Below are 115,343 nucleotides of genomic sequence, written 5' to 3' on the forward strand. Positions count from 1 at the left end.
AGCAGGCATACTCTTTAAAAGAATTATATTCGTCCTATATGCCTGTGTGATTATGGATACTATCGATGAATCAATCTTCCGCCTTACAACAAGCCGCTTCCTCCACCCCCACCAAAAAAGGCCGCTGCTCTATAGACAAAATCTATATTTGCAACGGCCCAACGGCGCTTGCCTGTTATTTCAGCCCTTCATGGCCCAAAAACCATGCTTCCGCAGTCTCCAAAAATCGTTCTAAACACTGATATTCCTCGTCATACGCCTCCGGTATCTCCTTCGCAATACTGCGCAAAGGCTCCGGGTCCTTGGTCTGCTCATATTTTATGGTCATATTCATCCATTTTTGTGTCCGCTCGCAACACGCTCTGTATTCATTCATAGACGGATACGCTTGATTCTGTAAATCGATATTCCATTTTTTGCAGATATATTGCATCGATTGATACAGCATACTTCTGTGTTCATAGATCGCGTGGGCATTATTGACTAAACCTCGGAACACGGAATGGAATTCGCCATGGTGTAGTTCCGTATTTAGCAGTTCCTCCAGGCCCCTGAGACACGCGATGCCGGTATAGAGGGTCTGAGACTCTGCCGCGCTGTCATTGTAACGGCTTACGGTCTGACTCTGTATGATCTTGCCGCAGACTTCATGACGGATCTTCTCATACGCGCCAAACACACATCCATCCGTCACATACTTAGGCTGGATAGAAAATGCCGTCACATAGAATTGAAACCGGCTCGATATATCGATACTTTCATACTCATAATAAAGATGCCTCTTGATATCTTCTATGGTTTCCTCCATATAAGTATACGGTATCTGAGCGGCGCCAAATCGGTATTGGGACAAGCCCACGGTCTCAAAGGCCTGCGCCTCATCGTTAAATCCATACAGTAGCACCTCATGGTAGCGCTTTTCATTCACTTTGATAAACATGACAATATAGCGAGTATTCCGAATATTGTCTCGCAGGGTATCCACTATATTTTCTTTTGAAAGGGTACACAGCCGTATCTGGTTCCTCTGCAGAATTTCATCGTGATAGGAGGGCAAATCAATCTCCATATCACCAAACATAAAGTTGCCTTCCGGAGACATGAATAAATTATAATGGGATGCAATCCAGTCCTCCGCGTATCTTGACGCTTGGATGACCGCCAACCGGTTAAATAGCCAACATTCTGTTACAACAGCGACTTTCTCAATCTCTAGAGGTAATTTGATTATCATTTGTACACTCCCCCGCATCCACCCCCTCCTGTCCACGGAATTCCTGCGAGAGGGGGAGGAATCTTTTTGCTAATCCAGCGAGTACGGACTCTCTGGCATAGGATCACGGTGCACCCAGCTTCCATTTGTAAAATCCGGTACCGATACCGGCATACTGCCCTTGGCAATGGATTCCTCTGACAGGCAGGTGATCGCCATCCAGGTAGCTGAATCATAGACATCGATGGGCAGGCCGATGCGGTGCTGAACGCTGTAGATAAACGCTCGAAGTACCAGATAATCCATGCCCCCGTGTCCACCGGTAACGCCGTCATTCAGAAATCTTTCCCAGATTGGATGCTGATATTTTTCAAGATACAGATCCACATCTTCCCACTTATGCTCAATAATAACCTCCAGTCCATCTTCCTCCGCGGGGTGTTCCGGCTCAAAATAGACTGAATGGTTCAGCTCCATCCAGATGCCCTTTGTGCCGTGTACAGCATTTCCGCGGCAGTATGGCCTTGGAAGAGAGGTATCGTGCATGATGGTGACGGTTTCACCGCCAGCGCATTTCAGAACAGTGGTAATGATATCGCCCAGGGCGTGACGGCGCCAGATTGGGTTCTGCTCCCCGTAAATCTCGGCAGCGCGGATATCCAGCCCACGGCTTTTGGACGCGGTTGAGGTCAGCGTCAAAAAACGGTTGCCGCGGTTAATATTCAAATATTTGGAAATCGGTCCGATCTCATGAGTGGGGTACAGATCCCCGTTGCGGTTCATGTGATGGTACGATCGCTGATACTGACGGCGCAGCTGATTGGCGATGCCCCGCAGGTCATGCTCGTAGCCGCCCTCGCAGTGGATGATTTCCCCAAAGAGCCCTTTGCGGATCATATTGAGAATCGCCAACTCATATTGACCGTAGCAGCAGTTTTCCATCATCATGCAAGGCGTGCCTGTCTCCTCATACGCTCTCACGAGATCCCAGCACTGCTCGATGGAGGATGCCCCTCCAACCTCAAATCCGGTATATTTTCCCGCTCTCATGGAAGCAATGGCAATCTTGATATGCTCATTCCACGAAGTGGCGATAATCACACCCTCAATATCATCGCGCTTCAAGAGCTCATGATAGTCGGTATAACGGCTCACAGGATATTCAGCATACTGTTGAATCGTCTTGACGCCCTCCTCCATCCGCTCTTCCACAATATCGCAGACAGCGGTAACCTCAACAAACTTCATTTGAGCCAGAGATTCCAACAATCCGATGGCTCGTCCGCCGACGCCGATCATGCCAATTTTGACAATGCGCTCTTCCTGGTTTTCTAGCATTTCAAAAACCTCCCAAAAAAATTATAACTGCCAATGGATGCACCATAGTAAATATGTAACATAAAAGGCGTTTCTCGTCAATAAACAATATTTTATTTTGACGAGAAATATTGTTTGTTGATTTTTTTGTAAAGGGATCGTATGATGGAATTACTTAAAAAGTTCGCATTCGCGGACCTTCCTATAGGATAAATACATCTCGGCCAGAGAAGGAAAGAGGGAAATCGGCTTATGGAATTCGGAAACAGAACGATAGCAGCCAGAAACGGTACAAAAACTGGCAGGCGCAGAAAACGAGGCGGCATCGGGGCAAAAGAACAACTCCAACTCATGTTGATCATGCTTCCACCCCTTATCCTGATCTTCATTTTTTCTTACATACCTCTCTATGGCGTCTTGATTGCATTTCAGGACTTTGTTCCCGGTAATCCGATCTTGTCCTTTGACGGTAGCACCCAATGGGTCGGCCTCAAACACTTTACCGACTTCATCACGTCTAGAACCTTTACAAGGCTATTTCGCAATACGCTGGTTCTCAGCGGATTAAACCTTGTATTCGGCTTTACCGCCCCCATCATTTTTTCGCTGATTCTAAATGAAGTCAAAATATCCTCCTATAAGAAGCTGGTCCAGACCGCAAGCTACCTGCCCTATTTTATCTCCACGGTTATCGCAGCTGGTATGGTGCTTTCCTTTATCGATACCAACGGTCTTATCAACCGGATACGCGAGATCTTCGGACTACCATCCAAGGCCTTCTCCATGGATCCCAACTGTTTTCCGGCCATCTATACCATCACAAATGTCTGGAAAACCTTCGGATGGGACAGTATTTTGTACATGTCCGCCATGTCCTCCATCGATATGAATCTGTATGAGGCGGCGAAATTGGATGGGGCCAACCGGGTGCAGCAGATGTGGAATATTACGCTCCCCTCTATCAAGCCAACCATTATGCTTCTACTCATTTTTGCCATTGGCAGCGTCCTAAGTACCAACACAGATTTGGTTCTGCTCCTGTACAATCCTGCGGTCTACGAGACGGCCGATGTCATGGCAACGTATGTTTACCGCGATAGTCTGTTGGGTGGCCGCTTTAGCTTCGGTACCGCAGTCGGGCTGTTCACCTCCGTGCTGAACTTTACCCTTGTCTTCATCGCCAATTTCATTTCTAGAAAAGTCGCTGATTATTCTTTATGGTAATCGTTAGGAGAGTTCAAAATGGCCAAAACAAAATCCAAAATCAAAGATGGTTCGCGCATTTTTGATGCATTCTGCATTTTCTTCTGCGCATTGATCTGCCTCGTCACACTGTATCCCATGTATTATGTCCTGATCATGTCGCTCAGCGAGCCTGCTGCCGTCAACTCCATGTCCGTTTTTCTGTACCCCAAAGGGTTTCAGTTGAAATCCTACACGCTGCTGTTTAAGGATTCCTCTATGTGGCGAGCCTATGGAAATACGATTATCTACGCGGCCTCCAGCACGCTGCTCACGCTGATTACGTCCGTGCTCGCCGCCTATCCCTTGACGGTGCATGGGCTCCATGCGCGCAGATTCTTTGTAACCTACCTGTTAATTCCAATGTACTTTTCAGGAGGATTGATTCCAAGCTTCCTGTTGATCAATAATCTAGGGCTTTACGGGACGCGCTGGGCTATTATTCTGCCAGCCTCCTACAGCATCTGGAACATCATGTTGGTGCGCACCTTTTTTTCCAATCTACCGGAAGATCTGCGGGAATCTGCCAAGATGGACGGCGCCGCCCATATACGCATCTTGTTTCAAATCTATCTTCCCCTCGCCAAATCGATTCTGGCCGTTGTGGCCATCTATAGCATTGTCGGGATGTGGAACAGCTGGTTCAACGCTCAGGTGTATTTGCCCACAACAGAGCTTCAACCGCTGCAAATGTACTTAAAGCGTGTCCTCGTTCAGATGTCGGTGGACTTGACTAAGCTCAATTCCACTGAGATTGAGGATGCCATGGAACAAATGTTTTCCGCCACACAGTTGAAGTATTCCATGATCATTTTTACAACCCTTCCCATCATCTTCACCTATCCGTTTTTCCAGAAATACTTTATCAAAGGCGTAATGGTTGGCTCCCTCAAGGGCTGATCTTAAATAGCGCAAAAAAAGAAAAAAAGGAGGATATAGTTATGAAAAAGTTTGTGAAAACGGTAGCCATCGTCCTGTCGTTGACTATGACGCTGACGGCTCTTGCCGCTTGCAGCAACAGCAAGGAGAATGACAGTAGCAGCTCCAGCAGCGCAAACAACAGTTCAACGGTATCATCGAATTCCACTGTGGAGGAAGACAAGGTTCATACCCTAAAAATCCTTGGACCCGATCCCGGAAACCAGTACATCAAATTCTCTGAGAGAGAAGAATACAAAGTTTGGGGATTGCTGCAGGACATGCTCAAAGAAAATAATTTGGAACTTGAGCTTGAGGCCGTGCCCAACGATCAATATGAGGTGGTCATACAGACCCGTATGGCATCCACAAGTCTTCCTGACATTGCAAACCTTACGCCTATCGACGACGCGTCCATCCTAACTCTCGGCAAAAACGGTACAATACAGGAGCTGAGCGAACTGATTCAGAAATACAGCAACGGCAATATTGATCGCATGTTCGGCGAAGTGTACGACACCGCGTACCCTTTGATCACAACGGCGGAGGGAAAGATCTACTGGCTGACAGACCTTCATAAAGGAAGCACCTATGGGGGCAAAGAGATCCCCGTGGGGCTTGGGATGCAGATCCGCCAGGATTGGCTGGATAAAGTGAACGCCAAAATGCCCACGACCCTTGCGGAGTTCACCGACGTCCTTCGCACCTTCCGCGAACAGGATGTAAACGGAAACGGCAAACAGGATGAAATCATTTTGGTTGACGCGCAATACTTCAACAATGGCTTAGCGCAGATCTTTGGCCTGGGCAACGGGTATGTGGCCCTGGATGTGATAAACGGCAAAATCGTGTCCCCCTGGTATCAGGATAACATTAAGGAGTACTTCACGTATCTCAACGGTCTTGTAAATGAAGGGTTAATCGATTCTGCTACTCTCGGATCCTGGGATATCCAGAATCAGCGTCTTGCAGATAACTTAGTTGCCAGCTGGAATGCCTATGACTCCGCAACCTATCTCAATGGATATGTTACCAGCGACAGTTCCGCCAATTATGTGCCCGTTTTCACTCTGACAGACGCCGTGGAAGGCTCTGAGCCGTGGAAAGAAGTCGAGACCTCACAGCTCGTCTGGCAGCGCTACTGCATCACGAAGGCCTGCACCGATGTGGAGGGCGCCATCAAGTTCTTCGACATGATCTATTCCGATGAATATATGACGATTCTTCACTGGGGCGTCGAGGGCGAAACCTATGAGGTCCGCGACGGCGTCAACTACTCCATCAACATTGGCACCAATGAAGATAAAGCAAATGCCAGAAAAACAAATGGCTCTCCCCTTTGGGGCGACCTGCTCCCCCGCGTACAGCTCGGCAGCGCCTATAAGACATACGATGAATGGGAAGAGGTTTTGAAGGGGGAAAATCGTTCCGATGTGCAGATTCAAGCCATGGCAAAGGCAGTAGACTATGAATACTGGTATCCGTTAATGCTGGATAACTTCCTTGCTATGCCCACCGACGAGGAGACAGAATCCCTCAACAAAATTCTGACGGGAATCCAAACCTATTCCGACGAGATGTGTATGAAGATTACCTTGGGCACTGCATCCTTGGATGATTTTGACACATACCTCGGAGAGTTGAAGGAGCTGGGCTTGGATGAACTGATTGCCATTCAGCAGGCGCGCTATGATCGCTTTGTCGCGGCAAGTAAGTAATCATGATAATTTAAGAATTTCCACATTGTAAACGCCATAGGCCGGGTATACTGATAAAATATGAATCCATATACTCGGCCTATTCTTGTAACATGGGAGCTTAAATCTGTCGACGGGTGGTGAGAGATGTGAAGCTGAAAAATTATGGGAAGTATTTTCAGCACAACATGCGGTTGTTCACTACAATTTTTATTTTAATTTGTGTGGCCGTAACCAGTTTCTATCTGTACAATTCGATCCATTATCAGCTTGATATGATCAAAAAAGATTATGGAAATGACGCAGAGCGCATTTCCCTTGAATTGGATAATAAACTGACGCGGATCAGCAATGTCATGAACGATATTTCGAACCTCACATGGGTTAAAAAGCTGACCACCTCGTCCGATGTGTTTTTACAAGAATTTACAGCCTTGAAGCGGCTTGAATGCCAGGAGGCCTTATCGCAGTATCTCAGCATCGACAGTTCTGTGATGGATATCGCAATCTACATTAAAGATCGGGAACTCGTCGTATCCCAAAAGGGATGGTTCTCAAAACCGGAGTACCGCTCCTATCTGATGACGGGCCGGTGTGATATTGAACCAGACCGTATTTATGAAACCGCAGAGCACAGGAACACCATCGAGTCCTTCGTCACTATGGACTATAATATTAACAGCAAGAAAAATATTGTGATGATCAAAAACCTGGTAGAAGTGTCCTCACCTACAGCCAGCTTGATTATCATTTTAAATAAAGAGCTCTTTAACCAGAGCATCTCGAAACTCGGCAGCGAAAACATTGGCCTTGAGGTGCTGAATCTTTCCGAAGAACCCTTATTCTATACGTCACAGGATATCCCACAGGAATATGAAATCCGGCTGGCTTCAAAAGTGCTTCCGGCATATTATCGGATTACGTATCCAGATCCTTCTTCGCGTTTTAATCAATACGGCTTCCTCAATTTTACCTTTCTTGCCATCCTCTTTTCCATGCTTCTTCTGGCAGTTTTAGTTTCCTTTTTGCTGTCGCTGTACAATATTCGCCCCTTACAACAATTGATGACAAAAATCAATGGATTTGTGGGGGACACACCGTATCCCCCTTCCAAAAAAACGGAATTTGAACTCATTGAAGATTCCTTTGCGTCGCTCTACGCGCAAAAACAAGACTTACAGGATCGCATCGCTGAAAACTATAACCTCACCCGAAAATACGCTCTCATGCTCATTCTTTTCGGGGATACGAATTTTGCGGAGTGGGTACAGCACTTTGATATGCTCGACATTTTGTTTACGGAGGATCAAAAATATTCTGTATGGATCCTATCCCAAAAGCAGGAAGCACCGGTGGAAATCAATTTCTCAGCGATGCTGTCGGAACTACATCCGCAGCTGGTCTGTACCGAAGAGATCGAGATCAGCTCATCACAAACCATATTGATTATTGGCCAGGATGCGTCTAACCCCCTTCAAGATTACGACCAGACGGCAGAGTGGATAAAATCCCTAGCGCTCCAGCGGTATAACGCCCTGCTTGAAATTCAGATTGGAAATACATGTGGCCCCGGCATAATGGGCATCTCACAGTCGTATCATAGTCTGGCGAAAGGAACGGAGCAGACAGAGACTGAACCGCCCTACAGAGAGGTGGGCAATGAAATCGTGCAGTATATCAACGAGCATTATTGCGATCCCGATATGTCGCTTAAAGATCTAAGCGCTCGATGGAATCTTTCAGTGCCCACGATTTCCCGGCTGTGCAAGGAAACCATTGGCGTAAACTTTTTAGATTATTTGACTACCCTGAGGCTGGAGAGAGCAAAAAAACTGCTCCAGGAGACCAGCTATTCGATAGCGGAAATTGCGCAAATGGTGGGCTATGCCAGCGAATACTCTTTCCGGCGAGCATTTCAGAGAAATGAGAACTGTCGGGTGCAGAACTGGCATAGGGGGAACCACCATGAATAAAGACGTGACCCCTCGCGGTTACATTGTTATGAGGAGGATATACCGATGATCTTAACGATTCAAAATGAGAAGCCAGCTATTGTCCAGGAGGATGGGAGCACCGTCTTCCACTCCCTATACACTGGCACCCGATATTGGGGCGACATGTACAATGTATTAAAGGATTATCCCAGCCAGAGCTGGACTGTGCAGGAGTGTCCGCCGTTCACAGATATCAAAGATTTTTCTGTTCTGGGCAGGGAGGTTCGCTATTTTATCGCAGAATGTGAAAACAGCCGCCTGTACGCTGCATTGAGCGGGACAAATGCACTGCTCCGCACCGAAACGCGAAATACTGGCGATGACAAGGACCCGGAAACTGTGATTGCGCTGGGCGGAATGTATGCCGACCGCCTGGACCGCGCCATGCGCAACGGATATACGTCCTACAACGGCGTTCTCCTCTTTGACATGAATTCGCGCACGGCGGTTCAGCGCTTTACAGAAAATGATTTCTGCGAGAGCGCGGTCCATATGCCCATCCTCGATTGCGCCGGCAGGGCGCTGAATTTCGGATTTGTCTCCTTTGAGCGATACTTTTCCAGTGTGTTTGCCTGCGAAAATGGAATAATCGAGCTGCGCCACCTCCTCGAAGGGAGAAAACTCAAGGCCGGTCAGATGCTCCGCTCCGACTGGATGCTGCTCTCCCTTTACGGCGACATGACAGCAGAATTGCCGTCCTATACCCGATTCATCCACGATTTTAATCGGTTTGTTGACCGCCACGCCGGCGTGCCCTCAGGCTACAGTTCGTGGTATTACTATATGGACAATATCAATGAGCGCATGGTATATGAGAACTTGACGAAAATTGATGAGATTCGGGACCGTGTGCCCCTACAGGTTTTCCAGATCGATGCCGGATGGGCGGAAGGCAATCACAATGGGCAGACGAATGTACAGCGTTTCCCACAGGGGATGAAATTCTATGCTGACCAGATCCGCTCCCACGGATTAATCCCAGGGATCTGGCTGTCGCCCTTCAATTTTGAGCGGAACGGAGAAATCGCCAAGACCCATCCCCATTGGTTTGTCAAGAATGCCGACGGCGAACTCGCTGTTCGTGGCGATTACGTCATGTTGGATGTGACCCACCCGGAGGCGAAGGAATATGTGCGCCAGCTATATCACAAGATAACCTACGATTGGGGATACCGGTATCTGAAGATTGACATCGTGAGCGATTATATGACTGCCGGCGTGTATCACGATCCGGACGCCGGCGCTCTCCAAAATGTGCGGGAGTATTTCCGCCTGGCGCGGGAAGCGAGTCACCCTGACACCTATATACTCGCCTGCACAAGCCCCCTATTTGAGATCGCAGAATTTGTGGACGGGATGCGGATCTCAGTGGATATCTTTGAGCGCTGGGAGTCCCTCATTAAAGAGTTTAACCTGACGCTGAAGCGCTATTATATGAACGGAAATCTGTTTATAAGCGATCCCGATTGTCTGATGATCCGCAAAAAGGAAAATGAGGATGGGGATTGCCGTCGCTATTGCTCTCGCACCGATGAGGAAATACGCACCTTCCTGACCGCAATGTATGCTGCGGGCGGGGCGCTCTTTCTCTCCGACAAGCTGCCCCTCATGGAGGAGGCGCAGATCGATCAATACGCGCGCCTCTTCCCGGTAGGAGACCGCACGGGGCGTCCCCTTGACCTGATGGACTCCTTTATCCCTGGTGTCCTCGACCTTGGCTATGAAGGTGATGTGCGCACTGTTGCGTTTATCAATTGGGGGGAGCGCGAACGCACCTTCCACATTGATCTGAATGGCCTCCACAGCGCGGTGGAGCACTGGACCGATGAGCAACTGGGGAGCTTCGAGGGGGCCTACCAGGTCACCCTTCCGCCCCACGGCTCCACTCTTGTCCATTTTCAGCAGATGTAACCGGCAAGATCCTTTTTTGGACGGCCGCATTGTACAGCTATGAGCGCGGCATCACCCTGTCTGTCCGCACCGCAGCGCCACATAGCTTTTAATGACTTTGATACAGTTATCCTTGCCCACTTTTTCAGCGTTGAGCGTCAAATCATAGTTGACCGGATTGGTCCAATAATTGCCCCCCGTGTAGTGCTTATAGTAATCCGCACGGTATTTATCCGTCTTCGAGATAAGCTTATCCGCCTCCCGCCCTGAGACCCCCATCCTGCGGACTACATTGTCGCGACAGTAGGGCCTGGGCGCCTCAATGTAAAAGCTAAACACATTTTCATGGTCCCGGAGCACGAAATCGGCGCACTTTCCCACGATAACGCAGGACTCTGTATCAGCCAGCTGCCGGATAATCTTGGCCTGGTATTCAAACAGCGTGCGATCCGACATAAAATTTTTCGTAACCGGATTGGCATTTAAGGCTCTTGGCAGCTCCTGCAATGTGCCTAGCAAAGCTTTCGGCCGCAGCCTCTCATCGATCTCCTGAAAATGTGCCTCGTCCAGTCCGGCAAGCTGCGAGGCGAGAGACAAAATCCGGTTCTCATAGCAATGAATTCCTAAATCCTTTGCCACCGCAGACGCAATCTCCTTGCCCCCGCTGCCAAACCCTCTTGCTATGGTGATAACAAAATTTCCCATTCCGTGTGCTCTCCTTTCCCTTATATTTGCCCGGCCTTTGCGCAGGCGACTTTATGGCCCTGTGCGACCTCCCGAAAAGCCGGCACTACATAAGTACATTCCTCGGTTGCATAGGGACAACGGTTGTGGAATACACAGCCTGACGGAGAGTTGATGGGGGACGGAATGTCGCCTGGCAATACGATCCTCTCTTTTTTCACCTCCGGGTTTACCTCCGGAACCGCCGACAACAGAGCGCGGGTATAAGGATGAAGCGGATTCGCAAACATCTCTTCGCTGGGCGCCTGCTCCACCATATGGCCGAGGTACATGACGCCAATGTGGTCGGAGACATATTTGACGACGCTCATGTTATGGGAGATAAAAATGTACGTGATCCCCATCTTTTCTTTAATCTCCGCCAAAAGGTTTAGAACTTGGGACTGGGTGGATACATCCAGCGCCGACACCGGCTCATCGCAGATAATCATCTTGGGGTTCAGGACGAGCGTTCTGGCCAGGCCGATCCGCTGCCGCTGACCTCCAGAAAATTCATGGGGATATCGCGTGTATTGATCTGGCCGGATTCCCACCTTGGAAAGCATCTCCATGGCGCGATCCCGGTACTCTTTATTGCTGTCATACATCTTGAAGATGCGCATGGGCTCTTCTACGATCTTACCGATCTGGATCCGCGGATTCAGCGACGTGTACGGATCCTGAAAGATCATCTGCAGTTCCCGCCGTAGCATACGCATTTCTCCGGAGGGCAAGTTTGTTATATCCCGCCCCTTATATTCGATGGTCCCCGATGTGGGCTCAATGAGGCGCAGCACGGAGCGGCCCGCTGTACTTTTTCCACATCCAGACTCTCCCACGAGTCCCATAGTCTCACCCTCCCGTACCTCGAAGGAAACGTCGGTCACAGCATGGACGGCGACTTTGGACTTTTTAAACACCCCTTGGTTGATGGGAAATTCTTTTGTCAGATTTGTGACCCGCAGCATGGCACGGTTCTCTCCCCCCATCATAACGCCCTCCTCTCCCTCAAGGAGGTTGCCCCCTCAAGATTTGGATTCCAGCAATAGGCGCAGTGCCCGTTCTCTGATTCCACCAAAGGCGGGGGACACTCCTGACACCGATCCATCGCCCGCTCACACCGGTCATAAAATCGGCAGCCCTTCGCCGCCTTATCCATTGCCGGAACGGAACCTTTTATCATGTATAATTTTTTCCGCTTTTCCGTCTCCAGCGTTGGGATGGAGGCGATTAAGCCGGCAGTGTACGGGTGAAGCGGCCTCTGAAAAATGTCTTGGACTGGTCCGTTCTCAATAATCTGTCCCAGATACATGACAACGACACGGGTGCACACCTGCGATACGACGCCCAGATCATGGGTGATGAGAATGACACCCATGCCCAGCCTGTCATGAAGTTCACAGATGAGTTCCATAATCTGCGCCTGAATGGTGACGTCCAGGGCAGTGGTCGGCTCGTCCGCAATTAACAATTTGGGCTCGCACGCCAGTGCCATGGCGATCATGGCCCTCTGTCGCATACCGCCGGACATCTCGTGGGGATAGGCGTGAACCCGCTCTTCCGGAGCGGGAATCCCCGTCAGCTCCAGGAGCTGGACTGCCCTCTCCATCGCTTGTTTTTTCTTGATCCCCTTATTGTGAACGCGGATGGCCTCCGCAATCTGCTCCCCTATGGTAAAGACCGGGTTCAGCGAGCTCAGCGCATCCTGAAAGATCATCGCAATCTCATTGCCCCGTATGCTTTGCATGTCACGCTCTGAAAGCTCCAACAGATTCGTATTTTTAAAATTGATCTGTCCTGTATAGGTAACCTGCTTCTTCTCATCATATAGGCGCAGGATGGATTGGGATGTTACGCTTTTTCCACATCCGGATTCTCCCACGATTCCAAGAATCTCCCCGCCGCCGACTTCGAAGGAAACGCCGTCGACAGCGGTAATCCTGCCGCGAATCGTGTGGAATACCGTCTTCAGATCCTTTACCTCCAGCAGCTTTTCTTTCTGCGTCATGGAAATCCCCTCCAAATGTTTAATGGGACGATGAATCCAGCATATCGCGAAGTCCATCGCCCAACAGGTTGATACCGAGAACGAGTAACACCATAATGGCTCCGGGAATGAAGGTAAGATATGGAGCCGTTGTGATAATGGACACACTCTTTGCCTCATAGATGAGCCTTCCGAGGCTTGGCATATCGCTCGGAATCCCAACGCCCAAAAAGCTCAGCGAAGCCTCCACGATGATGGAGGATGCGAAGATAAATGTCATCTGCACAATGATGGGTGACATGATATTGGGCAGGATATGCCGGAACAGAATTCTAGGCCATCTGGCCCCGACGGACCCACAAGCCTCGATATACGTCATCTCCCGGACCGATAGGGTTGACGCCCGGGCAACGCGGGCGATGGCCGGCGTATAGATAACGGTGAGCGCAATGATAATGTTGGATATCCCTGGCCCGAAGATGGCGACAAAGATTAGCGCCAGCAGAATCGCCGGAATGGACGTCAGGGCGTCGCATATCCGCATTAGAATGTTATCCAAAAATTTAAAGTAACCGGCCAGCAATCCCAATATCACGCCAAATACGGTGGCACAGATGGACACGAAAAATCCCACCATGAGAGATATCCGCACGCCAAACACACAGCAGGAATACAGGTCACGGCTCTGATCGTCCACTCCAAACCAGTTCTGAGCCGTTGGCGCAGACCGCCTGAGGGTTGAGAGCTCCGGGTTGAAGGTATAGTTATAGTTGGGCGAGATGGACGCCCCGAAAACGGCAAACAGAATGAGCAGCAGGGTTAGGATGGCGCCGGCCACTGCAAACTTATTCTTGAAGAATACTGTCAGCCGCAGCTTGGCTGTCTCGCTGAGATGCACTCCTTTTCGATTTCCCTTTGTCACCATGACCGCCTCTTGTTTCATAGGGATTCCTCCTTTAGTTTACAGCCTTGCCCGCTACGCGCACCCGCGGGTCAAACACCCCATAGAGCAGATCCACCACCAGGTTGATGACGATAAAGATGAGGCAGATCGTCATGACGAACCCCAATATCATGTTATAGTCGCTCTTGTTGATATACTTAATCAAGAGCACGCCCATTCCCGGAATATTGAAGAACGTCTCCACGACAGCGGCACCGGCAAGCATGGAGGCAAAGGTCTGTCCGATCACTGTGAGGATGACGTTAAAGGCGTTTTTCAGCGCATGCTTATAGAAAACCTTGCTCTGCCGTAAGCCCTTCGCCTTGGCTGATTTTATATAGTCGGTTCCCAGGACGTCCAGCATTGCCGATCTCGTCATCCTGGTCACGTACGCAATATTCAGAACCGACAGGGAGGCCACCGGCAAGATCATATAGCGGATAAACTCCCCCGCTCCCCCCTCCAATGGCGACCGGTAACCGGCCACCGGCAACACCTTCCACTTTGCTGCAAAAATAAACATGAGGACAGCGCACAGGACAAAAACCGGAACCGAGATGCCAAGCAGCGATGCTGACACCACCGCGCCATCCCCGACACCGTTTTTATGTTTTGCCGCAAAGATTCCCAGCGGAATCGCAATCACCAGAACCACCACCATGGAGATGGAGGCCAGGGCGAAGGTGGGGCCAAGGCCGGATATGACCTGTTTGGCCACCACCCCCGTCTCCCCCTTGTCGATAAATGACTGTCCCATATCCCCCATGACAAAATGAATGAGCCACGTCCCATATCGCGCCAGAAATGGGGCGTCTAGTCCATATTCCTCCAGCTTCGCTTGATACTGCTCCTCTGTATAGTCCGTGCCGAGAGCCTGACGCGCCGGATCTCCCGTGGCATCGATAAGAAAATACACAACGAACGACACAAGCACAAAGGTGATGATGCTAGTGCCAAGCCTCTTCAACAAATATTTCGCCATAGCAGATTACAGCCTCCTTCTCGCCCGGCAACCGTTGCGCCTATTTGGCAACCTTTACGCCCCAAAGGACAACACCCATAAACGCATTAAAGTTTTCTACCTTTTCGCTGGCGATATCGCAGTAGTAATAGTCGCCGTATTTGATGATAATGTGCTTCTCAGCACAGAACGCCTGCAACTCTTCCCATGCCGCGTACGCTTCATCAAAACTTGTGGCCGTGTCATAGGCGGCGAAACGCTGGCTGAAACCGTCCACATTTGTAGCGCCGCTGAGAGGCGAGTACAGATAGGAGCAGATCGTGGGGTTGTACATTACGGCGTAGCTCATGACAAACATATCGTAGCCTTCGAAGGTCAGAACCTTGTTAAGCCAACCACTCCAGTCGTAGGTCTCTAATTTTACATTGAAGCCCACGGCCTCCAGCTGCTGCTGGAGAATCTTGGACGCCCGGTCCAATTCCGGATACGCGCTGGTGTTTAAGATGACGATTTCTTCCCCATTATAGGAGCTTTCTGCAAGCAATGATTTCGCTTTCTCCTGATCCTGGCCATACTCGCTGTCGGCCACATCCGTATGCCATTTCGATTCTGGCGCAAGGTAACAAGCGTCAGTATAATAATACTCACTGTCAAAAATTGAGGCGGATGAGACAAGTTCCGGGTCCACAGCGTAATACGCCGCCGCGCGGATGGTATCATCAGCAAAGAGGCTGCTATATAGGTTAAAACTAATGCCGCCGTTGCAGCCCATATCGGTTATTAGCTGGAGCCCATAGCTCTGGGCGTCCCCTTTGGCCGATTCAATATCGCCGTAGTCCAGATTTGTCAACATATCATATTCCCCTGTCTCCACGCCCACAAGCCGAACCGAGGATTCCGGCACAAAGTAGAAGGTACATGTATTGAAATACACGGTTCGATCTCCCCACTGTCCATCAAGGGGATACGCGGTCCCGGATTCGTCCACCGGCGGTTGATAGTCCTCAAACTTTGTCAGGGTGATGGATTCTCCCGGTGTATAGGACTCATACTTAAGCGAACCGGTGCCGATGTATTCGCTGACATTTCCCGCGCCTGCCGCTTCCACCACCTCGGCCGGCATAATGACCGCCGACTGGGCTGGATTGGCGAGAAGCTCGGTCAGCGTAACGCAGGGCTGACTGAGCTTGATTCCCACCTGATAGTCGTCAATCCTATAGAATTCTGAATCGATGACACGGTTCGCATACGCTGTGTACCCAAGCCAACGGTTCAGCGAGGCAACCACATCATCCGCCTTCATCTCCTTCCCATTGTGAAAGGTAACGCCCTGGCGAAGGACAAAGGTAAAGTCCGTATAGTCGTCGTTCACCGTGTAGGATTGGCAGAGCTGCGGCTTTGCCTCATAGTTTTGGTCCAACTCAAAAAGCATTTCATAGATATAGCGGGTCACATCACGGCAGGCGGTCGTTCCCGTGGTGTGCGGGTCCAGCGCCGGCGGTTCAACTGGGATGGCAACTTTGATCTCGTCTTTATATTCGATTTCACCGTTGGCCGCAGGGGTTGTGGAATCGGAGGACGCCCCTCCGCCCTTGCACGCTGCCAGTATGCAAGCCATTAAGGCCGCCACAAGAAATAAGGCGGCACTCATTTTCAGTCGTTTCATATGGATCCTTCCTCTCTCTTCAATGTCATTTACAATCTAAGGAAAAAGGGGCTGAGCAAGAAGCATTCGCTTCGAGACTCAAACCCCATTGTTCGATCATCGCATATTCGTTTATAGTTTAGTAACCGAGTTTCTCTTTTAGCTCCGCCGCGCTTGCGGAAAGATAGGCCTGCCTCAGCTGCGTGTAATTTTCAATTTCATTGGGCCCCAGCTTCGCAAGAATTTCCTGTAACGGCGTACACTGGTCAAAATCTGTTTTGACACAGATCCCATCTGCTTTTTTCACGGCGGCTTCCCGTGAGATCGGGAAAGAGATTGCCGCCTTTTCAACGGCTTTCAAAAAGAAATGTTCCTCTTGAATAAATTGCTTTTCCATGGAAGGCACCCCCTAGTTTTCTTCTCCGCTGTGCGCACTGTAAAAGGTATAATCGCTCAAGTCCAGCCCAACGCCCTTTTGATCCGCAGAACAAGCGCCGCGATGGTATGCTGTCCAGAGTAAATTGGAACCGCTGATGCGGGCGGCATCCACTGCCATAGGCGAGATTGCGCCTGTGAACACACAGGGCATTCCCCTCGGCGCTTCGTAGGTAATCATTCCCATGGGATCAACTGCCATGGAACCTCCAAAAAAGGAGTATCCCTCATCGGTACAGACGGAGTTTACGCCGATCACATAGTAACTATTAAAAATCGCGCCGGCCTGGTTGGTAATCTTCCACATTCTTTCGCCTGGAATCGGCCAGTGGGAAATATGAAATACCACATTGGCGCCCTTGAACGCCGCTTCCCGCCAACATTCCGGGTACAGCGCGTCGGCGCAGATCAGGATTGCGATTTTAGACCCTTTGGGTCCATTGCAGACCACCATATCCCGTCCGGGCTTTGTCGGTTCCATGGAAAGGGCCGGATTCATTTTGATGTATTGAGCCGCGATTTCGCCCTGGTCATTGACGACGATGGCTGTGTTTTCAATGTCGGAGCCATCCTCTGGCTTGATCCATGGATTGAAGATTCCCCACACCGAAAGTTCTTTGCATTTGGCGCAAACTTTTTGGATCGGAACGGAATTGATGGCAATTCCAACTTGCAGCCAGTTGACCGGCGCCATCCCCTGAAAGCAACATTCTGGAAATACGATGATATCGCATCCAGGGTTCCCCACAACCGCTCGATCCATCCACTGAAGAATGCGGTCTGCGTTTTGATCCACCTCTTCAAGAGTATTGGCGCTGATGGGATCAAACTGAACCGCCGAATAGGAGAGGATGCCATTTCCTATATCCGGTATCGCCGCGCTGTTTCCACCGTGATTGCTCATTTTAATTCCTCCATTCCGTATTGATTCCCTGAAAAACGAAAGGAGCTTTCCTCAAGAGCATGGCTCCCGGGAAAACTCCTTTGTTTGCTTTTAGTATACTGCATTATGCCCAAAAATGCAATTAGATTTTTGGACATAAAATCATATCAACCTTTGTTCAAGGTTATAAGCATTCAAATTATATCCAATTTTTTCTTTTATTTTTTGTATAGTATTTTATTTTGCCGGCGGCAAATATCTTGTAATATAACTGGTGTTTTCCTGTAAACATTAATCCCCCAAGGATATGTATCTTTTTCATAATGAAAAATCACGGTCTCCTTGTTCTGAGTTTTCAATGTCGTTCTGCAATATTTCACGCTTTTCTCTTAAATCCTCAACCTCCTCATCAATCTTAATTTCTTTATAAAAGTCAGAAAATTGTTTCTTTAATTTCATAAATTATATCCTCCTCGCTAGCAATTACATATTTTTTTACATATTTCTTCCACCAACCGCTGCACCATACAAGCCGGGCACATCTCCGATGGCTTATTTTTCCCATCATCCAAGCACTTCTTATAGCACCGTTCCGCTATCTGAATTGCCTTCTCCTCATTCCCATACTGCACCAGCTTGCGGTAAATATTCTTATCCTTCTTAATATATTTCTGCCCCGTAACCTTCTCAAATTTATCCGCAAACCGGTCACAGCATGTATATGATTCCCATATTGCCGGCATCTCGCCAAAATAGGCATACATCCAAATCTCAAAGCAGGGATTGGACCAGCCTGCACCGATACCGCTTTTCTCTGCCGCCTGAATAATATCATCAAAATCCTTTACTTGGTCCCGGTCAAAGACAATCCATGGAATACGGTACTGCGGCTCCATATTTGCAAGCTCTAGCGCCCGTTCCACCAGTTCTACCGTCTTGGTCTTTTCCACTTTTATCACCAGGCGATCTTTCAGTTCTGCCGGAATACTGTCCCGCAGGCCCTCAAAATAATTCTTCTCCGTCTCCTCTGTATCTGTCACAATCAGGTAATATCCCAACTCTGGTACTCTTGTTCCCACACGCTGGTTCCGGTCTTTTCTTTTCCCGGATCTGCGATCACTGAGCTTTCCTCCACTTTTATTCGCCATCCGCAGTTCTCCCTGTAAGCATCTTCATCGGTTTCAATGCCGGAATAGCGCCATAGTTTCCTGTCAGGTAGTTCTTTGCCAAAGCCTCGTCTCTGCGCACTTTATTACCGTCCTCGTCTTTAAACTCAGCCAGCGAATACAGTTCAGATACTCCATCCCCGTTTTTATTGACCATCCAGATTTCATCCCTACGCAGCAGTTCATTAGAAAACTGCCAAATATCATGGGTAGTAAAAATAAGCTGAGCATTCTGCGTATTAATTTCTGGCGATAAAAAGGTCAGTATAATATTCCTGACCAGCAATGGATGCAGCCTAGCATTCAGTTCGTCTATAAATAATGTTCCCCCATTATCCAGCACGTCTTTCAACGATGGATAAAGCGCAAACATTTTCAGTGTACCGCTGGATTCCTGCTTTAACGGAATGGAGGCCAGCTCCTGACTTCCCACTTTTTTATGGAGGGCATCAATTACAAAACTTTTGCTTGTATCCTTCTCGTCTTCCGGCGGCAGCTCCTCCACTTCAAAATCCTGTATTGACTCATCAAAGGAACCAAAATATTTTACCACATTCTCCTGCACTTCTTTCCTATCTACAAACCCGTCCGGAAGGACTCTAGAGCGAAAGAAGTTCTCTGCCGGATCACCAAAATCGATGGTATCGTTGTTTAGGAACCAATCCCTTACCTTCTTAAGTTTGGCAACCCGCAGCTTTGCTCCCAGGGAAACGATAAGCGATTCTTTATTCAGTGACACCTTAATATTCTCCACATGGTTCTTGGAAAACCCGTTCATTTCCAGCTCTTCGCCTTTTTTTCGGTAAAAGACAGTTCTGTAATTGTTTCTTGCAGTCTTGGCTTTGGAATACAGCCATTCTTCCACTACCTCATCCTCTTTTAAGGAAAAACCGTATTGGTATACCTTTCCAGTATTTTCAGAATTGTCTACATAAAAGACCTCAAACGTGGTCTCTTCATTGCGGCTATTATCATCAAACAGAAACGGAGTAACTTTCATATAGTCCGCCCTCTTTTTCCGGCGGCCTTCTTCCTCATCTCCAAATTTAAAAGACTCCGCCACATAATAGCTCATGTAGTCAAAGGCATCGTACACATTTGACTTACCGCTTGCGTTAGCGCCGTAAATAGCAGCTACTTTCAGCAGTTTATCATTTGCAATATCAACAACGTGATCCTCGTGTTCTGTTATTTTAGTTGCTGACAAGTCCAGCGACACCTCATCACGAAATGATTTGAAGTTCTTAAAGTTAAATTGTATCAGCATAATAATCTCCTCATTCTGATCATATAAGATCTTTATATTATAGTATATACCATTTTAATAAAAAATCAACATCTAATTTCAGAAAAACTTCAAATTGTACGTTGATTTTCTAAGATTTCTTCATTGATCATTTTACTGTAGCCGCCGAACGCGAGGTTGCAGGAATCCGCAATTTCCTTCATATCCGCCTTGCTTTCCCGTGCCAGCCTTCTCAAATCTTTCGCTTTTCCGCCGTTCTTGGTATCATCCATGAACGCACAAAACGCGGCTTGCCATTCCCTCGACAGACACCTCTTCAAAGAATGTGCAGAATCTTTTCAATTTCAATGCAGGTTATAATATTGGCGATCTGGGCCATGGACGAAAAGCTGATTCCCAATATCTCCTCTATGCGATGAATGCGGTATCGCAGGGTGTTTTTGTGGATGTACAGCAGTTCCGCCGTTTTGTCAACGGTGAAGTTGCAGGCGCAAAAGCAGCGCAAAGTGTCCAGCAGAATCCCTCCGTTGGCCTCGTCGTGATCCCGCAGCCGTCCCAGATGGTGATCATAAAACCGGCGCAGACACTCTGGATCGGGCATCTCCAGAAGGATCTGGGCAATCCCGATATTGTCAAACAGCATGACTGGATCCTGATTCCACCTGATGTTCTCCACTTGGATCGCCCGGATTGCCTGGAGATATGCCTCCCGATATTCCGTCAGACTGGCAAAAACGGAACTGATCCCCAAATGAAACCGCACGCCCTCCGTCTCGAAGGTTGTGATGGAATTCAATATCTGGCGGGCAAAGGTTTCCGTCTCGATGAATTCATGATCGGAATCCAGGGAAAGGGTCAGAACGATCTGCTCATCGTACACGGCCAGCATCCTGGAGGCGAAGTGGCGCTCATAGAGAACCCTGATTTTTTCACTGATACTGTCGAGCAATCCTCTGGAGATCGGGGCGGTGGCATCCGGTTTCCCGCCATCCGATGTGGCGCGAATCACTGCCACCTGGAAATTGCCATTGACATTGACGCCCAGGTTCTGCATCCGATAAATTCCGGCCGCGATATCGCTGGAGTGATCGCTTACGAGAAGGCGCACCACCTCCCCTGCATCCCCTTCCTGCCTATTACTCTTCATGCAATACCCTAGCACATCCTTGTACATTTGCGCATATTTCTTCTCGAAGGGAACCTCTAGAACTGGGATTCTATACTGATCGGCGAGATCTTTTGCCTTCCTTGGCAGATATGGGATGTACCCGGCGCTGAAGGAGATCATCACAGCCGCCACATTTTTCTTTTTGGCAGTCTTGAAGAACACGGTGAAATCGTCCACAAGATTTTTAGGAGCTGGGTGGTATTTTGCTAGCACACACAGATCCCCGTTGGACAATACCTGCGACGCCGTGTGAAGCATGGAAAAGCTAGCCCACGAGAGTTCATTTGTTACCCCCGCCTCGCCTGCGATCACGGTTACGCCCTGAAAGCTATCGAATTTTAAAATATCGGCCACTGTGACCATCCCTATGTTCCTCCCCTCTGCCGCTCATTTTTTCTATTGTACCACGGTCCATGCCATCTTGCAATACAATACAAAAGAACGGCTATAGCACAAGGCTATAGCCGCTGGCCTTTTGCTTGAGCATGGCCCGAATCATGTCGGCAATGGCAGCCGCCGCTTCAACAGGCGGGATTCCCACCGCGCTAATATTGGACACCACGTTGAAATCCGATTCTCTCATATGATAGCCCGCATTATATGCCATGTAGGCCGACATGCTCTTGGCCGTGAGAAGTCCCGGCCGCTCTCCCAACAAAATGCACGTGACCTTGGGATGCAATAGCTCCGCCACGGTTTTTGCAGTGTTCATCCGGCAATACCGGACGAAGAAGGGTGTGCCAACGGAGATGCCATCATACTCGAGAGAGGCGCGGATGGCAAAATATAAGTCCGGTACGTTGGCCTCAACCGCCGGTGAACAGAGGCCATCCCCTACATAAATCTCTACATCGGGATTGTGGAGGCAGCGCTCCGCGATGGTCCGCTTCGCCTCCTCATCAAAACTTCTTCCCAGATCGGGGCGCGTCAGCATATCATATTTATCTTTGCACTTCGTTCTCACTTCAAAGAATCCCAGCTTTTGGATAACCTCCTCCGGCACTTCCGCCATCACCGCGTCAGCCGCCGCGTATTGATCCGCCTGAAACCGCAGCGCCGCCGCTGTATGATAGCGCGGTCCCACATGACCGATTCCGATCCTGGCCGGCGTCGCCTTTTTCAGCTGGTCCAGTACCGCTGCACTTTCCGGCTCCGGCAGTTCGGAAAACTCCTGCATCGGAACCGCCGTCAGGTCAAGGTCGAGAATATCCTTCTGATTTCCTTTTGTCATGTTTTTATCCATACTGCATCGCACCCCCTGTCATTGAAATATGGTCGGGTCTCCCGCCCTTGCCGTCAATCTGCCGTTTTCCAGGATCCCCATGGTTTCAGCCCAGCGCTCAAATTCTCTGATCGGGTGCAGTCCAAATAGCTCCCGTATCGTTTGTATATCGTGAAAACCTGTGGTCTGATACATCAGCATCACATCGTCCCCCTCGGGAATTCCCATGACATAGGTACACCCTGCCGCCGCCATGATGGCAATCAGATTGTCCATATCATTCTGTTCCGCCTGCATATGGTTCGTATAGCAGCAGTCACAGCCCATGGGCAGGCCGTGCATTTTTCCACAAAATACGTCCTCAAGGGCGGCTCGGATAACCTGCTTGCCATCGTACAGATATTCTGGGCCCATAAAGCCCACCACTGTGTTGACCAGAAAGGGATGGTAATGGCGCGCAAGGCCGTAACAGCGGGATTCCATTGTCTGCTGATCTGTATCGTGATGGGAGGCGGAGGAGAGTTCCGATGCCTGTCCAGTCTCGAAATACATATAGTCGGGTCCCTGGGAGCTTGCACGCTCCTCCATAAGCGCCAGGGCTTCGCCAAGCATAGCGGCGCTCACGCCAAAAGATTCCAGCGCCTTCTGTGACCCGGCGATGGACTGGAAGCATAGATCGATGGGAGTCCCAGCCTCAGCGGCCTTCATCTGGGTTGACACGTGAGACAGCACACAGCTCTGGGTTGGTATGCCATACCGTTCCTGGACATCGTGCAGGACATTCAGCACCGCCGTCGTACTGTCAACCGTATCAACCGCAGGATTGACGCCTAGCACCGCGTCGCCACAGGCGTAGCTCAGTCCTTCCAGCAGGGATGCGGTAACCCCCAGCACGTTATCTGTGGGATGATTGGGCTGAAGGCGTGACGCAAATATGTGGCGTCCTCCGATGGTCGTATTGCAATGGGCGAACACCTCGATTTTTTTGGCGCCGTACATCAGATCCAGATTGCTCATCAATTTGGCCACACCGGCGATGACCTCGCTTGTCAGCCCTTTTGACCCTTGCAGAATCATCTGGGAGGTGGTATCGTAGGCTAAAATCCATTCCCGCAATTCCCCTATGGACATGGATTTGAATTTTTCATATTCCGTCAGATCAAGATCATCCTGAATGATTCTCGTCACCTCATCCTCTTCATAGGGAACGGACGGGTTTTCCCGGAGATCCTGTACCGTAAGCTCCGATAGGACAAGCTTTGCCGCCATTCTTTCCTTCGGGGAGGTGGCAGCGACGCCGGCAAGAACGTCCCCTGACTTCGGTTCGTTGGCCTTGCTCAGCACCTCTTTGACCGATGAAAAGTGAAATGTCTCTCCATACAGCGTACACCCTAGCTTCATTGTACCCCACACCTTTCGATTTATTGGAAGACCAAGGTCTTGACAACCACCGGCACCGCCTTGCCGTTGGCCACCGGCGGTCCGATATCAATAAAATCACCGTCATAACAGGCAACCCCGTCGACGCAGATAAAGGCCCGTCCTTTTTTCAGTCTCCGCTTTAATGCCTGACCCAGCGCTTTTCCCATATCCTCTTCCATCACGATTATAATGGGACCGTCATAGGCAAGCGCTGACTCAGCCTTCACAATCTCCTCCGCCAGTCTCTCAATTTCCCCAAAAGACGGGGTCTTAAGGCCATGAAAGGATACGGCACAGATCGGGCTATTGCCCAGAAGATCCGCCGCCTGAATGCTGCGCTGCATTTGCTGTGCAAAGTCCTCGATCTCTGTCTTTTCCGCTAGGGATAGACGGCGCACCGGAATGTTCTTTCGCGGAAATCCCCCATTTTGGTATTCAATGGTGCTGCCCGATAGCAGCATGGAGCAAGCGCCAGCGCCAATGACTGTCGCCCTCAAGGTTTGTGCGGCGGCAACCGTGCGCCCGTCTTTGAAAAATTCAGACCGGCGCAGGACCCTGCCCAGGATAACGCCTATGTCCCCAAAAGCAAAATCATCCCACGGTTGCCCTATACAGTCCGCCACGCCTCCGGAAAAGGTAAAGAGCTCCGGCTGGACGTGGATTCCGTGATTGGTCGCCATGTCAACCATGTATTTTGTTTTAGGCCCTAGCCCCACAGCGGACAACAGGATTTGACACAGGAGTTCACAGATCCGTTCCGCCATGGCTGCGCTTAGATGATCTCCAGCTTTAATGAAAATCCCTTCTTGTTCCAACAGTCCCTTCAGCTTATCCGCAATGTATGTGATCCGATTCTGCTGATCAAGGCGAATCAAACGCCCTCCAATATCAAAACAGCCGGTGGAGACCACCGTCCCACCGGAAAAGCAGGCTAGGTTGGTGGTTCCACCGCCGATGTCAAGATTGCAGCAGATTTTACCCAGGTTTTCAGGCATCTGCGAGATCTCCTGACATCCCGCTCCCTTCCCCGCGAGGATTGCCTCCAGATCAGGGCCCGCCGCCGCCACGACAAAATCCCCGGCAATCTCCGAGATCTCACGGCATACTGACCGCGCGTTTTGTTTGCGGGACGTTTCTCCCGTAATGATGACGGCGCCTGTATGAATCATGGCAGGGGTGAGACCCGCTCTTTCATATTCACGCTTGATGATTCTGCCCACAGCCGGCCCATCGATCTCGTCTTGACTCTTCAGAGGCGTAAAATACACTCTGCTTTGATACAGAAGTTCCTTTTGGACAATCTCGATTTTCGGCGTCACGCCATAGCCCCTAGTATTGTTTAAAGTCAGGCGGGAAAAGACAAGCTGCGTGGTCGTTGTCCCGATATCGATGCCCGCGCTTATGATCGTCTCCAAATCTGCCATGTCTCACACCCCTTCCCGTCAACTATAAAAAAATTATAGTACGGTCATTTTGAAAAGTCAAACACCTACGCCCATCTCGCCCTCCTCCCACCGCAGATTTGTTTCGAAATACAATCCGGTGTGGGATCCCTTCGTTTCGGTATACAAAATTTTCAGCTTCCTTTCCCATACTATGGGAAAGCCCCCTGGTCTCCCAGAGGGCTTTCCTTCTATCCCCGTCCACACAGGGGGCTTACGCCAAATTCACTTTCTGCGTGTGATCCGCCACATGGATGGTAATCTTATTCGCGCCGTTAAATTGATTGTTGACTTCCAAGGCATAGTCGATGCAAATCTGGAGCCTATGTTCATCCCGCTGGATCTTCACTCTCCGGGTGGTGATTCCCATCTCCATCATCCCAAAGGGCGTATTGTAATACACGCGACTCTTCTGTCCCTGAATAAACGTCATCTGGGTCCCTATGCTTCCCATGCGCGACAACGTCACTTTGCCGTCCTCCAGTTTAACCGTGGCGCGGGTCTCCAATGCCGGATCATTGGGGTCCAGGAACTCCGAATAGGTGAGGTAAGTCTTACCCCCCTTTTCATAATACTGTCCAGGGGAGACAACCTCGATTTCCTGTGGCTGCCCCTCCTCATCTCCAACTCGGTGCATTCCCACTATGGATACGACCACATTTTTCTCCATGCTGTTCCTCTTTCTTAATAGTTCTCAATGGCAATTCGCTTAACCGGCATCATCGGCGAGTCTAAAATGACTTCCGCCAGACGCTGGAACTTTTCTGTGCTGTCACTGGCGTAGAAGCGTACGCTCCCTTCCGCGTTCTCCGCCAGCCGTTGGTGGCTGATCAAAAAGGATTTCATTAACAGGGCCGCCTCCTGGGAGGGATCAACCAACGTCACCTGCTCGCCCATTTCCTCTTGAATCAGACCCCGCAGGAGGGGATAGTGGGTGCAGCCCAGGATCAAGGTGTCCACGCCCTCCTCCTTCAGAGGGATCAGATATCGATGGATCACTTCCCTCGTAACCCCATCGTCAAACCAGCCCTCTTCCACAAGGGGAACAAAAAGCGGACACGCTTTACTGAATACCTGAATCTCCGGGTCCAGCCCTGCTAACAGCTGTCCGTACGCGCCCGATGATACCGTCGCCTCTGTCCCGATCACACCGATCCGCTTATTTCTCGTCTTGTTGGCCGCCGCATGGGCCCCAGGTTCCACCACGCCCATGATGGGAATGGAGTAGCTGGCCCGCATCTCCTCCAGGCTGTTGGAACTTGCCGTCCCGCAGGCAATGATCACGGCTTTTACATCCTGCCCCAGCAAGAAACGCATAATCTGGTGGGAGAACTGAATAATGCTCTGCTTCGATTTACTGCCATAGGGGAGTCTTGCCAGGTCCCCAAAATACACGATGCTCTCCCCCGGCAGCATTCGCCGCATCTGGCTCACCACTGTGAGCCCGCCGACCCCGGAGTCAAATACGCCGATTGGTCTTGCATCCACTCTACCTTCCTCCTCACCGCGATAGACTTAGACGGATCAATTCATCCACCAGCTCTGAAATGGGCATTCCCTCCGCCTGCCACAGCATGGGATACATGCTGATTGACGTAAATCCAGGAAAGGTGTTGATCTCATTGAAGACAACCTCGTTTGTCCCATCCTCCACAAAGAAATCAACTCTGGCCAAACCTGCGCCGTCGATGGCGCGGAAAATCCGGACAGCGCAGTCCTGTATCCGCGCCACCGTCTCCTCCGGGAAATCCGGGTGGAGCACCGTCTTGGAATCCGCATTGTGATATTTCGCATTGTAATCATAAAAGTCTGCCGCCGGCAAAATTTCTCCGATGCCGGAGGCCTTGGGGTTCTCATTTCCCAGCACAGCGCATTCCACCTCGCGGCCAACGATGGCTTCCTCCACCATGACCTTGCGGTCATGCTGCGCAGCTTCCATGAGGCCTCTCGACAGTTCTATAGAATCTCCCGCTTTGCTGACGCCCACGGAGGAACCCGCCCTGGAGGGCTTGATGAAGACAGGGTAGGAGAAGGTCTTTTCCACCTGCTCAACCGCTCCGCCTGTGCCGGCCAGCAGTTGGGAAGCCGTAAACTCCAGCCAGCGAGCCTGCCGGATGCCCAGGGGCTCCACCAGGCGCTTAGCCGTCAGCTTATCCATGGCGACCGCAGACGCCAATACGCCACAGCCCACGTACGGGATCCCGGCGATCTCCAGGAGGCCCTGAATCGTCCCATCCTCTCCCATCAAGCCGTGGAAGACAGGGATGACCACGTCAACATTCAACCGGATTACTTCCTGCTCTCGAAAGATGATCAGCTTCCCGTCGGCAGCGCCTGGCAATAGAGCGGCCGCCGGCATGGTCCGGTTTGGAATCCGATCCATATCCAACTTTGACACATCCCCATTGTATAGGCTCCACTGCCCATCCTTCGCCACATAGACCGGGTATAGATTGTACTTTTTCGAATCCATGGCCTCCATGATCGTCTTAGCCGACAAACAGGAGATCTCATGCTCTGAAGATTGCCCCCCAAATAACACAACAACATTTAATTTCATATTTTACCTCCAAAATCTGACTGCCATAAGGCAGTCTCCCCCCCAGGGAAAATTCACTTACCACCATCCTATGCGGCTCGCGCTTTTCCTAAGACAATATCATATCGTAATTGCTCACAAAAATCAACCTTTTTTCTCAGGAACAGCCATGCGCTATTCCAGCACGCTCCTGGACAATATTTCCTCATCGCACTTCTGTGTCAGCTCCTCCGTGGTGGCCAGGACGTAGAAAAAAATGCTGGTGTTCCACTCATCAAAATAGCGCCCGTAGACCAAGCCTTTCATGGGGACCGGCTGGAATTCCTCCGAGACAGGGTACGCCGGTGTGCCATACTGCAAGTAGGACTGGACAAACCCCGAAGCTCTATGGGCCGCCCCGTTAACCGTCAGATCGGCCTCCACTCTGGACCAGCCATCATATCCCAAGTAGGATACATTCTCTGTCAGCTTCGTAATCTGCCAGTCAAACTGTTTGTCCGCATCCGGCAATCCAAAATCATCCAGCACTAGCTCCCAGAAGTCAAAACAGGGGACTAGCGCCGTCTGGTCCAGATCCAGCTTGCCGTCGGTAAATCCAAAGGCACTGCCGTCCTCCCGCTGAACCAGATACGCGCCATAAAAGCTATTGTAGTAGGGAGACGCCGGATCAAACAGGCGGCTGCACCCCTTTTTCATGGAGAAGGCCGGGAAATTATACAGAATTGTCAGTTTGACCCCTGGGTCCTGAATGAATCGCTGAAAGGGCTCGCTGGCGTTGAAGGTCATGACAAAGGGATACCAGTCTGTCTCCCTAGTGGACAATCCCCCCGGAATTTTGAGGCGGATCCCCTCCTGTCTCATGAGACTCTCCTGGCGATGCATCCCGCTGTAGACTGACATGACCGTCAGACTGCGCACAAAGGGAAATAGCGGGCTTACGACAAAAAGAATGAGACACAGACCTACGGCCAGCATGATTCCAAGTTTTTTTTTCATGTCAGTTCCCCCAAAATCTTTGTCCCTCAATGGCTGTTTATTCAAAGAGATACCATTGATCAGGGATATAGTCTGAGTCCGTATTGGTGACGGGGATCGCAATGCCATATCCCGGGTCATTGTGGGTAAAGGAATCAAAATGGGACGCCATATACGCCAGCTCGCCAGTTGGATCCTCATAGGTCTGAAAGCGGGAGTACGCTTCCCTTGTGGCGGTCGTGCTGTCAGAGACCTCGAGATCCGTGTACCGGAACGCCATGCGCGAAAGGCGGATGTTATTTCTCGCGGTTGTATTCACGGTGACAGCCAGCGCCTTATCAAACAACCCGTAGACAAGCTCCCTGTCGATGTGTTTGATCATATAGGCGCCTGCATGGCCGATGACCTCCTGACCATCTAAGGTTTTTTCCATCAGCCGTATGGCCTCTGCCACATACTCGCCCCCTTCCCCGTAAAGGCTTGAGATGGCCTTTAGATTATCCTCCATGGAAAGGGAACTGTCATAGGCTGTCCTGCCGAAGGTATAGAGATTGAAAAGATTGTTCCAGATGTTGAAGCACTCGATCTGAGTGCCGGAACCCGAGATGCCAACCTGGGAAAAACGCTTCCAAATGCTCTGCACCTCGTCCGCCATGGGGATAATTCTCTGGCGTCCAGGAAAAACGCCCATATAATAATCGTAATACACAACGTCCGCGCCTGCGTCTTTCCAGGCCAATAGGTTGTCCTCGAATGCTGTTTTGGATAAACAGGAGCCGTCAGGCTTTCCACAGCAGCGCTGCCCGTCTGCCGCCCAGGTAGCCTCGTCGATCAGCAGGCTGTTCTGCAATGTCTCCCCCTCTGGATATTCCCACAGGTCCACATACACAAGCATGTCGATCTTCACCGTGGGATAGACGGCACTGACGCGCTTAGCTACCTCATTCTGGAAATAGGTGTAATTCTCCACCTTGCTGTGGCGGGCGCACTTTTCGCAGCGACACTGCTCCCAGATTCCGTCGTTTGGCCAGAAGGCGATAATGTCGACGATGGGGTTTTGTCCAATCCAGCTGATCAGATTCTCAGATACCTGCGCGATGCACTCCTCGTTCCGGCTGCAATAGATCCATTGCCCAGTGTGGTCCTCCTCACTTAGCGGGCTGTAGCGGGTGCCATCGGCGTTGAGGCGGTAATACTCCGGATGGGTCTGGGCATAGTGCTCAGGAAAATATTCGTTTCCAAAATAAGGAAGCCACATCCGGGAGGATTCATGGTGCCCGACGCTCATGCGGATGCCTCTCTTTTCAATCTCCTCACAGAGCCCCGTTTTCTTGTACGCCTCATATACACTTGCCCACGTCAAAATGCGGTTGTAGCGATTTTTGCACATCCAGTCGATGAAGGGGAGGTTCAGCTGGTGATACGGATTTCCCGCCGCCTCGCCGTACTGAATGATGGCCGCGCGGTAGGGCCTGTCTGCCCCCGCTTTGATGTAACAATCATCTTCAAGCTGAAGGCTTTCATATTTCGGTATCATCTCCCCCGCATTGACTGTCGGGGCGCTGTATGCGGCAAGGGAGCAGCCAAGGTATCGTTCGAGAAATTCATATACGCCGTACACCGTCCCCCTCTGCCTGTCGTCAAAATCGCCCTCGCTTCCGGCGATGATTGCCACGTTTCCGCTGATTTTTATATACATCCCTTCCGCACCCGGCAACAGGGAGGAGAAGGAATGAGAATCCACGTACTGGGCACAGACAGCGTTGCGCCCCGGTCCGCCTATGACAATGTTATTGACCGTATCCGAAATATGATCGGCGCTCTGTGTCTCGATCTCCAATGAGAGTTTTAGATATTTAGACAGTTCGTCCGCGGCAAACTGCTCCCTTGTCTTCGCGTCTGATGGCAGAATCACGTGCGTTTCAATCCCTTTTGTTAGCAGCATTTTTGATGTCTCCTTTAGAGTCGAATCCCCTGTTTCATGTCGGGATTATTCTAACACAGATGAAGAGAGAATACAAGGAAGAGAGATTCATATTATAGCACAATAATTCAAAAATGAGGATAAAAAAATCAGGTATCCTAGGATACCCGATTTGAAACTGGAGTTAGAAAAATGTAGCTGTCTCAGGCCTTAAAGGACTCAAACATTTCAGAGCCAATTTTCTTCGCAAACTCCAAGGCTTTGTTGATATCATCCTCCGTTATCTTGCCCTTTCCGATGACGCCCTTGTGATTCTCAAGTCCCAAGGTCCCCGCAACATTGACGCCATTGCTGTTAAACAGAGTCCTCAGCTCATCAAATCCCTCATTTCCTGTCTTTGAGATCTCGATCAGCGCTACGTTAGCGGTCTTGTTCGTATCCATCTCCTTCAAAAATTCCAGAAATTTCTTATCTAAGGCCCCATGCTTTTCGTAGGCGATGAAGACCAGCTTCTCTTTATTGCACTGGTAGGCAGGGGGAATCTGATCACATTTGCAACGAAACAGCGAACTCAATTTATCCGCAATGACCTGTGCATGTCCATATTTGTTGAAAAACAAAACCTGTAATTTCATTACTGCTCACTACCCTTTCACTGTTTTAAAAGTATACGTCGGATTAACGTATGAATATTATATAAAATAATAGTTATAGTCTATCATAATCCTATGGAAAAGTCAAAGCTTTAGATGTAAACAAATCATGAATCATTTTTGAATGACTGACCCGCTTCCGTGTAAGCTGCCACTCGCCGCCGCAACTTTCTCTGATAAATTGAATAAAAACTTCAAAAAAACGCAAAATAAAAAGAGAAAATAAGATTTTCTTCTTCCATTGGCTTTTTCCGGTTATAGTACCGGATATTACAACTTTTTTGGATTTGCAAATATATTTCGCATGATGTATTATATAATCAAAGTTACGAATTAAGTAACTCGATAAAATTAAGCAATAACTCATCGGAGGTGTTCAATATGTTTGAATTGAGTTCAAAGAGGAAGAGTCATCCAGTATCCCTGTGGGAAGACTTTTTTGACCGGGATTTCTTCGCTCCCACCGGCGCGGGCCAAAGCAATTTCTTGAACGCCGATGTCAAGGAAACGGATGACACGTATGTGATTACCATGGATATCCCTGGCATGGACAAAGATTCCATCCACATCGACTATGACAACAATCAGTTGACCATCGCTGGGGAACGGCAGGAGGAGCATAGGGAAAACAAGAAGGGCTATATCCGCCAGGAGCGCAGCTTTGGATCCTTCAGCCGCTCTTTCTACTGCGACAACATTGATCCCAATGGAATCAAAGCTGCTTTCAAACACGGCGTGCTCACGATTACCGCGCCTAAAGTTACGGAAGATGTTCCCAACAAATATCATATCACCATTGAATAACATTTACTCGAGGAGGCATTTATCATGAATGAACTGAGTTTAAGAAGACGGCACAGCAACCCCATCAGCTTGTGGGAAGACTTTTTTGATGATTTTGACAAGAACTTTTTCTCGCCCTTTGTGGGCTCTGCGTCCACATCCAATTTTCTGAAAACCGATATTGAGGAGACTGATACGTCCTATATTATAACCATGGATATCCCTGGCATGGACAAAGATTCCATCAACATCGACTATGAGAATAACTACCTTATCGTATCCGGCGAACGGAAATCTGAATCCGGGGATAAGGATGATAAAGGCAATTATATCCGCCAGGAACGCAGCTATGGATCCTTCCGCCGCTCTTTCTACTGCGAGACCATCAAACCGGAAGATATCAAGGCCAACTTCAAAAATGGCGTCTTGACCATCACGCTGTCCAAGAATACGCCGGAGGAACCAAAAGCACACCGGATTGCAATTGAAGGCTGATCCGTTATGATAGGCCGCTCTACTGACTTTGTAGAGCGGCCATTTTATTGTAACGAAGGAAGGACTCGCGTTGTCTCATATCCTATCCTTAATTTCGAATTCCTCCTCACGCACAAGAATAAAAATGTGCTTCCACTGCTGCACATAGGGCGTGATAGACCGGCAGCGTCAGCTCCTGAACCTTGAAAGTCTCTGTCTCTGGCAGTGCAATGGTGCACTGGCAGAACTCTCTCAACTTGCCGCCGTCAGCTCCGCTGATTCCAATTGTCCCCATTCCCAGAGCGCTGGCCACCTTGATTGCCTGCACAACATTGCGGGATGTGCCGGATGTGCTGAGACCGATCAGCACGTCCCCAGGACGGCCGTATCCATAGACCTGCTGCGCAAATACCATGTCCGCCGCTACGTCATTGCTAATGGCCGTATTCAGCGCTGTCTGCGCGCCGAGAGAAATGGCCGGCAGGCCTTCCTGCAAATGGTCCGCCATCCAGGCCCCATCGCCAAAATTCTCGGCTAAGGTCTTCCGAAATGTCTCCCGAATCGGACGCTGCAATAAAAAGCCTTTCATTAGTTCCCCCACCATATGATCCGCGTCGGCCTGACTTCCCCCATTCCCGCACAACAAAATTTTTCCTTTCCCTTCATAGCAGGCGATCATCATCGCAGCCGCCTGCCGGACATCTTTCCGGCAGGCCTCCAATACCGGATATCTCTGAAATACCATGTCTAGATGATTCACATAGACCCCCTTTCTGCGGTGCTTATGTCCACGACATAGCTCCGCCCTACTTTACAAGATTGCCAGGCTCAACGCCGCATAATCTCCAATCTCATCCCCCAGACCTGCCGGGACGATGGAGCAATCCGCTAGACTCTGGGGCAGTGCTTCCTTGGCCAGCTCTCTCATAATTCCAGGGAACATCATATCCCAGCACCTGGCATACACGCTTCCTAAAACCAGGATCTGGGGATTCAGAAGATCGACCAAAATGGCTAGCCCCCTCCCCATCCACGCCGCACTCTCTTCCAGTACGGCTCTCGCCGTCTCATCTCCGGCCCTAGCCGCCTGAGCGATGGATTTCGCTGTAAGGCTGTCCAGATCTTTGATGTCCTGAACCCGCTGCGACTTCCGCCCTTGCTGCAAGCCCTCCAGATATCGCAGCCTCCCCAGTTGCGCAATCCCCCCGCCGCTACAGAAGCCTTCAAAAGAACCAACCTTTCCATAGCCGGCCGGTCCATAGTTTGATAGCCGGATATGCCCCACCTCACCTGCCATGCCACTGGTTCCAGAAATCAAATGGCCGTTGATGATGATACCGGCACCTAATCCCGTACCACACGTCAAAAAAATTACATTCTCCGCACCCTTAGCCGCGCCAAATTTCCATTCGGCTACAGCACAGGCGTTGGCGTCATTCTCCAATCTGGCAGGCACGCCATATCGCGCCTGTAATTCCTCGACGATGGGGACATTCTCCCACCCATATAAGTTCGGAGGATTCAGAATCACACCGGTGCGGCTGTTCAGCGGCCCACCGCAGCTGATGCCGATGGCTTCGGGGTGATATGTGCTCATCCACGGATCCAGAATCCCATAGATCGTTTCAAGGGATTGGCCCGCCGCTTCCGTGGTAAATATTTCCTTCCGGATCATTCGCAGCTCGCCGTCTTCCTGAATCTGTCCCATCAAAACCGCGCATTTCGTGCCGCCAATATCCAGCCCTGCTATCTGCATGGATATCCCTCCTGTATGTCAAACCCTTCAAATGAGTACAATTGGGCTTCTTTCAGACAGCGGATGTACCAATCGAAGGAGATCGGTGGATGGAACGACAGGTAATGGTTGCACCCCGTTGTCTCCCCAAACGACCATCGAAGAATATAAAAATGATCCTCCTTGGGCTGTGCCATGCGGGCCACTTCGACGCTGGAATCCCCGGAAACCGCCACCTCCCCCTGTAGCACGATTTCATGAGTTAGGGCGTCCTCCACGGTGTAGGCCGCCTGTGTTGAGGCTCGCATGTCACTGACACCGGACAGAATCAGTTCGCCCTCATCGTCCTTCATCATAAAGCAAACCTGTTGCTGCGCTGCCTGGATGTACCAAAACGCGATCTTCTTTCGGAAATAATAGTCCACCACCGCGTCGGAAAATTGCGGCCAGTTATCCATGATATTCCACCATATGATTCCGCTCGTATGACCCTTCCCCATTCGAAACTTTTCGATAAAAAATTTATCTGCCTCCGCCTGAGAAATCTGACTCATAGCCGCATACTCCGCCAGGTTCCGGGGCTTCGTATCGAAGAGGTACTGAATCTGATCCGTCATCAAGCCGATGCGGTATGTGTAAGACCCCTTCATGACTTCTGGCGACGCGCTGTGGACTAACCATTGCCGGTTTTTCTCCGGAGGCCAGAGATAATCCGCATCGATAAATTTTGCGACGCTGTCCGGAGAGGGACATCCGTGATAGCCAACTTCGCTGGCAAAGCAGGGGTTGGCGCTGCGGTAGAATTCCCCCTTAAAATAATCCCGCGGCCCCCAAATATGCTGTTCCGGCGTCTCCCGAATTTTCCCCCTTTGGTAGGCCTGATCTGATACATACGGAGAGCTCGGAAGATATGGCCGCGTCCCGTCGTGGGCATACAACACCTCCGGCAGTACCTTCCGCGTCAGCAAGTTGCCTTCAGGATTGCGCCGGGGCCTGATCATAACATCGCATTCATTGTCACCCGCCCATAAGCAGAGACACGGGTGATTCCGAAGTCTCTTCACCACCGCTGTCGCCTCTTTCCTGATCAGGGACTGGAGCCGGTCATCCTGTGGATACGTCCCGCAGGCCATTGTAAAATCCTGCCACACCATTAGGCCATATTCATCACACAGGTCATACAAGAGGTCATCCTCATATACGTTGCCGCCCCAGCAGCGAATGGCATTGCACCCTTCCTCCACCACCAGCCGCAAAATATCCGGGATTCGCTCCCTGTCGCGGCTGTGAAATACATCCGCCGGGACCCAGTTGGTTCCCAACAGGAACACTGGCTCCTGATTAATATAAAATTGGAATTCTCCTTTTCCGTCCTCTTCTAAGATTTCGGAATTCCGCAATTCCACCGTTCGGAATCCATATCGGTATTGTATCGTATCGACGATCTCATCCCCATGGCAGAGGGTCAGGGTAATATTGTACAGGTTCTGCTCACCTCTCCCTCTCGGGTACCAGATCCGGCAGTCCGGCACATGAAAGTGGAGGATCCCGGACGAAAACCAGAGTGCCTCCTCCGCTGCCGTAAATACGCTGTCGCCACAGCGCCCCTCCACCGCAATGCTATACTCCTTGCTGTTATCCCGCCCAATGGCGACGGAATACCGCAGGCTCGCCTGCACCGCCTTCGACTCCGCATCCAGGCTATCTACTGTTATGTAGCTTTCTTCAATATAGCGGCTCTTATCTTTTACGATATATGCCTCCTTCCAGATACCTGCGGATACCGCTCTCGGTGTGATATCCCACCCAAACATGTGGGGCGCTTTGCGGACCACCAGGGATTCAAAATTGTACCGAAGGGCTGTCGCCCCCATGGGAATGGGATATTGCCGCGCCTCAAGGCATACAGGCTTGATGTGGATAAAAATTTTGTTCCAACCTTTCGCGATCTCAGAGAGAGGAAAGGTGTGGGCGATCAACATATTGTCGCAGGAGCCAATCCATTCCCCATTGAGAAAGACATCCGCTATGGTGTCCACGCCCTCCAGGACTAATTTCCCGCGTCCCTCGCCATCCCATTGAAATATGCCCTCATAAAAAACATGGCAATCCTCCAGCTCCTGCAATTTTAAAATCCCGTCCCCGCGGAAGGGATCTGTGATCACGCCGGCCCGCATGAGGTCCAGCTCAAAGTTTCCTGGGACCTCAGCCGGATAGGCCGCCCCTCCCGCCTGGAGCACCTGCGAAAACGCCGTAAACTCCGACCTAACCTCCCCGTCGTGGAGAATACTCATCCTCCACCCTTCAATCTGTATTGTATCCATCTGTAGCCTCCTTATGCGATCTGGCATAATACTAATATTATAAATGGTGGAAGATCGAAGCGAAATAGAGAATTCTGCCGTTTTTTTATAAAATTATGCCAACCTATCATAGGCTGGCATTCTTGGCATTCTATCGGCTTTTCATCATGGCGCGATACTGGGTCGGCGTTGTGGCAATCACCTGTTTGAAGATGGCAGAAAAATAATACTCATTGGTAAATCCCACCTGCTTTCCAATCTCCCCCACTGGCATGTTTGTCTCCGCTAGTAGGCGTCTAGCCTCTTCAAGGCGGATTGCGTTCAATTTCTGAATGACTGTCTGGCCGGTAACGGATTTAAAGATTCTTGCCAAATGACGATAGCTGACGTTCAGCGAGTGGGCGACCTCGTCCACGCGGATGTTCTGCGCATAATACTGAGACAGATACAGGAGCGCCTGATTGACCAGCGCTTCATCCTGAGAGTAGTCGAAAGGCATACGGCCCCCCGGATCAAAGGTGGCACAGATCCCAAGCAGAAGCTGAATCAGCGTCCCCCGTTTAGACCATTCATTGTTAAGGGGCTGCGCGCCAAAAATACGCTCAAATGGGTATCGCCCCGGCGATGGGTGAGGTTCCGATAATATCTTCGCCACCTCCCCCACGGGCTCTAGACTCCAGCGCAAACAGACGCCATCGTCTCCTATCCCGTTGCAATTTCGGTGGCTGTGAATCATACCAGGTGGGATTAAAAAGAACTGTCCCTTTTGGCTTAAGAATTCTGTATCCCCCAGGGTCGTATAGAGGGCCCCCTCCTGCAAGTAATTGAATTCATACCATGGATGGTAGTGGGGCTCATTTGTCCAATCCTTTGGGTGTGCGGCATCGATGACGTCCAGAAGGATGAAGGTCGAGCCGTCAAAGCGGATCGGTTTGCCGATCAAACTGCGCAGCGCAAACGCTTGCCTTTGCACCATCACATTCCTCTCTCCTAACAATTTGTATGAGAATAGTGTACCGTAAATTCCCAAAAAAGGCAAGCCCCAAGCAGACTGTTAATTTGCGTATTCGAGCAGGCGTTTACGATAGTGCATATAGTTTTCAAAGGAGACTTCCTCCGGAACACCGTGATCGCAGGTGGGTATATAGCCGCCTCGTCTTCTCATCGCCGGCAAAATCGAATCCAGATGGCGGTCGATGGCCTCCTTGCCCTCGGCCAACACGCGCTTATCGATGCCACCGGAAATGCGCAAATCGGGGTGCTGCCGCCCCACAGCGACTACATCACAGTCTGAGGCCACTTCAAAAGGGCTCATGGAGTCAACTCCGATACTTTTGTACAGATCAATCACATCGAGACAATTGCCATCCGTGTCGATCTGGAAATGAACCTTGCGGCTCTTGTCCAGATTGCGCCGCTTAATGTTGGTGTACAGCTGCTGGTAGTAAGGAAATAGGAATTCTTTTATCATATCGGGGGAGATCAGCGATCCACTCTTATAACAGATATCTTCTCCAAGGAACAATTCATCGATACTCACGAACCGTTGATGGTAGGCCGCGACCGCATCCGTCAGTTCAAACCAGGTTTTCATACAGTCGTGGATGAGCTCCGGCTCGTCATAAAACTTATACAGCACATCCTCTGGCCCCATGAGGCTGCGCAGATACATATAGCCGCCCACTGAGCGTTGGACAACAAATTTTCCCACTTCCGCGCCTGCAATGGCGGCTTGGATTTCTCCCGCTTGCCGCTCCATGCGCCCCTCTGTATTGGGATTCAGCCTCCACTTCACACGCTCTTCCCACGTGCGAAAATCCTTGACAGGATGATCCACATATTCCGGCATGAACCCGCTGCGTCGCCCTTTAAAACACAGCACGCTGCGTCCCGAAGTATCCTGGACCAGCTCATATTTCCCCCGGTCCTCCAGCACCTTCACCTCAAAGGCCGGGTATAATGCACCCTCGGTCCACCCAGCTCCCAGCAAAGCCACCGTCGCGGGCTCATCATAGCCGAAAGTCTCCTGAAGATACCGCTCATAGTCGGCGACCTCACTTCTTGGTCTAAGGTATCCCTCTTCAATCCAGCGATCCAGCACATAATAGCCAAATTCTTTTTGATAGATGGGCGCGTCCGGTGTTATATCGTAGAAAGCACGCATTTTTTCCACTGCCTGCGACAAATGATCTTGCATGTCCAATTCCTCCATGATAGAATATTGATACGATATACAATACCGCATCTGCCCAGAAAAAAAAATGGCAGAAACAGACGAAAATATATATATTTCGGAGGCTTCCCGTGTTCACTGACTACTGCTGCACGTATCCCCCTGTCATGTCAGGGCCAGTCGGCGTTATGAATATTTACTATATACAAGCCGATGAATCCTACAATGTGGTCCATATCCCTGTGGACGATCATTGGGTAATGCTCCACACCATTAGCGGCTCAGGTCAACTGCGGCTGGAAAAGCAGAGCTACAACCTGGCCGCCGGCGACCTTCTCCTCTTTCAGTCAAGTACGGATTTTTACTATCATTGCCCTGGTGATGCCTGGGAATTCTGGTGGTTTGAATTCACCTGCCCAAGCCCCGGCGCTTTTTCCGCAGGCAATTATCACGTGCCCCATGATGCCACGCTGCAGATCCTGTGCCGCGAAAGCCTTCGCTTCATGAAATCAAAGGATCACCTTGCCGCATCCTCCCTTTTTCTCGCGTACCTGGAGTACGCCTTGGCGTCGGAACGCCACCGCCAGGACGCGGATCACCTTTTATTCCTGGATCGCGTGCAGCAGGCAGACTCCTATATCCGGCTCCATCTGCGGGATGTAACCGTTGCCTCCTTGGCAAAACATCTGTGTATCCATCAGCGCACGCTCCAGACAAGCTTTCTGCGCTGTACCGGGCAATCTCCTTCCCGCTACATCCAACAGATTCGGTTGGAATATGCGGCCTACTATCTGCAAAATACAACCAAAACTATAGGCGAACTGTCCCTCGATCTCGGATACTCCAGCCCCTTCCATCTGAGCAAAGCCTTCAAACAGCATTACGGCGCCTCGCCCAGCGAGTATCGGAAATCTCTGTGGAAAAATTGAACTTTTATCTTTTCATTTTGCGGGATCTGCTGTAAAATAGGGATAGACAAAACAGAAACTATCATAGGGGTATGACGAAATGCACTATATCGATAACTGTCTGGAAGAATGCAACGTCAGTGTGGTAACCGCTTCCCTGACACAATGTGCAGGAAACTGGCAGGAATTAAATTACGTCCCTTCCTACAATAAATTCTACTATATTGTAAAAGGCGAGGGCGAATTGACCGTCGCCGGGCAAGCCTATCACCCCACGGCCGGTCAGCTCTTTCTCATGCCCGCCGGCGTTTTGCAATCCTATCGCACGACGGATGGCCCTCCCTATTACAAATATTGGTGTCACTTTCAGGCAAAGGTGGGGAGCCGGAATCTCTTCGATCTGATCCAGACGCCCCTTTGCGTTACGGTCTCTGACTCAGACCGCCTCATGGGGCTCTTTGAATCGCTTATAGACGCCATGTCCCGCGAGACGTACACCTCGCGCCTGTATGCGCGCGGCATTGCCATGGAGATTTTAGCCGCCTATCTGGACGCAGCCGCCGCTGTCACCTGCCCCAACGGCGATGTGGCAGAAAAGCTGTCCGCCGTCATCGAGTACGTAAACATGCATTTATCGGAGGAGATCACGCTGGAGACACTGGCCTCCCTGGTTCATTTTCATCCGAATTATTTTATTCGATTTTTCAAACAAAATCTCGGCGTATCCCCCATGCAGTATGTCTCCAGAGCTCGGATCGAACATGCCAAGCTCCTGTTGAAGACCACCGACAGAAAAATCGCGGATATTGCCGCACTCACCGGATTTCACGATCTGTTTTATTTCTCGCAGCGCTTTAAAGAGCAGACAGGCTTTTCCCCGACAGACTTCCGTAAACTATAAAAAATAGTAATTTGTTTTGTGACGTCAAAATAAGGTAATACCATAATATGTGATGGAGGCTGGAGGATGCGCATTAAATAATCCTCCAATATTAAAATCTCGGAGGAAATAAAATGAAAATAATCTATAATGATTTATGTATTAGAAACGCAGAGGGAAAGGATTGTGAACAGCTTGCAATCTGGTGGAATGACGGAAGTGTTATGGCTCATGCAGGGTTTCCGAATGGACTTGGAACAACAGCTGAAAAGATTAAAGAGCAAATTGCTAATGATAGTGATACCGCAAAAAGACTACTTATTATTGAATATAGAGGAACATCAGTCGGTGAAATGAGCTTCTATGTTCATGAAGGTAAAAAGGTCGAGATAGGAATCAAAATTTGTAATTCAGATTTTCAAGGAAAAGGCCTAGGAAGAGTAATATTAAGTATGCTTATCGAAGAACTGTTTAGTATGGGTTATGAACTTATTTTTTTAGATACCAATGTAAAAAATACAAGGGCGCAACATGTTTATGAATTGTTAGGATTCAAAAAAAAGCAATACAATGAAAATTCATGGAAGAATCAATTGGGAGAACCGCAGACTTCGATTGATTATGAGCTAAGAGCATCTGATTTTTGCAATGCTAAATTGATTGGTTGAAGCAAGAAAATCCCAATTTAGGCGCGAGTTAAAGCAACAGAAAACTGGAAGTTATAGGTATCCCTGCGCCTTGCTTCTTCTATCAGTTTCGGTTGAATCAACGGATATGTCCAGTTTTCCACAAGTTGTTCCGTCATGAGAATTCTTTCAATTTCACTGTGTAATTCATTTTCAAAAGACAGAATATTTGCAAAGTAAAGCATTCCATAACTCTCTTTACCATCAAAATTATCTGGTGCGGTGACGGAATATACACAAACAGGTTTTCCCCTTGTTTTTGTCCTTACAAGCCGAAACAAGGGAAACGATTGTTGAGTGTCCAACTACTTTTTCGATGGGGAATCAGCCCTCGGCGTTTGCATAAATCTATTTATTTCTTGATCAAAAAACACATCCAAATTCTCGGGAGTATTACCACTAACAATTACATCTGTAAGTGTACGTACCATATATTCTTCAAAAGCATTCAATATTCCCGATTCATCATTATTAAGATAATACGAAGTATCAATATCGAGATTAGTAAGGCCACAACACAAAATTATGTCTTTCCGGTTCTCAACAATAGGGTGTACTATATGATGAATAAATTCGTGTATTATAGCTTTTTCGCTCAGCGAACCTGAACAAATTATAAAAACATTATCTTTTAGGTGATAATCTGCGGAATACACACACTTTATTGGATTAAGAACGATCTGTATATTCTGAATAGGCGACTTATACTTTTCCTTACAAAGTGCAAGGATATTCCTAATTCTTCTCAACTCTTTTTTGTATTTTAGATTTTGTTCTACTATCCAATCATTTTCCCATTTAAAATAATAGCTAAAGCTATTACTTTCCAAAACGTGTTTTAAGGCTTTTGGAAATTTTATAATCCAATCCCAAAATAATTGGTTTCTTTCTATGTCTGATATATTTTTTGCTGACATAATACTGTTTTTATACGCATTAAAATCCACGAAATGTTCCCGAGACAAATCAATATAAAAGGTGGCTGTTTCCAGCATTGCTGCTCTTGGCCAAAATGGATAAACTTCACATGTATTTTGCTTCCCTTGTTTTTGCCCTTAAAAAGTTCGGTGGCAACGACAATTTCAAGTGAAAGCGTATAAAGAGAGAAGGCGAACAAACTGCGATAACTTTACTTTTCAAAATATATACTCAAAGAAACAGCCTGTAAATATAATTGGATTTCCTTGTTCATCATCCACAAAGCTTCCTTTACGTTTGTCTACTATAGAAAAGCCTGTCTTCAGCAGTAATTTAACTGATGGCTCATTTTCCATTGCTGTACCAGAAATCAGTTTATGAACATTCAATACCTTGCGTGCGTATTGCATTATTTCCAATACAACTTCATTTGCGTACCCTTTGCCTTGATATTCGGTATGTATGCAATAACCAAGATTTCTTGTGTGTTCATCAATATAATTCAAACTAACAAAGCCTACAATCTTCTTTGTTGACTTTAGCTCTATTGCCCAAAATTCTTCTGAATCCTTAAAGAAAGACAATAGTCCTCTTATGCTTTCATTATCTGTAGGAAACTGCTCATCATAAACAGAGTATTTTGATTTCATTTTGTCACAAATCAGATTTGAGAAGTCTTGAAAATCATCATCGGTAAATCTTCTAACAATAAGACGATTTGTTTCCAAATTTATCGAACCTCCTGTAACTTTTACATTTTCAACTTATTGGACAACTTCAAAATTGCTGCTCTGCTTGCATTGAAAAAATTATAGCACAAAGATGTGAATATTTCTACGGTTTTATATTTTGAAATATACAATCAATCTTCATATAGCAAACCCAAGTGTAATGCGCAATTTAAAATATCTCAATTTTTATTGACAGAAAAGGATCGCTATGCTATACTGATAACGTTGTTATCAGATATGTTATCAGAGGTGAACAGATGTCCAACGCAGATAAAACGATCGGTCCTAAAATATTGGACTGCGCTAAAGCTGAGTTTCTGGAGAGAGGATTTGTGAATGCATCCCTGCGCCGGATCTGTGCCAACGCAGGGGTTACGACCGGTGCGTTGTATAAGCGCTACTCTGGCAAAGAAGCACTGTTTCAGGCATTGGTTCAGGATGTGGTCGATGACATTGATCGGGTTGTTGCGGACAGAAGCATCGACTACACTGATCCGGCGCTGTCTGACACTCAACTGTACAACATGTGGACCTTGACAGAAGACTATTTAGATTGGTGGTTTGATTTCCTTTTTGATCGGAAAGACGGATTTACCCTCCTGCTCAAATGTGCGGAAGGTACACAGTATCAAAACTTTCAGCACGATCTTGTGGAAAGAATCTGTAAGGAAACCTATAAGTGCTACCGCGCAGCTGCGGAACGGGGGCTGGCCAGGAAGGATATTTCCCTCCGAGAGCTACATGTTCTGACTACCGCTTTCTGGAGCACGATGTACGAGCCGTTTATTCACGACTTTACCAACGAGGAAACCCGCCTTCACTGTTATCTGACGACACAATTTATCGACTGGCATAAGGTTCTTGAATTCCGGGAACCGCAGGCATGACGCATGGCGTTCTGCGATTCCCGTTTTCTTCGCCTGCAAGTTAGCAATAGCTAACTAATATGAAAGGAGCCGCGTATGTTCAAAAAAGTCAAACCCTACATGGGGGAGTACATGAGCTACACGAAAAAAGCAATTCTATGTGTCTGTATCGCCATCATTTTCAGTGTACTTCCGTACTTCTTCCTATATCAAATCATTGCGCCTCTGATCGGCGGACAGGAATTGTCCTTGACCAAAGTTGCGATGCTCATAGCATTTACAGCTGTGTGCATGGCAGGAAATGCGTTGTTGTATGTAAAAGGACTTAGTTATTCCCACCACAGTGCGTACAACACACTGAAAAACATCCGCATTTCACTCCAAAAGAAATTGGAGGCGCAGCCGCTTGGCGCGATCCGTGAACTGGGCAACGGGCGCATCAAAAAGGTGTTCACTGACGACATTGAAACCATTGAAATTTTGCTGGCACATGCGATTCCGGAGGGTATCGCAAACCTGCTCATACCGGTTATTGTAATCCTTGCCATGTTCTTTGTCGACTGGAAGCTGGCACTTTTATGTATTGCGGCTCTTCCCATTGGTATGTTTGCCATGGGAATGATGTTTAAGGCGGGCACGGCAAAAATGGGAGCGTATTATGCGGCCGGAGCCAAGATGAATAACACCATCATCGAATATATTAACGGCATGGAGGTTGTGAAGGTCTTCAATCGTGATGGCGAAAGTTATGCCCGTCTTGAGAATGATATAACCTCCTATCGAGATTTTACACTTGCCTGGTATAAGGTGTGCTGGCCCTGGATGGCTCTGTATTCCAGTATCATTCCCTGTATCGCACTGTTTGCCCTCCCTGTTGGCGGATGGTTTGTTTTACAGGGGTGGAGCTCTCTGGCAGATTTTATATTGATCCTCTGTATGTCCTTTGCGGTGGGGACACCTGTTCTAAAGGCGCTGAGCTTTGCAGGCAAGTTTCCGCAGCTCAACTACAAAATCGACGAACTGGAAAAGCTTATCGACAACCCGCCTCTAAAACAGTCCGAACGAGATTTTGAGGGAAGCAGCCATGGTATCCGTTTCGAGAATGTCCATTTTTCCTACAAGGATACAGAAGTACTCCACGGTATCGACCTTGCATTGAAGGAGGGGCAAATGACCGCCTTGGTCGGCGAAAGCGGAAGCGGCAAATCCACTCTTGCAAAGCTACTGGTTCACTTCTATGACTTGAACGGCGGGCGCATCACTCTGGGCGGTCAGGATATCCGTGATATGAAGATCGAGGCGCTGAACGATCAAATATCCTATGTGTCGCAGGAGCAGTTCTTGTTCAACACCAGCCTGTACGAAAACATTCTGATTGGACGCCCGACTGCATCCCGTGAGGAGGTTCTTGAGGCCGCGAGGCGCGCCCAGTGTGATGAGTTTCTTGCACGCGTCCCGCAAGGCATCGATACTATGGCGGGCGATGGAGGAAAGATGCTGTCCGGTGGTGAGAGACAACGTATTTCTTTGGCGAGAGCCTTGCTAAAAAATGCTCCTGTGATTGTTCTGGATGAGGCTACAGCTTTCATCGATCCGGAGAATGAAGAAAAGATGAACGCAGCGATTTCCGAAGTGATTGCCGGAAAGACGGTCTTGGTTATCGCCCACCGCTTACATACGATCAAAAACGCAGATAAAATCTGTGTTCTGAATCAAGGAAACCTTGCAGCAGAAGGGACGCACGATGAACTTCTCCGATCTTCCGATGAATACCGTCGCTTGTGGAAAGCTGCGGAGGAAAGTGCAGTCTGGGAGGTGAGAGCATGATCAGTTTAATATTCCGTGTCTTACGAGTGGCAGATGGCTATCAGGGACGAATCCGTGGAGCAGCTGTCCTATCTTTCCTGAAATCATTTTGTGCAAAAGCGCCGTTTGTCGTTGCCTTTTTCATGATTTCCGCTTTTCTCGACGGCACAGTGACTAAAACTACCTGCGTGTTTTCTGGGATTGCACTGGTTGCGTGTATTATAGTCCAAAGTCTTCTTCAAAACGCCGCCGACCGACTTCAATCTGCTGCTGGTTTTGAGATTTTTGCAGACAAAAGAAAACAGCTTGGTTCCCATCTGCGCAAATTGCCTATGGGGTATTTCACGGAGGGCAACATCGGGAAGATCAGTTCTGTTCTCGCCACCGATATGCTGTTCATTGAGGAAAACTTGATGATGGTTCTTGGAGACCTGATGAGCTATCTTTTCTCAGCAGTGATTTTCGTCATTATGATGTTCGGATTTAATCCTTGGATGGGGCTATTGAGTCTGGTTATTACGCTCATTATGTATGCGATCGGCGAAGCTATGAAATCAAGCCAGTTGAAGTACTCCGACGAACGACAAGCCGCCAGCCAAAAACTGACGGAATCCGTGCTGGACTTTACCGAGGGAATCGGAATCATTAAGACGTATAACCTTCTGGGAGAAAAATCGAAAACGCTGACGGATAGTTTTGTATATTCCTGTGAGCGCAATCTGGAATTTGAAGAAGGTCATGCGCCTTGGGCTCGTGCCGTGAACCTAACTTACGGTTTGGGCAGCACCGCCATGCTGGCTTTGTCGTGGTTTCTGTATCAGAATGGGGCCATGAATATCGCTACGTTTATCGGCTTCCTGTTTTTTACGTTTGAGCTGTTTGGACCACTGAAAGCCTTCTATGGGCAGATAACACGCTTGACGGTTATGAATGCCTGTCTGGACCGCATTGAGGCGGTATTTGAAGAAAAGGAACTCTGTGACAACGGAAAGGATATTCTTCCCGACAGCACCGATGTCCCGGAGATCGAATTCAGAAATGTCACCTTTGCATATGACAAACGAAATGTGCTGAATCATGTGTCCTTTACCGTGCAGAAAAATACGATGACAGCATTAGTCGGACCTTCTGGCGGCGGTAAATCTACGATTGCCAGTTTGCTGCCCCGTTTCTGGGATGTAAAAGACGGCAGTATTCTTCTGCGGGGCAAAGACATCCGAACGGTTCCACTTGCATCTTTGATGGAGAACATCAGCATGGTGTTTCAGCGGGTCTATCTGTTCCAGGATACGGTTTATAACAACATTGCGATGGGGCGCATGGATGCCTCCGAGGAAGAAGTATATGAAGCCGCAAGGAAGGCACGATGTTATGACTTCATCATGGCATTGCCGGAAGGCTTCCAGACAGTGATCGGTGAGGGTGGCGCATCTCTATCCGGCGGCGAACAGCAGCGGATATCCATTGCCCGCTGTATCCTAAAGGACGCTCCCATTGTTATTTTGGATGAAGCGACTGCCAGCGTTGACGCAGATAACGAGAGCCAGATTCAAGCTGCCATCAGCGAACTTGTACAGGGAAAAACTTTGCTGGTTATCGCTCACCGGCTCCATACCATCGCAAAGGCTGACCAGATTCTTGTTATCAAGGATGGTAAAATTGCGGAACAAGGCAATCACGAAAGTCTGATTGCAGCTGAAGGGCTTTATCACAATATGGTACTCAAGAAAGCGACTGTTAAAGGCTTTCAAAATAAGGTATAAGGAGAAAATCTCATGACAAACAGACTCACTGTAAAAGACCTCATCAACGTTGGTGTATTCACTGCGCTCTACATCGTTATATTCTTCGTCTCCAGCTTCATTGGCTACGTACCGGTATTTATGGTTCTGCTACCGGTTATATGTGCTGTCGTAGTTGGGATTCCTTTTATGCTGTTTCTGTCCAAAACCCATACATTCGGGATGGTCACTATTATGAGCATGATTCTTGGACTCTTTGCAATCCTTCTGGGACGCCCTTGGCCGGTACTGCTGATTGCCGTCTTAGCCGGTGTGGCTACCGATCTCATTTTGAAAAGCGGGCATTACAAGAGTGTGAAGCTTTCCATTATCGGTTCCGGCGTATTCAGCACATGGATGATGGGCATGGCTCTTCCCATGTTCTTCGGCTATCGTGAGCCTTATTTCGAATCTATGCGCACAGGGTATGGTGATACCTTTGCTGACGCCCTCTATGCGATTACTCCCGACTGGATGTTCTTTGTACTGACCGCGCTGTGCGTTGTCGGTGGTATTCTTGGCGGCCTGCTCGGTGCAAAAGTATTGAAAAAACACTTTAAGAAAGCCGGAATGGCATAATGCAAACAACAGTTTTAACATTCAAAGAAAGTGGTATGCGGGCCCCATTGGACCCGCGCACCTCTCTGTATTCTATTTTGATCATCAGCATGATTATGATTGGCGGCAGCCTGTCCGGCGTAGAATACTGGCTGCGCTTTGGCTGTTGCATTCTTCCGTTGGTACTCCTGCTGGCCATGCGCAATCTGCGTTTTGCGATGGTGTACTTCGGCCTGTATGCCTTTGCGATGCTCATGGAAGGCACAATTATACAGCTGACCGAAGGATTTTTTAATCTGATTCTCGTGATGATTGCAGGATTGATCTCCCGATTCCTCGCTCCTATGGTCATGGGGTATTGTATGATGCAGTATACAACGGTTTCCGAGTTCATTGCTGCAATGGAACGGATGCATGTTCCGCAGGCCATCACGATTCCTATGTCTGTTATGTTCCGTTTCTTCCCCACCATCAGCGAGGAAAACAGCGCGATCACGGAAGCTATGCGGATGCGTCGAGTAAACGGAACCCAGCGAGGACTCATGAAACGAATGGAATACGAGCTTGTCCCGGTCTTGATGTCGACGGTTCGGATAGCGGATGAACTGTCACAGGCTTCCCTGACCAAAGGATTGGGTGGCCATGTAAAGCGCACTCACATTTGTGAGGTGGGGCTGCGGTGGCAGGATTATCTTCTTCTGCTTCTTTTGACGGCAGCTCTTGTGCTGTTTATGGTGTACTGACTATGATCGAAATAAAAAATGTATCCTTTGCTTATCGTGTCAGTGACGCAGAGGGCAAGCCAGTCCTGCGATCCGCTGTCAAAGACTTGAATCTTACGATTCACGGCGGTGAGTTCATAGTCCTGACCGGAAGTTCCGGCTGTGGAAAAACCACTGTCTGCCGGCTGATCAACGGACTAATTCCACATTATTTTGAAGGTGAAAGACAAGGCGAAGTTCTGATTGAAGGCACAGACGTGGCAAAGGAACCCATCTATGATACTGCCCGGCTGGTCGGAAGCGTATTTCAGAATCCCCGCAGTCAGTTTTTTAATGTGGACACTACAAGCGAATTGGCGTTTTCAGCAGAAAATCAAGGCCGTGACCCAGAGAAGATTCGCCAAGATATTGACAAGGCATCGGATATGATGGGGTTATCTCCGCTCCTTAACAGAAGTATGTTCAAGCTATCCGGCGGTGAAAAACAAAAAATTGCCTGCGGTACCGTTGCTGTTGCCGATCCTTCTATCATTGTGTTGGATGAACCGTCCTCCAATCTGGATTTAAATGGCATTGAGGAACTCAGAAAAACACTCTATTTGTGGAAATCTCAGGGAAAAACGGTTGTTATCGCAGAACATCGACTGTTTTTCCTGCGGGAGCTTGCAGACCGGCTTCTCCTCTTTGAAGATGGGCGGATCGCCAAACAGTTTTCAGGAGAAGAGTTCTCCAGACTCTCTGCGGAAGAGACATCTCGGCTCGGGATTCGGTCTGTTGGGCTTCCGGAATTTGCCGGGCATACACTGTGCACGGCACCGATAGATCACACCATCACGCTCGAAGGTATGGAGTTTTCCTATGCAGACAAACTTCACGGCATCAAGATTCCGGCCCTGACACTTCCACAGGGGGAGATCATTGCGATAATCGGACATAATGGTGCAGGAAAAAGTACATTTGCAAGAACGCTATGCGGTCTGAATAAAAAGGCAAAAGGGGTTGTACACTGGAATGGAAAGACGGTTCCAGCGTCCAAAATGCTTGGGTACTGCTACATGATCATGCAGGATGTAAACCACCAGCTGTTCACAGAAAGCGTATTGGAAGAAATTTTGCTCAGTATTCCGGAATCGTATCCGAGCGATGAGCGTGAAGATAGGGCGCGAGAAGCTCTAAGGCTCTTGGACATGGAATCTTTCGCTGATATGCACCCGATGGCGCTTTCCGGCGGACAAAAACAGCGGGTTGCGATTGCAAGCGGAATCGCCGCCGAAAAAGAAATTATTCTGCTTGATGAGCCAACCAGCGGACTCGACTATGGTCACATGAGGCAGGTGGCCGACGTTCTTCGGATGCTCAAAGAAAACGGAAAAACCGTTTTGGTTATTACGCATGATCTGGAACTGATTGCGTGTTGTGCTGATCATATTTTGCATCTGGAGAATGGAATGTTGCACGCCAACTATCCTGTAAGCCGCGCTGCAATTTTCGGCCCAATACAGGGTGGAAATTTCTAGAGACATAAAAAGGCCATCTCTGGCAATTCAGATGAATTCCCCAAAGATGACCTTTTCCATTTGCGACCTGTTACGGCTGAACGGTAGCCTCCCACTCACGTCCCTGGCAGAGCACAGAAACCGTTGCCGGTGCACCGTGCAAATGGCACTCCGTGAGCTTTCCCTCTGACCAGGCCAGGTCCACGGTTATATTTCCCTTCGCCAGCAAACCCTTGACGGATCCGTCCCTCCATTCATCGGGGAGGGCCGGCAGGAGTAAGAGCTTGCCATCTTCACATTGTAGCAACATCTCCGCGATTCCGCTGGCCGCACCATAATTGCCATCGATCTGGAATGGCGGGTGCGCGTCGAAGAGGTTGGAGTACGTCCCGCCTCCAGCGCCATAGTTGACGCCGCCCTCCCCAACAAGCCGAAGCTGACGCCTGATCAGCCGCAGCGCGTGATTTCCGTCACCCAGGCGCGCCCAGAAATTGATCTTCCAGCCAAGGCTCCAGCCCGTCCCGTCATCTCCCCGGATTTCCAGGGTCTTACGGCAGGCCTCCGCCAACTCTGGCGTTTTTCTGGGAGAAATCAGGTGCGACGGATGTAAGGCATACAGATGGGATACGTGGCGATGGTGAACCTCCGTCTCCTTCATTTCCTCATACCATTCCAACAATTGTCCCTGGCTTCCTGTCTTAAAGGGCAGCAGCCTCGGGAGGGCCTCCTCCAATTCCGTGCGAAATGCCTCGTCCTCCCCTAGAATCTCGCTGGCCTGAATACAGTTGCCAAATAGCTCCTTTATGATCCCCATGGTCATGGTGCTGGTCTGGGAGACAGAGCAGCGCCTGCCATCGGGAAGGGTAAAGGAATTCTCCGGGGATGTGGAAGGCGCGCAGATCAGATATCCGTCCTGGTCCTCAACCAGCAGATCCAGGTAGAACTGGGCTGCCTCCTTCATGACGGGATAGCCGTGCTCCCGAAGATACGCGATGTCGCCCGTATACTCATAGTAGTCGTACAGGTGGCGGCAGAGCCATCCGGAGGACATGGGCCAGAAAGCAAAGACAGCGCAGCCTGGATTGTGTAGGGTTCCAACCGGCGATGTCTTCCTCCACAGGTCCGTATTATGATGGGACGTAAAGCCCCGCGCCCCGTAGTGATCCCGCGCCGTTTTGCGGCCGCTCTCCACCATCTCCTCCACCATGGTCAGCAGCGGTTCCATCATCTCCCTTAAGTTGCAGGGGAGAGTGGGCCAATAATTCATCTCGGTATTGATATTGATGGTATAGTTGCTGTGCCATGGCGCGTTGAACTGCTCATTCCAGATTCCCTGGAGATTGGTCGGCTGTGAGCCCTCCCTGGAGCCCGCAATGGTCAAATACCGCCCATAGTTGAAGATCAAGGTGGGCAGCGCCGGATCTGAGATGCCCTGCTGGTAATCCAGGAGACGCTGATCCGTAGAGATTCCGCCGCGATTGGCGGAGCCTAAATCCAATTCGACCCTGGCATAATACGGCATATAGTCCTTGAGATGGGCCTCTTTCAGTTCTTCATAGGGAAGGGCCTTCGCTTTGCGCAGATTGTCCGCACAAGCCTGCCGGTATTCCTTTCCATCCAGATAGGGGTGGCGGTTATAGCCATTGAAGCTGGTCTCGCAGGCGAAAAAGATGACGGCCTCCTTCGTGCGGCGAACCCGAAAAGCGCCGCTGTCCGGCTTGTCCACGGTCCCCGAGGAAAGATTGATGCAGGCCGCCGCGCGGAACTGCACCCCTCGCTCTTCTGGTTTTTCAGAATATATATAGGTCTGATCCGAGAATTGCCGCTCAAGATCCTCCAGAGACGGGCATTCTCCTTCCAAAAGCAGCATCTCCGGCTCTGTGATCAGCATGGAGCGCAGAGGGGACGTCATCCGCAGCGTAAAGGAAAACTCCTTTTCTCCGCTGAGCCGAAGGGCCAGGACTCGATGGGGATGGGACACAAAAACCTCCCGGGACATGCGGGCGCCGCCAGCCTTATACTCCACGGTGGCGAGGGCTGTCTCCAGATCCAAGGTCCGGGTATACTCCGTGATCTCCCCTTCCACATCCATATCCAGCCACAGGTCTCCCAAGGGAAGATAGGCCTCCGACCAATTGTTAAGACAATTCTTCTCAATGAGTTCTTGTGCTTCAGCCAGCTTCCCGTCCAGCGCCAACTGCCGGGCCTTACGGAAATACACATCGCTGCCCGGTGTTGTTTCCATGCGGGGATACCCGCTCCACAGGGTATCCTGATTCAGAGCGATTCTCTCATACTCCGTGCGGCCAAAGACCATAGCCCCTAACGATCCGTTTCCCAGAGGCAGGGCCTCCGTCCATTCCTTCGCCGGCTTGTAGTATCGCAGTATCGAGCTATCTTTATCCATTGTACTTCTCCTTTTGCCATTCCCAATATTTCTTTCCATTATAGCAGAAATGAATGGAATGTCTATCTTTTTTTCCAATTTTGCTTGTTCAATTTTGATTTCCGCCGTATAATAGACGAAGGATCTTGTCTGAAAGGAGTTTCTACTATGCGAATCGAGTCCATATCAACGCAGCTGCACAGCCCCGAGGCAACCGCTCTATTCCGGCAGCTGTACGGCGCCGACCGCGCCTCATCCAACGTTCTTCGCTACGAGCATCTAGCTCAGAAATTTGTTGAAACCTTTGGCAACATGGAGTTTGAGTATTTTAGTTCTCCCGGCCGAACAGAGATCAGCGGCAATCACACCGACCACAACCACGGGAAAATATTAGCGGGCAGCATTCATCTGGATTGCGTGGCTGTCGCCGCAAAAACTGATTCCGGTAGGATCACCATCGTGGACGAAACATATCAGGAGCGCTATGACCTATCCGTGACAGATCGAGTATCCAACGAGACCACAGGAACCCTCGCCCTGCTGAAAGGTCTTCTGGCCGGCTTTCAGGAAAGGGGACTGACCGTAGGCGGATTTAACGCCTATGTAGCCACGGACGTCATCAGCGCCGCCGGCGTCAGCTCCTCCGCCTCATTTGAAATGTTGATCTGCTGTATTTTAAACACCTTCTACCACGACGGCGCTCTGGACGTGGTGACGCTGGCTAAAATCGGCAAATACGCCGAGAATCAGTACTGGAACAAACAGTCAGGGCTTCTCGACCAGTTATCCTGCGCCGTAGGGGGAATCATAACCATCGATTTTGCCAACATCGACGCGCCGTCCATTCAGAAGGTAGACTTTAGCTTCGATGACGTGGGCTATGATCTTGTGATCGTCAACACAGGCAAGGGACATGCGGATCTCAGCGCGGAATACTCCTCCATCCCCACGGAAATGAAGGCGGTTGCAGCATATTTCGGATGCGAAACCCTATCGGAGGTTGCGCTGGACCAAGTGCGGGACAATGTGGACGCGCTGCGCAAAGCGGTGGGCGATCGCGCCGTACTCCGCGCTTTCCATTTCTTTACAGAAAATGAACGGGTCGAAGGGGAGATACTGGCCTTGCGGGAAAACCGTTTCGAAGACTTTTTGGATCTCGTAACCCGCTCCGGCAACTCCTCCTGGAAATGGCTCCAAAACTGCTACTCTATCTGCGATTGTCAGGAGCAGTCCGTAACCCTCGCCCTTGCTTTGACTGAGCTGTATCTCGCAAAACTTGGGCAAGGCGCTTGCCGCGTCCACGGGGGCGGCTTTGCCGGCGTGATCATGGCGTTGCTTCCGAAGGGCGCGGTAGCGGATTACAGCGCCTATATGGAAAAAGCGCTGGGCAGCGGCTGCACCTACCCCATGCGGTTGCGCCCTCTAGGTTCCATCCGAGTCCCGTTTTAAGTTGACGGCTGTGGCGGCACCGCCTCACGGCGAATTTTCCCATAGGAGGAAATCCAGAATCGGAAACCTTCCCTCTTTTTTTATTCCCGTGTCGCCTTCAAGCCGTCGATAATCTCATTGTACACATCCATCTTCAAACCCGATACCACAGACAAAATATTCTGCGGAATTCCTTCAACTCCGATGGCAGACACATCATACTGTCCCCCTGTCACACCCGTCCGAAATCCATACCGATTGAACGCGATCTCCTGGATTCGTTTATCGTTCAGGGCATCCACAAAGCGCGACCCCGCATCACTGAAGGAAATGATACAGTGGGAATTCCAGATGGTGGGGCTGGGGTAGAGGATGCGCATTGAGTCCTTAACCTGGGCGTACCCCTCCGGGTTCGCGTTGGCAAAGTCGATGACGCTCTTCTCATAGTCTACGATCATGGGCTTCGCCCCGACGCCGGTTCGCAGATATAGGTCAAAGAGATCCGCCGGCGTGTTATTCATAAATCCCGACTTAATGTAGAAATTGGAAAGTTTGGGCATCGTCTGCAACAAACTGTCCTGGGTGATTTCGCCGCCGTTCATAATCGATGCCAAAAGGCCATAGTACGTTGCACCGGGGGAGGATGTCACAGGGTCTGTTGACGCAATGTTAATATTTCCATAAATACTGTCAAGACCAATATCACTCCACTTCTTTCCTTCATTGATATACTCCAAAAGTTTTGGCATATCGGTCACATAGTAAGTCCCGTTGTCCTCCGTCACAATCTTTTCTCTGATGAATGCGTCAACCACCACATCCCAGCTGTAAAAGACGATGGGCGTATTGAGCGCGATGGCCCCCTTCTTCTTCGCTAGCCGGGGCGCCTCTCCCTCCGCCGCTGGCAGCTGGTAGTACTCATAATAGCGCTGGTCAGAGAAAAAGACAAAGTCGTAATTCTTCGTCTGCCCATCGAGTTCATAGGTCAATGGATCCTTAATCAACTTTCCGTTGCTCCAGGCATCATTTTTGACAACCAGGTTGTACTCTTCCAGTAAGATCCGATTCACCTCTTCATCCGCCAAAAAATTCTCTTTTCCACCGCCTACAGCGCCGTAGATGACATCCCCCTTCTGGGATGCCCCTCCGATCAGACGGCTGATGAGAACCCCCGCGATGATAATGACAACAAAAATTCCGATTCCAATGCCCAGCTTCTTACCATTTGTTTTCAACATATCGTCCCCCTTAGACCGTCAGATCTGTATCTTGGCGCGCGCTCTTCTTAAAATCCTCCTCTGTGAGGAGTCCATCCTGCTTGCAGGCGTTGGTCATGACTTCCATCTCCACCGATAGATCCAGCATATCGTCCTCAAAAAGATTCGCGTACTGTTTATCCATGGCTTTCTTGATATCGCCCAGATATTTGCTGACCAATTGTTTCTGCTCTGGCTTGATCACGCCGCCCTCAATCCGCTCATATTTGCCGAGGATGCTATCCAGCGTGGGCAAATAGTATTTGAAAAACTTCCGAACCGCAGAAATATTTTCGGGTCTTGCTTTCAATTCTTTTAAAATATCCTGTATCGTTTTGAGGATGGCCGACGCTTGCCCTTTGATGTTGGGATCCCGAAGTTTTGCCACGTGCTGTTGAATTTCCTTCAAGTCCTCCTCGCCATCCCCCAGGATATCCGCCAGCTCCTTCCCACTGTACCCGGAGATTTTGATGGTCCCAGAAGGGCGAAACAGTACAGCGAAGATGATAAAGGCCGCGATGCCTAGAACCAGACCGATCACCAGATTTTTTCCGAGGAAAAACACCGCGAGAAATGTGACTCCCGCCGCGACGCCCGCGATAATATAGCGATTCTCATTCATGTCCGTCTTCCCCTCTAATTATATCCGCGGACTGCCTTAAACGCGGCGCGCAGATCGCTTTTTCCATCAAAAACTCTGCCCCCCACCGTTTCGGAGATCGTCTCCAGCTCTCTGGGATTCGCGTCTCCGAATGTGATCGAGTAGATTCCCACATCCTGGTCACAGCGCTCATATCGCTCCACCAGCTCATCCAGCTTCGTCACAAGGGATTCTCCGTCCGTCATTAAAACAATCGATACGGTATAGGCATTGTTGTCATAGGCTTCGACCAGATCCAGCGCCTTGATCAGGGGCGCATAGATGTCGGTCCCGCCACTCGCACTCAGCATGTAGATCTCGGTAAGCAGCTTCTGGCTCTCGCTCCCATTTCCACTGAACTCGTCTCCTGGCCGGCTGTCAAAGGGCAGGATGTAGATTTCATCCTTCTCGCTAAACTGTATGTAATCTTCCCCCGCTTGGTCAGGATTCAAAATATATTCCATGGCATCGTAAAGCTCTAACTGCCCCTCCCCTCTCATGCTTCCCGAAAAATCTAGGCAGAAGACAGTGACCGACGGCTTCTTCAGCTCTGTCTGATACAGCCGCATCGCCGCCTTGATTACATTGGAGGCGGGATAGTTGATGGGCGATAGATATCCATCCGTCTGGATTCCCCAATCGGGATTAAAGACCTCCGAATCTCCGTAGGGGTTTCGCCCGCCATATCCGGAGCGCCGCCCTGTGGCCGCTAACGCTTTCTGGCCTTCCACGCTGAGCAGATAGGATTGTAGCTTCTGAAAAATTTGCTGTTTCTTCTCGTTTCCATGGTCCACATAGGCGAAGGGAGCGTCGCTCAGGGACACGCCGTCCACAGGATAAAGGAGATACAGGGGCTCCCTTCCCTCTTCAACCAACTGCTGATTCAAATGGATGAACGAACTCTCATAATTGACCATGGCATTGTATTCGCCGCTGATAAATAGCTGGTTCAAGTATTCCTCGCTTCCGGATGAGCGCTTGACTCCGCTAAACAGACGGGTCAGCTTCTCTTGAAGCTGCAAGTCGCCGAGCATGGACTCCGTCAACACCTCCGGATTTCCCGCCAGAGTGCTCAGAAAGCCGAGATAGGCCGACGCGCCGCTGTTGGTCTGGGTGGCAGACGGCATGAGGAAGGTTAGGTCCCCGGATTCCACCTTCGACACAATGTCCGCCATGTACACAGGGGTGTCCACAAACCCCAATTCCTGAGCTTTACTCTTGACAACGCCAAATACCACGGGGCTGATAAAAGTCGCCTTGGCATTTGTCACCGCCTGCGTTCCGTCCAGCATGTAGACCCAGATAGAGTTGGACAGCCATGCGGCGTCGTACTGACAGGATTCACTGTTGAGTGTATCCATCATATCCATGGTCGATGCCGTGTCAAACTCCACGTCGATCTTTTCCTTCCCGGCAAAGTCCTGTAGAATCGCCGCGGCATCCTCATTCTCGGAACTGACCAGTATTCGAAAAATCCCCTTATCCCTCTCGCTCTCCTGCTGTTGTCTGACAATGGGAATCACCGCTGTGAAAATCAATACGACTACGATTCCAATAAACAGCAGGGATCCTTTCTTGTTGATCTCTTTCATGCATCCTCCTCCCGCACCTTTTGGCGCTTCCCTCTAAACACAAGAACGGCAGGGGAGCTGCCTCCCCCGCCATCATATTCACTCTCTGTATCAGCTTCGGATATCCAGCAATTTTTGCTTTAACTCCGTCTCGATGCGGCCCAGCTCCGTCTCCGCCTCGCGCCGCCTCTGCCGGCCCTGATCCTGAATCTTCACCACCTCATCCAGCGTTGAGATCAATTGCTGGTTCGTGTAGCGAAGGGTCTCCATATCCACGATGCCCCTCTCGCTCTCCTTGGCGGTCTCAATGGTCCCCTGCTTCAACATGTCCGCATTTTTCTTCAGCAGCTCGTTGGTCATATTGGTGACTTCCCGCTGCGCTTCCATGGCCTCCTGTGAATGGGCGATTCCCAGGGCCAGAACCATCTGACTCTTCCAGAGGGGGATCGTGTTGACGATGGACGACTGGATCTTCTCTGTCAGCAGCGTGCTATTCTGCTGGACAAGCCGTATCTGCGGGGCCATCTGCATGGAGATAACCCGGGTCAGCTCCAGATCGTGCAGCTTCTTTTCGAAGCGGTCGCACTGGGAGGCGAAGTCATTCGCTGCCTGAGCGTCCTGGGGCAGATTCGAGGCCTTTGCCTTATTCTGAAGCTCCACCAAGGTGGTGGCGCGCTCGTTAGCCAACTTCTTCTTTCCCGCCACAATGTACATGGTCAGCTCTTTGAAATATGTCAGGTTCAGATCGTACATCTTATCCAGCATGGTGATGTCTTTCATCAGCTGAATCTGATGATCCTCCAGCATACCGCAAATTTTGTCAACATTGACTTCCGCCTTATCGTACTTGGCTTTCATCTTCGCAACGGAATTCCCAGCCTTCTTGAAAATTCCGAGGAATCCTTTATCCTCCGGTTCCGCGGAAAATCCCTTCAATTCGACGACCAGATCGGTGATCATATCACCGACTTCCCCCAAATCCTTTGTCCGAACGCTCTCCAGCGCAGATTGGGAGAAATCTGCGATTTTCTTCTGGCTGGATGCACCGTATTGCAAAACGACAGCGGAATTCCGAAGATCGATCGTTTCGGAAAATTCCTCTACCATCTTTTTCTCTTCCTCTGTAAAATTACTCTCATCCATCTCCGTATCACCCTTGGGGATGGTGATCGCCGTCTCCTCCTCCGGCTCTAGCTTAAGCTCCGGTTTGGGCGCTCCATCGAGGGTCAGCGTGATCTTGTCATTCTGGCTATCTGCCATACTATAACCTCCATTTGCCGTGGCGGCGGCTAAATTTACCGTGATGAACGGTGATTGCTTGTCATACGTTGTTTTGAGCCTCTGTGCTCATCGCCTATGTGACCATTATACTGTATTTTATTGAAAATAGCAACCTTTCCGTCAAGGTTCCCCGCAAATTTCTTTTGCGTGAACAAATGCTATAGCAAAAAGCGAAATAGCTGGAAGACAACGGACGTGATGGGGTAGAGGTATTTTCTGCTGCCCGACAGCACTAAGGGCTCCACTCCCTCCCTCGCCTCATAGTCTCCCTCAGGAGTGACTTTCAGAGATTGATCCCACATGGCCAACATGGCATCTTCCAGAGTCTCCGCAAACTCTTCTCCGTGAATGATCAACATCGTCTCGGTGTCAAGATAGGTGCTGCGCATGTCCAGGTTATAGGAGCCGATGATCGATAGATCCCCGTCCAGCAGCATGGACTTATTGTGCATGGAATGGTTTCCCTGAAACTCATAGACCGTAATCCCCGTATTCAGGATCTTCTCTTTGTTGAAAATGTAGTCGGAGGAACCCATAAAATTATCCCCTCCCGCCACAGAATTCGTCAACATCTCGTAGTCGTCCAGGTCGCTCCCTATGGATTCCAGCGCCTTATACATGGCGTCGTTGAGCACCGCGTAGGGGGTCTGAATCCAAACTCTTGAGTCCGCTTCCTTCATCAGTTGCGTCAGCTGATACCACACCCACGGCTCCTTTGACATTTTGTGGATGGGATTATAGATCAGGGATACTTTACGGGTTGGAACCGTCATCGCAACATAATCGGTGTCTGGATCAAAGAGCTCCTTTCGCTCTTCAAGAAGTCGCTGATGCGTCTCCCGGAGACTGGCCGCCGCCTCCTGAAGCTTCTCCTCCTTCCGCTTCGACACGCGGTCATACACAGTGGTACAGTCACCGCCATCCCAAAGGGAGGTGAAATACGCCTCAATCTGTTGCCAGACGCTCCCTTCCTCCGGTTCTTTCCCACTCCCATTGTAGATTAGTACATCACGGTCGTAGCTCAGCACGTCGGGATTGTACTCCCCTAAGAAGTAATTCGATGAGTTTCGGCCGCCCAGCAGCAGGAATTTATTGTCGACGCAGATGAATTTGTCATGCATTCGGCCGATAAATGTCCAGGGCAGCAGCGGATTCGGGAGATTATAGAAGCGGATTTCAATATTGGGATGTGTTCCCAGCGCATAATTCTTCATATCCTTTCGCAGACTTTTAATGCCGGAAAGGCCATCCACCAAAATCTGAACCTTAACCCCCCTGTCCGCCGCTGCCAACATCATGGAATACAATTCTGTTCCGCTCTGGTCCGGCGACATGTCGAAGGTGGAAAAAAGGATTCGATCCTCAGCCTCGTTGAGAATTTTGAGGCGATACTCCAGCGCCTCCTGGCTTGTTTCCACCAACACCGCCCGGTCCGTTCCCACCGTGTCACTGTAGAACGGATCTGTCGAGAACGATTGTTGGAATTCCTGGCTAACTTCCGGGAATCGGGCAAAGGGCAGCGTTGCTCCTAAAATCATATAGACCAAAAGGGCAAGCAACGAATACCCTATGATTCTTCGGACCCATCGTTTCTTAGTAGCCGGTTTCTTCATAGTCCATCCCTCTTTCAACGTGAAACGGCTTCTGATTATACAATCTTGATCTCTACCCAGTCCAGCGTACCGGCAAACCCCTGGATTTCCACTACATTCCGCCCCTTGTGCAGCGCTTGTGCCGGAATCATCCAGGTGCGCACCGGGCTGGCCGGAAGCGGCCTGGATAGCAGGATATCCTTGACTTCCTGGCAGACCGTGCCATTGACCCATACGGTTTCCTCCCCTGTGTCCTGCTCCTGTGCCACTCCCAGCACCACATAGGCCTGTTGGGCTGCGGCCGGAGCTTCTCCGATGGGAACCGCAAAGGCTTTCACCGAATGGGGGGTGACCGTCGCAGGCAGCAGATACCCAGCCGGCTCTCCCACCGCCCATGTGTCTGAATAGGTCACCACATGGCGGCGCGGTTTTCCGCGCAGGGTGTCCAGCTCGCCCACCTCCCGCAGGAGCGTTGGATAATTTTCCAGATCGTCCATGCAGGTCACACAATCAAAGTAATTGTATAGATACAGATCGTCCGCTCCCCTTGAGAGAAGCGCCATAGCCGCACCGCGCACCGTCCCGAGGGAATTAGTCTGCACCTTTTTCGAGGCAGGGTAGGCGCGGAGAAGGAGCTCCAGCCCGGCTTCCAGCTTAACATCCGTCCCGCGTAGTAGCTGCTTCCAAATCTCCACCGGCATATCCGCTTCGCTTGTGGCCCAGAAAGGCGTGATGACCAGACGGCTAATCAAGCCTCTCCTCGCCCACTCCACGGCGTCAAGCCCCAAAGCTAACGAGGTAGCAGGCCGAGACGGAACCCTTGCGGACAATTCAATTTTATGTCCGCGTCTTGTCTCCCAGGTATCCAGAAGACGCCGAACGTCCGACGTAAACTCCGTCAACAGCACCGCGCCTTCCTCCTCAAATCCGGGACGGAAATGATATCCAAACCGCATCCAGTCTAATTCGAGGCCGTCCACATCATACAATTCCATGATTTCTTCAATAAAAGCAAAATGCCGGTCCCGCACATCCTGTCTGCCGAAATCCAGCGCCCGGTCCGACCAGCCCACATCGTGATACATGCTGCGGCGTGCCTCGGGGTGCGTCCGCCAGAACTCACTGTGAAAGGGATGCCGCTCATCGTTGACCTCATGTATGTCATTCATCCGCGTTGAAATCCATGGAGAGATGCCGACCTCCCGGGTTCTGGCAATCCAGTGCTGGAACACATTCTTTCCATTGCCACACAGCTGGCAATAATTCTGCATCATATTATCAAAGCGCTGGCGGCTCTCCTCTGAAGGGAGCGCGGATAGAAACGGCTGGTCGGGGCCTCCCTCCGGATCATATCCCTGCCAAATGGGTTCAAATACTCGGCTGTCATAGCTAGCCCGCATGGCATTGATGCTGAATACCAGCTGCGAAACCTGGGTCCCCGCGTATTGGTCGATAAAGCGATTGATTTCCTTCTCTGTCACATCCTCCGCCTTCCGGCTAACAAAAAAATGCGTGTTGTCAATATTTAAAATCATAGGTTCACACCCTTCATCGTAGTTGAGACTTTGCCTCAAGATTTCCAGTATCATACCACACTGGAACATAAAAATCAACCCACTTGATTTGTATGGTCCCGGCAACAAAAAGCGATAGAATGGCACAACCCCAGCTTTCCTGCTGAATCGTACACTCTACCGCTTTTATTCACACTCAGATAATCGCGCGAAGTCCATCGAGACCACTGATGACCTGGTCGCACCAACCATCGAATTCTGGGTCCTCGATTTGGTTTTCGGGATGGGCTACCACATAGGAAACCGCTGCCGTAATTCCCTCCCTCATGGAAATAGTCGCCGTAAATCCTGGCACGAAATGTTTGAGCTTCGCATTATCAAAGACGATGGAATGCGCTTTATCGCCCAAAAGATTCCCCTTAAAGTCATAGAACTGGCTGCCGGCCAGCAGTGCGCTGGGCACATAGACAGGGCGGAAAGGCACCTCCAACGCCTGCGCAATACAGGAATAAATCTGATTCCACGACATACTCTCATCCGATGTGATCTGAATCGCATGCCCTAACACGTGAGGGTTCGCCATGAGCCCCACAAACCCCTTGGCAAAGTCTGTGCTATGCGTCATGGTCCACAGAGAAGTTCCGTCTCCATGTACGATGACCGCCTTTCCATCCAGCATCCGCTTGAGAACCTGCCAACTTCCATTCTTTCCCTGCACTCCCACAGGGACAGATCGCTCACAGTAGGTATGGCTGGGCCGCACAACCGTCACTGGAAACCCTTCTTCCCGATATTTGTTCATCAGAAAGTCTTCACAGGCAATCTTATCTCGGGAGTACTGCCAATAAGGATTTGCCAGGGGCGTACTTTCATTGACAACGTAATCTGTCAATGGTTTCTGGTATGCGGATGCACTGCTGATAAAAATGTATTGCTTTGTCTTTCCTCGAAAAATCCTCCAGTCTCTCTCCACGTCCTCCCTCGTGTAGGCGATAAAATCCATCACCACGTCGAAGGACTCTCTCTCCACAAGAGCGGCTACTTCCCGCTCCTGCCGGATATCCGCTTGCCAAGACATAACACCTGCCGGAACCTCCCGGTTGCCGCGATTCAGGGCGATCACCTCCCAGCCCCGTCTCACCGCCAGCTCCGCAACCGCACTGCTGATCACGCCCGTTCCGCCGATACACAACGCTCTCATTGTCACCCCTCCAGCTCAAAGATACATTTATAGTATCATACAAGCCTTTTTCTGTCAAACAGCGGCATTGTCGTTTCGTCCGGCTTAATAAGGGTGTATCGTTACTTGTGCTTTTTAGGGCGATGCCTTCCCTATCCCACTTGCTTTTTTCTCTTGACCTTCAGCATACCCAGTACAATGCCGGATACGAACAACACTGTCATCCACAGTGCGATGTTACTGTTGTCGCCGGTCTGCGGACCTTCCGCTTCATCGTCCGGCTTCGCCATGGCGGGGATCTCCACAGACGCTCTTTCAAAGCCGCAGATTTCACATTTTTCATGCTTTTCGCCTGTTACGCCTATCTCAGCCTCTTTGGTGGTAACCCAGACAAATTCATGCTCTGCAACATCCGTCTTTTCTCCGCAGGCACATGCATGCCAGTGGTTTGTTTCATCGGTTTCCCACGAATCGCCATAGAAATGGCCGGCTGCATCGACGTCGGCAATCGTCTTCGTCTGTGTCTCTGCCCAATCATCCGTGAAGGTGGCTGTATAGGTGGTTTCGCCTTTTTCGGTGCAGTCGGGCGCTTTGGTCTGCTCACCGGTTACAGTCGCCTCTGCTGTTTCCACGTGGGCGGGATTGCCTTCACAGATGCGGGTCGCCGTGCAGGTTTTGCCGTCCTCACTCCACGCATAGGTGGTAGAGGCCCAGGTATGGCTGACCGTGACCGTATAGGCCGTGGAGTTGCCCGCCTTATCCATGACGACAATGGTGCACTGCTCATCGTCACCGGCCATAAGGACATAATTGCCGTCCACAGCGGTCTGCACTTCGCCGTTGATCAAAACGGACCCCAAGTTGGTCTCAGAAACGGTAAAGATCTGACTCGGGCAATAGGTTTCGCCGTCCTCAATGCCTTCGATGACCGGCGCGGTCTCGTCTATAGTCATGCTGACGGCACTGCCCTTATCCACCGGGACCGCCGCATTTTTGCCCACGACCTCCAACAATTCAAGAGCGATGGAGGTCTCTTTTTCCGGTGCGTCATCTCTCACTCTGAATTTAAGGGTGACAAAGCTGCCGTCGGCGGAGATTGTGCCGATCTCGTCCAGCGTGGCCAGCAGCTTATACGGCGCTGCCGTCAGATCCTCCTGCACGGTAAACTGACTTTCCGTGAAAATGTCGCCGAAGGTATAGCCCAAAAGCTCCAGAGCGTCGGGGTCATAATCGATTGCCGCCAGGATACCCCATATGTCCACCGCCTGATCCAGGGAGAGCGTAACCTCGAATTTCCTGCCGCGGTTGAGGACTACCTCGTCCGGCGAAAGGATCATGGTCGCGTTGCCTGTGGGTTCCGTTGCCAGCGTCATCAGTGTGGGCGTCACTCTGGCAGAAAGGAAAATCGGGGCGGCAGCCAGCGTCCTCGGTTTGTTGATAGTTGCCGTCGTGGGAGCCGGTTCGGTATCCCCTGCAAGAGACAGGGACAACGTTCCCCAAATGCTGCCGCCGCTTCCGGAGTCATCCACAACATACGACCCGAAAGTAGACTGGGCGTCATTATAATTGGTACCGCCGGTAACCGCAACTGCAAAAGCATAGGTGCCGGCGCCATAGCCATAGCTGCTGAGATCAAACGTGCCGGTTGTATTCCTGCCGACTTCCCACGCATTATCAGCTTCCACTCGCTTCATAATATATGTGACCGTTCCGTCCCCTTTGATTCCACAACCGCTTACATCAACCGTTGCAATCCAGTTGGAAATGGTTGGCACCGGTCTGTTCAACTTCAGGGTAAGTTTATTAATGGCCACCGCTGCTTGATCCGAGGTCATCTCAAACGCAAGATATTTATCATCCGTCGCCCGGCTCAGCTTTACCAGATAGCCGCCTGCATTGACCGGCGCATCCTCTGTCCATTCGGAGCCTGCCTTTTCCCAAAGATAGGTGACGGTAAAGTCCTCGGCGCTCAGGTCGCCGTCCGGCGCGTTGACGGTGAACTCGGCGGGGAAGCCCGGTTCCGATTCATCATAATCTTCCGACCGCGGCGTGATGGTGATCCAACTATCCTGAATTTCGATTTTTTGCTCCCAGTGTGCGTACAGGGTCTGGTTTCCCGTGCCGGTGAAAACGGTATCTGCCGTCACCTGCGTACCGCCGGTCTGTTGGGTAAACCAGCCCATAAAGCGGAGCGTGGAGTCTGTCAGCACAGGAAGATCGCCGTATGGCTCGCCGTATTTGATCTCCCTCGCCCCAGGCGCAGTGCCGGTAGACGTTGCAAAGGTGATGGTATAGGTGTTGGCGTTCCACTTGGCGTAAACCGTTGTGTCCTTTTCGGGCATACCGGCGCCGAAATCAAAGGCCTTGGTACAGCCTTTATCCGCATACCAGCCGGCAAAGGTGTAGCCCTCGCGGGTCGGATCCGTTGGCTGCATGAGGGCAGAGCCCTCCAGATACCTTTGCTCCCTGATCTCGCTTCCGCCGTTCGTGTCAAAGCGTAGGGTATAAGCGTTCTTGGTCCCGTCAACGCGGCACTCGACCGTGTAGATGACAGAACTCTGCGACGGCGCCTGCGACGGCGAGATGGAAACGATGGTCGCGTTCTCGCCGCCATATTGCCGTACATAATCTGCCAGACCTTCATATGACGGCGCGGTGCCGGACTGGAACCGGACCGTTACCGGTGGCACATTGCTGCCGAGGCCGATGAACTCGTATGTCGCAGTCAGCGCAGTATCAATATAATTGGCCTCAAATGTAATACCATCAAAGCCATACTTTTCCACAAATGCCATGTCTGCGGTCATGCTGAGCGGGATGCTGTCCGCATCCTCCGCCGCGCCCGGCTCCGTCAGGTTCAGGAAACGCGTATATTTGCGTTCCTCGTTGTTTACAGTACCGGTGGTCTGCAGATCAGACAGATCGAATTCTTCGCCGTATTTTGCTGTATAGGTGCGGTTTTCCGTCGTACCGTCGGCTTTCTGAACGCCTGTCACGGTGATCGAATAGGTCCTCGGCGTCACATTGAAAAAATAGGTCTTGTCGGTAGTCAGGCTCAGTCCCGTCGATTCCTCCTGGTAGCCGCCGATTTCTGCGTACTTGAGATTCGTTCCGTCTGCTGCGGTATAGCTGTCATAATCGATGAGTTCCAGAATTTCGTCTTGAGACGGCAGGTCGAACACATCTACTCTGCCATAGCGCTCGCTCCATACGGTCTGATAGCCGTCCGTCATGTTGCCCACCGCCACGCTGGCCGTGAATTTTTCACTGAACTCCGACTGGCTCATATTGGTCCAGACAACCGGGACGGTAATGTCGATGTCGTATTTGCTGAAGGTCAGCTTGTCGGCCTTCCAAACAATGCGCATATTGGCGGTCAGATACCGGGAGCCCTCCGGTACATCGACACGTATCACACCGTCATCGCTAATCTTAAAGCTTGAATTATCAAAGGTGATGACAAAGTTCCCCCGATCGTACCTATGCTGTGATTTCTCGCCGGTGACCAGATTTATCCGCTTCATGGTCAGATAGCTATCGGACAGCGGCATAGTGATGCCGTTTGCACTGTTGCTGTCCCAATCCTGCACATACAAGACATCGTCCTCATCCGGTTCCAGCGCAAAGTCGTAGACATTCTGCTGCACGCCCGCCGTCAGCAGCGGAAATTCATCGTCATAGAGCGTCGGCTCATATTTGATGAAATCTAAGAATATCTGCGCCTTGAACTTGACCGTGACATAGAGGCCAAAATCCACATAGAGCGCACCGAGTATTTCTTCTGTTTCGTTCCAGGCGTCGGTATTGGCCGGCCTGAGCTTTTCAAAATAGTAGATGAAATATCCGTATAGCTTCAGGTAGGCGCCGAATTCCACATTGGCACCGATGCTGGCGATGCTGGTGCTGAGCAGGCCGAAGGCGATCTCCGCCTTGACGCCGGCTTTGAGGCCCAGCGTACCCATCACATAAAACTGGAAGTTGAACTTTTCGTCGATCAGGTCGATCTCACTGGAGCCCGCCTTCTGGCTCTTAAGATGGAGCCAGAAGCTGTAGCGCTTGCCGACTTCATATCTGAGATCGGCTCCCAAGGCGATGTTGACATTGGCCCTGACGATAAAATTCAGATCCACTTTGATGGCGACGATGGACAGATAGTAGGTCGTGCTGAGCAGCGGCTGGTTATATAGCTCTACCCAGTCGCATTCCTGTTCCAGCATCTCCTTGTAGCGATCCATCAGCTGGTCCATGCCACTCTCGGCTTCCTCTTCCGTTTCCGCGTTGAATACCTCGTCAAAGGCGGTGCTGACATCCTCGGCGCCGAGGGCTTCCTCCAGCTGCTCAATGGAGTATTCCACGCCGTCTATCTCTACCTTAGGCAGCTGAGCCGCATATTCTTCAATCTCCTCCAGCACTTCCTTGACATTTTCTCCCTTGGCCTGCAACTTTTTCACCTTGGTACCAAGCGTATTGATCTTGCGGAGCAATTCCTGCCGTTCCGGGCTTGCATTTGCATCTCTGAGCGCCTGCCACTTTTTCTTAGACATGTCGTCTCCCTGAACGGTATACACCTTGGCGCTTACAGATACGCCGGTATAATCATATATATCGATCGAAACGTCAGCATACACATCCTTGAGGACTGGGATGAAAGCATACCACTCCCACTTAGTATCTACGTGGACGTCAAAGTCGAGAGCCACCTCTTGCTCAAAACCAGCGCTGAGTTCGATCTTCAGCGATGCTACTTTGCCGGAGGGCATCCTCTTGTCTACAGAAAATACCACGGATACATTCAGCGCAACGCCGAAACCGTCCTCGAAATGTCGGTCATTGATGAAGGTTGCATTTACTGTAGGGGTCTCCATGGTAAGTTTCGCCCTTGTGCTTCCGGTTCCAGCTGCCGTGGCCGCAGCCGGTGCAGCCGACAGTTGGCTGATTTCCGCTCTGGTAATGCCGGCGTTAAGAAGCTTGATTTGCACCTCCTCTGTTTTCAGCGCGTCCTGCACCATGCGGTTCGCCGCTTCTTCGGCAAAACCGCTTTCAACCGCCTGCTGCTCAACCCGCGAGAGAAGTGCTTCCTGATCGATGCTGGCTGCGGCCTCTTCGCTGTCTATGCGCTGCGTAACAAAGAGATCCATGTAGTTCTCGATATACTCTTTTTCAACGATCTCATAGTGGATCGTATCGCCGTCGATATTTGTGACCTGTGCATAGACAACATCGGCGTTATCAGCCGCTTCGGCTGTATCGACCGTGTCGATGGCCACGGTGTAGAAAATCAGGAAATCGTATTTTTCAAAATCCGGCGCTTCTGTTTCGCCCATCAGCGAAAGCGCATACGCGTCGTAATCATTTCTGTTGACTGTGCCGTCTCCGGTCGGAAGCGTTGCTACCTGATACGGGATCGAATCCGGCATCGCCAGGACATCTTCCGCATCCTCTTCATTGAGGCTTTCAAAGCTGTATGTACTGCCGCTCACCGCCGTGATACTGATGAAGGCCATCGCGTCGTCCCGGTAATCACTCTTGGTATAGTCCCGTTCTCTCGGATCTGTCGTCTCATAAATACAGACGATGTCTCCCTCTTTCAGCTTCTGTCCAGACATTTCAAAGCTTCCGGTGATAGCATCTGTGCTTTCGTCATTGCTCAGCAGGGCTGTTTCCAGCACATCCACCGTCTTTCCGCCGACGGTGTACCGCATTGCAGGCGTATCCCGGATGAAGATCACCTCGTCATCGTACTGAAGAGTATCGATTTTTCCCTTGGCGATGATGAAGTACGCCGTGCGGAACATCTCCTCTTTACCAACGAAGGAAAGTCCCTCTCCCAGCGTCAGCTCGTAGGAGGCACCCTCTTCAAACCCCTCCGGCGCATAGACCGTAAAAGTGCCGTCTCCGTTGTCTTTCACATCCACCGCCACCGGGTCGGAGCCGTCCTTCGGCAGGACGGTGATGTTGGCCTTGACGTCGTCCGTGCTGGCAAAATCACCCGTAATGTCAAAAGAAACATTCGGATTCTGATCCTCCAGGCTGAAGGAGGTAATATTGAGCTGCTCCCTGTACGGTACCTCCTCGTACACGGCTGTCAGAACGATGTCGCTTGATACCACCTCGGTCAGCGGATAATAGGTACGGCCGTCCTCCATCTCCCAGTTGACGAAGATGAAATTGTCCTTAGCGGGAGTGGGAATCTCTCCCTTGTAGGGATAGCCGTCGCCCGCCTGAATGGGCGCGATCTCCCCGCCGCCGTCCGTCACAAAGCTGATGGTATGCAGCGTCGGCGTCAGGCTGCCGCGGTTCCCCACCAGATACTCCTTCACCATATCGACATCGATGTCGTCGGTCACGCCGTCCGCGTTGACGTCGGCTTCGGTGAAGTGGATGGCGGCCTGCGCCTCTGCATCCCCTTCGATGTACCATTCCATCAGGTTGACGTCCAGCAGCTCCACCTTGCCGTTCCCGTCGGCGTCGCCGTACAGGATAGTATCCTGGGCAAATGCCGTCAGGACGTTCATCGGAAGCATAGGAAGCAGGATACTGAAGGTCAGTATCAGGCTTACAATCCGTTTCTTCATCCTTGTGTTCCTCCTTCAAAAGTGTATACGTACCTCTCTCGATACTTTTTTCGTAAAATAATCATAGCATACAAAAAAGCAAAAGCCGCGAACCTTACAAATTTGTAAAGTTCGCGGCGAAAGCGCATATTTCATAGCTGCTCCAGCAGGTAACCCCCGCCCCGCAGGGAAGATATCTCCAATCGGGAGTCTTCACTGTGAAGCTTTTTCCGCAGACGGGAGATCAGCGTCCACAGAGCGCGTTTCTCCATCTCGGATTCGGAGCCCCAGACCTCCCGCATCAGCTCCGCCTGGGATACCTTGTGTTCCGCGTTCTGTGCCAGGAGAAGCAGCACTGTAAATTCCTTTTGCGTCAGCAGGATATCCCGGCCGTTTACATACCCGATAAAGGAAACGGCATCCAGTTTCAGGTCGCCGTAACAGACATAGCGGCGGCTGTTTGCATCTGAACGAAGTCTGGCCTCAATTCTGGCAATCAGCACCTCCAGATCATAGGGCTTAGGCAAATAATCGTCGCCTCCGGCGCGAAGCCCCTCCACCACGTCCTGGTTTTCTCCAAGCGCCGTCAAAAAAAGGATCGGGATATGATAGCGCCCTTTCAGCTCTCTGCACAGCTCTATGCCGTTTCCGTCTGGCAGCATGATGTCCAGCACAATCAGATTTGCCGGGTGCCACCGAAGCTGTTCCCGCGCTTCGGCAGCAGTCCCCGCCCTGAGCACCTCATAACCGTGCAGAGAAAGCACCTCGGCGTTGATCTTCATAATGTGTGGATTGTCCTCTACCAGTAATATCGTACTCACTGCTCCCCCTCCTTCAAAACCGTAAAGGCAAATACGGTGCCCTCCGGCCCCGTTCGCTCTACCCAAATCTCCCCGCCGTGGGCTTCCACTGCTTCCTGGCAGATGGCCAGCCCAAGCCCGCTGCTGCCGCTGGCGCTATATCCCTGTTCAAAAATGTGCGGCAGGTCTTCCGCTGAAATCCCGCTGCCGGTATCCTCCACCCGGAACAGCACAAAGCCCTCCCGTTCCCTGTCGGAGGCGCTGATCGCGATGGTCCCGTTTTGTGTGTTTTTGTTTGCATTCACTACCAAGTTGATAAAGATCTGCAGCAGCATTTCAAAATTGCCGTGGACATCCGCGCAGGAATCTGCGGTGATTTTGACCGTGCTGCCATTCTTCAGGCACATGGGCGCGGCAATGGCGTCCACGTTTTTCAAAAGCTCCGGCACGATGACCTTTCCGAAGCTCAGCTCGCTTTTCCGCCCGTAGGAGTATTCCATCAGCCTTGTCACCATGTCTGCCAGCCGCTGTGCCTCCTGCTGGATGGTTTTCAGATTGCCGGGGGCCTCGTCGCTGATGCGATGTGCGGCAAGCTGCATCCCGGTCAGCTGGGCATAGCCAGAGATCACCGTTAGCGGTGTTTTCAGCTCATGGGCGACCTTATGGAGGAAATCCATATTGAGACGGTTCATGCGCTCCAGCATCTCGCCCCGGCTGCGGCTTTCGATCAGCGCCACTTCCCGTTCCTGAATCTGCAGGTTGATGGCTGCGGCATTGAGGAAGACAAAGCCCAGCATCCCATAGGCCGCCGCTCCATAGTGCGTAACCTCGAAACTGTCTCCTGTCAGAAGCGCTTCGTATAGCAGACCCGCCAGAAGGATGAGAAAGCCGGAGAGCACCAGAATATCCACTGCATTTAGCCGGCGCTGCCGGATATAATGGCGGATGATGCCGAAAATCAGATACAGCAGATACGGGATGGACGCATAATATATTGCCGTGGAAACTGAGACAATATCCTGCGTAGGCAGCACGCAGATCAGGACGGCAGCAACGGCAGCCATTCCCAGATAGGCGTACAGCGGCCAGTGTTTCGTAGCCTTGGCATACATACATTTCAACAGCAGAAGGATGGACACCGGCATCAGCATGACGATCAGAATAAACACGCGGTATACCAAATACCAGGAGGTATCTGCCGGGAGCAGGTGAATGTTGAAGAAATTTTGATCCCGCATCGCCATTACCAGACAGCAAAACGCCAGACAGAGAAAATCCGTCTTGCGGCGCACCGCCGCGCTCAGCAGAAAATACAGCATCAAAAGCAACAGGCCGCCGCTGACCGACAGGGAGACCAAATCGTTTGCCGCCTTAAATTGCTCCATATTCTGCGGGGTTGAGAGGTAGGTCGGCTGGATATACCCGCCATCCTTATGGACATAGTTGCCATACTGATAGATGATCTCGATCTCTCCGCTTTCTCCGGAAAACATGGGGATGGTCATGTAGCCCACCTGGGGTACAAAATCCTCCGCATTGTCCGCCACCCTGCCAAAGGCCGCAACCTCAGAACCGTTGACGAACACGCGGCTGGCATAATCCAGCGAAAAGCTGCAAATGGTGTAATACTGGTTCGGCTGTGCCAGAATCCGCAGGCGGTGGGTTCCGTAGGGGGTATCCGAGGCGGATTCTTCCGGGCCGGCTTTCACCGCTGCCGCTCCCGAGGCGAAATCTTCCGATGTATACAGCGCCGCCGGGTAGAAGTCCCAATCGTTGACTATATTGAGAACGCAGCTCGAAACGTCAGCATCCCGGATATCCAGCACACCGTCCTGCGGTGTGATGCCCTGAATATGGTAAGCTCTCTGAGAAGAGACAGCCTGAAGCAGAAACACGCTCAGAACAACAAAGGCAACAGGCAAAAGCCAGCGCAGCATCTTTTTGTTAATGTGGCCAGGCCGTAACAAGGCAAGCCCCCCTTCCTCGGTATTTGTTTCTTATTTTACTTTATCACATAAATGGGACGACCAGGAAAGCCTTACAGAATTGTAAGGCTCGTTTTTCGAACCGTTTCCTCGTTTATAACTTCCAATTTATGGTCTTTGCCATGCCTTGCTGCCTAATGCACCATATTAGGCAATGGCGATGAGCCGCCTGAAATCCTCCGCTTATCGACATGCCCGACTGGTTTGGAATACTTCTAATTATCATATGAAAATATCTGCTCAAAAGCTATGTTTGCCCTTTCAAAAGGAAACTTCTCTTTATCAACAGGCACTTCGATAAATCCAAACTTTTTGTATAAATGAATCGCCTGTTCGCATTTTGTATTAGTTACAATAACAACTTTTTTTACACATTTTGCCCTTGCATAATCAATGCAAGCCTTGAGGCAGGCACTTCCTGCACCTGTCCCGGTATACATCCCTCTTGCACAAAATTTTTCTATTTCCCATTCTCCGTTTGGAAGTGGTGCAATCATGCAGCAAGCTAAAACTTCCTCCGCATCATCGACGGCAAAGAAAATCTGACCGCCCGCCTCGAGCGCACATTCGATATTGTTCAGAACAGCCAAGTCCTCTTCCTCAATCACAAACATTTGGGAAATCCATTGCTTATTCATTTCAATAAAATCTTCTTTGTATTTCTTTTCATATGGCACGATTTTCATAGTATCATTCCTCCTGTGAACCTGATTCTGCTTTGTTACAGCTTTGTAAAATGGTTGTTATTGTATTAAGAGCTTCAATCAATTCCATGCACTCTTCTTGACTCAGAGACTTAATAATATCCCCGATTTGTTGATTTGACTTCTGAATAAAATCTTTTGTCTGTAACAGACCTGATTCAGTCAAATGAAGATGATATGCTCTTGAATCTGCTTCTGATACATTTCGTATCAAGTGACCTTTTTTTTCGTGAGCCCTGATAATTCTGCTTAGATAACTCTTATCTATATTCATAACTCTTGCTATAAAAGCAGCATTACAACCGTCATTCTCATATATTTCAAACAAAACACGGGCCTCTGTCGGTGTATATTCCGAACCCAAATAGTGAGTATCCAGCAAACGCAGTAGAGGCATATAAAAGCGATTAAATTCCCTTATTCGTTGTACTACTTTTTTTCCTTCTGCCATAAGTTTCCCCCTTATAATTTAGTTGATAAAAGCTACTATTTGTAGTATAGCGCAAAAAGTGGCTTTTGTCAACTAAATTCAGCCCACTGGGGGCCTACAAAAACACAAAAAATTATGGTATAATAATCGCAAAAGCGATTATACGCGCCGGCCGCGCGGTGAGCGAAGCGAACAAACCGCTGCGCGACCGTGTGCAAGCTGCGGAGCTATATCATGGCCGGAGGCCATGGTATAATAATCGCAAAAGCGAATAAGGGAGGGTATGCCATGCTATTCGAACACATCGGCATCATAGGAGAACACGCCGCCTATCAACCTGATCGATACGTAGGCGTTCGCGGACATACCATCGCCTATATTGGCGATACCCCGCCGGGAGAGGATTTTGGCGAGCACTACGATGGCCATGGGAAAGTCCTTTTTCCAGCTTTTGTCAACGCCCACAGTCACTCCCCCATGACATTGCTCCGGGGATATGGCGAAAACCTTGCTTTGGAAGACTGGCTCCAGACTCGCATCTTCCCCTTTGAAGCCAAGATGACTGGGGACGATGTATACTACGGCGCGATGTTGGCCTTTGCCGAGATGCTCCGGTACGGCGTCGTCTCCACCACCGACATGTATTATCATGGGGATAAACTGGGCCAGGCCGTACTCGACAGCGGAGTGAAATGCAATATGAGCATCGGAGTCACCTGTTTTGACAACCGCAACCTGTGGGAGCTGGAGTACTATCAGCAGTGCAAGGAGCTTCTGACCACCATGCATCAAGCTGGCGGTGGCCGTCTGCGCCTGGACCTGAGCATCCACGCGGAATACACCTCTACGCCCAAGGTCGTGGCCCAGATGGCGGACTTCGCAAAAGAAACAGGGCTTCGCATGCATATCCATCTTTCGGAAACGAGAAAAGAGCACGAAGAGTGCAAAGCGCGGCATGAAGGTATGACGCCAGCGCAATACTTTTGCGCATTAGGTCTGTTTGACGCCCCCACAACGGCCGCCCACTGTGTATGGTTGGAGGGAGAAGATTTTGACATTCTCTCTGAAAAAGGCGTGACCGCCGTCAACAATCCCATCAGCAATCTTAAACTAGCCAGCGGCTTCTGCCAAGTTCCGGAGCTCCTTCGGCGCTCCATCAACGTGGCCCTCGGTACCGACAGCGTGGCCAGCAACAACAATCTAAATATCATGGAGGAAATCAAGCTCTTTGCCCTCCTCTACAAAGGGCTAAGCGGCGACCCCACTCTCATAACGCCGGCCCAGGCCCTCACAGCGGCCACGCGAAATGGTGCCCTTTCCCAGGGCCGCACAGACTGCGGCCTGTTGCAGGAGGGGTACAGGGCGGATCTGATCGTCATCGATAGCCGCGGCCCATGGATGCATCCGGCTACGGATATGCTTAACAATCTTGTGTACTCCGCCCAGGGCAGCGATGTATGCCTGACCATGGCCGATGGCCGTGTACTCTATCGGGATGGAGAGTATACAACACTGGACATTGAGCGCATACAATTTGAGGTCGAGACCCGAAAGACTCGTATCCTCAGCGAACTCTCACGCGCATAAAGGAGACTTTTTTATGATAGACGAAACCGTTGCGTATATTCAAACACGATTGCCTTTTACACCAGAAATCGGCATTATCCTTGGTTCCGGTTTAGGAGATCTTGCCAGCGCCGTTGAAAATCCCATCTTTCTAGACTATGGAACCATCCCTCATTTTCCCCTTTCAACCGCTCCTGGCCATAAAGGGCGCTTTGTCGCGGGATTTTTGGCCCATAAGCCGGTCATCTGTATGCAGGGACGCTTTCACTATTACGAAGGGTACACGATGGAGCAGGTCATCTATCCCGTCCGTGTTTTAAAGCGGCTTGGCGTCCAGACTTTAATCCTGACCAACGCCGCTGGAGGAATTTGTCAGGACTTCTCCGTCGGCGACCTGATGCTCATCGAAGATCACATTAACGTGATGGGAACAAATCCTCTAATCGGCAGAAACGACCCGTCCTTCGGACCTCGCTTTTGCGATATGACGTATGCCTACACGCCAAAATTGCGCGCCCTTGCAGAACAAACGGCTGCGGCTTTAAACATCCCTCTACAGCACGGCGTATATCTGGCTTGCACCGGACCCAGCTTTGAAACTCCAGCTGAGATTCGCGCTTTCCGTACACTCGGCGCCGACGCGGTGGGGATGTCCACGGTGCCAGAGGTCATTGCCGCTTCCCACTGTCAAATGAACGTGCTAGCCATTTCTATGATTACCAACATGGCTGCGGGCGTCCTCGATCAGCCACTGTCCGGCGATGAGGTCATTGAAATCGGCAATCTCCGCAGCCGCGATATGCAGCGGCTGATCTCGGAGATCGTCAGAAATATGGAGGGAACTCGATGAAACCCTCTCTGACAACAGAAACGGTCCGGCTGGACGAGCAGACGAAAGAACTCGTTTTAATCGATCAGACGAAGCTCCCTGGAGAGTACACCTTGTTGCGGCTTTCGAAGGCGGAGGATATCTGGGAGGCGATCGTGCATCTCCGAGTTCGGGGTGCGCCCGCCATCGGCGTCGCTGCCGCCATCGGCCTGTATGTGGTGACCGATCGGTTTCAAACCCAAGATCGCGGCGAATTTGACCAGCAATTTCGAGCCGCCAAGGAGTATTTCGCCTCATCCCGCCCTACGGCCGTTAACCTTTTTTGGGCTCTGGACCGTATGGCGCAGGTGGTTCAGCGAAATCCGCAGGCCACCACTGATCGTCTCAAAACCTTACTCCGCGATGAAGCCATCGCGATTCAGAGAGAGGATGTGGACGTCTGCCGGCGTCTGGGCGAATACGGCTTATCGCTGTTGCAGGATGGCGACGGAATCCTCACCCACTGCAATGCCGGCCAACTGGCAACGGTCAAATATGGAACGGCTTTGGCACCCATCCATCTCGGCGTCCAGCGGGGCATGCACTTCCATGTCTATACCGATGAAACCCGCCCCCTTCTACAGGGAATCCGCTTATCCGCTTTCGAGATGCAGGCCGCAGGGGTCAAAACCACGGTGCTCTGCGACAACATGGCCTCCAGTGTAATGCAAAGAGGATGGGTCCAGGCTGTCCTCGTAGGTTGCGACCGCGTAGCCGCCAACGGCGACACCGCAAATAAAATTGGGACCTCCGGCGTCGCCATTCTGGCAAACTACTATCACATCCCCTTCTACGTTGTAGCGCCCACCTCCACCATTGACCTGACTTGCCCAAGCGGCACGGCCATCCCCATTGAACAGCGCCCGCCAGAGGAAGTCACCCACATGTGGTATGAGGCATCCATGGCGCCCGCCGGAGTCGATGTATATAATCCTGCGTTTGATGTGACAGACCATTCCCTCATCACAGCCATCGTTACGGAATACGGCATTGCCTATCCCCCCTATGACAAGTCCCTAGCCGCCCTGTGCTCATCCTCTACAGAATAAATTTAAAGCCGCACGGCAAGTTTCCATGCGGCTTTGCTATGTATTGTTATTTGCTGCCTCGCAGCACTTCCTTCAACTTATCCACCACATCCCCATACCGTGTGGACTGAAATCTGGGAAACGATCGAAGCATCCTCCGATCCCGCTTCGTGAGCCTTTGCACAAGCTCTCTCATCTGGGAGGCAATGCCGTTGGTTTTGAGCGAAGCGATTCCCTCTTCCACTGATTTTTTCATCGTCTCCGCGTGAAGCCGAGATTCACCGATTCGCGCAATGACATGTTGATGAACCTGTTTGAGCTTTTCATTCAGCTTCAACAGCCGCATGGTGGTGATCGCCGTATCCACCAGCAAAAGAAGCAAGAGCACACCCGCCGTTGCCCCTACAGCGCCCGGCGCCATCCGTGAAGTCAAGACAGCAACCAGCGGGTGAATGCCCTTGATCAAGATCACAGACATGGCGCCAAAGGCCGCCACACCGGCCAGGCACACCCGCCCGTGGAGATTAAACCTCCAATCCTCATAATCCCACCAGCGGGCATGAAAAAGCTTCTCCATCAGCCAGGACGTGACATACTCTAGCACCCCCGTTGCCAGCGCGCCTGCAATAAAAATCAAAGCCGGATTCTGTAGGGAACGGAACAAAAACAGGACCAGAATTGCGCCCGCCCCATAGATGGGACAGAGAGGACCATTTAGAAATCCCCGGTTGACGAGCTGGCGCTGCTGGATCGAACAATAGATTGATTCATAGACCCAGCCAATGACACTATACAGCATGAACCAGACAAAATATTGACATACGAGCATAGCCCCACCTCCTTCATTCCTCTTCCTTTATTATACAAGAAATGGATTCAAAATGCGAGGTATTAAGGAAATTTAAGAAATGGGCTGTCGAATTTTGTATTAGCAGGTCGCCCCGCCTTTGTCATGCAGATTTGCGGACAGAATTTCTTCTTTCCGACCCAGGATCGCGTCCGATAGCAATTCTGCTTCCACCGTCTCAAAACCTATGCGGTCGATGGTCGCCGCAAACCGTTCTCCTGTCTTGCCCTGTTCCCGGTAGAAAAGGATGGCTTTTTCAATGACGGACAGCGCCTCCTCCTCATCCGTAAAGACTTTGCTAAGGGATCTCCCCTGGGCCACGCGCTTGCCCCACCGGCCGCCAATATAAATTTTATAGCCGTTCACGCCTTCCGATAGGGCGTCAAAATGACATTTTCCGGCACAGCGACCGCAATTATTACAGAGGGCGGGATCAATGTTTAGGATGCCATCCCTCACTGTGGCGGCTTCCATTGGACAGGCGCTGGCAACGGAACATTTTTTACAGCCCATGCACGCATCCTCGTCAAACTGCGGGATTCGCTGTCCGATAATCCCCAAATCATTCAAGTCCGGTTTGACACAGTTATTGGGACAGCCGCCCACGGCGATCTTGAATTTGTGGGGCAATTTGACATTGGCATATCCCTCAAAAAAACGGCGGTGAATTTCCTCGGATACTGCAAAGGTGTCAATGAGGCCATATTGGCAGGTTGTCCCTTTGCAGGACACAACCGGCCGGACTTTTGAACCCGTTCCCCCTGTGGTAAGCCCTTCCCTGGCAATATAGGCCCGAAATTCATCAATTTTATCATAGGGGACACCCTGAACTTCCACCGTCAGCCTCGTTGTAAATGTGATGTTCCCATTCCCGAATTTTTCCGCGGCTTCTGCAATGCACTGATTTTGTTTTGCGGTGATCTTGCCATTGACTGTAATGATGCGGGCCGAGAAATTATCCGTGCCCTTGTTGCTCAGAAATCCCATTGCTTTAACCCGCTTTTCATCCGCCGGGCTGATACTCAACGTTGCCATATTATCCTCCATTCTGCCATAACAACGGCTGTCTCACTGTAGATCCGCGCCGTTAAACGCGGTCCCCCCTTCTAAAACCTTTGTATTGGTGTAGCCATAAAATTGGAGACGATTTTGAAGCAGATACGCTCTCCGCCCCTTTGTACAGACAAGCAGCATTTTGGCGTCTGGATTCCAGCCGGGGAGTACACCGTTCACCTCTGTGAGATCGACATACTCGGCCCCCTCGATGCTCGGATTCTGGGAGGTATCGACAATTTCATACCCCTCCGCGTTCCCCTCTCTATATTCCGCCGGGGTAAAGCTTTGCAGCGCGCCTTCCATCTTATTGAGCAGAACATTGATCGCATGGTCGAAAGGATGTATCGCCGTGGAAAAAGGCGGGGCGTATGCCAGATCCATGTCCGCCAGCTGATCCACTGTCGCATGTCCATACAGCCCTGTGACTGCAATATCGAGAACCGTATCCACCTTGTCCGTCCCCAAAACCTGGGCCCCAAGCAATCGTCTGGTCGCCCGGTCTGCGATCAGCTTGATAAACATGGTGCCAGCTCCTGGATAGTAGTGCGCCTTGTCGTTCACCGCCGTCAGGGCGCTAACCACGTCGTACCCCCTCTCCCTCGCGGCCACTTCCGTTAAGCCGGTCCGGCCCACATGGAGATTCGGTAATTTGCAAATCCCCGTCCCAACAGCACCGCCATAGGCCACGGGCTTTCCGGCAATATGCCTGGCGGCAATCCGTCCCTCTATGTTGGCAGAGGACCCCATGGGAGACCATAGGGGCTCGCCTGTGACGGCATCCGTCACACAGGCGCAATCCCCGACAGCGTAGATATCGGGATCATTGGTCTGCATGGATTGGGATACGCGAATCGTCCCGTTGGGCATTAAATCCAGACCGCTGTCCCGGATAAATTCTGTGTTGGGCCGGATCCCAATTGCCAGAATCACCGCATCGGCTTTGATGGGACGCCGATTGGTCAGAACTTTTTCTACGGACTCGGTTCCCTCCACCCCCTCCAGCTTCGTATTGGTAAAACTCATGATCCCCTGCTCCGCTAGATGATTCTCCACATACTCTTGCATCTCCGAATCAAAACCCGGCAGAATATGCTCCGCCATATCGATGACGGTAACACGAATTCCCTGAGATACAAGATTTTCTGCCACCTCCAGGCCAATAAATCCTCCCCCGACGATGACGGCACGCTTGATCGACCCGCTGTCCACAGCTTCCCGCAGGGCGACTGCGTCCTCTGGCGTCCGCATAGTGAATACATTCTTGAGCGCAACACCTTCCACCGGCGGAATAAACGGACGCGCGCCTACCGCGATAACCGCTTTATCGTAGGGATATTCTTTCCGCTCCCCTGTCACCGCGTCCACCGCCATCACCACCTTTTTCTCCCGGTCAATGGCCACGGCTTCTGTCTGCGTGGTGACAGAAACTCCCGTCAAATCTGTAAAACTCTGCGGGGTGTTGACTATTAACTGCTCTCTATGCTCAATCACATGTCCGACATAGTAGGGCAGGCCACACCCTGCATAGGAAATATCCTTGCTTTTTGTAATAATCTGAACCTGGTGGCTACGATCTTCGCGAAGAAGCTTCGCCGCCGTCTTCGTCCCCGCCGCTACTCCTCCAATGATGACGACTTTCATCCATCTTTCCTCCTATCAGCAAACTATTTCCACTGTGTTATACATACCGTGTATATAGAATACCACTTGTCAAGTTATAAGTAAAGTACTATAATATGTATAGAATCCATAGGAAAAACCTATAATCTATCATGAATATCTTTTTTTACCATATCCCGATTTTGGAGGAAACCATGACAATCTGGCATTTACAGTTATTTGTGGCAGTGGCGGAGACAGGAAGCATGAGTGCCGCCGCGAAACAGTATATGATCCGCCAGCCCTCTGTCAGTCAGAAAATCAGCGAGCTGGAATCTCACTACGGCGTGCTGTTGTTTGAGCGTCTGGGAAATCGCCTTCATATTACAGAGGCAGGTGAAAAATTGCTCCCCCTGGCTCGCGATCTCACAAGCCGTTTTAATTTTTTAGAGGACTATATGGAATCTCAGCACGCTGTTAACCGGCTGCGAATTGGCGCCACGATCACCATCGGCAGCAGCATTCTTCCGCAGTTCATTGAGCGCTACCGCTGTGAAAATCCGGATACGGAGATCTTTGCCGGCATCAGCAATACGGCCAGCATCTCCCAGAAACTAGTAAACAATGAACTGGATATCGCGCTTGTGGAAGGTGTCGTTAAAAGTCCAGAGTTGGTCAGCACGCCGAAGCTTAAGGATTTTCTCGTCCTCGCCTGCGGTAAGGGGCACCCCTTCTATTCCAAGCCCTCGCTGCACAGCCAGGACCTTCAGGACATGGACTTTGTCATGCGCGAGCCTGGAAGCGGGACGCGGGAGCTATTTGAACAATATCTGGCAAGGCACCATGTCCACATCAAGATTGCTCTTGAGTATAACAACCCCGAGGCCATGCGCCAGGCGATTCTCGTGAATCGCTGCATGGCCGTTATCTCCGTCCGGCTTCTGGAGGATGCCGCCAGAGCAAACGAAGTTCGTCTTTTTCAGAGTCAAGGGCAGGAGTGGAATCGCACCTTCAATCTCGTGTACCATAAAAATAAGCACGTCACCAAGGCCATGCGCCGCTTTTGCACTCTGCTGGATCAGTGCTCCGATTGGACGAACCCGCCGCTGCTTCCCATGCGGCCGCTGCTGGATTAAGTCGCTTGATTCCTAATCTGCATGTGGGCCATTTCGCCTTTGAGGCCTTACAATACTTATTATACTAGCCATCCTTTTTTTGGTCGTTTTATCTGAAATGCAAATTTAGACTGTTATTATCAAGAATTTAGTACATAAAATTAGACGGTCAGGCGGATTAGGCTTGACCGTCTTTTTACGATTCTGCAGGGTGTTTAGATAGATAAGTTGAATAGTCGGTATCTAATTGCAAAGACAGTAATTTTTCGCTCATTAGCTGAAGCATATTTTCCCCTTTTGCAATTTTCTTAAAATCTTTGATATTAAAATCCAAAATACAGTAACGCTCGTTTTGATGCTCTTTATGTAAATAAAATTTTTTTATTAGGCCTGCTCCATCATTCCACCCAGAACCAGTTACCCCATGATAAGAAAAAAGGATACCTAATAATGTTTGAGTCGTTATTAATAAGCTGCAAAATTTTCCTACATAAGTTACGCCTACTCGAGTATTATAGTTTTTACATTCAGACAAAAAGTGTTCTAGTTTTTTATCTATCAACCCATATTGGCATAATGTTTTTCCATTTGGACTCAAGGTCAGCAACTGGTCTATTTCATTAGTCGATGTTCTTAGATTTCGATCAACGTGAAAGAGGCCACCAGTATTTTCTAATAAAAATGTAACGATATCTTCTAATGATTTGCCTTTATCCGCTTTAGAGGCGTTTTTATTCTGATGGGTATCCTCAAAATGCCTTAGTAAATTTGCGTATTCCTGTTTTTTCTCCGGAGGCATTGCACAAATTTCCTCATACCTATATTGAGAATTTATTTTGGAAAATACCTCAAGAGCCTTGGTTATCTCGTTATTGTCTACATTCATTCTTTTATCACCTTATAGATGAGAACAGCATTTTCTAATGCAGGCAATTCTGCATGACAAATTTCACATTCGAATGTATTAGGTAATTCACTAAAGTATCTAATTACAATACCATTTGATTTTTGACAATGACTACAATATAATTCATAGTAACTCTCCAAATATCCTTCTTCCTGCAGTATTCTCAAAACTTCATAAACATCAGATATTGAAATACCCAACTTTCTTTTTATCACACCTGGATATAACCACATGTTAACTCTATAATTTTGCAAAAGATTAATTAAGTTGGATATGCATAGATCCGCCAAATTAGTCCTCGTTTGCAGTAATGTTTCTATGTGCGTTAATGTAGTCGATAACATGATTCATCCTCTCCATTCCTATCAATACATTATTAAAATAATGTTGGATTAAACAATACGATTTATTCCTATAATTAAAAATAAATTTAGCTCGTATACTTCGAGTCTTAATTTCATTTTCCCACATAAGTTCTATCCACGAATAGTCTGATAGTTCATCATTTTCAAATATGAACTGCTCAAGAGCTTCTTTTAAGATAGGAGCCTGTTCCAATTCGGTTTGGTGTTTTTTAATTAGCTCTTTTAGCTCACCGATAATAGGCAAAACATATTCTTGATTGTTCCCAACTTCTAGTTGAGCATTCCCTCCGCTAGGTAACTTCCTATACTCCGCCATCACGCGAGTCTCATGTGAGTCTTGCTTAACTTCTGAAACTAGGTAATCTAAGTCAAGAGGAACTAAGTCAGTATTCAAGTTTTCATAAACATATCTAATTATATCATCAATTAAATCAGAGTATACCGATTGTTCTTTTTTATCTGGAATAAATACTCTCTTTAAGACATCGAATCTTAACTCTATCAATTCCGATTCTTTATGTAGAACAATTAGCACAGGATATTTTAAAAATATTTCATTTTCATTAAGAGGATCAATAGCTGCAAACTTTAAATTGAATTTTAAGATAAAAAGGCCATCAGAATCAAAAGTGATAGGAGTCTTAAGATATTCGAACATCATAGCGCTTTCATCACTTGGGCTTTGCATAGTTTTAGCTAAACTCTGAGCATTATTCAGCAACTGTTGAAAATTTTCGCAAGTAAATACGACAGAATACTTATAGTCCTTTGTAAATTCCCATTCTTCAAATAATTTAATTGCTTCTTTATTTTGAGCAAGACATGTTTTTATCTTTTCGGTTAACTCTAAATCTTTCACATCAATCGCAGACTCACTCACATTGCCAAGGGAAAGTTGAGATGTATTTTTAACAATATCAGCATCAGTAAACAACTTATTTATATGTTTTTTCGTCTTTGAAGGATAAGTATCGATGGTTCCCTTTAAATATAAGATATAATTTTCATGGGTCATATCCAGCAACCTCCAACTATATACTTTCTCGAATTAATTATAGCTGAAAATTATGGAAAAGTAAACTCATTACGATAACTTTTTAATTCTCTCCCACGTCCCTTTTGTTACCTCCAAGATTCTTCCGCCTTAAAGGCCGTATATCCTTCGTAATAGTAGCTGTTATCAATGCCTTTCTTATAGATTTCGCGGCTATGGATATCGCCCGTCAAGGCGTTTTTGAGGAGATGCTTGATTTCAATATCTTTTATCGGACTGCGTTCCATAGCGAGCAGATAATCTCCTTTATCCACCTTGCTCCAGTCAACCACCTTGCCGATCTCTTTCTTCAAAATGCAATCCAGCCATATGCGTGTGCTTCTGCCGTTGCCCTCCCGAAAGGGGTGGGCAATATTCATCTCCACATACTTCTCCACAATCTCGTCAAATGTGGACTGGGGCATTTTATCGATGTTTTCCAGCGCCGCTTCAAGGTACATCACCGGAGCAAAACGAAAATTACCCTTTGCGATGTTGACCGTTCTGATTTTTCCAGCAAAGTCGTAAATCTCGTCAAAGAGATATTTGTGAATGACTTGAAGAGAGGAAAACTTTCCGGGTTCCAGCTTATCAAGAATGCCATTTTCAAAAAGATCCACGGCTTTCTTCTTACTGGTCCGCTCCTCCTCGCGGGCAAGATCGGCAGAGTTCGTGAGTCCCAATTTATTTTCAAGTGCCATGCTGCACCTCCATTGTTTTCATTGTCATTCAACCACTGTAATATGAAATAACAAGATTTACGCTTTCAGCATTTCATCATAGGAAACCAGCATTACATTGCGAAGTCAATGATAAGTCACACACAACTGATTGGGTATGCGTCTATACCTTAACCGTGTTCATGTCGGCCTATATAAATTAGGTTGTATTTCTCCTCCTTTTAGAGTATACTTGATATAGAGGAGTGTGGTACCAATGGCCATGAATACAAAAAATCTCGTTTCCATTACAGAGGCAAACCAAAACATTTCCCGTGTCGCCCGTCTGGTGGACGAAAATGGGGCGGCTGTGATCCCGAAAAACAATGTCCCTCGTTATCTAGCAATTGAATTCAGTCAGGTCGAACAGCAAGAGCAAGAAGCGGACAATGAAAGCACATTCGCCATTTCTAAACGTCTCATTGAAAAAAATAAGACTGCCTATGAGGAATTGGCAACTTATTGATATTATATTGTCGGTAGCGTCCGGCAAGGCCAGCTGCCAAATCTACTACATTGGATTTTGCAACATTTCTTTAACACCAGAAACTGACATTTTCACAGCGCCAAACTTCGCATTCGCCAAACCTTCCTAAGCACAAAAAAAGCAGCCTCCCTCTGTTAAACGAAGCTGCCTCTCCATGCGGATGAAGGGACTCGAACCCCCACGGTTGTTACACCACTAGAACCTGAATCTAGCGCGTCTGCCAATTCCGCCACATCCGCCTGTACTGTACTATATATCTGTCACAGTCCTCTTTGCGACGGTTTATATATTATCACATTTTGTGTTGCATGTCAACACTTTTTCATTAACAAATTTCGCCCCGCGTTACCAAAAAGCAAATTCCCATCTCAAATCCGAAAAAAAGGCACACTGCCTATACAGAACGCCTTTGTCCTATCCCCTAATCAAGTAAACCACATGTGCACATTCTTCTGTGCTAATGGAGCCTTTCTTCATTGACTGTTTTCACGTCAGGATACACGATATCGTCTGGGCTGACTCGGTGGTTATGACCGCCTTCCCAACTGACAATTGCATAATCCTCTTCAAATGTGACGAGAACATTGTCCCATTTGACCTCTTCCCCCGTATCCAAATCCACACATCCTTCTTTTAGTTGGACAGGATACCGAAGCAAATGTTTATTTTCTTCCGTATATTCCGTGAACTCGCGGAAAGGAACCCAACCAACATTATCCAAACTGTTATCCAGCTGAAAACAATATACAAGCCCCCACAGACCGTCCTCATTCTCAGGCTGATCAAAATGATCCGTCCGAACCACTGCCATAAGCGTCACCAAAAAATGCGAGATCTCATTGTACGTCTCCGAATCTTCGGAAGGACTAAACCGCAAAGTAACGTTGTCGCCTAGCATTACTTTTCTGGGCATGTCCAGATTGTATAGTTCTATGTGGGGCCCATACGTGTCTTCCATAGAACTAGACGGTGTCGATGTACCGCCACCGTCCTGTGCGCAGGAAGAAAAAAGAAGGATGGAAATTGTGAGAACTGTTATTGCTGCCTTGCTAACCACTCGCATATAACGAAACCCCCTTTTATCAGATATAAGACCATTCTCCTATAAACGCCGGCACTGCTTCTCTGCAAAACAGAAAAATGCCCAATGGATCGCCATCCATTAGAATCCCCTCGTCCAAAGCCATTCATAAGAGTGTTATAAATTTTATATTTTAATAGTAACATATTTCTATTTAACCATAAATACACAAAAATCACAAATATTTTTTCAATTATTATGCAAATTTACCATACTCCACGGACTTCCTGATCTAACCCGTCCCAGAGCAGACTATAAAAGGAGGCGGCGCAGAGCATACGCTCTGCGCCGCCTCCTCTTATGGGGGACTACTTTTTCTCTGCCAATTCTACATATACTTTTCGAGGGCTTTGCGGATTGCGACGAAATGATTGGGATTGATCTTGAAGTAGACAGTCCGCCCTTCATTTCTCGAAAACAGCATATCGATATCCGTCATCATATTCAGATGATAATACGCAGCGTTGACGGAAACTTTCAGCCGGCGGGCGATATCGCTGGTGGATAGTTCTTTATGTTCCAGAAGCATGTCCAGAATGACCACACGATTTTGTTCAGACATGACCTTGCCAAATCCAATCAAATCCGGCGTCTCGCTGTCACTCTCCCGCTCCTGCAACACCTCTCGATAATCGGAGCCTAAAATGACCACATTGTATTCGCCGATTTCCCTGGCAATGATCATGTTCTTGGCGATCAATGCGATGGAGCACAGCGTCTCCTTTTTGCTGTTGACCAGGGAATCGATGTCATCCTCCTCGAAGGTTTCCTGGGCCTTCGTGGCCGTTTTGAAATTGCGCTGATAATAATTGGTCAACATGGCTTCTTTTGAAATCAGGTCATAGATGAGAGCCTTTTGATATTTTTCAGGCTTTATATAAAACGAAAGTAACAGATGTTTGATTTCCTCAGAATAATAACTTCCGTCAACTTTTTCCGCAATCTCGACCATTGTCTTGCTCGTAATATCAATTCCTAGATAGAAGTGGAACACCTGCTGCTTCAAAAACTCTTCCTCTTCCAGCTTAGCGCTGAAAGCCTGAAATGTAAGTTCAATATCCTGCTCCAGCAGATCAAAATAGAGAGTATCCAGGAATGTCATATCATCCTCATTCATGGTACAGAATATTTTTAACTCTGCAGGGAACTCGCCGAATTCACTGACCGTTCTTTCATAGAACAGATTGTCGCTCTCAACCTTCTTGTGAAGTGCAAATTCTGACATCCATTCTGCTTTGTTAAAATAAAGCTTATACAAAAAAAACAAATCATACATGTTACCAAATCTGGATACAAATTTTGTGGAATCCATCTTTCTCTATTGCCTCCTCAGTGAATCTTCTAATTCTATTACAGTGTATATTATATTCACTTATCGAAATATTATCAATTATTTTTTTTGGGCTTCCATCTTTGAAAATTCACTTAGACAAGGCATTTTAGAACAATTTATGCTCTGCATTCCGCTTTCTCAATAGGTTCTCCTATTGTACCAAAAATGATCAACTTATAAAATATTTTTTCTTTTTTATACGTTCACTGAAACGTAAACCCGTATCAATGTTCTATTTGGTTTGACACTTCTATCACATATGTTAACAATTCATCCATGACTGCAAAATAGTCCTTTAGCTGACCTTGTACTTCCTCTGGCACAAGGTCACGCAGCGTCCCTTCATATTCACTCTTCTTCATCATGAGATGCTTATATTTTGTGTCTTGAACATACTGTGCCTTGTATGTAAGCATATGTTTATATGTATCGAGATAGATATTTTTAACTGGCAGATTCTTTTTCCTTGCGATCACCGGCACACAGCCGTACTGGCTTAAATGTTTGGTATAGTAGCAGAGTACGCCAGAAAACATGTTATTCTCCAAGAGCTCAACTTCCAACTTTCTTCCCGACGAACTCTCCGCAAAACCGACGAAATCAAGTGCATACTCTTTTGCGCAGGAGAGACATTCCTCCTCGTTGCGCTTGCTTGTCAGAACGCCAATTCTCACGCCCGGCGGGACATTCAATTCATGAATCTGCTGAACGACGGCTTCGTAAAAATGGTTTTTGAGGTTTTCAATGTAGGGGATTCCGATGACAAAATTCTTCGCGCCCGCTTGAATGAAAGATGAGAGTGCTCTCCGAATGTTCTCTGCGACGACCGGTGCATCTCGATTGGCTCTGGCTCCAACATAGGATGAGACCAATATATTTTCATTGGCTTTTTTCCATAATTCTTTTGCTTCCAAAATCAAATATATCTCACCTCCGCGCTATATATTATACTATTGCTCAAAAAATATGTCAATTGCTCAATATATTTTTGCAGACAATTTTTTTCAGTAGGTTATAATTGATAAGTGTAGGACAATAGGTTTATCATATATTTAGAAAGGTAGGTGAATTATGGCACAAAAGTCCACAGGGCAATTCAAGAATAGGGATCGCTTCATCGAAATAGGATTAGCTATTGCCTATTTTCGCAAGCTGAAAGGCATGACGCAACAGCAACTTGCAGATTTGGCCATGGTCAGCCGGTCACATATCAGTTCTATCGAAGCGCCTAATATCGTTCGTCCCTTTTCACTGGAAATCCTTTTTAATATCGCAGATGCTTTGGAGATGGATGCAACAGATTTGTTAAATTTTCCTGTTAATACAAAAAGGGTTGGGACGAGAGACTAGCTATGGTACGTAATATAAAAGAATCGAGCGTATTCGTGTACGCTCGGTTCTTTTGTAATTCCTCGCCTCCTCACGGGCTCTCTCAAACCGAGAAGTCTGTCATATTGAGGGTCCTACCCTTTTTAGGGGCGTTCCTCCGCAATCCAGAGCTTCACTTTGCCCAAAAGCCCCGACCGAATCCCCGTCTTATAGGGCGTGGGCGTAAATTCAAATTGGTTTCCCAATGTATTGTAAACCTCGATCTCAAGGCGATTGTCCCCTTTTTGGAGCCAAGGCCCGATGGAGAAGGTCCAGGGCGCCGCTACCCTTGTTCCTGCATACTGGCCGTTGACATAGACGCTAGCCGAGGAGACAACCTCACCAAGGTCCAGCAGTACCTCCTGGCTGCCCGAGTCTAGATGCACTGTCTTCCGGTACCAGGCTCCGCCTGAATATGCCTTTAATCCGCTGATTCGCGACCAATCGCCCTCATGGATGCGCCCTACTCCACAGGTTACGGCAACCGCCTCCTCCAGCGCCGCACCAGCGTAATGCCCCTTTTCCACGCGAATAAAGAGATGAACCTCTGTCGCGTCCGGCTTTGGCGACTCAATTAGGATTCTCTGACTCTCGCCGTCGGACATAACGTTGGCCCTCTCACCGCCGATATAGGCGATTACCGCTCCTTGAGCGCGCAGCTTCATAGACTCTGTTGCTGGCGGAGCGTCGAAGCGGAGATGGACATACTGCCCCTCATACCGTCCTCCAAAAGCATCAAGGGGAAGGATGTGTGGATTTCGATACCACCGCATGGCGAGGGGATATGGGGTGGGCTGCAGTGCCGCCTCCGGGGACGTGGCAAAGAGCAGATACGTTCGCCCACAGTCCAGGTACGCCGCGACAACAGGATTCCTCCCTTTCATCAGCGGGATCGAATGGCAGTCCCCCTTGTACTCAATCCCATTGACGTAAAGCCGGTCTGGTTTCATGGAATCCGTAAGCAGATAGGCATCCTGATCCCGGTCGCTGAGAACAGTGGTATAGAAGACTCTCCCGACTCCCTCTTCATATGGTTTATATTGGGGATCCATATGCGAACGCTTTGACTCTAGCCGTCCCACGGTCAGATACGCGTCTGTTACCTTCCCTTTCAGTCCATGGTATCCCTGATGGCCCGGCTCCTGTTCGAGCCCATATCGCATGGACATCTCGTAAGGCGCAAATCCCTCCGTTATCCCCTGTGCCGCTCTCTCCGCCGTCTGCTGCCATTGCTCTTGTGTCTGAAAAGGACCAGCGGCCAGATAGTACGGTCCAAAAGAAGACCGGACACTTCTCTCACATGGAACCGCAGAGGGAACCGGCTCTCCAACCATACCCAGATCCTCAAATTCCTTTACAAGCACGCCCACAACCGGCTCTTGAACCGGCAATTCAAAATCCCCCCATCGATTGTCCAGCGATGGCTTCACTTCAAATTCCCAGACATCATCCTCCAACGGAATCTCTTCAACAGGCTCCAGTGACTGAAACTCTTCCTCCGCCGCCTCCTCGCTAAACACAATGATGGGGAATTCTGTATCCCACACCGGCATGGTGATGTAAGTTCCCTCCGGGCACGGTTCCCCTTTTAGGGCGTAGCTCTTCCCATCCTGACAATTCCAAAACGAGGGCTTTCCAAAGGCGCGGTATAGACAGCGCGTCCCCTTGGGGATTCCATAGCTCATAAACACATCCATCCCGTCAATCCGGCGATGGAGTGTATAGTATTCGGCTGTCTGCTCTGGAACGATATCCGCTTGGACAAGAGAGCGAATCCGATTCACCGCTTCCTCTGGCGGCACGATGATTCCGCCTGTAAGCCGAAATTCTTCCTCCAGCCCCTCCAGCGCAAGATCGCTAAAGATCGGAAAATCGCCAACGCAAATCACTTTTCCTCCGGCTTGGGCGAAGGCGCACAGCTTTTGGATGGTCTCCCCGCGTATGGTCCGCATATTGGGAATGACAACCACCGAATACGATTCCCCCGCGATCTGGAGTGCGCCGCCAGCGATCTCAGCCCTTCGAAGGGATTCAAAATCCAGATAATCCAAATCAATACCGGAAGAATACAGAGACTCTCCCATGGAGAATGCGGTCTCAACAGCCACCTCCCCCTCGATGCCTCCCTCCATGGCCGCAACCGGATATAAAATCGCCACCGGAGCGCAGTGGACTCCCTGACTTAAAAGATAACTCATGCGTTCTACCGCAGCCAGGAGCTGCTTCATATCCTTCCAATAGGGAACCCTGACACAATTACACGGAGGCGCCCATTCCCACCAGCTTCCATGGGTGGAATAGTAAAAGCCGTGTAAGGACAAAAGGGTATGCCCCATGACAAAATTCCGCGCCAGCGCGTCCGCTAGATCCTGGGAGGATGTGCCCCATCCACTGCTGTGAAATCCCTCCAGCCACACGCGAGGACGCTGATACAGGTGGGCGATGGAACTGGCCACTTTGTTTTTGATGATATCCGACTCAAGCATAGGTTGATCACATCCGGGCCCCTGGTTGTACTTTTGCGTCCGAAAATAATCGCCAAACTCCGTGACATCCTTGCCTCTTCCCCCGTGGTCACAGCCGTACACCATGCCACGCTCTTCGTGCCACCTATAGACTTTCTGGAAGTAGTTTTCCTCCTCCAGCTGCACGATCACGTCATAATAATCCAGCCGAGTCTTGATGAAGCCTTGGTCCGCCTGCCGAAAAAGCTGATAGAGCACAGGCCGGATATCATACCCTTTCCGCCGCTGAAACTCCTCTGCAAATAGATCATTCCACAGATTGCCCCGGATTCGGAACTCCAGTTCATCCGAAAAAAAGAAATTCAACCCCTTCCCGCACTCCCCGGGAAAATGTTCTTCAAATGGGTGGAAAAACTTTGCAATCACCTGATTGCCCGCCTCTGGATGCATGGGATCCAAAGATTTCTCCTTTCTCACGCGGTACACCAACACCAGTTCTCCATCGCGATCCGGACAATAGGTAAAAATCCCTGAAGACAGCTCCCTCAGCAGATCTGCGGCTTTTTCTTGTCGATGCAAAAAGACGGCACAGAGCAGATCTTCACAGGCGCATAGCCCAGAGAGATTGATCTCAGCTGGAATACCCGCTTTCATCTCCACGGAATGAATCTGCAACATGCATCCCGTCATATCTGGATGTTCCTCTAAAATCCAATCTGTAAAATATCCCTGCCCCGGTATCCCAAGGGTATAGTCGCTGAGACTGACGGCAATGCCTCGCTTTTTTGCCTCCTGCATAAACCATCCAAATAGTTCCCACCACGCATCGGAGAATAGATCCGGTTCATTTCGCATGGTTAAACCGTATATCAACCCGCCCTTATCGGTATGGCAATAGTTAACCTGCAACCCGCTGATATGATGGTCCTTGACCTGATCCAAATGGTAGAGAAGCTTATCCCGGTCTAAGGGATCTCCAACCCACCAGTAAAAGGGAACGGTTCCATATCCTGACGGCGGAGTTGAAAAAAATTGTTTGATTTGGTAGTCGCTCATTGCTACTCCTTTCGCATGCTCTTCAAATCCTCTCGCCTATGGCAATAGACTCCATCCAAATCTATAAAAAACCTCCGGTTCTTCGGATCTAGGTCCGCCTCACGGCGAACTCTCCTTTAGGATGAAATAGCGGTACAAGCATGTCTGAACAACACTTTGTACCGCTATGAACTCATCTATGTGCAACACCGTGAAAGGATCGATGGGAATTTTCACTTCCAGTAGCGCCCCCCGGACTGGGGAATTGATGGTTACATCAGATTTTTTTCCTTTGCGAGAGCGGTGATGGCGTCCATTACCTGCTTCGCGCAGGCCTGGATCCCGGCTTCGCTTAGATGAATCTGATCCTCACATATGTATTCCTCCACCTTTGGCAGAACAAGGGAGAAAAGATCATTGATCCGAACGCCCTCTCGGATCAGCTCCTGACAGACGGTCTGGTTATAGAGACGTATGCGGTTCTGATCGTGGCCCCACATCTTTGGGGAGGGCGGAGTCGTGGTTGCAAAAATAATATTGGGCGTAATCCTCTTCAGAAGCCGAGCGATCCTGACCATGGTTTCCACATACGTATCAAGAGGGGTAAACGCACCATCGCCGAACAGATCGCACGTATCCCACAGGCCATTATTCCAGTGGATAATATCGCTGCCGGCCAGTCCCTCCTTCCATTCATGCAGACCGCGCAGCGTATACGCAGCGAACCGGCAGTTCTCATCTGGACGGAAGACCGTAAATTGATTTTGCAGCGTCTCCTCGACAACCGGCCCATAGTTGTTAAACATGATTGAATCACCCAAAAGTGAGAGCTTCGCCATATAGAATCCTCCTGGTATCGGAATTATGCAATGCGTGTCTATTATACTGCGCTATAAATACTTTGTCAATTTATTATAGCGGGGTTGCGGAAAAAATTCCATCGGTTCGAGGGGAAATTCAGATTTTTATAGCGTCTTATCCTGATTCGTCTGAATCAGCTTCTCATACTTTTCGATGACCTTGTTCAAATCTCGGAACAATCTAGCGCCATACATATCCATGGGATTGCCCCCAGTCCGATGCGTCGTCCGGCCGCAAAGGTAGTCGATGGTGACTCTGTAAAAATCGGCCAATGCCGTCAGCTTTTGAACATCGGGGGTTCTAGTCTCTCTTTCGTAATTGGAATAGGCGCCCGCCTCGACTCCGATGGCGTTGGCAACCTCCTCCTGGGTTAGGCCCTGCTCATCCCGGAGTTCCTTCAGTCTCTTTCCAAGATTCTCTACTTTCTTCTCTCCATCTGTTGCCATTTTATCGCCCTCCTATCAACATATCGTCGAATACTACTGTACCATATTTCAGGGCTGAAATCTGTCAAGGCGACAATTTGTATTATGATTTAAACAGAATGTCAATTTTAAAGTAAAATTTGTAGTAATCCGCAATTTTTTACATTATTTCCCATTTTCTAAAAAAATAGCCCATACTCAGCAGTATGAACCACTTTTTCATGTTCTATTCCATCCAGGCCGAAACCCCCGGAACTTCTCAGCCGAGAATCGACTCCCACAGCTTCTGGTCCGGATTGGGGATCAGCGATGTGTCGATCAATTTTTCCTTCACCCGGCTGTCCTTAACCGCAGCTTCAACCGATGCCTGGACTGCCGCGACCTCTCCTGTAAACAGAACGTAGGCTTTGCCACCCAGCTCTCTCGCCAATCCAACTTTTACAACATCGGATTGCGCTGCTTTTGCCCCTTGATCTGCGGCAACCAATGCGGAGGGCACGGACCACGTCTCGACAACGCCCATGGCCTCAACTTCTTGGAAGCGATATTCGCCTTTCAGTGCGGAAAACACATGGTCATGAGGATTTCCCAGCAAGAAACTATCCACGAGAAAGTCCCCATACTCGCGCCGCCCCCGCTCTAAGGAAGCCGTCACGGCGGCAATCCCGCCTTGTATGAGAACGATAAACTTTCCAGGACAAATAGGCTTCGCAATCACCAGTTCAACCTCTGCGGTCTTGACCATTGTATCCGCCGCGGAAAATCCTTTTGCGATGGACTTCAGCTCCAACATCCCTAGCGCACGTAACACGTAAGCCTACCTCCATTATGATTCTCGAATATAAATCTCGTCCGGATTGTCGACAATGCCCACGATTGCTGCATCCACCGATGCATTCAACGCGGAGGCTTCCATCCGCGCTGCACTGCCGAGGGCAACCAGCACCAAATCCCCAATTCCGGCGCCCGTCTGGTCAACCGCCACGAGGCGGCGATGTCCATCCTTCATCTGGTCGAGTGTCTCCACAATCATAAATTTGTTTCCGATCAGATTACTATTTTTTCTTGTCGCCACCACGGTTCCGATCACCTTTGCTATAAGCACTTCCATCACCTCCGGCCATATGGGTCCACCATCTTGCTAACCAAATGTCATCCCAAAAATGGGAGTCAAACAATAACCGGCAGCTTAGAGCCATTGGCAATTCCAAGGCCGTTCGCCTCATCGGTATCGATATGCATTTCCGTTGTAAAGCTCTTGTCGACGCGGACTGGAACCTCTTCCAGCAGTCCCCCTCTGGCGCCTGGAGCCTGCACAGAGACCACCTGTTTATCATGGACGCCGAACGCCGCGGCATCCTCCGGCGACATGTGAATATGTCGTTTTGCCACGATACAGCCTTCCTTAAGCGATACGGCTCCCTTAGGTCCCACGATGACGATCGGCGCGGATCCCTTCAAATCTCCAGATAGGCGCACCGGGGCCTTCACGCCGAGCCGGATACAATCCGTGGCGGATACCTCCACCTGGGTCTGACTCCTCAGGGGCCCCAACACGCGGACATTTTCGATGGGGCGCAGTTTCAGCCCGATGATCGTGACGGTCTCCTTGGCGGCAAACTGACCACCCATCAGCTCCTTCATAGGAGTCAGCTCTGAACCTGCGCCAAACAGAATATCCATATGTTCCCGGCAGAGATGAAGGTGACGGGCTGACACGCCGACCTTGACGGATCTCTCCTCGCCGGCCGCCGTGGGCTGGCCCTTTAACTGTTCCAGAATCTGTGCTACGACCGCATTTACGATTGCTTCATTGTTCAATAGACTCACCTTCTTTGCAGATTCACGGACGCCTCCGAGGCCGGGGGCGTCCGCTGTCCATTCTAACGCCTTCTACTGATTAGTCCAAAGTCGGAAGAATTTTCTCTACATCGCTGTGAGGTCTGGGGATGACATGTACGGCAATAATCTCGCCCAGGTTCTGCGCTGCATTTGCGCCGGCTTCTGTGGCGGCTTTGACAGCTCCCACATCCCCGCGGATCATGACCGATACCAGTCCCGATCCGATCTTCTCGGTTCCAATCAGGACTACATTTGCCGCCTTGACCATGGCATCTGCCGCCTCAATCGCTGCTACCAAACCTCTTGTCTCAACCATTCCTAATGCTTCCATTGTGTGATCCTCCTTATTTTTAGTCGTCAAAAGTGAAATGATATTTACTTGCACTGATTTCAATCTGTTTCATAACCTCCGGGTGCGGATTAGGGATAACCGCAGCGGCAGCGTACTTTCGTATGGTGCCCGCCTTGGCTGCCTCGATGGCCGCCGTGACGGCGGAAACCTCGCCCTGGATGACGATGGTTACAAGCCATCCCCCTAACTTTTTCTCCCAGGTTAGAAACTTGACATTGGCGGTCTTTAACATGATGTCTGTGGCCGCCAACGCGGGTACGTATCCTTGAAGCTCAAACAATCCTATGGCTTGCATCTTCCTCATCCTTTCCTTTCGATGCCTGTACAAGCAGACAAGAAAAAGATCAGTCTAAGGTGGGAAGAATCTTCTCTATGTCAGCGTGGGGTCTGGGAATGACGTGAACCGCTACCAGCTCGCCCAGACGGCTGGCGGAATTTCCTCCAACTTCCGTAGCCGCCTTCACCGCCGCTACATCGCCGCGAACCATAACGGACACAAGTCCCGATCCAATCTTCTCGGTCCCGATCAATACCACATCTGCCGCCTTGACCATGGCGTCAGCCGCTTCGATCGCCGCGACGAGACCTCTCGTTTCCACCATTCCTAATGCTTCCTGCATCGCAAAAATCCTCCTTTGGGAATTTCGTTTTGATTATACATGATTTTGTCACATTCTGCAACTATTGGTTCCACATTTGCTTTGGGTTCTTTCTCCCCTGTCCAATACCGGTTGTCAGAACCGCTCCTTCGCCGGCGCCTCGCCGGGAGGCGCTGCTTTTCCTAAACAGCTGATCCGCAACATATCCTCCGTATTTTCATCCGGTCTGGGTATGATGTATTTGGAGTACACGCCTGTCTGCGCCATCGCTGCCGCCTCTGCCGCTTCCATGGCGGACTCCACATCCGCCACAGACCCCCGGAACTTAATGCAAACCAGCAATGGCACCGGAAGCGCATCCGCATTGGCCGGTTTGTTCTTATCCATGGCTTCGATGGTGACATTGCCAGCTTTACAGCCCGCATCCGCCGCCACCATGGCACAGACAAGTCCAAACACTTCCAACATTCCCACTGCTTCCATGTGCAATCTCCTCAATTTTTATTGATATAGGCGATCTTGATGCCCAGCTGTTTCATATTGGTATCCATAGCCTCATTCATCTGATCCAGGCTGTACTCATGGGTGATCAGCTCCTCGATTGGCAGCCCGATTCCAACAGCCCTGCGGAGGAAATCAAAGGTAATCGGGTAGTCGCTGACCTTGTATGTCCAGGATCCCACCATGGTGATCTCCTTTTTGCAGATGTCGTGATGGGGATTGATGCTACAGCATCCGTTGTCAACAAAGAATCCGATCTCCGCCAAACCGCCGCCTCTCTTGACAAACTTCCACACGTTGGAGGCCGCCGCAGGCACGCCTGTACACTGGAAGGCGAAATCCGCTCCCCGCCCGCTTGTGAGTTCCTTTAGGCGGCGAACCTGCTCGTCCAGATCCTTGTAATTTTTAAAGTTCATGGTGTATTTCGCGCCAAACCGCTTTGCCATCTGCAAGCGTTTCTCATCCCCGTCGATGGCGATGATGTTCTCAACGCCCATGGTCCGGATGACAGCCAGCAACATCAGTCCGATGGGACCCAAGCCTTGAATGGCTACGTTAGAATTGAAGGTCAGCAGACCCGTTGACTTAGCGCGCTCTACAGCGTGAACCACAACCGCTGCAGGCTCGATCAGGAGCCGCAGTTTCAGGCTCATGTCGTTGACTTTAAAAAATGTGGAACCTTTGCGGATGACCAGGTATTCACTGAACCAACCGTTAAAGTGATAATGATCGTCCTCCGGCATTAAGCCGTAAATTCCAGAATTCTCGCACAGATTATCCTTTTCCCTCATATTCAGGCAGGCATCACATTTGCCACAGGGGATCGTACAGGTGACGATCTTGTCTCCCAACGCGAGAGGCTTTCCGGTCGTATCCTGCGTAATGTTCTTTCCCATCTTGACAATCTGTCCGCTTCCCTCGTGTCCAAGGACAACGGGAATCAGCCCAAAGGGATCATTTTTGTACTCATGGACATCGGTACCGCAGATGCCACATCCTTCAACCTTGACTAACATTTCATCGTCGCCAATCTCCGGAATGTCAAATTCCTTCACCTCAATCTTTCGAAGGTCCGTCATCATGGCAACCTTTGCTCTCTTCGGTATCGAAAAGCTCTGGGGGGCTGTCTGCTTCCTGCCATCCGGCTTCTGATCCCCCATCTGGGACAGAACCTGCTGGACAATCTTTTCAATGTCCACTTGATTAATATCCATCTATATCCTCTCCTTTCTCATCGAATGCAAAGCGCATCGGTCATAACACAGCGTCTGGATTTTGTAAATGTCTTGGCAGAGGTCAATCCTTCGCCGGTCCGGCTGGCGATGGTGAAGGTCGGGAATCCTTCGCCGCCAAACCCGAGGGCCGCATAGGATGGACCATTCTTGACAAAGATCGCGGTGTCGATCATCTGGCCAAACTGTGTCAAGTGATCCACGTTTTTGGAGTGCATATGGGCGGAATGGCGGTTCCCGTGTTCCAGGCGAACTCCCATTTCCATAGCTGACTGCGCATCCTTGGCCCGAACGATCCCCAGGATCGGCATCATCAGTTCCGTCTGCACTAGGATATGTTCCTCTTCCGCCTCAAAAATGATACACTTAACGCTGGCGTCGGCGTCAATCCCCAGCGCATTCAGGAATTTGTAGGCGTCGCGTCCCACCCAGTCGCGGGATACGATCTGCTTGCCCTTCTTGTTCGTAGTCAAAACCATCTCCGCCAGCTTGTCGATGAGCGCTTTGTCCGTGAGCCGGTAGGCTCCGCACTGCTCCATGTAAAACATCAATTCGTCCGCCACTTTATCCACAACGACAACCTCTTTTTCTGCGATACAGGGAAGATTGTTGTCCAGGGTGGCGCCGTTGATGATGTCCTCCGCCGCTTTGCGGATGTCAGCTGTCTCGTCCACGACCACGGGCGGATTTCCGGCTCCAGCGCCGATGGCGCGTTTTCCTGTGGAGAGAACCGCCGTCACAACGCCTGGCCCCCCAGTGGCGACTAAGAGCGGGATCACCGGACTTTTATACATGATGTCTGCTGTCTCCAGCGTGGGCTTCCGAACCGTCGTCGCAATATTGGCTGGCCCCCCCGCCGCTATAGAAGCCTGGTTGACAAGCTGCACAGCAAAGCTGGAGACGCCGATGGCACTGGGATGCGGGTTGAAGACGACACTGTTGCCGGCCGCCAGCATCCCGATAGAATTGCAGAGCACTGTCTCACTGGGATTGGTGGAAGGGGTAATGGCGCCGATGACGCCGAAAGGGCCTTGCTCCACCAAAGTCAGTCCCCTGTCTCCAGACCAGGCGATAGTGGAGAGATCCTCCGTTCCCGGTGTCTTTTCCGCAACCAGCTGATGTTTGATGATCTTGTGGCCTATGTTTCCCATTCCCGTTTCCGCCACGCCCATCTCCGCCAGCTTCTGTAGATTCTCCATGGTCAGCTTTCGTATATTGGCAATGATTTTCTCACGGAATTCCAAAGGCATCCTTCGGATTTCCTTTTGTGCCCGAGCGCTGGCGGCAATGGCGTCTTCCATTTTGTCGTACACGCCCGTCTCTTCTTGTTGCGAAGGAGTCAAGTCACCCATCCGCGCTAACACACTGCGGACGAGCTCCTGCAACTCTTTTTCTGATACAGCCAAGGGTATTCCTCCTTTTGCTAGGCTAATTCACCTTGCGGATAAACTTGATTGAACAGCTGCTCTCCGATTTCGGCCATTCTCGTGTCGTTCTCGGCGGAGGAGCCGCTGACGCCAAGCCCTCCTATCACCGCCCCTTCCCCCATGAGGGGGACGCCGCCGCCGAAAATGACGATCTTCCCGTCGTTGGTGTTTTGCAGGCCATACAGACTTCCTCCTGGCTTGCAGAGCTCTTCCAACTCCTTTGTCGGCATTTTGAGAGAGACCGCTGTAAATGCTTTATTGACTGCGATATCATAGCTGGCGATGAAGGCGCCGTCCATAACGTGGACTGCTATGGGGCGGCCTGATGCGTCAGCCACCGCCATGACCAGCTTAAGGCCCTGGCGGAGCGCCTCCTCTTCCAGCTCCTCCAATAGCCGTTTTGCCTGTGCCAGTGACACTGACCGGCCGCGCTCCATCGCCACCGCCTCCTTATCCCTGTTCTGTGGCGGCCGTTTCTGAATACCGGCTGCCACCTGTCTGGCAATTCCCTCCCGAAAATCTAGATATCTTGCCATGGCATACACATAATCCGATAGCCGGTTCATATACCGCTGATGCACCGCCAAAGGCAGCCCTGCTTTTCCGAGAGAGCGCTCCGCTCTTCTTGCAATGGTCCTGGCCACGTCCAGATTTGCAGAGGCGACCGTTCCGCCGGGCAGCACAAATGTGTGAAGTTGGGAGAAACAAGGGGAATATTGATCGATTCTGGCCTCCATCGCTTCAATGGAAGCCGCCGTGATCCCATGGCCGGAGCGGGGCGCGCCCGCCAATTCTCCCATGAGGGTGATCAGTTCTCTCTGTAAGGTCTCGATCTGTTCCAGAAGATCCGACTCCCCAGGTGGCAGATTCGCTTTGGCCAATCCCAGCTGGCTCGTCAGCTCATCGAGATTCCCTAGAACCTCCAGCGTGCCGTGAGATTTGGGGACTCGCCGTCCATTTCCCAGGGACGTCTGGCCCCCATCCCCTCTTTTTGTATAGATGCTGGCATCCGCCACTTCATTCACCTGCCTTCAACGGAGTTCCTTTTACATACCGGGCCGCATCGGCCCCCAATTGGCGGGCTTGATCCCGGGTCTTGATTTCTATGTGGAGCAGAGGATTGAAGCGGTGCAAGGCCTCGACCCATATCATAGCCTGCCCGCCGTATACCCCCACGCCAACCCCCAACGGGGAAGCCCTCGAAGCGCCTTGGGCCAGAGCGCCGGCATCGCCGGTATCGGCCTGCGTGGCGCGCATCCACACGCCCTCTTCCTCCGCGCCCGCCTGCATTTCCTCGATCCAATCGGTTCGCGGGTCCCGGCTCCACACTTCGATGCTTGGCCGGTTACCCATGGCGCGTCCCTCCGTCCGCGTAGGACATCACCAGCCCAGTGGCCACCGCATTCCGCGGCCCGCACGCTCCCCGTATATTTCCTCGTCCAGCTGTTATGCCGTACCTGGACAATTCCTGTAGAATCATAGCCGGAATTTCAAAATCCAGAGCGCAGCCGCCAACCATGACGATGCTCTTGATCTCTCGCAGATTCTCTGTGATTTCTCGCAGCGCTCGCACTGCGTTGGTGACAAATATCTTTTTCTTGATGTCGCGGCGCACGGCGATGATCTTTTCCATGCCCGCCCTGGACTCCACCGGCAGATAGCCGTCTTCATCCAAAATGATGACTTTTCCATACAACTTAGGCGGTAAAGGTTCCTCGAAGAATCGCACCAACCCATCCTCCGTTCGGATATGGAACATACTTTCCACCTTTGCCAGAGGGTGAGTCTTGATCCTCTCCGCCAGCCCTCGGTTCTCTAACCCCAGCTCGCTGTCAATCAGGAGGGTCGCCAGTTGGCCTGCCCCCGCCAGGTGGATACTTTTTACAACCCCCTCCGGGCTCAGCAGCGCTGCGTCCGTTGACCCGCCGCCCATATCCAAAATAACCAATGGCAAGCCAGCTCCCGGTGTGGTCAGAGCGCCAAGGGAGGCCATAACAGCTTCTACACCGGCAACTTCCACATAAATGCCCGTCTCGCTGGAAAGTGCCTTCGCAACGTTTCGCATGGGTAGAGCGTCGGTCTTCACCATAGCGGCAATTCCCACGGCGTTTTCCATGCTGACTTCTCCTGCCAGTGCGCCTTCAACGCTGACGGGTATGGTTGTATCCACAGCCAGCACGTCCTTGACCGCAATACTGTGTTGGGATATACCCTCGCTGACATCCTTCATGGAGCGGATCATACCGTCGATCATGGCTCCCACATGGGTTCCCTCCTCACCGGTCACGCTGATGAGAGGTGCGACCTCCGAGAGCCGGGCCATAATCGCCTCCGCTCCGGCGTCTACCGGGATCTGAACCGTTCCCCGCTCCCCCACCGCAGTCAGTGCGCCGGCTTGAATCGTCTTTGCGCGGACTTCGCCGCCAGTTCGAATGACAACAGCCGAGCGATTGCCCATCAGACTCTTAGCGATGGGGACTACACTCTTTGTCTCATCCGCGTTTAGGTGGAAAATGGAAGCCATTCCGTATGGATTGGACAGGGTTTGAATGGTCTGTCCATCCGGCGCCACTTCAACAGCGCCCTTCTTTCCCTCCGGAATCTTCTCAATGGCTTTCACCTCATCCACAAATGGGATCTTCTCCTTCAGCCGGTTATAGATCAAAACCCCTTCATCCCGCTGGACGATTCCTCCCGCGATGGTATAGCCGGAAGCCGCCGCTTCATTGATCCGCTCCGCCGCCTCCTCGTAGGATAGGCTTTGGGGTATCAACACCAGGTACGCTTCGCCCTTGGGCTTTTCCTGGAGTGTCTCCAGCCCCGCAGTGATTCCCACCGCTAGGCCGGCTCCCGCTGGCGTATCGGGATTGTGCCCGATCATGGCCGACTGCGTGATCACAGTCTCCGTAATGGTCTCCATGGCTGTATCGCCCATGACGGGCGCGGCCTCATTGATTCGAATCACCGCTATGTCCTGCACTTGGATTCCCGCCGCCTCCGCCGCTTGCTCCAGCGCAACCCGGACACCCTTCGCATTGGCCGGCGTCCCCTTCATTCCCGTGGTGGCAACCATGGCTTCCGACAGAAATCGAAATCCATTGTCCGAGATTGCCCCGAGGCAAACTTCCGTCGTCGAGTTCCCGATATCAGCCCCCGCAATGATCTTCATCGCATCCTCCCAATAAGCAGCCATCGCTGGTCTTCAGCAATTCGTGTCTCTCAGCACACCGCGCCGTTCATACACCGACGCCGCCTGCCGGATAAGCTTGGCGCACTCCACGGCTTGATACTCATTCTCCAATCGCGATGCATACTCCAATAATTCTTGCTTTGTGGACCGGTTGGGACGAAGCTTATCATAGATCTCCAATAACAGGGCATCCTCCATGTCCACCATCTCTCCGGCCCTTACAAAATTCTGTTCCATCTGCACACGGCCATGCTCCCTGGCCACTTTGCCCTGATAATGCAGCTGTTCCTTGCTAATCTTGATATCTTCCGGTGTGATATCACCGCTTAAAACCCTCTCCATGGTGATATCCTGTAGCGTCTTCCCTGTCTTTGACCGCACCACTCTGTCCGCCATCGCCCAACCTCCTTTCAATGGGTATCCATGAGCTCGATCTCCATGGTTGGTGCCCTTCTGTCCACCAGTTCTGTCTCGCGGGTGTGCATCAGCGCCGCTTTCACCTGGTACCTGGCGCGTATGTTGGGATCATTTTTCGTCGTGAGAGGCGTCACATTCAGCCCTTTAGCGTATCGGGCGGCATTCTTTCCAATGTCCCGGTACATGGATATGTCAATCAGAGGCGCCTGGGGATACAGCTCAATATTGGTCAGGGGGTATAAGTCACGCTGATGGATCAGAGCGGTCCCCTTGGACTGTAAGCCGATGGAAAAACCTGAGCCGCTCAATGCCGCACCGGCCTTGCCAATAAATGCTACATCCGAGGTTTTGTATACCTTCACGATGCGCGAGCGCATTCCCTCTTCCTCAATGCCCGCTTGGATTTCCTGGAGGACCTTCCGATGATCCAGTCCACCGATGGTCCGCCTGATCACCGTCCCATAGGCCGGCCCCAGCGCGATCACCACTTCCTTGACGTCGGTACCCCTTTTGGCTTCCCCGATCTCACGCAGAAATGGGTCTGTTCCCTCCGCCCGCTCTCCGGAATCTTGCGCTTGCTGCCTGCCCCGGAGTTCTTCCAAAACGATTCGGACGACCTGTTCAATGATTTCTTGTTCCAATGCCATCCCCCCTTCTCATAATTCATCCACTTCGATGATGTGGGGAATGTTTTTTATTTCTTCCCAGCGCTTTCCAGAAACCCGATATCCCGTACCGGGCCCCTTATAATCGTTGGGCTCTGTAATCGCTGATATAACTTCAAATTGATCGGTGAGTATAGCGGAGGTATGCATGTAATCGCCTGTGATGCGCTGCTTCAGCATGGACAGCACGCTGCTGGCTATGTCGGCAAACCCTGTATGGTACAACGCCTTCACCACGTCAAGTCCTGTGATTTGGCGTTTGAGCATATCCTGGCAGGATGCAATATCCGCCGCTCGGTCCCGCGGCAGGATCTCATCGCTTCCATTTGCGTAGGCCACCGCTTCAACCTCTTCCTCCGAAACCTCTGCTAAATCTAGATATCGCAATACCGCCGCTACAGCCCTGCCCGCCTTTCGCCGGACCTCAATGACATCCTCTTCCTTGACCGGCCGAAGGCCTCCATCCACCATCATATCCCGCTGGAGTATGTTGTAGATATCATAGTCAAGGGCGTCAAAATTCGATCCAGCAAACATATTGTCATAATTGGGCTCTCCTGCGTATCCCGAGAAGATAAAATCCGTCCCAGGCAAAAATTGCAGCATGGTTCTCGCCGTTCTTCGCATGTCGGAGTGGCTAAAGCTTTGATCATTGGAGGAAGCGACTTCCAGATCCAGCATGGCGGCCACTAGGTTTTCCCCCAACACTTCCCGGATTCCCGAGGGCACGGAGGCAGGTATGCCGATGCAGCTGACAGATCCATTTTGAAGTCCCTGAACGCCTGCGCCTTTTGTAATCATGATGCAGCGGACTTCCAGGTACAGCATGGACTTGCCCTCGGCGTTCCCCATCAAGACCTCTGATCCGGAGCCGGATGTAAACCGCATCTTCAACCCCCGGGATGCATAGGCGGATGCTAAAAATGCTTTGGAGTACGGCGTATCATCTCCATCGACAAATACGCTCTCTGTTCCATAGACGGAAATCGTCTCAGCATAGGTGGTCAGTCCCCGTATGCCGAGATCAAGCTCCACCGCTTCCTCTGCGGAACACTGGGTCAAGACTCCTGGCCGGCCAGCCTGCGATCCGATAAAAAGCGCCAGCGCGTTAAAGGGCGCATACCGCGCCACTGCCATGGTCGTCTCTTCCTCCGCAAAGCCGCGAAGCGCTCCCTCCGCAGCATCTGCCGCAATCTGAAGCGGATTGTCCTCTTTATTGGTGATATGGGCCTGATTAGCCGGGACTCGCCTCGCACGCATCTTCTGCATCGCCATCATCATTTCAACGACGTTCAGATGCCCGATCACTTCCGTGATTTTTGCCGCTGTCAAGCCGCTGACGATCTTGACAATAACGCTTCTATCCACATGGATGTCCACCAACATGCGGGCGATCTCCAAGGAGTCCATCGCCATCATGTCCTCTGTCCGAGTCACGTCGATGGCGTAATCCGCTATAAACTCATCGATGAAATCGAAGTCCTCCCGCCGCTTGCCATCCATCTCCACAATCCGGCCATCCTGTACCTTGACGGACGGGGCTGGATCATAGGGGCTATGCATGGCTACAAAGCCTTTTTCAGGCCATTCCCGGATGTACCCATCTTGATTCTCCGGTCGCTGGTCCAAAAGCTCAAAACGTTTGGAGCGTTTCATCTGTCCCTCCATTCTGCTGCTCGAAACAGCATCGACTGGATCTTACTTCTGATATTCTGCCAAAATCCGCTTCGTGATCTCCGCTACCAGGTCATCTGTAGGTGCCGTGGCGGAGGACTTTTCCCCGGAACCACAGCTGCAGCTGCCGCCGGCGCTGTGGCATCCCTTACAGGGGCCATTCAGGCTCGCGCAGAGCTCCGCCGGATGTTTTCCCGATAGCCCCATCTTTCTGCGGATCTCATACAATTTTTGAACTTGTTCATCGTTCAGCTCCTGGGGACCGCCCAACTGCTTTGAAATGTACATAAGCTTTGCATAGAATTCCAGAGATTCCATTTTAAAATATGCATTGAGGAGAGAGTCGCTGTAGCTGAGGGCGCCATGGTTTTCCAACAGAACCGCATCATAGTGCTGCAAATATTTCTCGACTGCGTCCGGGATTTCATCGGTGGACGGAGTCCCGTACTCTGCAATCGGCACGCATCCAAGGCTGATGACAGCTTCCGGCATAATCGGCTCGGTCAGCGGAATCCCCGCGATGGCAAAACTGGTGGCATAGGGGGGATGCGCGTGCACGACGGATTTTACATCCGGGCGCAGCTTATAGACGCGAAGATGCATTTTGATCTCTGATGAAGGTCTGTAGGGGCCGTTGGCGGACAATACTTTCCCTTCCCCGTCCACCTTGCAGATCATATCCAGTGTCATGAACCCTTTGGATACCCCGGTGGGGGTACACAAAAATTCGTTGTCCGAAATCTTGACGCTGATGTTTCCATCATTGGCAGCGACAAATCCATTCTGATAAATGCGGCGGCCAATATCGAGAATCTGTTTCTTAACTTCGTATTCTCCTGTCATCGTTAAACCTCCTAAAAAATTCGCAAGCACAGATTTTGTTTTTTGTTGGACTCAAATGTTCGTTTTCTTTGATTTATCTGTGTTTGTCTTTATTCTATCAAAAAACAAAGATAAAGTCAAGTTAATTCCAATTAAATCTTCGCGTCTGTCTGTTCTATGTGCAAACCTAGGCATAGATGACGCGAACGTTCTGTCTTTTCAGCTGCTCCTCCGATTCGGGAGGCAATTGGCGGTCTGTGACAAGGATGTCGATCTGCCTAGCTTCCATGGTTTTTGTAAAGGACTTTCGGTTAAATTTCGTATAATCGGCTGCCAATATCAAAAGCTCCGCGTTATCCCGCATTTTCTTCTTGATCTCCGCCTCCCCCTCATGGGGTTCAAAGGTTCCCAGCGCTGGGTCCATCCCCTTGCAGCTGATGATCGCTTTGTTGACAAAATAGTGATCCAGCATATCCGACGTCCGTTTGCCCACCAGGGACAAACTGGTGGGGCGCAAGGTTCCGCCAGCGACGATAACCTCGATATCCCCTCCATTTCCCGCAATCTCAACGGGGATCCGGATGGAATTTGTGATCAGTGTCACCCGGCTCTTCTCCTTCAGATGCCTTGCAACAAAGAGAGCCGTCGTGCTGGAGTCCAACATGATGGTGTCCCCATTCTCTATGAGCTCCGCCACCTTCTTGGCAATCCGGTTTTTCCCTTCCGGATTGCGGCCCTCTCGGATGTTGATGGAGAGATCTGCGCTGGTTCCCTTGTTCAGAACAGCCCCGCCGTACGTCCTGGTGATATGTCCTTCCGCCTCTAATTTTTCAAGATCGCGCCGGATTGTCTCCTCCGTAACCTTGAATTCAACGCTGAGCTCTGGAACTTTTACGCTCCCCTCCTGCTGAATCCGGTCCAGAATCTCTCCCCGCCGGTCAATAGCCAACATAATCCCATCCACCTCAATTAAACGTTTCAATGGGGAATGAACGTTTGATAATCTCGCGCCCTTCGGCGACGTCCTTCAACTGCCCCAACGCTTTCATCTGCATCAGAACATTTCCTAAAACCGCGGCTTCCACCGGACCGACTTTGACGGCCTTGCCCGTTGAGGCAGCTGTCATGGCACAGAGCAGGCGATCTTTGGTTCCTCCACCTACGATGTTGATGACATCGACGGTTTTCCCCGTAATCTCCTCTATGTCCACTACATTCTGCCGGTACTTTTCCGCCAGCCCATTGTAGACCGCCAGCGCGATCTCTCCAATGGTCTCCGGACGCCCCTGTCCCTGTTCCTCACAGTAATTCTGGACTTCCTTCACCATATTCATGGGCGCCATGAACCTCGCATCATCCGGATCAATGATAAAATGCCGGCGCTCCGCGCTCCGCGCTTCATTTTCAATGAGCATGTAGCTCACATCGGGCTGCTTCTCCTCCCATTTCTTTTTCAGATTCTGAATGATCCACAAGCCAGAAATATTTTTTAGGAAGCGGATTGTTCCCTCCACTCCGCCCTCGTTTGTAAAATTATATTGGAGGGATTTCTCGGTAATGATCGGTTCCCTGACTTCCATTCCCATCAACGACCATGTCCCGCTGCTGATAAACACACTGTTCTCTGATTCCAGCGGCGCAGCGCACACGGCGGAGGCGGTGTCATGACAGCCAACTGCGATCACAGGAACTTTTTTCATTCCGGTTTCTTCCACAATCTCATCCGTCAGTTCGCCCAACACAGTCCCTGGTTCGACAATTTCTGGCAAGATTTCCCGGGAAATGCCAATCTTCTCCAGCAAAGCATCCGACCAATTTCTTGTCCTGGCATCCAACATCTGCGAGGTCGAGGCGATACTGTACTCACATGCTTTGCGCCCAGTCAGGAAATAAGCGAACAAATCTGGCATAAAAAGGAATGTTTTCGCACAATCCAGTATGTAATGCCGATGCTGAACATCGTAGTATACTTGGTAGGCCGTGTTAAAATCCATCTTCTGAAGGCCCGCGATCTCATAGAACTCCTTAAATGGATGTACCACATCCATCTCATCCATCGCTTTGGCGTTCTTAGGATCTCGGTAACAGAATGGATTCGAGATCAGGCGTCCATCCTCATCCAGGTATCCATAATCCACACCCCACGTGTCAATTCCGATTCCCGCAATCTCCACATCCAAAGAAGCTGCCTTTTTCAACCCCATCTTCATCTCGTGAAACAATCTCGGAAAATCCCAGTAAAAATGCCCATTCATCCAAACCGGTTCATTCGGAAATCGATAGATCTCCTCCAAATCGATGGTATGGCCGTCATAGCAGCAGAGCATCAGCCGGCCTGATGAAGCTCCATAGTCAAATGCAAGATACGCTGTCTTCGTACTCATAGCCCGATTACCTCCAGCATTATGTTGTTTTTCTTTGTTTCTTGTTGATTTAGTATACCATGAAATCCATGGACTGTAAAGAGTTTCACCGAAACTCCCAGAAAACAACTGGATGTTGCACGGGGAATGTTTATATGGTACAATAATCGCGTAAGCGATTATACGCGCCGGCCGCGCGGTGAGCGAAGCGAACAGTCCGCTGCGCGGACGTGTGCAACCTCGCGGAGCTATATCATGGCCGGAGTCATGGCCGGAGTCATGGCCAGAGGCCATGGTATACTAATCTCATTTCACAGGGCGAAGCCCCTGACCGAACCAAAAAGAAAATGCGTTCACACTACACTGAATCGAAAGAAGGTTATGTCATGCCAGACTCAACATCTCTCCCCGCCGAACTGCGGCACCTCCCGCTAACGATTTTTAGCGGCAACTGGAAAACGCCCCATGTACAGGGAATTGCCGTGGACACGAAGCGAGAATTCATCTATTTTTCTTTTACCACCATGCTATTAAAAACGGATTTACAGGGAACTCCTGTCGGTTCCGTCACCGGCTTGACCGGCCATCTGGGATGCCTGGATTTTTGTGATGCAGATGGAAGAGTCTACGGTTCCCTGGAGTATAAAGCCTCCCAGGCATTCTATATTGCCATCTTTGACGTTTCCAAAATCACAGAGATGGATATGGATGCAGAGCGGGACGGAATTATGACGACCGTATACCTCCAGGATGTGGTGGACGATTTTACTGCGGACATGGACGGAAACGATGTCTTTGACGGCGATATTGCACAGACACCGGACCACCGCTACGGATGCAGCGGCATCGATGGCGTTGCCTTCGGGCCTCGTTTTGGCGCTCCCAAGGATAGCCCTCACGATCTGCACGTGGCCTATGGAATTTATGGCAACACAGAGCGGCAGGATAACGACTATCAGATCATCCTGCGCTACGACACGGCCAACTGGCGTGAGTATGAGCGCCCCCTCAATCAGGCTGCGCCACACCACTCTGGCCCTGCGGCCCCCGAAGAGCGCTATTTCCTCTTCACCGGCAATACCACCTATGGGGTCCAAAATTTAGAGTATGATGGCTACACTGGCAATTGGATGGTATCCGTCTATCGGGGAACTAAAAAATCCTTTCCCAACTACCCTCTCTATATCATTGACGGCTCCAAAGCCCCTGTTCTAGGCGAGATTAAGGGACAGCCTGCGCCGGAGTCAGGTCTATTGCTGACCTTGCTTCAGGATGGGCTGTACGATGCGGCCTCCGGAATTTACGGCTGGGAATTTAAGCAAGGGCAGACTGGTTTCTTCTCCTTTGACAATGGATATTTTTATATCTGCCATAGCGAATCGGCGCCCGACGGAGCGCAAAATGGAACCATTCATCTATATCAGTGGACCGGCGAATCTCCAAATCCATTCCGGCTTGTGGAAGCATGAGTTGCCTGGGCATGAAACTGTGCTTTGCAGCTAAAATGGAATAAAAGCCAGGACGCAGTGTGAAAGCCCTCTGTCAAGTAGACAGTTCGATTCACACTGCGTCCTGGCTTCTTTATGCTCCTATAGGAAAGTCCGCCTCCTATTCGCCTAGCAGGCTGACCAGCTCCGCGATGGCCTCCTCTTCATCGTCGCCCTCTGCCGTCACGGAGACTTCCTCCCCCTCCACCATGCCAAGGGACATCATTCCCATAATGCTCTTCGCATTAACCTTTTTATTGTCCAGCATAATGTATATCCGGCTGTTGAATTTGCTCGCCACCTGTACAAACAGCGCCGCCGGACGGGATTCCAATCCGTCCGATAATTTGACTTTGATTGTCTTTTCAATCATGTTCCAAACCTCCTCAAGTTTTCTTCATATCGATTGTCCTGTTTGGTGTCTCGTGTTTCCTTTTTATTAGCAGGAAACGGATCTCAACCTTCTGAACCGCGTCGAAGTTCGTCCGCAATCTGCGATATTTTGCGTAGCCGATGGTTTACCCCTGACTTCCCCACTGGCGGGTCCAACATCATTCCGAGTTCTTTTAAACTGGCATCCTCGTTCTCCAAGCGCAATATGGCGATCTCCTCCAGCCCTTTTGGCAAATACCCGAGTCCTTTTCGCGTGATGACATAGCGAATATCCTCCAGCTGCCGCATGGCAGCCTCCACGGTCTTTCCCAAGTTGGCCGTCTCACAGTTGACCTGCCTGTTCACATTATTCCGCATTTCCTTCACTATGCGAATATTCTCAAGATCCATCAGCGCCACGTGGGCCTCCATGACATTGAGCAAGTCCACAATCTGTGTCCCGTCTTTTAAATATAGGACATACACGCTCTTCTGGCTTTGCCGCTGCCGCTCGATGATCCTAGAATCCAATTCAAAAAACCGCATCATCTCCTGCAATGCTTTTGCATGCTCTATTGTCTCATTGATAAACTCAATGTGATATGTCTTCTCTGGATTGGTGATGGAACCGCCTCCCAAAAAGGCTCCCCGGATATAGGCTCGCTTACAGCAGGAGTTCGCCGTGAGCAGCGGGCTTGCCTTCCGCTCAAAGGTCCACCCCTCCGGCGTCCTGTGGAGAAGCTTTAACCCCTTGAGAACGGTATAAACCTGCGCCGGCACCCGAATGCTTCCCGTATAGGCGATGAAACGTCCCGCCTTTCCATCCTGCTGAAACCCTCGTCCGTGTCGGAAGGAAACCTCCATCTCTATATTAAATGTTTTTTCTAATAATGTAAAGACTTTTTTTAGAGTTGCCTCATTTTCTCCTTGAAATTGAATCTCCGATGGCGCAAGGCTGACTCTGGCACAAGTATTCATAAGGGCGGCGAGCTCTGCCAACATGCAGTGCCTGGCCGTGCCCATATGCTCCGCCAGCTCTGTTTTGACCTGACTGGAAAATGACATCTAGATCCCTTCCCTGATACGCTAATTCAGATACAAATCGTTGACGGACAGGGCTCCCGTGGTCTCCAAAACCGGGTTTCCCTCGCCCTCCTCATCCCCCTCGACAACCCTCTTAATAACCATCCCCAGTTTGTCGCTGTCATGCCGGATCAAATGCTTTTCCCGGTTCAGCTTAACCAGATTCGCCGCTGTGATGCGAAGCCCATGTCCTAGATTCTCATAATCATTGACAATCGGGTATGCGTCCTCTTCCTTGTAGAGCTGCACCACATAGGGGGGGACCTTCTGCTTATTGGTGATGACATGGTCAATCACACCGGCGCCCAAATATTGTTCCAGCGCCTCAATATGGCCGGACAGCGAGAAATGATCCGTCTCTCCAGGTTGTGTCATGATATTGCTGATATAGATCGTCTTCGCCGCCGCCTCGCGTATCGCCCGGGCGATCCCGTCCACCAGCAGATTGGGTATGATACTGGTAAATAAGCTTCCCGGGCCGAGAAGGATCGCGTCCGCTTCCTGAATAGCCGCCAGCGCTTCCTCTGAGGGCGCAGGCATCTCCGGCATCAGATAGACCTGCTTAATCTTCTTCTGCAAAACCTTATTGATGCTGACAATCTCCGTCTCCCCACAGATGACGGTCCCGTCCTCCAACATAGCGCATAGTTGCACGTCCTCCGCTGTGACGGGCAGCACCTTGCCCGTAATCGCCAAGACCTCGCTCATATTCTTAACGGCTTCCTCAAAGCTCCCCGTCACGTCGTTCATCGCGGCGAGAAATAAATTGCCAAAGCTCTGTCCCGCCAGATATCCCTTTTTAAACCTGTACTGCAATAATTTTTCCATAATCGGCTCTGTGTTGGAAAGCGCCAATATACAGTTGCGGATGTCCCCAGGCGGCAGCATATTCATCTCCTGCCTGAGCACGCCTGAACCGCCGCCATTGTCCGCCACTGTCACAATGGCCGTGATATGATGCGTGTGCCTTTTCAATCCTCGCAACATGGTGGAAAGTCCCGTACCACCCCCGATTGCTACAATCTTCGCCTCTTCGATTCTCATAACTGCACCTCTTTGCCCACATTCACTCCCCCTGCCTGTCCTCTCCAACTCAAACTGTCGGCCTTCCATCCTTCTCCAGATCCCGGTGATACAAAAAAACACGATGGCCCTTCTGTTTTAACGTCTGGCTAAGCATATTGGCCATGGTGACAGAACGGTGCTTACCCCCTGTGCAGCCTATGCTGATGACCAGCTGATTTTTCCCCTCTTTTATATAGTGGGGGATCAAAAATATAACCAATTGGGTCACTCTGTCCAAAAATTCTTTCGACACATCCCATTTCATCACATACTCCTGGATGGCCCGGTCATTGCCAGTCAATTCCCGCATTTCTGGTATATAAAAGGGATTGGGGATAAACCGCACATCGTACACCATGTCTGAATCCATGGGAATTCCATGCTTAAAGCCGAAGGACACAATGTGGATCATCAGGCTTTTAAATTCCTGCCCCTCCACAAACGTCTTGCGGATCTCCTCCTTTAACTGCCAAGTATTAATGCTTGTGGTGTCCAGAACATAGTTTGCCCGTTTTTTCAGCTCCTGCAACATCTGTCTCTCAAGGGCAAGGGCCTGTTCTGTTCGCGTGATCGCCTGCGGTTCATCGGTGTCATCCAACAGGGGATGCCGCCGCCGCGTCTCCTTGAACCGTTTGATCAGAACGGCATCCGCCGCCTCCATAAACAAAATCTGAACCTCAAATCCAGAATTTTTCATCTCCTGCAATGTCTGAAACAGCTGCGCGAAGAATCGCCGGCCCCGGATATCGATCCCGAAGGCGACCTTCTCCACCTCCGTATTGCTGGAACTGCACAGCTCAGCAAACTTAGGAATCAATTCCGGCGGCATATTATCAATGCAGAAAAAACCTGTATCCTCCAGCACGTTTAAAACCGTACTCTTTCCTGCGCCGGACATGCCGGTGACGACTAAAAACATCAAGGGTCCAAACACCTCCTGCGCTAATTTAGCTTCTTCAACCGCGATGTATCAAGGTATCGCAGCTCGGGGACGAGGTCGACACCAAACTGATCTCTTACTTTCTCCTGGATCGCCCGGATCAATGCCACCACGTCCGCTGATGTGGCGTGCCCGACGTTCACGATAAATCCGGCGTGCTTGTTGGAAACCATGGCGTCGCCAACGCGACAGCCCTTTAGGCCCGCCTCTGTGATCAAATGCCCGGCAAAATGTCCAGGCGGCCGTTTAAACACACTTCCCGCGCTGGGCTGTTCTAAGGGCTGCTTACTCCTCCTCTGCTCATTGAGCAGCTGGATCCTCTCTTGAATCTCCTGCCTTTGGCCGCTCTCCATCCGCAAAAGCGCCCTGACAACCACCCACGGCTTGCTCTGAAAAAGACTGGTCCGATATCCCAACTCCAGCTCGTCCGCTGACAAGCTCCTGCAAGTCCCATTCTCATCCATGGCCGTCACTTCCATCAGGAGGTCCTTCATCTCGCCGCCATAGGCGCCAGCATTCATGTAGATGGCGCCGCCGAGAGTCCCGGGAATCCCGGAGGCAAATTCAAAACCTGCCAGTTCCCTCTCCAGCAGCAGCCTGGATAGCTTGGACAACAGAATGCCACTCTGTGCCATGACCATATTTTCTTCGAACTCAACGTTTTGAAAGTCAGAGCCGATTCGAATGACGACACCGCGAAATCCTGCGTCGCTCACCAGCACATTGCTGCCTCTACCCAAGACGAATATGGGCACGTTCTCCTGATGACAGAGGGCTAAGCACTGGCTCAGCTGCTCCTCATTGGCAGGCGTCACCATAAAGTCCGCCGGTCCTCCTATCTGAAAGGTCGTATACTGACTTAATAAAACATCCCTAAGAATGCGTTCTTCCGGAAAAATCTCCCGCAGCCGCGCCGCCAGGTCTCGATGATTCATTTGCGTCCCCTCGTTTATAAGTTCTTACCATATTATATACTATTATATTGTGAAAAACAACCACAAAAGCTGGAAAATTCTCTATCCCCAGAATCCCCAGCTTTTTCCAGTCACGTCTCGATTATTCAATTCCAAGCATTGCTGCACCGATGACGCCGGCATCGTTGCCCAGTGTGGCCGCCCGAAGCTGCGTCTTATCCGCCTGTCCCCCGAAGACCTCCTGCTGCACCTTCTCCCGCAATGGCTCCATGAGCTTTTCCCCTTGAGCGCTGACACCGCCTCCTACAATGAGGACCTCCGGTTGAAATACGTTGATTGTATTGACAATCCCGGCGGCAAGATACTTGATATACACATCGATAACCCCCTGTGCCACCTCATCCCCTGCCTGTGCCGCGTCAAACACTGTTTTCGCTTCCATCTCTGCGAGCCCCTCGCCGGCAAGGGAGCCGAGCTGCGAATCTGGATGCGCA

General features: G+C 50.3%; 104 protein-coding genes and 1 tRNA gene (1 of these 105 only partly in view). 24 read left to right on the forward strand and 81 right to left on the reverse strand.

All coding sequences use genetic code 11. The features are described from left to right. Positions 1-175 precede the first annotated feature (175 nt). The gene (locus H8730_RS03165) at positions 176-1,234 is read right to left on the reverse strand and encodes a hypothetical protein (protein WP_177719360.1); all 1,059 of its coding nucleotides are present in this window, start codon (positions 1,232-1,234) and stop codon (positions 176-178) included. A gap of 69 nt (positions 1,235-1,303) precedes the next feature. Next, a complete protein-coding gene (locus H8730_RS03170; RefSeq protein ID WP_177719361.1) occupies positions 1,304-2,551 on the reverse strand; it encodes a Gfo/Idh/MocA family protein in 1,248 nt (415 codons plus the stop codon). 231 nt (positions 2,552-2,782) lie between these two features. Here H8730_RS03170 and H8730_RS03175 point away from each other — a divergent pair, with 231 nt between their 5' ends. The 5 genes from H8730_RS03175 (at position 2,783) to H8730_RS03195 (ending at position 10,292) form a co-directional block, all read left to right on the forward strand. Continuing rightward, the gene (locus tag H8730_RS03175; RefSeq protein ID WP_177719362.1) at positions 2,783-3,754 is read left to right on the forward strand and encodes an ABC transporter permease; all 972 of its coding nucleotides are present in this window, start codon (positions 2,783-2,785) and stop codon (positions 3,752-3,754) included. A gap of 18 nt (positions 3,755-3,772) precedes the next feature. Further along, complete coding sequence (locus H8730_RS03180) at positions 3,773-4,672, forward strand: carbohydrate ABC transporter permease (protein WP_177719363.1); 900 nt, start codon at positions 3,773-3,775, stop codon at positions 4,670-4,672. Between the two features lie 41 nt (positions 4,673-4,713). Further along, positions 4,714-6,408 (forward strand): type 2 periplasmic-binding domain-containing protein, encoded by a 1,695-nt coding sequence (locus H8730_RS03185; RefSeq protein WP_177719364.1) that lies wholly within the window; start codon positions 4,714-4,716, stop codon positions 6,406-6,408. 128 nt (positions 6,409-6,536) lie between these two features. Beyond that, complete coding sequence (locus H8730_RS03190; RefSeq protein WP_177719365.1) at positions 6,537-8,360, forward strand: helix-turn-helix domain-containing protein; 1,824 nt, start codon at positions 6,537-6,539, stop codon at positions 8,358-8,360. A gap of 45 nt (positions 8,361-8,405) precedes the next feature. Continuing rightward, complete coding sequence (locus H8730_RS03195; protein ID WP_177719366.1) at positions 8,406-10,292, forward strand: glycoside hydrolase family 36 protein; 1,887 nt, start codon at positions 8,406-8,408, stop codon at positions 10,290-10,292. Positions 10,293-10,343: 51 nt separating this feature from the next. On the opposite strand, the gene H8730_RS03200 is transcribed toward H8730_RS03195, so the two are convergent. The 21 genes from H8730_RS03200 to H8730_RS03300 all read right to left on the reverse strand — a co-directional run bounded on the left by H8730_RS03200 (position 10,344) and on the right by H8730_RS03300 (position 31,587). Next, positions 10,344-10,976, reverse strand: coding sequence for a cytidylate kinase-like family protein (locus H8730_RS03200; RefSeq protein ID WP_177719367.1), 633 nt, complete (start codon positions 10,974-10,976; stop codon positions 10,344-10,346). Positions 10,977-10,996: 20 nt separating this feature from the next. Beyond that, positions 10,997-11,986, reverse strand: a complete 990-nt coding sequence (locus H8730_RS03205; protein WP_177719368.1) for an ABC transporter ATP-binding protein — start codon at positions 11,984-11,986, stop codon at positions 10,997-10,999. After that, a complete protein-coding gene (locus H8730_RS03210; RefSeq protein WP_249289366.1) occupies positions 11,983-13,002 on the reverse strand; it encodes an ABC transporter ATP-binding protein in 1,020 nt (339 codons plus the stop codon). The genes H8730_RS03205 and H8730_RS03210 overlap by 4 nt, the downstream gene beginning before the upstream one ends. Positions 13,003-13,021: 19 nt before the next feature. After that, complete coding sequence (locus H8730_RS03215; protein ID WP_177713545.1) at positions 13,022-13,924, reverse strand: ABC transporter permease; 903 nt, start codon at positions 13,922-13,924, stop codon at positions 13,022-13,024. A 13-nt stretch (positions 13,925-13,937) separates the two neighbouring features. Then, complete coding sequence (locus H8730_RS03220; protein WP_177713546.1) at positions 13,938-14,906, reverse strand: ABC transporter permease; 969 nt, start codon at positions 14,904-14,906, stop codon at positions 13,938-13,940. Between the two features lie 40 nt (positions 14,907-14,946). After that, on the reverse strand, positions 14,947-16,551 hold the full coding sequence (locus H8730_RS03225; RefSeq protein WP_177713547.1) for an ABC transporter substrate-binding protein: 1,605 nt from the start codon (positions 16,549-16,551) through the stop codon (positions 14,947-14,949). Positions 16,552-16,669: 118 nt separating this feature from the next. Continuing rightward, on the reverse strand, positions 16,670-16,927 hold the full coding sequence (locus tag H8730_RS03230) for a hypothetical protein (RefSeq protein ID WP_177713548.1): 258 nt from the start codon (positions 16,925-16,927) through the stop codon (positions 16,670-16,672). A gap of 12 nt (positions 16,928-16,939) precedes the next feature. Then, on the reverse strand, positions 16,940-17,869 hold the full coding sequence (locus H8730_RS03235; protein ID WP_177713549.1) for a nitrilase-related carbon-nitrogen hydrolase: 930 nt from the start codon (positions 17,867-17,869) through the stop codon (positions 16,940-16,942). Positions 17,870-18,166: 297 nt separating this feature from the next. Continuing rightward, the gene (locus H8730_RS03240; RefSeq protein ID WP_177713550.1) at positions 18,167-18,307 is read right to left on the reverse strand and encodes a hypothetical protein; all 141 of its coding nucleotides are present in this window, start codon (positions 18,305-18,307) and stop codon (positions 18,167-18,169) included. 17 nt (positions 18,308-18,324) lie between these two features. Then, the gene (locus tag H8730_RS03245; protein WP_177713551.1) at positions 18,325-18,996 is read right to left on the reverse strand and encodes an RloB family protein; all 672 of its coding nucleotides are present in this window, start codon (positions 18,994-18,996) and stop codon (positions 18,325-18,327) included. Then, positions 18,986-20,281, reverse strand: coding sequence for an AAA family ATPase (locus H8730_RS03250; RefSeq protein ID WP_177713552.1), 1,296 nt, complete (start codon positions 20,279-20,281; stop codon positions 18,986-18,988). Before H8730_RS03250 ends, H8730_RS03245 begins: the two co-directional genes overlap by 11 nt. 295 nt (positions 20,282-20,576) lie before the next feature. Beyond that, entirely contained in the window at positions 20,577-21,791 is a 1,215-nt protein-coding gene (locus tag H8730_RS03255) for a helix-turn-helix domain-containing protein (protein WP_177713553.1), read from the reverse strand. Positions 21,792-21,873: 82 nt separating this feature from the next. Then, positions 21,874-22,671: an ethanolamine ammonia-lyase subunit EutC gene (gene eutC / locus H8730_RS03260; RefSeq protein WP_249289368.1), complete on the reverse strand. Its 798-nt coding sequence runs from the start codon at positions 22,669-22,671 to the stop codon at positions 21,874-21,876. 18 nt (positions 22,672-22,689) lie between these two features. Continuing rightward, entirely contained in the window at positions 22,690-24,051 is a 1,362-nt protein-coding gene (locus H8730_RS03265) for an ethanolamine ammonia-lyase subunit EutB (RefSeq protein WP_177713554.1), read from the reverse strand. A 20-nt stretch (positions 24,052-24,071) separates the two neighbouring features. Continuing rightward, positions 24,072-25,496 (reverse strand): ethanolamine ammonia-lyase reactivating factor EutA, encoded by a 1,425-nt coding sequence (locus H8730_RS03270; protein WP_177713555.1) that lies wholly within the window; start codon positions 25,494-25,496, stop codon positions 24,072-24,074. Between the two features lie 232 nt (positions 25,497-25,728). Beyond that, positions 25,729-26,184, reverse strand: coding sequence for a YwiB family protein (locus tag H8730_RS03275; RefSeq protein WP_177713556.1), 456 nt, complete (start codon positions 26,182-26,184; stop codon positions 25,729-25,731). A gap of 14 nt (positions 26,185-26,198) precedes the next feature. Next, positions 26,199-27,002, reverse strand: a complete 804-nt coding sequence (gene murI, locus H8730_RS03280) for a glutamate racemase (protein WP_177713557.1) — start codon at positions 27,000-27,002, stop codon at positions 26,199-26,201. Between the two features lie 13 nt (positions 27,003-27,015). Next, a complete protein-coding gene (locus H8730_RS03285) occupies positions 27,016-28,074 on the reverse strand; it encodes a D-alanine--D-alanine ligase family protein (RefSeq protein ID WP_177713558.1) in 1,059 nt (352 codons plus the stop codon). A gap of 153 nt (positions 28,075-28,227) precedes the next feature. Continuing rightward, a complete protein-coding gene (locus H8730_RS03290; RefSeq protein WP_177713559.1) occupies positions 28,228-29,049 on the reverse strand; it encodes a hypothetical protein in 822 nt (273 codons plus the stop codon). 37 nt (positions 29,050-29,086) lie between these two features. Next, entirely contained in the window at positions 29,087-30,973 is a 1,887-nt protein-coding gene (locus H8730_RS03295) for a DUF4838 domain-containing protein (protein WP_177713560.1), read from the reverse strand. A gap of 182 nt (positions 30,974-31,155) precedes the next feature. Beyond that, positions 31,156-31,587 (reverse strand): hypothetical protein, encoded by a 432-nt coding sequence (locus H8730_RS03300; RefSeq protein ID WP_177713561.1) that lies wholly within the window; start codon positions 31,585-31,587, stop codon positions 31,156-31,158. 399 nt (positions 31,588-31,986) lie between these two features. On the opposite strand from H8730_RS03300, the gene H8730_RS03305 reads away from it, so the two are divergent. Together H8730_RS03305 and H8730_RS03310 are read left to right on the forward strand one after the other, a co-directional pair. Beyond that, complete coding sequence (locus H8730_RS03305; protein WP_177713562.1) at positions 31,987-32,409, forward strand: Hsp20/alpha crystallin family protein; 423 nt, start codon at positions 31,987-31,989, stop codon at positions 32,407-32,409. A 24-nt stretch (positions 32,410-32,433) separates the two neighbouring features. Continuing rightward, positions 32,434-32,883, forward strand: coding sequence for an Hsp20/alpha crystallin family protein (locus H8730_RS03310; protein ID WP_177713563.1), 450 nt, complete (start codon positions 32,434-32,436; stop codon positions 32,881-32,883). 106 nt (positions 32,884-32,989) lie between these two features. On the opposite strand, the gene H8730_RS03315 is transcribed toward H8730_RS03310, so the two are convergent. The 5 genes from H8730_RS03315 to H8730_RS03335 all read right to left on the reverse strand — a co-directional run bounded on the left by H8730_RS03315 (position 32,990) and on the right by H8730_RS03335 (position 39,097). Next, positions 32,990-33,622, reverse strand: coding sequence for a D-sedoheptulose-7-phosphate isomerase (locus H8730_RS03315; RefSeq protein WP_249289371.1), 633 nt, complete (start codon positions 33,620-33,622; stop codon positions 32,990-32,992). Between the two features lie 51 nt (positions 33,623-33,673). Next, positions 33,674-34,618 carry an ROK family protein gene (locus tag H8730_RS03320; RefSeq protein WP_249289374.1) on the reverse strand — a complete coding sequence of 315 codons (945 nt, stop codon included), beginning with the start codon at positions 34,616-34,618 and terminating at the stop codon, positions 33,674-33,676. Further along, complete coding sequence (locus tag H8730_RS03325) at positions 34,609-36,921, reverse strand: glycoside hydrolase family 2 protein (RefSeq protein WP_177718783.1); 2,313 nt, start codon at positions 36,919-36,921, stop codon at positions 34,609-34,611. Before H8730_RS03325 ends, H8730_RS03320 begins: the two co-directional genes overlap by 10 nt. Positions 36,922-37,051: 130 nt before the next feature. Further along, entirely contained in the window at positions 37,052-37,876 is an 825-nt protein-coding gene (locus H8730_RS03330; protein WP_249289406.1) for a helix-turn-helix transcriptional regulator, read from the reverse strand. Positions 37,877-37,954: 78 nt separating this feature from the next. Then, positions 37,955-39,097: a uroporphyrinogen decarboxylase family protein gene (locus H8730_RS03335; protein ID WP_249289378.1), complete on the reverse strand. Its 1,143-nt coding sequence runs from the start codon at positions 39,095-39,097 to the stop codon at positions 37,955-37,957. A 107-nt stretch (positions 39,098-39,204) separates the two neighbouring features. Here H8730_RS03335 and H8730_RS03340 point away from each other — a divergent pair, with 107 nt between their 5' ends. The 3 genes from H8730_RS03340 to H8730_RS03350 all read left to right on the forward strand — a co-directional run bounded on the left by H8730_RS03340 (position 39,205) and on the right by H8730_RS03350 (position 41,529). Next, a complete protein-coding gene (locus tag H8730_RS03340; RefSeq protein WP_177718777.1) occupies positions 39,205-40,002 on the forward strand; it encodes a helix-turn-helix domain-containing protein in 798 nt (265 codons plus the stop codon). 79 nt (positions 40,003-40,081) lie between these two features. Further along, positions 40,082-40,882: an AraC family transcriptional regulator gene (locus H8730_RS03345; RefSeq protein ID WP_177718775.1), complete on the forward strand. Its 801-nt coding sequence runs from the start codon at positions 40,082-40,084 to the stop codon at positions 40,880-40,882. Positions 40,883-40,995: 113 nt separating this feature from the next. Beyond that, positions 40,996-41,529: a GNAT family N-acetyltransferase gene (locus tag H8730_RS03350; RefSeq protein WP_177718774.1), complete on the forward strand. Its 534-nt coding sequence runs from the start codon at positions 40,996-40,998 to the stop codon at positions 41,527-41,529. 17 nt (positions 41,530-41,546) lie between these two features. On the opposite strand, the gene H8730_RS03355 is transcribed toward H8730_RS03350, so the two are convergent. The 3 genes from H8730_RS03355 to H8730_RS03365 all read right to left on the reverse strand — a co-directional run bounded on the left by H8730_RS03355 (position 41,547) and on the right by H8730_RS03365 (position 43,193). Beyond that, positions 41,547-41,732 carry an NUDIX hydrolase gene (locus tag H8730_RS03355; RefSeq protein WP_177718773.1) on the reverse strand — a complete coding sequence of 62 codons (186 nt, stop codon included), beginning with the start codon at positions 41,730-41,732 and terminating at the stop codon, positions 41,547-41,549. A 120-nt stretch (positions 41,733-41,852) separates the two neighbouring features. Beyond that, positions 41,853-42,494 (reverse strand): hypothetical protein, encoded by a 642-nt coding sequence (locus tag H8730_RS03360; protein ID WP_249289381.1) that lies wholly within the window; start codon positions 42,492-42,494, stop codon positions 41,853-41,855. Positions 42,495-42,683: 189 nt separating this feature from the next. Then, positions 42,684-43,193: a GNAT family N-acetyltransferase gene (locus H8730_RS03365; RefSeq protein ID WP_177718771.1), complete on the reverse strand. Its 510-nt coding sequence runs from the start codon at positions 43,191-43,193 to the stop codon at positions 42,684-42,686. Between the two features lie 260 nt (positions 43,194-43,453). On the opposite strand from H8730_RS03365, the gene H8730_RS03370 reads away from it, so the two are divergent. The 6 genes from H8730_RS03370 to H8730_RS03395 all read left to right on the forward strand — a co-directional run bounded on the left by H8730_RS03370 (position 43,454) and on the right by H8730_RS03395 (position 50,446). Further along, positions 43,454-44,083 carry a TetR/AcrR family transcriptional regulator gene (locus H8730_RS03370; protein ID WP_177718770.1) on the forward strand — a complete coding sequence of 210 codons (630 nt, stop codon included), beginning with the start codon at positions 43,454-43,456 and terminating at the stop codon, positions 44,081-44,083. Positions 44,084-44,158: 75 nt separating this feature from the next. After that, a complete protein-coding gene (locus tag H8730_RS03375) occupies positions 44,159-45,889 on the forward strand; it encodes an ABC transporter ATP-binding protein (protein ID WP_177718769.1) in 1,731 nt (576 codons plus the stop codon). After that, the gene (locus H8730_RS03380; protein WP_177718768.1) at positions 45,886-47,631 is read left to right on the forward strand and encodes an ABC transporter ATP-binding protein; all 1,746 of its coding nucleotides are present in this window, start codon (positions 45,886-45,888) and stop codon (positions 47,629-47,631) included. The genes H8730_RS03375 and H8730_RS03380 overlap by 4 nt, the downstream gene beginning before the upstream one ends. 12 nt (positions 47,632-47,643) lie before the next feature. Further along, a complete protein-coding gene (locus H8730_RS03385; RefSeq protein WP_177718767.1) occupies positions 47,644-48,228 on the forward strand; it encodes an MptD family putative ECF transporter S component in 585 nt (194 codons plus the stop codon). Next, complete coding sequence (locus H8730_RS03390; protein WP_177718765.1) at positions 48,228-48,950, forward strand: energy-coupling factor transporter transmembrane component T; 723 nt, start codon at positions 48,228-48,230, stop codon at positions 48,948-48,950. Before H8730_RS03385 ends, H8730_RS03390 begins: the two co-directional genes overlap by 1 nt. A gap of 2 nt (positions 48,951-48,952) precedes the next feature. Next, positions 48,953-50,446 (forward strand): ABC transporter ATP-binding protein, encoded by a 1,494-nt coding sequence (locus tag H8730_RS03395; RefSeq protein WP_177718763.1) that lies wholly within the window; start codon positions 48,953-48,955, stop codon positions 50,444-50,446. A gap of 70 nt (positions 50,447-50,516) precedes the next feature. Here the strand turns inward: H8730_RS03395 and H8730_RS03400 are convergent, their stop codons facing one another. After that, complete coding sequence (locus H8730_RS03400; protein WP_177718761.1) at positions 50,517-52,832, reverse strand: glycoside hydrolase family 95 protein; 2,316 nt, start codon at positions 52,830-52,832, stop codon at positions 50,517-50,519. Positions 52,833-52,979: 147 nt separating this feature from the next. Between H8730_RS03400 and H8730_RS03405 the strand changes: the two genes are divergently transcribed. Next, positions 52,980-54,260: a galactokinase gene (locus H8730_RS03405; RefSeq protein WP_177718758.1), complete on the forward strand. Its 1,281-nt coding sequence runs from the start codon at positions 52,980-52,982 to the stop codon at positions 54,258-54,260. An 80-nt stretch (positions 54,261-54,340) separates the two neighbouring features. Here H8730_RS03405 and H8730_RS03410 read toward each other — a convergent pair whose 3' ends face one another. The 12 genes from H8730_RS03410 to H8730_RS03465 form a co-directional block, all read right to left on the reverse strand. After that, entirely contained in the window at positions 54,341-55,477 is a 1,137-nt protein-coding gene (locus tag H8730_RS03410) for a hypothetical protein (protein WP_177718756.1), read from the reverse strand. Between the two features lie 10 nt (positions 55,478-55,487). Next, a complete protein-coding gene (locus H8730_RS03415) occupies positions 55,488-56,117 on the reverse strand; it encodes a 5-bromo-4-chloroindolyl phosphate hydrolysis family protein (RefSeq protein ID WP_177718754.1) in 630 nt (209 codons plus the stop codon). 14 nt (positions 56,118-56,131) lie between these two features. Then, complete coding sequence (locus tag H8730_RS03420) at positions 56,132-57,727, reverse strand: VWA domain-containing protein (RefSeq protein WP_177718752.1); 1,596 nt, start codon at positions 57,725-57,727, stop codon at positions 56,132-56,134. Positions 57,728-57,817: 90 nt separating this feature from the next. Next, on the reverse strand, positions 57,818-58,966 hold the full coding sequence (locus H8730_RS03425; RefSeq protein ID WP_177718750.1) for a toxic anion resistance protein: 1,149 nt from the start codon (positions 58,964-58,966) through the stop codon (positions 57,818-57,820). 179 nt (positions 58,967-59,145) lie between these two features. Continuing rightward, a complete protein-coding gene (locus tag H8730_RS03430; RefSeq protein ID WP_177718748.1) occupies positions 59,146-60,600 on the reverse strand; it encodes a phospholipase D-like domain-containing protein in 1,455 nt (484 codons plus the stop codon). Between the two features lie 35 nt (positions 60,601-60,635). Further along, entirely contained in the window at positions 60,636-62,114 is a 1,479-nt protein-coding gene (locus tag H8730_RS03435) for a glycoside hydrolase family 18 protein (RefSeq protein ID WP_249289383.1), read from the reverse strand. A 175-nt stretch (positions 62,115-62,289) separates the two neighbouring features. Next, positions 62,290-63,294, reverse strand: a complete 1,005-nt coding sequence (locus tag H8730_RS03440) for an SDR family oxidoreductase (RefSeq protein WP_177718742.1) — start codon at positions 63,292-63,294, stop codon at positions 62,290-62,292. Positions 63,295-63,425: 131 nt separating this feature from the next. Beyond that, positions 63,426-69,848 (reverse strand): InlB B-repeat-containing protein, encoded by a 6,423-nt coding sequence (locus tag H8730_RS03445; protein ID WP_177718739.1) that lies wholly within the window; start codon positions 69,846-69,848, stop codon positions 63,426-63,428. A 131-nt stretch (positions 69,849-69,979) separates the two neighbouring features. Further along, positions 69,980-70,648, reverse strand: coding sequence for a response regulator (locus H8730_RS03450; protein ID WP_177718737.1), 669 nt, complete (start codon positions 70,646-70,648; stop codon positions 69,980-69,982). Further along, positions 70,645-72,594, reverse strand: coding sequence for a sensor histidine kinase (locus H8730_RS03455; protein WP_177718735.1), 1,950 nt, complete (start codon positions 72,592-72,594; stop codon positions 70,645-70,647). The genes H8730_RS03450 and H8730_RS03455 overlap by 4 nt, the downstream gene beginning before the upstream one ends. Positions 72,595-72,827: 233 nt before the next feature. Beyond that, positions 72,828-73,298, reverse strand: coding sequence for a GNAT family N-acetyltransferase (locus tag H8730_RS03460; protein ID WP_177718733.1), 471 nt, complete (start codon positions 73,296-73,298; stop codon positions 72,828-72,830). Between the two features lie 4 nt (positions 73,299-73,302). Further along, entirely contained in the window at positions 73,303-73,767 is a 465-nt protein-coding gene (locus tag H8730_RS03465) for a MarR family winged helix-turn-helix transcriptional regulator (protein WP_177718731.1), read from the reverse strand. A 267-nt stretch (positions 73,768-74,034) separates the two neighbouring features. Between H8730_RS03465 and H8730_RS03470 the strand changes: the two genes are divergently transcribed. Genes H8730_RS03470 through mtnA form a run of 3 tightly spaced genes read left to right on the forward strand, consistent with a single transcriptional unit; the run spans position 74,035 to position 77,229 of the window. Continuing rightward, entirely contained in the window at positions 74,035-75,333 is a 1,299-nt protein-coding gene (locus tag H8730_RS03470; RefSeq protein ID WP_177718729.1) for an amidohydrolase family protein, read from the forward strand. A gap of 13 nt (positions 75,334-75,346) precedes the next feature. Further along, positions 75,347-76,162 (forward strand): purine-nucleoside phosphorylase, encoded by an 816-nt coding sequence (locus H8730_RS03475; RefSeq protein ID WP_177718727.1) that lies wholly within the window; start codon positions 75,347-75,349, stop codon positions 76,160-76,162. Beyond that, positions 76,159-77,229 (forward strand): S-methyl-5-thioribose-1-phosphate isomerase, encoded by a 1,071-nt coding sequence (gene mtnA, locus H8730_RS03480; protein ID WP_177718725.1) that lies wholly within the window; start codon positions 76,159-76,161, stop codon positions 77,227-77,229. Before H8730_RS03475 ends, mtnA begins: the two co-directional genes overlap by 4 nt. A gap of 46 nt (positions 77,230-77,275) precedes the next feature. Here mtnA and H8730_RS03485 read toward each other — a convergent pair whose 3' ends face one another. From H8730_RS03485 to H8730_RS03495, 3 genes are all read right to left on the reverse strand, one after another. Next, positions 77,276-78,037, reverse strand: a complete 762-nt coding sequence (locus tag H8730_RS03485; protein WP_177718723.1) for a putative ABC transporter permease — start codon at positions 78,035-78,037, stop codon at positions 77,276-77,278. 99 nt (positions 78,038-78,136) lie between these two features. Next, on the reverse strand, positions 78,137-79,090 hold the full coding sequence (locus tag H8730_RS03490; RefSeq protein ID WP_177718721.1) for a (4Fe-4S)-binding protein: 954 nt from the start codon (positions 79,088-79,090) through the stop codon (positions 78,137-78,139). A 33-nt stretch (positions 79,091-79,123) separates the two neighbouring features. After that, on the reverse strand, positions 79,124-80,752 hold the full coding sequence (locus H8730_RS03495; protein ID WP_177718719.1) for an FAD-dependent oxidoreductase: 1,629 nt from the start codon (positions 80,750-80,752) through the stop codon (positions 79,124-79,126). 173 nt (positions 80,753-80,925) lie between these two features. Between H8730_RS03495 and H8730_RS03500 the strand changes: the two genes are divergently transcribed. After that, positions 80,926-81,846, forward strand: coding sequence for a LysR family transcriptional regulator (locus tag H8730_RS03500; RefSeq protein WP_177718716.1), 921 nt, complete (start codon positions 80,926-80,928; stop codon positions 81,844-81,846). Positions 81,847-82,021: 175 nt separating this feature from the next. On the opposite strand, the gene H8730_RS03505 is transcribed toward H8730_RS03500, so the two are convergent. The 3 genes from H8730_RS03505 to fic all read right to left on the reverse strand — a co-directional run bounded on the left by H8730_RS03505 (position 82,022) and on the right by fic (position 84,831). Next, the gene (locus H8730_RS03505) at positions 82,022-82,711 is read right to left on the reverse strand and encodes a hypothetical protein (RefSeq protein ID WP_177718714.1); all 690 of its coding nucleotides are present in this window, start codon (positions 82,709-82,711) and stop codon (positions 82,022-82,024) included. Positions 82,712-83,023: 312 nt separating this feature from the next. Next, entirely contained in the window at positions 83,024-84,112 is a 1,089-nt protein-coding gene (locus H8730_RS03510) for a hypothetical protein (protein WP_177718710.1), read from the reverse strand. A 107-nt stretch (positions 84,113-84,219) separates the two neighbouring features. Then, the gene (fic, locus tag H8730_RS03515) at positions 84,220-84,831 is read right to left on the reverse strand and encodes a protein adenylyltransferase Fic (RefSeq protein WP_177718708.1); all 612 of its coding nucleotides are present in this window, start codon (positions 84,829-84,831) and stop codon (positions 84,220-84,222) included. A gap of 235 nt (positions 84,832-85,066) precedes the next feature. Between fic and H8730_RS03520 the strand changes: the two genes are divergently transcribed. Next, positions 85,067-85,315 carry a type II toxin-antitoxin system Phd/YefM family antitoxin gene (locus H8730_RS03520; RefSeq protein WP_177718705.1) on the forward strand — a complete coding sequence of 83 codons (249 nt, stop codon included), beginning with the start codon at positions 85,067-85,069 and terminating at the stop codon, positions 85,313-85,315. 176 nt (positions 85,316-85,491) lie between these two features. Here the strand turns inward: H8730_RS03520 and H8730_RS03525 are convergent. The 4 genes from H8730_RS03525 to H8730_RS03540 form a co-directional block, all read right to left on the reverse strand. After that, a tRNA-Leu gene (locus tag H8730_RS03525) sits at positions 85,492-85,575 on the reverse strand. A gap of 218 nt (positions 85,576-85,793) precedes the next feature. Beyond that, positions 85,794-86,399 (reverse strand): hypothetical protein, encoded by a 606-nt coding sequence (locus H8730_RS03530; RefSeq protein WP_177718703.1) that lies wholly within the window; start codon positions 86,397-86,399, stop codon positions 85,794-85,796. A gap of 346 nt (positions 86,400-86,745) precedes the next feature. Beyond that, positions 86,746-87,729, reverse strand: coding sequence for an ArsR/SmtB family transcription factor (locus tag H8730_RS03535; RefSeq protein WP_177717584.1), 984 nt, complete (start codon positions 87,727-87,729; stop codon positions 86,746-86,748). Between the two features lie 245 nt (positions 87,730-87,974). Then, on the reverse strand, positions 87,975-88,670 hold the full coding sequence (locus H8730_RS03540; RefSeq protein ID WP_177717582.1) for a hypothetical protein: 696 nt from the start codon (positions 88,668-88,670) through the stop codon (positions 87,975-87,977). Positions 88,671-88,821: 151 nt separating this feature from the next. Between H8730_RS03540 and H8730_RS03545 the strand changes: the two genes are divergently transcribed. Beyond that, positions 88,822-89,100, forward strand: a complete 279-nt coding sequence (locus tag H8730_RS03545) for a helix-turn-helix domain-containing protein (RefSeq protein WP_177717580.1) — start codon at positions 88,822-88,824, stop codon at positions 89,098-89,100. Between the two features lie 122 nt (positions 89,101-89,222). Here H8730_RS03545 and H8730_RS03550 read toward each other — a convergent pair whose 3' ends face one another. From H8730_RS03550 to H8730_RS03650, 21 genes are all read right to left on the reverse strand, one after another. Next, positions 89,223-92,639, reverse strand: a complete 3,417-nt coding sequence (locus H8730_RS03550) for a glycosyl hydrolase (protein ID WP_177717578.1) — start codon at positions 92,637-92,639, stop codon at positions 89,223-89,225. Positions 92,640-92,890: 251 nt separating this feature from the next. Further along, complete coding sequence (locus tag H8730_RS03555) at positions 92,891-93,457, reverse strand: SGNH/GDSL hydrolase family protein (RefSeq protein ID WP_177717576.1); 567 nt, start codon at positions 93,455-93,457, stop codon at positions 92,891-92,893. A 126-nt stretch (positions 93,458-93,583) separates the two neighbouring features. Next, positions 93,584-93,925, reverse strand: coding sequence for a helix-turn-helix domain-containing protein (locus tag H8730_RS03560; protein WP_177717574.1), 342 nt, complete (start codon positions 93,923-93,925; stop codon positions 93,584-93,586). 238 nt (positions 93,926-94,163) lie between these two features. Next, positions 94,164-94,715: a BMC domain-containing protein gene (locus tag H8730_RS03565; RefSeq protein WP_177717572.1), complete on the reverse strand. Its 552-nt coding sequence runs from the start codon at positions 94,713-94,715 to the stop codon at positions 94,164-94,166. A gap of 15 nt (positions 94,716-94,730) precedes the next feature. Then, positions 94,731-95,009 carry a EutN/CcmL family microcompartment protein gene (locus tag H8730_RS03570; RefSeq protein ID WP_177717586.1) on the reverse strand — a complete coding sequence of 93 codons (279 nt, stop codon included), beginning with the start codon at positions 95,007-95,009 and terminating at the stop codon, positions 94,731-94,733. Between the two features lie 65 nt (positions 95,010-95,074). Further along, positions 95,075-95,725, reverse strand: a complete 651-nt coding sequence (locus H8730_RS03575; RefSeq protein WP_177717570.1) for a phosphate propanoyltransferase — start codon at positions 95,723-95,725, stop codon at positions 95,075-95,077. Positions 95,726-95,804: 79 nt separating this feature from the next. After that, the gene (gene pduA / locus H8730_RS03580) at positions 95,805-96,077 is read right to left on the reverse strand and encodes a propanediol utilization microcompartment protein PduA (RefSeq protein WP_177717278.1); all 273 of its coding nucleotides are present in this window, start codon (positions 96,075-96,077) and stop codon (positions 95,805-95,807) included. Between the two features lie 19 nt (positions 96,078-96,096). Continuing rightward, entirely contained in the window at positions 96,097-96,393 is a 297-nt protein-coding gene (locus H8730_RS03585; RefSeq protein WP_177717281.1) for a BMC domain-containing protein, read from the reverse strand. Positions 96,394-96,442: 49 nt separating this feature from the next. Next, positions 96,443-96,718, reverse strand: a complete 276-nt coding sequence (locus tag H8730_RS03590) for a BMC domain-containing protein (RefSeq protein WP_177717284.1) — start codon at positions 96,716-96,718, stop codon at positions 96,443-96,445. Positions 96,719-96,832: 114 nt separating this feature from the next. After that, positions 96,833-97,180 carry a BMC domain-containing protein gene (locus tag H8730_RS03595; protein WP_177717287.1) on the reverse strand — a complete coding sequence of 116 codons (348 nt, stop codon included), beginning with the start codon at positions 97,178-97,180 and terminating at the stop codon, positions 96,833-96,835. 11 nt (positions 97,181-97,191) lie between these two features. Next, the gene (locus tag H8730_RS03600; protein WP_177717289.1) at positions 97,192-98,412 is read right to left on the reverse strand and encodes a zinc-dependent alcohol dehydrogenase; all 1,221 of its coding nucleotides are present in this window, start codon (positions 98,410-98,412) and stop codon (positions 97,192-97,194) included. 17 nt (positions 98,413-98,429) lie between these two features. Further along, positions 98,430-99,836, reverse strand: a complete 1,407-nt coding sequence (locus H8730_RS03605; RefSeq protein WP_177717292.1) for an aldehyde dehydrogenase family protein — start codon at positions 99,834-99,836, stop codon at positions 98,430-98,432. 17 nt (positions 99,837-99,853) lie between these two features. Further along, entirely contained in the window at positions 99,854-100,882 is a 1,029-nt protein-coding gene (locus H8730_RS17830) for a cob(I)yrinic acid a,c-diamide adenosyltransferase (protein ID WP_249289386.1), read from the reverse strand. After that, positions 100,875-101,210 (reverse strand): glycerol dehydratase reactivase beta/small subunit family protein, encoded by a 336-nt coding sequence (locus tag H8730_RS03615; protein ID WP_177717297.1) that lies wholly within the window; start codon positions 101,208-101,210, stop codon positions 100,875-100,877. Before H8730_RS03615 ends, H8730_RS17830 begins: the two co-directional genes overlap by 8 nt. Then, positions 101,203-103,026 carry a diol dehydratase reactivase subunit alpha gene (locus H8730_RS03620; protein WP_177717301.1) on the reverse strand — a complete coding sequence of 608 codons (1,824 nt, stop codon included), beginning with the start codon at positions 103,024-103,026 and terminating at the stop codon, positions 101,203-101,205. The genes H8730_RS03615 and H8730_RS03620 overlap by 8 nt, the downstream gene beginning before the upstream one ends. 33 nt (positions 103,027-103,059) lie before the next feature. Further along, on the reverse strand, positions 103,060-103,443 hold the full coding sequence (locus H8730_RS03625) for a diol dehydratase small subunit (RefSeq protein ID WP_177717304.1): 384 nt from the start codon (positions 103,441-103,443) through the stop codon (positions 103,060-103,062). Positions 103,444-103,457: 14 nt separating this feature from the next. Then, positions 103,458-104,111, reverse strand: coding sequence for a propanediol/glycerol family dehydratase medium subunit (locus H8730_RS03630; RefSeq protein WP_177717306.1), 654 nt, complete (start codon positions 104,109-104,111; stop codon positions 103,458-103,460). A gap of 9 nt (positions 104,112-104,120) precedes the next feature. Further along, positions 104,121-105,785 (reverse strand): propanediol/glycerol family dehydratase large subunit, encoded by a 1,665-nt coding sequence (locus H8730_RS03635; protein WP_177717309.1) that lies wholly within the window; start codon positions 105,783-105,785, stop codon positions 104,121-104,123. A gap of 42 nt (positions 105,786-105,827) precedes the next feature. Beyond that, on the reverse strand, positions 105,828-106,646 hold the full coding sequence (locus tag H8730_RS03640; RefSeq protein ID WP_177717312.1) for a class II aldolase/adducin family protein: 819 nt from the start codon (positions 106,644-106,646) through the stop codon (positions 105,828-105,830). Between the two features lie 166 nt (positions 106,647-106,812). Then, positions 106,813-107,577, reverse strand: a complete 765-nt coding sequence (locus H8730_RS03645; RefSeq protein WP_177717315.1) for a DeoR/GlpR family DNA-binding transcription regulator — start codon at positions 107,575-107,577, stop codon at positions 106,813-106,815. Between the two features lie 13 nt (positions 107,578-107,590). Then, entirely contained in the window at positions 107,591-109,009 is a 1,419-nt protein-coding gene (locus H8730_RS03650; protein WP_177717319.1) for a rhamnulokinase, read from the reverse strand. Positions 109,010-109,374: 365 nt separating this feature from the next. Here H8730_RS03650 and H8730_RS03655 point away from each other — a divergent pair, with 365 nt between their 5' ends. Further along, a complete protein-coding gene (locus H8730_RS03655; RefSeq protein ID WP_177717322.1) occupies positions 109,375-110,457 on the forward strand; it encodes a hypothetical protein in 1,083 nt (360 codons plus the stop codon). A gap of 139 nt (positions 110,458-110,596) precedes the next feature. Here H8730_RS03655 and H8730_RS03660 read toward each other — a convergent pair whose 3' ends face one another. The 6 genes from H8730_RS03660 to H8730_RS03685 form a co-directional block, all read right to left on the reverse strand. Next, positions 110,597-110,848 carry an HPr family phosphocarrier protein gene (locus tag H8730_RS03660; protein WP_177717325.1) on the reverse strand — a complete coding sequence of 84 codons (252 nt, stop codon included), beginning with the start codon at positions 110,846-110,848 and terminating at the stop codon, positions 110,597-110,599. A gap of 83 nt (positions 110,849-110,931) precedes the next feature. Next, positions 110,932-111,912, reverse strand: coding sequence for a DNA-binding protein WhiA (gene whiA, locus H8730_RS03665; RefSeq protein WP_177717328.1), 981 nt, complete (start codon positions 111,910-111,912; stop codon positions 110,932-110,934). Between the two features lie 21 nt (positions 111,913-111,933). Then, complete coding sequence (locus tag H8730_RS03670; protein ID WP_249289388.1) at positions 111,934-112,974, reverse strand: gluconeogenesis factor YvcK family protein; 1,041 nt, start codon at positions 112,972-112,974, stop codon at positions 111,934-111,936. A 49-nt stretch (positions 112,975-113,023) separates the two neighbouring features. Beyond that, positions 113,024-113,917: an RNase adapter RapZ gene (rapZ, locus tag H8730_RS03675; protein ID WP_177717332.1), complete on the reverse strand. Its 894-nt coding sequence runs from the start codon at positions 113,915-113,917 to the stop codon at positions 113,024-113,026. A 20-nt stretch (positions 113,918-113,937) separates the two neighbouring features. Beyond that, positions 113,938-114,870 (reverse strand): UDP-N-acetylmuramate dehydrogenase, encoded by a 933-nt coding sequence (gene murB / locus H8730_RS03680; protein ID WP_177717335.1) that lies wholly within the window; start codon positions 114,868-114,870, stop codon positions 113,938-113,940. Between the two features lie 121 nt (positions 114,871-114,991). Continuing rightward, positions 114,992-115,343, reverse strand: the 3' end of a protein-coding gene (locus tag H8730_RS03685) for an ROK family protein (RefSeq protein WP_177717339.1). The gene runs 599 nt beyond the window's last position; 352 of the gene's 951 nt are visible here — the last part of the coding sequence; its start codon lies off the right edge, out of view; the stop codon is at positions 114,992-114,994.

Source organism: Bianquea renquensis (assembly GCF_014384895.1).
Classification (GTDB): domain Bacteria; phylum Bacillota; class Clostridia; order Lachnospirales; family Bianqueaceae; genus Bianquea; species Bianquea renquensis.

Bases quoted from the DNA above. Each gene is read 5' to 3' on its own strand.
- H8730_RS03505 (WP_177718714.1), bottom strand. From the start codon at position 82,711: ATGAATGTAGACAATAACGAGATAACCAAGGCTCTTGAGGTATTTTCC.
- H8730_RS03165 (WP_177719360.1), bottom strand. From the start codon at position 1,234: ATGATAATCAAATTACCTCTAGAGATTGAGAAAGTCGCTGTTGTAACA.
- H8730_RS03390 (WP_177718765.1), top strand. From the start codon at position 48,228: ATGCAAACAACAGTTTTAACATTCAAAGAAAGTGGTATGCGGGCCCCA.
- H8730_RS03485 (WP_177718723.1), bottom strand. From the start codon at position 78,037: ATGCTCGTATGTCAATATTTTGTCTGGTTCATGCTGTATAGTGTCATT.
- H8730_RS03225 (WP_177713547.1), bottom strand. From the start codon at position 16,551: ATGAAACGACTGAAAATGAGTGCCGCCTTATTTCTTGTGGCGGCCTTA.
- H8730_RS03410 (WP_177718756.1), bottom strand. From the start codon at position 55,477: ATGTTGAAAACAAATGGTAAGAAGCTGGGCATTGGAATCGGAATTTTT.
- H8730_RS03600 (WP_177717289.1), bottom strand. From the start codon at position 98,412: ATGGATATTAATCAAGTGGACATTGAAAAGATTGTCCAGCAGGTTCTG.
- mtnA (WP_177718725.1), top strand. From the start codon at position 76,159: ATGAAACCCTCTCTGACAACAGAAACGGTCCGGCTGGACGAGCAGACG.
- H8730_RS03415 (WP_177718754.1), bottom strand. From the start codon at position 56,117: ATGAATGAGAATCGCTATATTATCGCGGGCGTCGCGGCGGGAGTCACA.
- H8730_RS03200 (WP_177719367.1), bottom strand. From the start codon at position 10,976: ATGGGAAATTTTGTTATCACCATAGCAAGAGGGTTTGGCAGCGGGGGC.
- H8730_RS03635 (WP_177717309.1), bottom strand. From the start codon at position 105,785: ATGAAACGCTCCAAACGTTTTGAGCTTTTGGACCAGCGACCGGAGAAT.
- H8730_RS03555 (WP_177717576.1), bottom strand. From the start codon at position 93,457: ATGGCGAAGCTCTCACTTTTGGGTGATTCAATCATGTTTAACAACTAT.
- H8730_RS03470 (WP_177718729.1), top strand. From the start codon at position 74,035: ATGCTATTCGAACACATCGGCATCATAGGAGAACACGCCGCCTATCAA.
- H8730_RS03465 (WP_177718731.1), bottom strand. From the start codon at position 73,767: ATGGCAGAAGGAAAAAAAGTAGTACAACGAATAAGGGAATTTAATCGC.
- murB (WP_177717335.1), bottom strand. From the start codon at position 114,870: ATGAATCATCGAGACCTGGCGGCGCGGCTGCGGGAGATTTTTCCGGAA.
- H8730_RS03370 (WP_177718770.1), top strand. From the start codon at position 43,454: ATGTCCAACGCAGATAAAACGATCGGTCCTAAAATATTGGACTGCGCT.
- H8730_RS03170 (WP_177719361.1), bottom strand. From the start codon at position 2,551: ATGCTAGAAAACCAGGAAGAGCGCATTGTCAAAATTGGCATGATCGGC.
- H8730_RS03640 (WP_177717312.1), bottom strand. From the start codon at position 106,646: ATGACAGGAGAATACGAAGTTAAGAAACAGATTCTCGATATTGGCCGC.
- H8730_RS03220 (WP_177713546.1), bottom strand. From the start codon at position 14,906: ATGGCGAAATATTTGTTGAAGAGGCTTGGCACTAGCATCATCACCTTT.
- H8730_RS03380 (WP_177718768.1), top strand. From the start codon at position 45,886: ATGATCAGTTTAATATTCCGTGTCTTACGAGTGGCAGATGGCTATCAG.
- H8730_RS03295 (WP_177713560.1), bottom strand. From the start codon at position 30,973: ATGCTGCTAACAAAAGGGATTGAAACGCACGTGATTCTGCCATCAGAC.
- H8730_RS03355 (WP_177718773.1), bottom strand. From the start codon at position 41,732: ATGCTTTACTTTGCAAATATTCTGTCTTTTGAAAATGAATTACACAGT.
- H8730_RS03535 (WP_177717584.1), bottom strand. From the start codon at position 87,729: ATGGATTCCACAAAATTTGTATCCAGATTTGGTAACATGTATGATTTG.
- H8730_RS03615 (WP_177717297.1), bottom strand. From the start codon at position 101,210: ATGGGTAACCGGCCAAGCATCGAAGTGTGGAGCCGGGACCCGCGAACC.
- H8730_RS03475 (WP_177718727.1), top strand. From the start codon at position 75,347: ATGATAGACGAAACCGTTGCGTATATTCAAACACGATTGCCTTTTACA.
- H8730_RS03670 (WP_249289388.1), bottom strand. From the start codon at position 112,974: ATGAGAATCGAAGAGGCGAAGATTGTAGCAATCGGGGGTGGTACGGGA.
- H8730_RS03250 (WP_177713552.1), bottom strand. From the start codon at position 20,281: ATGCTGATACAATTTAACTTTAAGAACTTCAAATCATTTCGTGATGAG.
- pduA (WP_177717278.1), bottom strand. From the start codon at position 96,077: ATGGAAGCATTAGGAATGGTTGAGACAAGAGGTTTGGTAGCAGCGATT.
- H8730_RS03215 (WP_177713545.1), bottom strand. From the start codon at position 13,924: ATGAAACAAGAGGCGGTCATGGTGACAAAGGGAAATCGAAAAGGAGTG.
- H8730_RS03385 (WP_177718767.1), top strand. From the start codon at position 47,644: ATGACAAACAGACTCACTGTAAAAGACCTCATCAACGTTGGTGTATTC.
- H8730_RS03590 (WP_177717284.1), bottom strand. From the start codon at position 96,718: ATGCAGGAAGCATTAGGAATGGTGGAAACGAGAGGTCTCGTCGCGGCG.
- H8730_RS03265 (WP_177713554.1), bottom strand. From the start codon at position 24,051: ATGAAGCTAGGGTGTACGCTGTATGGAGAGACATTTCACTTTTCATCG.
- H8730_RS03500 (WP_177718716.1), top strand. From the start codon at position 80,926: ATGACAATCTGGCATTTACAGTTATTTGTGGCAGTGGCGGAGACAGGA.
- H8730_RS03330 (WP_249289406.1), bottom strand. From the start codon at position 37,876: ATGGTGCAAAGGCAAGCGTTTGCGCTGCGCAGTTTGATCGGCAAACCG.
- H8730_RS03285 (WP_177713558.1), bottom strand. From the start codon at position 28,074: ATGAAATTAAATGTTGTTGTGTTATTTGGGGGGCAATCTTCAGAGCAT.
- H8730_RS03435 (WP_249289383.1), bottom strand. From the start codon at position 62,114: ATGATTTTAAATATTGACAACACGCATTTTTTTGTTAGCCGGAAGGCG.
- H8730_RS03275 (WP_177713556.1), bottom strand. From the start codon at position 26,184: ATGGAGAAAAATGTGGTCGTATCCATAGTGGGAATGCACCGAGTTGGA.
- H8730_RS03230 (WP_177713548.1), bottom strand. From the start codon at position 16,927: ATGGAAAAGCAATTTATTCAAGAGGAACATTTCTTTTTGAAAGCCGTT.
- H8730_RS03560 (WP_177717574.1), bottom strand. From the start codon at position 93,925: ATGGCAACAGATGGAGAGAAGAAAGTAGAGAATCTTGGAAAGAGACTG.
- H8730_RS03245 (WP_177713551.1), bottom strand. From the start codon at position 18,996: ATGGCGAATAAAAGTGGAGGAAAGCTCAGTGATCGCAGATCCGGGAAA.
- H8730_RS03255 (WP_177713553.1), bottom strand. From the start codon at position 21,791: ATGGTCACAGTGGCCGATATTTTAAAATTCGATAGCTTTCAGGGCGTA.
- H8730_RS03620 (WP_177717301.1), bottom strand. From the start codon at position 103,026: ATGAAGATCATTGCGGGGGCTGATATCGGGAACTCGACGACGGAAGTT.
- H8730_RS03520 (WP_177718705.1), top strand. From the start codon at position 85,067: ATGGCCATGAATACAAAAAATCTCGTTTCCATTACAGAGGCAAACCAA.
- H8730_RS03400 (WP_177718761.1), bottom strand. From the start codon at position 52,832: ATGGATAAAGATAGCTCGATACTGCGATACTACAAGCCGGCGAAGGAA.
- H8730_RS03440 (WP_177718742.1), bottom strand. From the start codon at position 63,294: ATGAGAGCGTTGTGTATCGGCGGAACGGGCGTGATCAGCAGTGCGGTT.
- H8730_RS03310 (WP_177713563.1), top strand. From the start codon at position 32,434: ATGAATGAACTGAGTTTAAGAAGACGGCACAGCAACCCCATCAGCTTG.
- H8730_RS03270 (WP_177713555.1), bottom strand. From the start codon at position 25,496: ATGGCAGATTTGGAGACGATCATAAGCGCGGGCATCGATATCGGGACA.
- fic (WP_177718708.1), bottom strand. From the start codon at position 84,831: ATGGCACTTGAAAATAAATTGGGACTCACGAACTCTGCCGATCTTGCC.
- H8730_RS03510 (WP_177718710.1), bottom strand. From the start codon at position 84,112: ATGACCCATGAAAATTATATCTTATATTTAAAGGGAACCATCGATACT.
- H8730_RS03530 (WP_177718703.1), bottom strand. From the start codon at position 86,399: ATGCGAGTGGTTAGCAAGGCAGCAATAACAGTTCTCACAATTTCCATC.
- H8730_RS03240 (WP_177713550.1), bottom strand. From the start codon at position 18,307: ATGAAATTAAAGAAACAATTTTCTGACTTTTATAAAGAAATTAAGATT.
- H8730_RS03305 (WP_177713562.1), top strand. From the start codon at position 31,987: ATGTTTGAATTGAGTTCAAAGAGGAAGAGTCATCCAGTATCCCTGTGG.
- H8730_RS03445 (WP_177718739.1), bottom strand. From the start codon at position 69,848: ATGAAGAAACGGATTGTAAGCCTGATACTGACCTTCAGTATCCTGCTT.
- H8730_RS03425 (WP_177718750.1), bottom strand. From the start codon at position 58,966: ATGGCAGATAGCCAGAATGACAAGATCACGCTGACCCTCGATGGAGCG.
- whiA (WP_177717328.1), bottom strand. From the start codon at position 111,912: ATGTCATTTTCCAGTCAGGTCAAAACAGAGCTGGCGGAGCATATGGGC.
- H8730_RS03350 (WP_177718774.1), top strand. From the start codon at position 40,996: ATGAAAATAATCTATAATGATTTATGTATTAGAAACGCAGAGGGAAAG.
- H8730_RS03550 (WP_177717578.1), bottom strand. From the start codon at position 92,639: ATGAGCGACTACCAAATCAAACAATTTTTTTCAACTCCGCCGTCAGGA.
- H8730_RS03335 (WP_249289378.1), bottom strand. From the start codon at position 39,097: ATGCAAGATCATTTGTCGCAGGCAGTGGAAAAAATGCGTGCTTTCTAC.
- H8730_RS03300 (WP_177713561.1), bottom strand. From the start codon at position 31,587: ATGAAATTACAGGTTTTGTTTTTCAACAAATATGGACATGCACAGGTC.
- eutC (WP_249289368.1), bottom strand. From the start codon at position 22,671: ATGGATAAAAACATGACAAAAGGAAATCAGAAGGATATTCTCGACCTT.
- H8730_RS03195 (WP_177719366.1), top strand. From the start codon at position 8,406: ATGATCTTAACGATTCAAAATGAGAAGCCAGCTATTGTCCAGGAGGAT.
- H8730_RS03625 (WP_177717304.1), bottom strand. From the start codon at position 103,443: ATGGCGGACAGAGTGGTGCGGTCAAAGACAGGGAAGACGCTACAGGAT.
- H8730_RS03655 (WP_177717322.1), top strand. From the start codon at position 109,375: ATGCCAGACTCAACATCTCTCCCCGCCGAACTGCGGCACCTCCCGCTA.
- H8730_RS03545 (WP_177717580.1), top strand. From the start codon at position 88,822: ATGGCACAAAAGTCCACAGGGCAATTCAAGAATAGGGATCGCTTCATC.
- H8730_RS03595 (WP_177717287.1), bottom strand. From the start codon at position 97,180: ATGGAAGCAGTGGGAATGTTGGAAGTGTTTGGACTTGTCTGTGCCATG.
- H8730_RS03490 (WP_177718721.1), bottom strand. From the start codon at position 79,090: ATGGCAACGTTGAGTATCAGCCCGGCGGATGAAAAGCGGGTTAAAGCA.
- H8730_RS03320 (WP_249289374.1), bottom strand. From the start codon at position 34,618: ATGCAGATAGCAGGGCTGGATATTGGCGGCACGAAATGCGCGGTTTTG.
- H8730_RS03460 (WP_177718733.1), bottom strand. From the start codon at position 73,298: ATGAAAATCGTGCCATATGAAAAGAAATACAAAGAAGATTTTATTGAA.
- H8730_RS03375 (WP_177718769.1), top strand. From the start codon at position 44,159: ATGTTCAAAAAAGTCAAACCCTACATGGGGGAGTACATGAGCTACACG.
- H8730_RS03630 (WP_177717306.1), bottom strand. From the start codon at position 104,111: ATGGCATTGGAACAAGAAATCATTGAACAGGTCGTCCGAATCGTTTTG.
- H8730_RS03395 (WP_177718763.1), top strand. From the start codon at position 48,953: ATGATCGAAATAAAAAATGTATCCTTTGCTTATCGTGTCAGTGACGCA.
- H8730_RS03205 (WP_177719368.1), bottom strand. From the start codon at position 11,986: ATGATGGGGGGAGAGAACCGTGCCATGCTGCGGGTCACAAATCTGACA.
- H8730_RS03650 (WP_177717319.1), bottom strand. From the start codon at position 109,009: ATGAGTACGAAGACAGCGTATCTTGCATTTGACTATGGAGCTTCATCA.
- H8730_RS03210 (WP_249289366.1), bottom strand. From the start codon at position 13,002: ATGACGCAGAAAGAAAAGCTGCTGGAGGTAAAGGATCTGAAGACGGTA.
- H8730_RS03235 (WP_177713549.1), bottom strand. From the start codon at position 17,869: ATGAGCAATCACGGTGGAAACAGCGCGGCGATACCGGATATAGGAAAT.
- H8730_RS03645 (WP_177717315.1), bottom strand. From the start codon at position 107,577: ATGTTGGCTATTGACCGGCGGGGAGAGATTCTGGACCGGATTCAGCAG.
- H8730_RS03405 (WP_177718758.1), top strand. From the start codon at position 52,980: ATGCGAATCGAGTCCATATCAACGCAGCTGCACAGCCCCGAGGCAACC.
- H8730_RS03420 (WP_177718752.1), bottom strand. From the start codon at position 57,727: ATGAAAGAGATCAACAAGAAAGGATCCCTGCTGTTTATTGGAATCGTA.
- H8730_RS03180 (WP_177719363.1), top strand. From the start codon at position 3,773: ATGGCCAAAACAAAATCCAAAATCAAAGATGGTTCGCGCATTTTTGAT.
- H8730_RS03430 (WP_177718748.1), bottom strand. From the start codon at position 60,600: ATGAAGAAACCGGCTACTAAGAAACGATGGGTCCGAAGAATCATAGGG.
- H8730_RS03585 (WP_177717281.1), bottom strand. From the start codon at position 96,393: ATGCAAGCCATAGGATTGTTTGAGCTTCAAGGATACGTACCCGCGTTG.
- H8730_RS03660 (WP_177717325.1), bottom strand. From the start codon at position 110,848: ATGATTGAAAAGACAATCAAAGTCAAATTATCGGACGGATTGGAATCC.
- H8730_RS03345 (WP_177718775.1), top strand. From the start codon at position 40,082: ATGCACTATATCGATAACTGTCTGGAAGAATGCAACGTCAGTGTGGTA.
- H8730_RS03290 (WP_177713559.1), bottom strand. From the start codon at position 29,049: ATGAAAAAAAAACTTGGAATCATGCTGGCCGTAGGTCTGTGTCTCATT.
- H8730_RS03185 (WP_177719364.1), top strand. From the start codon at position 4,714: ATGAAAAAGTTTGTGAAAACGGTAGCCATCGTCCTGTCGTTGACTATG.
- H8730_RS03495 (WP_177718719.1), bottom strand. From the start codon at position 80,752: ATGAAAGTCGTCATCATTGGAGGAGTAGCGGCGGGGACGAAGACGGCG.
- H8730_RS03325 (WP_177718783.1), bottom strand. From the start codon at position 36,921: ATGGATACAATACAGATTGAAGGGTGGAGGATGAGTATTCTCCACGAC.
- H8730_RS03175 (WP_177719362.1), top strand. From the start codon at position 2,783: ATGGAATTCGGAAACAGAACGATAGCAGCCAGAAACGGTACAAAAACT.